We start from the raw sequence: 112,653 nt of genomic DNA on the forward strand, positions 1-112,653 counted from the left end.
GACAGGGCTGTTACGAAAAACATCGCCGAAATCGCCTCGGACGCGTTGCGCCACAGCATCGCCTTTGATCGCATGTCGCGATGCACCAGCGGGGACAGCGTACCGCGTTGGACAAAGGTGATGATGGCGAAGGCCACCGCCCCGCCAGCCCCAAGAAGGAACAAGGTTTGCGAGGCCGGCATCCCTTGCGTCATCGACTTGACGAAGACGTCCTCCAGCGCGAACGCCGCCATCGCGAAGATGATCAGGATAATTCCACGGATGTTCTGCATGGGGCGGCATTTCACGGGTTCAGGAAAACAACCCGGCGACAAGACCCGGTTTTCGAAGACAAGGCAAGTCGACATCGGTGATGACGAGGATCATCGAACGCGATGGGTCGCGCCTATTTATTGGCTGTCTTGTCTTTCTTACGAACGCCGTAAAGCTCCAGCCGATGTCCCTTCAGCTCGTAACCCAACTTGGCGGCGATTTTTTCTTGCAGGGCTTCGATCTCGGGGTCGAGGAATTCAATCACCTGCCCGGAGGACAGGTCGATCAAATGGTCATGGTGATCGCGGTCCGCACTTTCATAGCGTGCGCGCCCGTCGCCAAATTCGTTTTTGACAAGGATCCCGGCTTCTTCGAACAGTTTCACAGTGCGATATACCGTCGCCAGTGAGATACGGCTGTCCAGACCTGCCGCGCGGGCGTGCAGCTCTTCAACATCGGGGTGGTCGCGATGCGCCTCTTCCAGAATCCTGGCGATCACCCGGCGCTGCCCGGTCATGCGCAAGCCCAGTTCCTCGCACCGTTTCAGAATGGATGGTTCGGACATTCGCCCTCCGATACTCGATCTGCCTGCCCCCTTATGCCGCGAAATCCGCGCGGGGGGAATGCTCAGTTGGCTGTCTTCTTGTCAGGGCAGAGAAGGCCTTGTGTGCCGTACGGTCGGCCTTGCCAAACGGACATAGATCGTTCGATAGTCTGATTAACTGCGCAGCTGAAGCGCGTGACTGGTGAAACTGGCGGACATCGTTGACGATACATTCGAGCAAAAGAGCCCGATCTGAGGATCAGAAGATGAAGCGGCAGGCCGAGATTCTGTCCGCCGCTCGTGATCTGATCGAAGAGCTTGGCTTTGACGGTGTGACGATGAACGCGCTGGCGAAACGCGCCAACCTTGCCAAGGGAACGCTGTATCTCTACGTCCGATCAAAGGAAGAGCTGTTTCTGCTTTTGTTTGTTGATGCGCTGGAAGAACTGGTCAGCTGCCTTGAAAACGAACCGAGGATAGGTGTCCAACCTGCGGATTTGGCCGATTACCTGACCGAGCTGTCGCAAAACACGCCGCTGTTCCTGCCGCTGTTTGCCCGGTTGGTCGCAGTGATCGAGGCGAATGTTGCGGATGAGCCGTTGTTCAACGCCAAGCGCAGTATGCTGGCGAAATTCGAACGCGTCGCAATTCAGTTTGCCAAGCTTTTGCAACTGGAACCCGATCAGGCCGGGTTGGTGGCCCGCACGTTGATGAATGTCATGCAAGGCGCTGCCCAATTTGACCTGACCGCAGGGCGCGACCCCGAAGGTCTGCCGGATGACATGCGCGAGGCGTTCGCCATCAACGAATTTTCCCGGAATTTTCGGCCTGCAGCAGAATTGATCCTGGGGGCGGTCGCAAACGGTCGATAAAGCTGCGTTAACTGCGGCAGCTTCCTTACATCAATTCCGGCTCGCGCCCCAATCGCTGGGCAAGCGGTGCCACCGTCAAGCCCTGCACGATGATCGAGAACACAACAATGATATAGGTCGCCGCCAGGATCAGCGGTTTCCATTCGCTATCGGGCAGGCTGAGCGCCAACGCGACCGATATGCCGCCTTTCAGGCCGCCCCAGGTCATGATCGGCACAACGCCCTTGGAAAAACTGCGGAACGGCTTTAGCAGGATCACGGGCACGGCAACCGCTGTCAGGCGGGCCAGCAGCGCAAGGACGATGGACAGAACGCCTGCTGTCACGGCGTCCATGGTGAAGGCAACGGCAAACACCTCGAACCCGATCATCAGGAACAGGACCGCGTTCAGAATTTCGTCGATCAGCTTCCAGAATGCATCGACATAACTGCGGGTCTCTTCGCTCATCCCGTGTTTGGTGCCAACATCGCCGATCAAAAGGCCCGCACAGACCGCCATAATCGGACCCGAGACATGTAGCGCGACGGCCAGCTCGTACCCACCGAAGGCCAGTCCAAGGGTCAACAGAACCTCAAGCGAATAGTCGTCAATCCGTCGCATGACGCGGAAGGTCAGCCAACCCAGAACAACACCCAGCAACGCCCCGCCAACGGCCTCTTGAAAGAACAGCCACAGGGCGGCTTCGGCGCTGGGATCCGTGGCGTGGTCGCCGTGCCCGGACGGAAAGGCCAGACCCACAAGCACCAGAAACACAACATAGCCAACCCCGTCATTGAACAGGCTTTCGCCGGCGATTTTGGTTTCCAGTGTTTTTTGCAGATTGGCCTCGCGCAACACGCCCAGAACGGCGACCGGATCGGTGGGCGAGATCAATGCCCCAAAGACCAGTGCGATCAACAGAGGTGCGCCGGTCAACCAACTGAACCCAACACCGACAACAATCGTGGACAGGGCGACGCCCATCGTGGCCATCAGAAAAACAACGGCCCACTGCGCCCGCAAGTCACGGATCTTGACATGCAATGCGCCGGCAAACAGCAACAGGCCCAACATGCCTTCAAGCAATGTGTCAGAAAAATCCAGGCTTGCGACGGTGCTTCGCACTTGATCGGCAACGCCCATTGCTGGGATCAGGAAGTCCAACCCCATCAGTGCAAGCGAAGCCATCAGCGACACCAACAAGATACCGATCGGCGAGGGCAGCTTTAGGAAGAGGTAGTTAATCGACCCAAACGCCCCGGCCAGAACGATCAGAAGCGAGGTGATCTGCAGGAAATTCATACGGACGTCCCAGCGGTTTTCGGTTGTCATAGCACGCTGTTTGCCTTTGACAAATGCTGAAACAAACCGTGTCGAAGCGATGCCCCGTTCGGGTCACTTTTTCACGCGCACATGCGCCCAGACCGGCAGGTGATCGGACGCGACCCTGGCCAGTGGCGAATGATCGACCCCTGCATCGCGCAGCTCGACCCCCGGGCTAAGCGCCACCCGATCCAGCGCGGCCACGGGGCGTGCAGCATGAAAGGACCGGCCGGGCGAAATCACATCAAACCGGTGTTCCAACGGTTCAAACCCGCGTTTCGGGGACCATTCGTTGAAATCCCCCATGATCACGGTCGGCAAGGGCGAATGCGCCAGCTTCTTTGCCAGTTGCCGCATTTGCTGATGACGATAAGGACGCAGAAGGCCAAGATGGGTGCCGACAAGTTTCAGCTGACCCTCGATTTCGACGGAAACTGCGCCGCGCGGCTCAAGCCCCGGCAGCTCAAGTTGTTCGGCGGCATGAAAGGTCAGCCCCTTGCGAACAAGGATCGCGTTGCCGTGACTGCCCAGAGAAACGCCTTTGCGATCATACGGGACAGCGACGAAATCTGTCTCGTCCGACAACAACCGATGAGGCAGGGCGCTGGGGCGCGGGCCAAGGCGGCGGTCGGCCTCTTGCAGGACCACGATGTCCGCGTCCAAATGATTGATCACGTCCAGAATACGGTGCGGGTCGCGCCGTCGGTCCAGCCCGATGGCCTTGCGCATGTTGTACGTGACCAGCTTTAGGTCCAGAGCATCGGATTCCATGACCTCAACCTATTAAAGTCGTCCCCGCATTTCCAGCAGTCACACCGCCTTAGGTGCCGCAAAACGTGCGCAGGACGCGTTCATCCGGTTTCGGCGGGGTGGCAAGGTCACGATCTTCCGGCCGTGGATCAAAGGGGCGGGTCAGGGCATCCACCAACCGATGGAACGGGGCGTGGTCCCCGTCAATACCAGCCTGAATGGCCTCTTCCACCCGGTGATTTCGGGGGATCAGAACGGGGTTGGCGGCGCGCATCGTCTTTCTATGGTCGCCCGGCTCCCGCTCCAGCCGGGCTGTCCAGTCCGGTGCCCAACTGTTCCACGCCCCGTCATCGGTGATGTGTGTGCTGGCATCGCCGTCGGACAGGGCCGTAAATGTGGCAGTGAAATCAGCTTGCGAGCTGGCCATGCGCGACAGAAGCCCGGTGATCAGCGCCTCGTCACCGTCTTCTTCGCTGACCAGTCCGATCTTGGCACGAAACAGGCGCATCCATTCGGGACTGAAATGATCAGCAAAACTTTCGAGCACCCGCGTCGCTTCCTCGGCTGCGCGGTCGGGGTCGCCATCCATCAACGGCAAAAGCGCGGTGGCAAGCTGGGCCAGATTCCACACCGCCATATTGGGCTGTGCCTGAAACGCATAGCGTCCTTGCTGGTCGATGGATGAAAACACCGTGCGCGGATGATAGGCATCCATGAAGGCGCAGGGGCCGTAGTCGATGGTTTCGCCCGATACGGCCATGTTGTCGGTGTTCATAACGCCATGGATGAAGCCCAGACTCATCCATTTCGCAACCAGACGTGCCTGGGCAGCGACGACCCCCGCAAGAAAAGAGAGCGGTCCATCCGCTTCGGGATAATGGCGCGCGATGCAGTGGTCCGAAAGCAGGCGAAGGCCCGCGGTATCACCGCGCGCTGCGAAATATTGAAAGGTGCCAACGCGGATATGGCTGGCGGCAACGCGCGTCAGGATGGCGCCGGGGTAACGGCGTTCGCGTTGAACGCCTTCGCCGGTCAGGGCCGCGCCAAGCGCACGGGTGGTCGGAACGCCGAAGGCGTGCATCGCCTCGGACACGATATATTCGCGCATGACCGGCCCGACCCAGGCCCGCCCGTCGCCATTGCGGCTGTAGGGGGTGACGCCGGACCCCTTAAGCTGAATATCCCGCCGTCCGAAATCACCCGTCACTTCGCCCAGCAGGATCGCGCGCCCGTCGCCCAGCCGTGGCACCCATCCGCCAAACTGGTGTCCCGCATAGACCTGTGCAAGCGGTTCAGAGCCCGGCAAAAGGGCATTGCCGGTCAATACCTCGGCGGTCAGGTCTGCCGGGTCCAGCCCAAGCTCGCGCGCAAGTGCGTCGTTGATGCGCAGAATTTGCGGCTGCGCCACAGGCACCGGCGGCAACTTGGTAAAAAACCTGTCGGGCAGGCGGGCATAGGAGTTGTCAAAAATGTCGCGCATTGCGCCTACCATAGCAGAGTTCTAGGGCCGCTACATCGCCCGTGTCATCAAGTGATAGCGATCGAGGGATCGAAACCCGATCCGCTCGTAAAGCTGTTGGGCGCGCTCATTATCGGCCTCGACTTCCAGATGCATGGCACCCACGCCTTGCTCGGACAAGGCGCGGACCAGCGCTGCCAATGCCTCGCCGCCCATGCCACGCCCACGCACCTTTTCGCGGACATAGAATTCGTCAAGAAAGGCATCCAGCCCGCCGAACTCGATCGACCAACCGAAGCTCACGGCGATATAGCCGACGGGCGCGACGCGTGGTCCGATCATCCAGATGGCCCCATGGGGCGAGCCTTCGAGTAGGGGCTGCACGGCGCCGCGTCGGGTATCCTCATCATGTTCGATGCCCTGCTGGGCGTGAAACCCCGCAACGAGCGGCATCAGCCGGTCAAGATCATCCGGGGTGGCAAGGCGCAGACTGCTCATAGCCGGGCGATCCTTTCGGTCAGGAGTTTGAAAAACGCGTCGCTGTCCAGATCCCCAATAAACAAAGCGTTGGGCGCATGGTCGGTCACCCCCCACCAATCGGCCACCGTCATGCCCAGGGTCAACTCCGATTGGGTTTCAACCTGCACATTCACATGGCGGCCTTGAAACAGGTCGGGCTGGATCAGATAGGCGATGACCGTCGGGTCGTGCAGAGGCGCCCCGTCAGAGCCGTATTTTTCCTTGTCGAACCGTTCGAAGAAATCGGTCATTTCGGCAACCGCGTGACCCACGTCACCGGGCAGGGCGCGGAACGCGTCGTTGCGTGCCTTCGTCACCAGTGCCTTATGCGTGACATCCAGCGGCATCACAACCAGTGGGATGCCAGACTTGAACACAATATCAGCGGCTTGCGGGTCGACGTAAATGTTGAACTCGGCGGCCGGGGTGACATTGCCAACCTCGAAATACGCTCCACCCATCAGGACGATCTCCTGCACCCGGTCGACGATATCGGGCGCACGCTCAAACGCGGTGGCGATGTTGGTCAGGGGGCCAAGCGGGCAGAGCGTCACAGTGCCCGGATCATGGGCGCGCAGCGTGTCGATGATGAAATCGACCGCGTGCTGGTCCTGTAAGGGCATCGTGGGGTCAGGTAGAACCGGACCGTTCAGCCCCGTCTTGCCATGCACATATTCCGCCGTGACCAGATCGCGGCGCAGGGGACGGTCGCATCCGGCAAAAACCTTGGTTTCGGGCTTGCCGGCCAGTTCGCAAACGATCCGGGCATTCTTGGCGGTCAGGGCCAGGGGTACGTTTCCGGCAACGGCTGTGATGCCCAATACCTCGATATCCTCGGGGCTGGCCAACGCCAGCAGGATGGCAACGGCGTCGTCTTGTCCGGGGTCGGTGTCGATGATGATCTTGCGAGTCATTTCAGCCTCTTACGCCGCCAACTCAATCCAGATCGGCACGTGATCAGACGGCTTCTCGCGCCCGCGCACGTCCTTGTCGATCTGGCAATCTGTCAGCAAATCGGCGCATTCTGGCGACAAAAGGAAATGGTCGATCCGTATCCCGTCATTGCGCTGCCATGCGCCGCGCTGGAAATCCCAGAACGTATAGTGCTCAGGCGCTTGATTGCGGGCGCGGAAGGCCTCGGTCATGCCAAGATTTGTGATCTTGCGCCATGCTTCCCGGCTTTCCGGACGAAAAAGCGCGTCGTCGATCCACGCATCTGGACGGACGGCATCTTCGGGTTGCGGGATGATGTTATAGTCACCGGCCATCAGAAACGGCATCTCATCAGCCAGCAATTCCTCGGCGCGGGCGCGCAACCGATCCATCCAGGCGAGCTTGTAGTCGTATTTCGGCCCGGGAACCGGGTTGCCGTTGGGCAGGTAGAGACCGCAGATGCGCACGGCGTGATCGCCCACAACAGTCGCCTCGATATACCGGGCCTGTTCGTCGTCATCATCGCCGGGCAGACCGCGGGTCACATCCTCAAGCGGCAGCTTCGACAGAAGGGCCACACCGTTGAAACTTTTCTGCCCGTGCGTTTCGACGTTATACCCTTTGTCTTCAAAGGCTTCTTTCGGGAAGTTCTCGTCAATCGACTTGATTTCCTGCAAGATCGCAACATCCGGTTGGGCCTCATCCAACCAATCCATCAGCGCGGGCAAGCGCGCCTTGATTCCATTGATGTTGAAACTGGCGATTTTCATGCGACCCCTCCTGCGTTTTGCGGCCAATGTGGGCGCAAACGGGCGGGGGTGCAAGCAAAGGTCGTTACGCTTCGGCGATATGCCGCCCGGCGGCATGGGCGCTTGACCACGCCCATTGGAAATTGAACCCGCCAAGCCAACCGGTCACGTCCACGCATTCCCCGATGAAGTAAAGCCCCGGCACGGTTTTCGACATCATCGACTTGCTGTCGATTCCGTCGGTTGCGATGCCACCCAGTGTCACCTCGGCGGTGCGATAGCCTTCGGACCCGGACGGCGTCAGGGACCAGTCGGACAGTTGATCGGTCAAGGCGCGCAGGGCGGTGTCGGATTGGTCGGCCAACCGTTGGGTCAGGTCGAAGCGATCCGCCCATTCGGTCGCCAGAAACTCCACCAACCGTGCGGGCAGGTGGTTGGCAAGCTCGGTCGACAATTGCCGCCGCCCTTCGGCCTGCCGTTGGTCGCGCAGTGCGCTGAACAGGTCGCGCCCGCCTGTCAGATCCACATGGATCGACGTACCCTCGTGCCAGAAGGACGAGATTTGCAGGATCGCGGGGCCGGACAATCCGCGATGGGTAAACAACATCGCTTCGTCGAAACTCGCAGATTGCGTCCAGACGCGCACGGGCAGCGACACACCCGACAGGGCGGCAAACCGGCCTTCCGGGAAGGTCAGGGGCACAAGGGCGGGGCGCGGGTTGATGATGTTGTGTCCAAACTGGCGCGCGATGTCATAAGCAAAGCCAGTTGCACCCATCCTGGGGATCGACTTGCCGCCTGTTGCCAGAACAAGATTGCGGCAGGTCAGCGCGCCCGCCGAGGTTGTCAGGGCGAAGCCATCGTCGGTCTGTTCCAGGTTTTCAACGGATGTAGACAGTCGCAGCTCGGCCCCGGCGTCCTTTAGGTTTTGAACCAACAGGTCAACAATCTGCGTGGATTTTCCGTCGCAAAAAAGCTGCCCCAGCGTTTTCTCGTGCCATGCAATCCCGGCGCGGTCGACCATCTCGATGAAATCCCACTGCGTAAAGCGTGCCAGCGCTGATTTATGGAAATGCGGGTTCTGGCCGGTGAAATTCGCGGGTTCTGCGTGCATGTTGGTGAAGTTGCAGCGCCCACCACCGGAAATGCGGATCTTCTCGCCGGGTTTGGTGGCGTGGTCGATCACCAAGGTGCGCTTGCCGCCTTCTGCTGCATACGGCGCACAGAATAAACCAGCCGCGCCCGCGCCAATGATGATGGTGTCCCAATCGGTTATCATGGGCTGCACCTAGCCAATTCAGCGGACAAGCGGAAGGGGATTACATCGAGAACGAGGTACCACAGCCACAGGAGGCCGTGGCGTTGGGGTTGTTCACGACAAACCGCGCGCCAATCAGCTCCTCGCTGAAATCAATCGTCGCGTTGGCCAAAAAGGGCAGGGACACCTCGTCCACCACCACCTGTTCGCCTGCGCCCGTCAAGACAAGGTCGCCTTCGGCAGGGTCGTCCAGCGAAATGTCATATTGAAATCCCGAGCAACCGCCGCCTTCCACGGCAACCCGCAGCGCCTTGCCTTGGGCGCCCGCGCCGATTTCAGCCAGACGCGCGAAGGCGCGGTCGGTCACGGTTGGGGGCAGGGTCAGGTCCATTGGAATTCCATTTCATGTTCACGCCAAAGGGAATATAGGGGGGGCATGCGGGCGCGACAAGACGCCCGACAGGTGTGTTTTGGTCGGGACAACCGGACGCACCCGCAGTGACAGGCAGAAGGGGGCGGTATGCTCGCCATTTATGCAACCCATCCCGGTGGCAGCCGGGGGCGGCTTTATGACGAAGGCGAAAGCGCCTTTCGCGAACCGTTTCAACGCGATCGTGACCGGATCATTCATTCGTCAGCCTTTCGCAGGCTGAAGCACAAGACGCAGGTTTTTGTCGAACATGAGGGCGATTATTTCCGCACGCGCCTGACCCACTCGATCGAGGTGGCGCAGGTGGCGCGTACCATCGCGGGTGCGCTGGGGCTAAACAGCCACCTGACCGAGGCCGTGGCGCTGGCCCATGATCTTGGGCACACGCCGTTTGGACATACCGGTGAGGACGCGCTGGACGCGATGATGGCGCCCTATGGCGGGTTTGATCACAACGCGCAGGCACTGAAGATCGTCACGTCACTGGAACGGCATTATGCGGAATGGGACGGGTTGAACCTGACCTGGGAAACCCTTGAAGGGATTGCGAAACATAACGGGCCGGTGGTCGGCGATCTGCCCTATGCGCTGGCCGAGTATAACGCCCGCCATGATCTTGAACTGAACACCCATGCAGGGGCCGAAGCGCAGGCCGCTGCCCTGGCCGATGACATCGCTTACAACAATCACGACCTGCATGATGGGCTGCGCGCAGGTCTGTTTGACATGGACGAGATCGCTGGCCTGCCGATCGTCGGGCAAGCGATTGCTCAGGTCGATGCAACCTATCCCGGGCTGGACGCCGGTCGTCGTCGTCACGAGGCCTTGCGCCGGGTGTTCGGCGTGATGGTCGAAGACGTTCTGACCACGTCGCAAGCATTGCTGGCGGATGCCGCGCCTCGATCGGTCGAGGATATCCGCGCTCTGGATCATGCGGTCATCCGGTTTTCGCCCGTATTATGGGCGGATCTGAAGGTAATCCGTGATTTCCTGTTCACCCGGATGTACCGCGCCCCATCGGTGGTTGCGATGCGCGAAAGGGTGACCTGTGTGGTGGAAGATCTGTTCGCTCATTACCGTGATACGCCGTCCGATTTGCCCACCGAATGGCGGGCCGAGATAGAAGCGGCCACCAGCGACCGCCGACTGGCCCGTCTTGTGGCGGATTACATCGCGGGGATGACCGACCGTTTTGCCTTGCAGGAACACAAGCGTTTGGGGTTGGGCGGCTAGGGGGCGCTGCCCCCTCGGGACGTTGTCCCTCACCCCCGGGATATTTTGGGCCAGAAGAAGGCGGATGACCCGTGTTCCCTGACTTGCGTCGCTTGACCTTTGGGGCGGGGCTGTTAGGAGTGCGGCGGAGAGAAAAGGACCATACCCATGAACCTGTTTGCCGATATTCGCAGCCTTGTCATCGACGCGCTGAATGCGATGGTTGTCGAGGGCGCGCTGCCCGATGGCCTGAGCTTTGACAACGTGGCGGTCGAGCCGCCGCGCGATGCGGCCCATGGTGATATGGCGACCAATGCAGCCATGGTTCTGGCCAAACCGGCCGGGATGAAACCGCGCGACATTGCCGAGGCGCTGGCAGGCAAGCTGATGGCCGATGACCGTATCGACGTGGCCGAGGTGGCCGGACCGGGGTTTTTGAACCTGCGGCTGGATGCGTCGATCTGGGCGCGATTGGTCGAGGGTATTCTTGGTGGTGACGGTTATGGCCGCTCGACCATGGGGGCAGGGCAGAAGGTCAATGTGGAATATGTGTCGGCAAACCCGACCGGGCCTTTGCATGTGGGTCACACGCGTGGCGCGGTGTTCGGCGATGCGCTGGCCAGTTTGCTGGATTATGCCGGTCACGAGGTGACGCGGGAGTATTACATCAATGATGGCGGAGCACAGGTCGACGTATTGGCCCGCTCGGTTTACCTGCGCTATCTTGAGGCGCATGGGCAGGAGGTGGCGTTCGAAGACGGCACCTATCCCGGCGATTATCTTGTTCCCGTCGGGCAGGCGCTGAAGGACAAGGTGGGTGACGCCTTCGTCGGAAAGGGCGAGCAGTTCTGGCTGGCTGAAATCCGCGAATTTGCGACCGACAAGATGCTTGATCTGATCCGTGAGGATCTGGCCATGCTGGGGGTGAAGATGGATGTCTTCTTCTCGGAGAAATCGCTTTATGGGACCGGTCGGATCGAAGACGCGCTGAAGGCGTTGGAAAATAAGGGCCTGATCTATGAGGGGGTGCTTGAACCGCCCAAGGGCAAGAAGCCCGAAGACTGGGAGCCGCGCGAGCAAACACTGTTCAAATCCACCGCGCATGGGGACGATGTAGATCGGCCAGTGAAGAAATCGGACGGCAGCTGGACCTATTTCGCGCCCGATATCGCCTATCACTTTGACAAGGTCGAACGCGGGTTCGATGCGCTGATCGACGTGTTCGGGGCCGATCACGGCGGGTATGTCAAGCGGATGAAGGCGGCGGTATCGGCGCTGTCCGATGGGCGTGTGCCATTGGATATCAAGCTCACCCAGCTTGTGAAACTTTACAAGAATGGCGAGCCGTTCAAGATGTCAAAACGGGCGGGCACATTTGTGACCTTGCGCGATGTTGTCGAGCAGGTGGGGTCGGACGTAACCCGTTTCGTCATGCTGACCCGCAAAAACGACGCGCCGCTGGATTTTGATTTCGACAAGGTGTTGGAGCAAAGCCGCGACAACCCCGTGTTCTATGTTCAATATGCGCATGCGCGGGTGTGTTCGGTTCTGCGGAAGGCGGCGGATCAGGGGATTGCCCTGACCGACACGCCCAAGATCGAGGATGAGGCCGAGATCGCCGTGGCCAAGAAGCTGGCTGAATGGCCCCGTTTGGTCGAGATCGCGGCGCGCACGCACGAACCGCACCGGATTGCGTTCTATCTTTATGAGTTGGCGTCGGATTTCCACGCCCTGTGGAACCGGGGCAATGACAAACCGGAACTTCGCTTCCTTCAGGATGGCAAGAATGACTCATCGGCGGCGAAAATCGCCCTGCCGCGCGCAGTAGCCGTTGTCATTTCGTCAGGCTTGGGTATTTTGGGCGTCACTCCTGCAGAAGAAATGCGCTGATCACAAGGGCAGCTTCGGCAGGTGAGAGGTTGACGCAGTAACCGGAACGGGACGCAGAAAGAGCCATCAAAGGCCGCCGCGTTCGCAACCGGAGGTGAGGCATTATGGCAGAAGCGAACTGGGGTCCCGGGACCCGGCAGGCGACGTTTAACAATCAGTATGATCAGGGCTATGCGTCCCCGCATCGGGCCGAGCCGCCATTGGTCGCGCCCACACGTCAGGCACCACCGCAATTCGTTCATCAGGCGACGTCACCATACCTTCATCCCGCCCATGGCGGGCCGCAAATGCACCCATCGCATGGTCCTCATGATGGCTATGATACGCCGATGGCAAACATGGCCGAAGACGAACCGCAAACCGATGCACCTTCCGCACCCGGTGGCTTCAGCACAATGTTCAGCTATGCCGGTGCGGCGCTGTCGCTGGCGCTGATCGTCGGACTTGGCGTTTGGGGTTACAAGCTTGCGGTGCGTGATGTGACCGGCATACCCGTTGTGCGCGCTCTGGAAGGGCCGATGCGCGTGCAGCCGGACAACCCCGGCGGCCAATCCGCAGCCCATCAGGGCTTCGCCGTGAATGATGTTCAATCCGAAGGTCAGGCGACAGCGCCTGCCGACCGTCTGGTTTTGGCCCCGGCGCCCGAAGATCTGGCGGACGAAGATATGACGACCGAGGTCGCAACGCGCGCTGACACGGCACCGGGGGCGGAGCTGCCCCTGCACGAAGCCACCGCAATCCTGCCGGATGCTGATCCTGCTTCCGTTGACCCGGTGGCGGCGGCTCTTGCCATCGCCGAGCAGATCGCAGCAGATGCTGAGCCGCTTTCAGGGACTGCGTCGGATGAAACGACCTTGGCGTCGCTCTCGGGCGCTGCTGCGGACCTGTCAGAAACCATTGCTGTCAAAATCATTCCCGCCTCGGTTCCTGGGGTAAGCCAGTCGCCGCGCCCGACAAGCCGTCCGGCTGATCTGACCACGCGTGTCGCCGCCGCGCCAGTTGCGCCCGCCGAGATTGCGACAGAAGTGGCGCCGGATCAGGTTGCTGCGGGCACCCGGCTGGTTCAGCTTGGCGCGTATGACAGTGCTGACGTAGCCCGTTCTGAATGGAACCGGTTGTCCACACAGTTTGAAGATTATTTCACCGGCAAGTCGCGCGTGGTCCAGAAAGCCCAGTCCGGCGGCAAGACTTTCTATCGCTTGCGTGCAGTAGGGTTCGAAGACCTTGCCGATGCGCGTCGGTTCTGTTCGGTTCTGATGGCCTCGAAAGCGGCCTGTATCCCGGTTGTGAACCGCTGATATGCCGAGCCCGGGCGCGTATATCTTCGGATGCGAGGGAACGCGGATATCACCATCGGAACGTGATTTTTTCGAGCGTGCCCAGCCGTGGGGCTTCATCCTGTTTGCCCGCAACATCGACAATCCCGATCAAGTCCGAGCGTTGACAGCAGAATTGCGTGGCGCCGTCGGGCGTGACGTGCCGATCTTCATTGATCAGGAAGGCGGTCGTGTGGCCCGGATGACAGGTCCGCACTGGCGCGAGTGGCTTCCGGCGCTGGATCAGGTGAACTTCAACAAAAGCAACGCTCTGCGCTCGCTTTACATCCGGTATCGTCTGATTGCGGACGAGTTGTTGGCCGTCGGTATCGACGGGAACTGTGCCCCGGTGGCCGATATTGCGAATACTGACACCCACCCGATCTTGCGCAATCGCTGTTACGGCGAGGACGTGGTGCGCGTTGCCGAACGGGCGGGCACCGTGGCGCAGGCCTTGCTGGAAGGTGGTATCCTGCCCGTTGTCAAGCATATCCCCGGTCAGGGACGCGCCAATCTGGACAGCCATCAGGAACTGCCGCGTGTGAAAACCAAGGCCAAGGAACTGGGGCGCACCGACTTCATGGCGTTCGAACCATTGGCAGGTCTTCCCGCGGGGATGACGGCGCATGTGGTTTATGAAGACATTGACGCGGATAATCCCGCGACACAAAGCCCGAAGGTGATCAAACTGATCCGGGAACAGATCGGCTTTGACGGTCTTCTGATGACTGATGATCTGTCGATGGAGGCTTTGAGCGGCCCTCTCTCATTGCGGGCACGCAGGTCGCTTCAGGCGGGTTGTGACATGGTTCTTCATTGCAACGGTGTTTTGGAGCAGATGGACGAGGTCGCCGATGCCGCCGGAGTACTGACGGGGCAGGCGCTGGATCGCGCAAATGCTTCGATGGAATGGCGGCGGCCGCCCGATCCTGTTGACATTTCCGCGCTTGACGCAGAGTTTCAGAGCCTGATGACAGGTCAGAGGTCTGAACAGGCGACGGATGAGCGAGACTGAGGAATTTGAAAGCGACGCGATGTCGGTTTCGGCGCGTTTGGCCGCCGAGGCGCTGATCGTCGATGTCGAGGGGTTCGAGGGACCGCTTGACCTGCTTTTGACACTCAGCCGCACGCAAAAGGTCGATCTGCGCAAGATTTCGGTCCTGGAACTGGCCGAACAGTATTTGGGGTTTGTCGAGAAAGCGCGGCATCTGCGCATTGAACTGGCGGCGGATTACCTTGTCATGGCCGCATGGCTGGCCTTTCTGAAATCCCGCTTGCTTTTACCGCCAGACCCGACCGAGGATGGGCCGTCCGGCGAAGAGCTTGCCGCCCATCTTGCGTTCCAGCTGGAGCGTTTGCAGGGCATGCGCGACGCCGCCGCCAAGCTGATGGCGCGCGACCAGTTGGGCCGTGACTTCTTTGCCCGTGGTATCCCCGAAGATGTGACCCGCGTGCGCCGCGTGACCTATACCGCGAACCTTCTGGACTTGATGCAGGGCTATGCCCGCATTCGCACCAAGGACGAATTTCGCCCCTTCATCATGGATCGCGATGCGGTGATGACGATGGAACAGGCACTGGACCGGATGCGCGGGCTGATTGGCTATGCGGGCGACTGGACCGATCTGACCTCGTATCTGCCGGAAGGGTGGGAAACCGATCCCGTTCGCCGCCGGTCTGCCACGGCCGCAAACTTCGCTGCCACGTTGGAGCTTGCCAAGCGGGGTGCCATCGAACTGAGACAGGGCGAGATCTTCGCCCCCATTCAAATCCGCAGGAAATCGAATGACGGATGATGTAACGCGTGACGATGTTGCGGCCGAGGACCACGCCGGCAAGGGCAATGACAGCCTGTTCGAAGCCCCGCCGATGGGCGAACAGGAACGCATGGTCGAGGCCATCCTGTTTGCGTCGGCGGAGCCGGTGACGGTGAAAGAGCTTGAGGCGCGCATGCCACACGGGTCCGACGCCGCCGAGGCACTGGTTTACCTGCGCAAACGATACGAGGGGCGCGGCGTGTCTGTTGTCAAGGTGGGGGATGCCTGGGCGATCCGCACCGCGCCGGACCTTGGCTATCTGATGCAGAAAGAAACGGTCGAAACGCGCAAGCTGTCGCGCGCGGCGATCGAGACACTGGCCATCATTGCCTATCACCAACCCGTCACCCGTGCCGAGATTGAAGAAATTCGCGGCGTATCCGTCAGCCGGGGCACCATCGACCAGTTGATCGAAATGGAATGGATCCGCTTTGGGCGTCGTCGGATGACGCCGGGCCGCCCGGTGACCTTTGTTGTCACCTCGGAATTTCTGGACCATTTCGGGCTGGAAAGCGCTCGTGACTTGCCGGGGCTGAAAGAACTGCGCTCGGCCGGGCTTCTGGAAAGCCGTCCGCCCCCCGGTGCAATGCCCGGCCCGGAAACGGAAGACGAGGATGAAAGCCCCGAAGGGCAGTCCGAACTGTTCGAAGATTGATGCTGACAGGCACCGATTTGCAAACCGCCGTGAAAATGCCCAAGTTAGCAGTTAAATTCCGCTCACAGGGCAGGAGACTGATATGAACGCCAACCAAATCATCAACATGATAATCCGGCAGTTGACCCGTCGTTTGGTCAACAAGGGTGTCGATGTGGGGATTGATATGGCCTCGCGTGTTGGTAAGTCACGCGACCAGATGACGGATGACGAACGCGCCCGCGCCGACAGCCAGGCCAAACAGGGCAAGGAACTGGCAAAACGCGCGCGCCAATCGCGCAAACTGACCAGACGACTGTTTTAAGAAAGGTGCGGCGCGACCGGTAATCGCGCCTGTGCAGACAGTCGCCGGTGGGGCGTTGCACCCCACCAGCCAACCAGATCAAGTTGTCAAACCGTGACAGTGTCCTTGGCCAGCGCGTTGTAGATAACGCCCCCAAGGATCGCGCCGATCACCCAGTTGAAACCGGACAGAACGGCAAACCAGGGCACCCAGACAGTGGCGACCGAGAAAATCGCCGCTGCACCGAACGCTTTGACAGCCGCACTGTTCCAGCCGTTGTCATAGTGATAGATACCGCCGTCCATGTTATACAGGTCGTCTTCCTTCAGCTGCTCTTTGCGGTGCAGATAATAGTCGACGATCATGATCCCGAAGATCGGCGCCAGAACGGCCCCCAATGTGTTGACGAAGCCACTTATCCCGAACTGGCTGATGAAGCTGCTCCAGAACCCGCCGATCACCAGTGCAAAGAGCGAGGTAATCAGCCCTGCCTTGCGAAAACTGATCTTCTCGGGCGACAGGTTCGCAATGCCGTTCACAGCAGGAATGAAGTTGGCCACCAGATTGATACCAACCGTCGCCGCGAAGAATGTGATTGCCGCGATAACACCTAACAGAACACTGTCTGTCCGTTCCACGATTTCGGTCGGGTTGATGATTTCCTCACCGAACACAACGGCGGCACCACCGGTGGTCAGCAGCGCAAGCGCCGAGAACAGGATCATGTTGAACGGTAAACCCGCAAGGTTGCCCAGAACCATGGTTCGCTTGTCCTTGGCATAGCGCGAGAAGTCGCTGAAGTTGATCATGACCGCCGCGAAATAAGCCACCATCGTCCCAACGATGGCAATGAAGCCTTTGAACTCGGTCCAGAAGGTGCCTTCGGGGTTGGCAAAGATCGTTGCTGTCGCGGACAAAAGCTGACCGTCTGAGCGTTGCCAAAGGACAATCACCAGGCCGATCATCACAAGATACACAAACGGGCCAGCGATGTTCAGGAAGGTTTCGACCCAGTTCATACCGCGCCAGAAGATAAAGATGTGAAACGCCCAGACGATCAGGAAGGACAGCCAGTCGATGCCTGTCAGTCCAAGGAATTCCGCCCCGCCGCTTGCACCGGTGATCGAACGGATCAAAAGCGCCACGGCGGTCGAGGCAAAATAGACCTGCACCCCGTACCAGAACACCGCAACGGTGGCGCGCAGAATGGCGGGCAGTTTCGCGCCCTGTGTGCCCAGGCTGGCGCGGGCGAAGACCGGATAGGGGATACCATATTTCTCGCCAGCAGCACCGGACAGGTTGACCATCCACATGACGAACAGCCCGGCCGTGATCAGCGCTGCAAAGGCGGTCCAGCCGCCGACACCGAATGAAATGAACAGCGACGCAACAAGCGAATACCCAAACAGTGATTGAACATCATTGGCCCAGATGTTGAAGATGGCAAACCATCCCCAGGTTTTTTCGTCGGCACCGACCGGGTTAAGGGTGTTGCCCTCGGGGTCCATCGTGCCGCCATGGACGACCTGTGTTTCTTCGATAGAAGTCATCTTTTCCTCCCTCCGACTGCCGTTTGCGCAGCAGTTTGATGCTCTGCCGAGCATCTTGAAAATTGAACTTGCAACTAACATTTTAGTAGATATTCTAGGTGCCAGCTATCAAGAAATTCAGGTAGCACCTTGAGGTTTTAATTGAGAATGCACCAAGCGGGGTGAAGCCGTGACGCAATCACGCAACGTTCAACTTCTGGCCGAAAAAGCGCAGGAAGAGCTGTGGTCCGCCCTGCGCACTGGCAGGCTGCGCGGTGGTCAGTTCATATCAATCTCGCAATTGGTTGCCTTGCTGGATTGCCCGATCGCAGCGGTGCGTGAAGCGGTGAAGCAGGCCAGTTCACAAGGTCTGCTCACCACCTATCCAAAACGCGGCTTACAGGTCATGGAAGCGCATCCTGATACAATCCGTGAGTGCCTCGATTTTCGAAGGGTGCTGGACCAGGAAGGTGCGCGGCGCCGGATTTCCCATAACGCTTTGTCAGGGTTGGACGAATTGCGGGGGCAGCATGAAGCAATGCGGCAGACGGCATCGGCTGATTTGCGGCCGGAACTTCCGCCAAAAGCGATTGCCGTCGACCTGTCATTGCACAATTATCTGGCAGAGGGGTTGGAGAACTCGCAATTGGCGGCGGCCTATGATGCCAACAAAATGCGGATCGCGATCATTCAGAACGTGCGCCCTTTTCTTCAGGATCGGATCGTTTCGGCGATGGAGGAGCATCTGGAGATCATCGACGCCATGGAAAACCGACAAACCGAACGTGCCTTGCAAGCCATCGACCATCATTGCGCCCAAACGCTGCGGTGGTGGGGCGTTGCCTGACGTTATCCGCCTGTCATGCAGTTGGGCTGTCCTGTCCCGATATGGGAACTACTCAAACAGCTCTTCTCCCGTCGGCTCGATGTGCTCAGCGCGGTTCATATGCTGCCGGAAAACCGCCAGCTCCTGATACATTCGCCGCCGTGCACGGCTTTGATTGCCAAGCGGGCGATGGTCGGGCAGGGCGTGCCACGGGTTGATCCGCATGTTGCGCGCAAAGGCCATCTGCGCGGGCGTGTCGAAATCCTGGATCGGAATGCGGATGCGGGCCACCGGGATCCAGGGTGACAGATCTTCCGGCCACAGAACCGACGCATCTTCGATTGGCATCAGATGTGGGTCGGTTTGGATTTGTACCACCATGTCAAACTCAACCTCCTGCGCCCGCAGGGTCCGGGCCATGTTGTCGCGCAGGTAATTGGGCGGCACCCGGCCGAACGGCACGCCGGGAATGTCCATCGGGACATCCGTGCGCGGGACGTAGGAATAGAGCATCGCCTGACCTTCGCCCAACAGATAGGGCACGCAGCTGTAATAGCGATGCCCCAGCGGGTTATGCTGCGTTTCGTTCCACAAGCCCTGCATCAGAAAATCGAGCACATGGCTGTCTTTCGGGTTCAGGAAATACCAGAGCGGCTCGTCTATCGTGCTCCAGTATTGCAGCTTGGCGTTTTCGCGGGCGTCCGGGGTAACGAAAGTGGGGGTCACGACGGCGGGCCAATCTTGTGTGAACTTCTCTTCCTCCATCAGTTTCGGGCCGGGGACGTCCATCAGTTTAATCGACATCGACCCAAATCCAACGTCGCGGATATCTTCGGGCACATCCGGGCCGGGGCCGGCGAAACGGATATAGGCCGGATAGTCCCGTTCGGTCGCGAACACGCCGTGGCGCAGGTGATCGGGCAGGTCGGGCAACACGGTGAAGGTCGCGCGCACCAGCCCATGCGTCTTGGTGTTTCCGCCGCGCTCATACGCGCCCGGTTGAAAATGCAGGTTCATCTGCTCGCGCATCTCGTCGATGATGGTTTGCAGCGCCTCTTCTTCCCAATCGAAGATCTTTTCCTCGGCCAACGCCAAGCCAAGGTCTTCGCGTTTGCGGTTCTTCATCCGCTGTATCCATTTCGCCAGAGGCGCGCGCACCAGATCGTTCAGGCGGCGGCGAAAGAACGGCTCGAACCGCCGTTCGATATGCAGGCCAGCCTGCGTTGCACGGTGGATCAGACGGCGAAGGGGGATCAGGATGTTGCGCATTCAAACCTCCTGTCTGCCGTGGCGGGCGATGGTGCGCAGGGCGGTGAGACCCGGCAGGAAGAAATAACCGCCGCCTTTCACGGTCACGAACTGCGGCAGGGGGGCAAGACGTTGCCCGATGCCCGACGGCGTTTGAATGGTGAACCCGTCGCTGGCCACGCCACAAAAGGGTTGGCGGTTGCCCAACAGGGGGTCTGCCTCGCCTGTCAGGCCGTTGAAGGTGGGTGACGCGATCCAGGCGTTCTGCACAAATTCGAATTGGCGGACCAGATCGGCGCACAGGCAGATGAAGAACAGCCCACGCGCATCCTTCGGCGCATCAGGTCGCAATGCCGCCTCGGGCGTCAGTGCACTGCCATAGGCGCGCCCGCGCCGCACCAACCTGTGAAAACGGGTCGACGCGACAAGGTCATGCCGCCCGGGTAGTTTATCACGCCGCCGGCGAAAGCCCAATGTACTCAGAAGCCAACCAAGCCGCCCCTGACCGCGATGCGGCTGGTCGCCGGTGCGCGGGTTGGCACGACGGATATGTGCGCCAAGCGGGCACGAGGTGCCATTCACATCGTCGTCATAGGTAAAGTCGTTCTTGCGCGGTGACCCCGCGATGTCGTGTCGGTCGTGGATCAAGGGTGTCCCATCCCGCCTGCGCCCAACCATCAGCGCCGCCAACTGCTCGCGCCGTTCGTTGTCGCCATCGGCCATCGTGTCCAGATAGGTCCAGAACCCCGGCACGTCCTGCGCCAGTTGACGCATCACCAGATAGCTGCCGTTGCGCCCCAGATGCGCGCCCGGCGGGGCATCGTTGACATCGGGCGCAGCCGCGTGTTCATCATATTCGTTGCGATACCCCAGCACGACCTCGCCGGGTGAAATCAGGTTGCTGAAATCCTCGCGCCCGTGTTTGGCCGGGGGGCGGGCGTCTTTCCAGTCGATCTTGGGTTCCGAAATGCCGTCGCGAAAGCCAAACGGCTCGGTCCCGTCATTGGGGCGGGTGGGGAAGCTGTGTATTTGCTTGAAGGCGGCGAGGAACGAAGAATCCAGGGTCTTGTCTTTCCATTCGGAAAGCCCGCCCTTGCGCGCATAGAGCATGATCAATATGTGCGCGTCCGCCCCTTTCCAATCCCACTCGGACGGCGCATTTACACCGGTGTCGCCCAACCGGCGCGATCGGCTGTCCTCGCCCGACATGCCGGACTGGAAGGGCTGGGAAAACTCGGCAATATGTCCTTCGTCCACCCCCATCGCACGCAGGCCCGCCACGGTGAAGGCCACCTGCAACGCCACCTTGGGCGGGGCGTCAAGAGCTTCGGCCGAGGTCACAGGCGCGTGGTCCAGCCATAGGCCAGCCGCGTTTGGATCGCTGATCGTGCACAGGACGAATTCTGCTTCGACCAAAGCGCCGTGGCCAAAGCGGATCAGGCCCTGCATGTCGTCAAACGCGACCGGTTCGCTGGATATGTCGGGTGCGTGGGTCATATCTTGGCCAACCAGTTTCGCAAGGCGCGCGCGCCGTCCGGGCGCACTTCCAGACCCTTGCGAATTTCACCATGCCGTGCCAGATCGCGGGCGGTCAGGCCGGGATAGGCCTTGTACCAAACTTGCGTGGGCAGTTGGCGGTTGCGCAGATAGCGTTTGAACTTCGACTCTAGTGCCGCGCCGCCTTTGATCAGGAACCGCGTAGAGGGATAGCCGACACCGTTCGAGAACACGAGGTTCAGCCCCCACGCCACCTTGTTCACGAAGTCATCCATGTAGCTTTCCAGCGCGCCGTCGTAATTGCTGCAAAACAACACACGGCGCTTGTCATCGACAAAGACCCAGCGCGCGAAGTGGATGGTTTGCACGCGGGTCAGATAGCCCCGGCCATAGATGTGCCGCGCCGCGTAATTCAGCAGATACAACGCGACGGTTGTCACAGAGCGTCGGAACAATCCGGGTTTTACATCCCCGAAGGCTGAGAACGGGTTGGTGACATCGTGATCCTCATAGCGACCAAGATCGCTGATCCGGTCGTCGTCTGGTCGTGGAAGGATCTCGGGGTCGGACCTTTCGGCCAAACGCAGGCGCAACAGGAAAAGCGGAAGTAGCAGCACAAGCAACGGTGACAGAAACAAGATAAGCAGGGGCACGCTGACCAGATCGATCTTGTCGACGACCCATTCGCGCCATGTTACGCGCGCGGGTTGGGTCAGGTGCAGACGACCGCTGGCCTTCTGACGCCCAACAAATTCGACCAGATGGCGGTGCAACCCAAAGGGGTCCGCAGTTCCCTGCGCATTGACGATCCCGTCCAACTCATCACGCAGGGCGGTTGCCAGCGCGGCCTCTTCCCGGATCTGTGATACCGTACGCCCCCGCATGTTCACATAATTGGCGGCCTCTTCCACGTTATGCTCGTCCATCCAGCGCAAAAGGTCCGTGCCGTCATGCACGCCTTCACAATGGTTGAAAATCTCGAACAGCCCGTCGGCGCAGCGGGTGACAAGCTCGCGCAGGAAAACATCGCGCCTGCCGTCCACATCGCCCAGAAATGCCAGTTGCAAACGGAAAGGGCGCGGCGTTTGGCCATGGGCTTCGATGTCACGCCAAGTGTTTGCTTGCACCAGAAAGAAGCGTGCCATGTGCAGTTGATCGAACTGCCCGAACGGCACAAGGGGGTTGTCAGGATTGGCAAAACCCGGCCTGAAGGTCATGCTTTCCAGCACGGACACCAGTCCTTCGGCCCGGCCCTCAGCGACCGGGGCAAGAATGAAGAATGTGTCCTGTTGCGTCATCAGCCCGCGTCTTCCGCATTGAAATCAAGGGCAAAATCGATCAACCGCGTGTCATCCCAATAGACTTTTCCCAGATACATGCCCGGCCCGATCTGGCGGATTTCGTCGCGAATCCACTGGGCCACGATCGAGGTATCGGAATAGTCCAAGACGATACATTCCTTGCCATCCAGCCAGCTTTTGTCCTTGTAGACCTTGGCCAGAATGGCGTTCAGCCCGAAGGGCAGGATGCGGTTCTTCAGCACGCTTTTCTCGCTGTCGAAAACCTTGCCCTGCCACGCAAACCCGTTGATGAAGCGCGAGATCAGCGGGGTGAACCGGGTGCCCGGTGCGATGATTGCCGTGCCTTCGGCCTCGCCATCAGGGATTGGACCGGCGGCAACGCTTGAGAACAGCTCATCCAGCGCGTCTTGCTCCATGTCCATCAATGTGTCGATATCATGTGCCATATTGCATCTCCTCACGTTCGGGGTGGGATTGGGCATCCGCCAGCAGCATGTCGGCCGCCTTCTCGCCGACCATGTAGGTGGCGGATGCGATGAAGAATCCGGGGATGCGCGGAAAAACGGATGCGTCGGCCACGCGCAGGCCCCTGGTGCCATGAACCCGCAGGCGGCTGTCCAGGACACCACCCTGATCGGCTGGCCCGATGGGGCAGGAACAGGACGCATGATGGCCCCAGCAGTTGTCACGCACGAATTGCGCAATTTCGGCGTCGGTCTGCACGTCGGGGCCAGGGATTTCCTCGGCTTCGATGCGACCGGCGTCATGCAGGGGCTGGCACAGCTTACGCACGAACTTGACACCTTCGACGACAGCCGACAGGTCTTCTTCACCCCCTTCGGCGAAATAGTTGAAGTCGATCACTGGTGGATCGAGCGGATCGGCCGAGGCCAGCGTCACGCGTCCGGCGCGGTTCTGCGTATGCGCCTTCAGGACGGCCCAGCTCAGGTGATTGCGGCTTTGGGCCAGATCGGCGGCATAACCGGGGTAATAGCCGCTGAACCGGCCCAGAAGTGCCATGCAAAACAGATCGGGCAGGGATTGTGCCGGTGACGACTTGCGAACCACCCCCATTGCAGCCCCGTTCGTGGCATAAAGCCCATCGCCACGGGTCTGCCATTGCCGCCACAACGCATCCCCTTTTTCGTAACGGCAGTCAGCCATGCACTCCCATGTGTCAAACGCCATACGATTGACCACGGCCACTTCGTAGCGATCCTGCAATGATCGCCCGACACCGGGCAGTGCGACTTTCGGTGCGATCCCATGGGGTGACATCTCGTCCGGATCGCCGATGCCGGACAGCATCAGAAGTTGCGGTGTGTTGAAGGCGCCACCTGCCAATATGACCTCGCGCGCAGCCAGCGCTTGATTTGGTTCGCCGGGGGTCTCGCTTGGGGCGGCATGGGCGCGGTAAAGCCGTTCGCCCTTCAGGTATTCGACCCCGATGGCGCGGTTTTTCCCATCCAGCAGCACACGTGTGGCCAGCGCATCCAGTTCGACTGTCAGGCGGTCAGGATACCGCTTTGCCACGTCCAGCACCCGTTCACGCGTGCCGACGCGTACGCCGTTTCGCGTGGTTAGCGGCGTATAGACCATGCCGACCGCATCATCCCCGATCCGGTCGCGGTCATTGGGGTCAGCCGCGCTGTTGGCCAGCCATCGCAGGCGTTTCAGAAAATCCTGTGTCGATCCCCAGCTTTCACGCAAAGACTTGCGGACCATGTCCAAGATGTCATCGTCCCGCACCGCAGCGCGCGGGATCGCTTTCTCGGTCGACAGCCAACCATCAAAACCGTGTCCTGTGCGGTCGATGCCAAGGGTCTGCAGCACCCTCTGTACCGGGCGGTGGCGACAGTTTTCCAACCGTCGAAAGATCCTGTGCATTGCAGCAGGCGACCAGCCATCGTCTCCGGTAAGATCCGCGATCCCCTGCCAATCGGCATTGTGCGGATACATGAGGATCATCGCATTGTGCGCCGTGCAGCCGCCCAAGGTGCCTGCTCGCGGATATAGCACACCGTCGGACCCCGCCTTGGGATCACGGGCCTGCGCGTCCTTGTCGGCATGGTGATTGACCATGAAATCCCACCGGATCGCCGCATTTTCGGTTGCGAAGGGGTGAAAGGCGGGCACGTCGTAGTCGTCAGGCAACCGGTTGGCCGTCTCGTCCATGCCGCGAACGCCACCCTTCTGCGACCGGGGATCGCCGCCGGCTTCCAAAAGCAACACGCGCATCCCGCTTTCGGCCAGACGTGCGGCCAAGGTGCCCCCGCCAGCCCCGGAACCGACGACGATGTAGTCATGTTCTGGCTCCAATTGTCCGCTCCTCAGAAGCGTTTGAGAAAGGCGATCAGCGCGTGTTTGTCCGCGTCGTCCAGTTTGGTCCCGAAGTAATGCCCACGGTTGACCACGAAATCGGGGCATTTGCTCAGTTCCAGCAGTGGCTCGATCAGGTCGGCAAAGATCGCGCGGGCCTGTTCGTCGCTGGCGTCGTCGGGCAGTTCCTTCAGGTTGCGCTTGATCTTGATGATCAGCTTGGCCAGTTCGAAGTCATGGCCCAGACGCTCAAGCAAGTCAGCCTGATCCAGCCGAATGTTCAGGTTCGCCAAAAGCCCGATGGGCGTGCCCGCGGGGATCGGGCCAAGCTCGATATTCCCGTCCAGATCGAAGAGCCACGGCAGATCATCGCGTAACGGCGTCAGTAGTTTCACAAGGAAGTCAGGCTGAAAGCCACGCGGCACAATCAGATAGCTTTGCTCGGTCGTGCGGTCGATCAGACCCGGCACCTTATCGCCCAGCACGGTGTCGCGCAGGCGCTTTTCGGGCCACAGCATCTTGGTGATCCCGTCTTCGAACGCCGCCATCCGCCCTTCGACCGATGGGTCGTGATTGTAATAACCGACCGTGTTGTTCAGAAGATAGGGCGCCGAGGACCATAGGCTGACCAGCGACGGCACACGGGTGTAACCGCGCCCGCCTGCTGGCATCTCATAGTCATATTCTTCGCCGGTTTTTGGGTGGTGCACCTTGATCGTGCCCACCGACGGCAGCGCCTTATAGGTCGAGGACGAGAAGTTGTCCCAGATGTTGCCCGCGATCGCATTGGTTGCCAGCGGGCTACAGGCATTGGTTTCAAGAAGCGTCACCGGAATGCGCAGCTCGCTGGACAGGTAATTGCCATCCAGAAAATCCTCGGCCTCGACGATGGCGCGCATCTGGGCCTTGAAATCATCTGTTTGGGTCAGGGCGCCATAGCGATTGAAACACTCCAGATACCCTTCTCCGGAACAGCCGCCGGGCAGTGCCTCATAGGCGCTTTCCGGCAGTTTCGAGGAATGGCACCCGGCGCAGTTTTCGGCAAAGACCGTCTTGCCGCGTTCCACTTGTGCAGCGTCCTCGGTCAGGAAATCCGCGCCGCCGGGTGCATCCGCCAGCCGGTCGGGACGGCCTGCTTTCAGGAAGTATAGCGCGGTTAGGGGGGTCTGATCCTCGGTCGCGCGCCAATAGGCCGAGTTTTTCTGCGCGGTCTCGATCCTGATTGGGGTGATGTCACGCCCGCCCACGATGGGGTTGAAATGACGGGTCCATTCTTCGCTGAACAGCCCGATATTCATGTAAACGCGATTAAGTGCACCAAGCGCACCAACAGAATCCGCCCCGTCTTTCAACACGCGGGGGCTGAAGCTCGTATCAGGCTCATCGAAAAACTCGGTCAGGGGGCCGTCGGGTACGTAGTCTTGGAACTGCTTGTTATCCAGCTCGCCGCCCTCAAGCCGTTCTTCGCCAAAACGGCGGGCGACGGCCAGACGTTCCTCAAGCAGGTAAATCGCGTTCATCGTGCGTGGATTGTTGATGTAATCCGGCGAGACGAGCGAGGTATCCAGCGTACCGGGTCGCGCCGTATGGATCAACTGCACCATGTAATAGCGCATGTCCGGGTTCCACGCGAAGATCCGGTCGAACCAGAAATACTGCGCGCCCACGGTGGCATTCAGATTGCGCATTTCCGGGTTTTCGGGGTCGGCGGGCGGGTCAATCGGGCTGGGCCCCACATGGCAGAAGGCACAGGACATGCCCACGCGATAGGGGCGCACAAGATCGTCGTCATTATAGTAATCGGGATCGTTGTAGAAGCGTTCGGCGTCCCAGCGTTCCTCGGCGCGCTCGTCGAATTCCGGGTTTGGAAACAAGCGCAGACCCAGCACACCCGTAGGTTCGCCATAATAGGACCAGATGGGCATATTGCGCCCGCGCGCACCGATTTCGACGCCCGGATACTTTTCGGCATTGGCGAAAGGGTCGGGGGCGCAGTCGGGTTGCCGGACGTCCAGCCAAAGGCCGTGGCGGTCAGCAACGGGGCCAGTCGCTTCGTCAAAACACGGTTCGTTGATAAGGCCCAAATAGTCAAAACGGTTCGACCGTTGCGCGGGCAGGCTGGGATGCGAGGACAGGGTCTTCAGCAGATCGAACTGCCCAAACGTGTCGACCGTCAGCGTATCCCACAGCAGGTCATTGCCGCCGGTCCAGACCATCCACATATTGCGCCCCTTGACCTCGTCCGGCGTCAACGCAATCCCATTGTCCATATCGGCAAAGTAATTTTCGTCTGCCGGGGGGAATGTGGTTTCGTCCCGCCCGACCAGCAGTGCTTCGTCCAAAGGGCCGGAAAAAAGCTGAGCCGGAGCTGTCTGTGGCACCAACAGACCGGCAATAGCACACGAAATAACACGGAGCATCATGGCTAAACTCCTCAGTAAGATATTCGAAATAGAATCAATTTTAGGTTTTAAATAATGGGCCTATTCTCGCCTCAGGTCGCTTTTTTTGCAACAGTGGGGCAATTTGCGGGTGATTGATCAGCCAGATTGGACAATCAAATCCGCCCCTTTTCGACGGCGTTGAAGGAAGGTTTTTCGTGCTTCCAGTCACCGTTGTTCCGTGATCTCAGAGCACATCATCGAACGCGACCAGTTGTCCGATAATGGTTTCCGTCGCGCGGGCTGAGGGCGGCAAATTGGAATTCTCTGTTAAGTTGTGGTAGCATCGGCATTGTTTCTGGGCGCTTTCCGCAGATCATTTATCGAATGGATAGCAAGATGCGCTGGTTTCGCCGCGGTATTTCTGCCGCGCTTGTCATATGGGTTTTGCTGGCCCATGCGTTCGCGCAAAATCTTCCCGACGGGCTGACCACAGGAGACGACGGGATAAGATCGCTGCTTGGCAGCATGTTGGGTGGGCAGGCCGATGTTAACTTGCAGAGGTTTTTGCAGGGCCAAGTTGTTTGTACCGATGATCAAGCCTTCGCCGCGTTTCTGAACGAACGCGGGATCCGAACCTTGGTGACAACGGTCCGTTCCGGGGCTTTGGCGCTGCGTGCGGGCCGATGCAATCTTTTGATCGAAGGTCCGGCCGTCAGGTGGGTCAGAGCAGTGCTGGAATCCGCCCGCCCTGAGCCGACACCGACGCCCGCCGACAGGGACGGCCCGGTGATCGAGCCAATTGCTGATGAATTCACCTCGTCCTCGGGTTCAGTTGCCATCGTTGCCGACATCACTGACCCAAGCGGTGTGGCCAATACCGAAGCAAGCGGGGCGCGTTTGGTTGAACGCAACGGGGACCGGTATGCGTTCAGCATCCGTTTGCCAGACAATTACGCGCGCGCATTGGTCGGGATCTCGGCGGAAGATCGGGCGGGCAACTCCAGCACACGCCGGGTCGCCATCCGCCGCATTCCGGCTTGTGGGCCGCCCAACGGGCTGGATGTCGCCATGGCGCGGGTGATCCAGTCTGATCTGAATGCCCTTGGGCTCAATGCAGGTGTCGTGGACGGGCTTGTCGGTGCGGGAACCTGCGGGGCGATCCGGCGGTTCGAACCGGCACCTGTCAACAGTTGGCCCGCCTTGCAAGCCGCGCTGGCGCGCGCGCGCATCGGGATCACGGCGCAGCGGCGAAGTGATCCGTCAGAGGCTGAGCAGATGGTCATCGTCTCGGTCAGTGACCCGCGCGATACAGGGTTGGTCGCGTGGATTCGCGCAACGGTCGATGGTCGATCAGCTGAACCTGACCGCCGGGCGCAGAGCGGCGAAATACTCTATCGCTTCACGCTCAACCCCGGCGCTGCTTTGAATCTTCGCTTTGACGCATTGGACGGTCGCGCGCGCATTCTTGCCCAGACACGTCTGACCCTTCGGCGTCTGCCCGACATGACGCTTGATCTGGCGTCAGCACAGCTTCAGGACGGGCGGATCACCGCCGCTGCTGACCGGGTGCAGGTCGAAGTGACTTTGCGCAATCCGTGGCCCGATGCCAGCGTTGATTGGCAGACAAGCGATCCTGACGCAGGTGATCGGCGCCGCTATGCCGGGGTGCCGATTGTGGTCGACCTGCCGATGCCCGATCCGGCTGAGCGTGGCACTGCCACATTTCTTGCTGTCGACAGGGATGGTTCGATCCGGGCCCGCGAAACACTCACGCTACTTCGTTTGGCGGATATGCGGTTGCAGGTTGAAGCCGATGAACTTGCAGGGGATGTCATCGAAACAACCAATCCTGATGCCACTATCGTGGTTGACCTTATGAACGCCTGGCCGGGTGCGAAACTGAGCGTTGATATGCCGGGCAGTGCGCCAGAAATCTGGGCCTATGGCGGACAACCACGCGCGGTTACCGTCGCGGCGCCACCGCCGGGACAGAGCCGCGCGCTTGCGATCCGGGTCCGGGACACAGATGGCGTGGAACGTGACACGCGTACCATCGACTTTCGTCGCGTTGCCTCTGGCCCGCCCGGTTGGTTGATCCCTGGTGCAATTGGTCTTTTGCTTTTGGCCAGTGTCATATGGCCAATCAGAGGTTTCAGGTTGTTTCGGAATGCGAAGGAACCCCAGTCCCCCGCGCCGACGATCCCGCCCCGGCTGTACGCCGTGCCCGACACCACACCCGTGATTTCGGTCATACCGGATCAGATGGCTGCGATCACCCTTACCGTTGATCCCGGCGGCGTAACCGACATCACGATCATCCAAGAACAACACAGGAGCGATGGGCCATGACCGAAGGGATCGAAACGCTTGAAACCGCCATACCGCCCGCTGAATTCAGCAACGTTGTCGAGGCTGTCAAATCCGCGTTGAACGAGGGGGAACCGGGCGTGCGCCTTGCGGGAATGGATCTGGACGCAGGGACGCTGCACAAATCTGTGGCAACAGCGGTGGAAGAGGCGCTTTCGATTTCGCTTGTCGATACGCTTCTGAAGGCGTGGGAAGGCATGAAGTCTGTGCAATCGCTGCTGGGCGAGAAGGGGCCGATGGACGGCAAGACGCGGGTTGCGGCGTTGTTGAAACACAAGCTGAAAACGACCCACACTCCCGAGATCCGTTTGACCATAGGCGAAGCGGTCGACCTGCGAAAAATCCGCATACCCGTCGCGCTGACGGTTGAAGTTGCCGGCGTTTCCCTGACGATCAAGGATCGGCAGATCATTGGAATTACCGCGGGGTATCTTCACCCCTCGGTCAAGATCAAAGTGGAAAAGGTGACAGTCGTTGAAACGAAACTGCGCCGCATTGACCTGTCGAACACCATGGCAATCAGGAGTGTCGACCCAAAGACCGCGCCATTGCCCGATGAAGAGGCGCAACAGCAAACCTGAAAGCCTGCATAAGGGGTTAGGTGAAGAACACCGTCGCAAACATGGCGTGTGGCCGGATCGCGCTTCGGCCCAGTCTGCGACGACTGCATCCACTTCGATTTCAACCAGCCATTCGGGATTTACGAAACGATCAACAGCCATGATCGTATCAACGGGCCGGGCATCGAGGCAGTTATCGGAGTTCCGTTCGAGATCAGTTGCCGTTGTTTGGCCAATTCGTGTGGTCCCGGAGTAAAGTCTCGGTAAACCCTAGCACAAAACGGCCCGACTGTCCTTTGGTGTTAGGAAGGGTTGGACGGGGCGTTAGCGAAAATGCTTCGACAGTTTCAGCCCTTGCCCCTGATAATTCGACTTGATGTCGGCACCATAAAGCACCTCGGGCACTTCGCTCATCCGTTCATAGACCAGCCGGCCCACGACTTGGCCGTGTTCCAGCACAAAGGGGGCTTCGTGGCATCGCACCTCAAGCACGCCGCGCGATCCCGATCCGCCCGCAGCGTCATACCCAAAACCGGGGTCGAAAAATCCGGCATAATGCACCCGAAACTCGCCCACCATAGCCAGATAGGGGGCCATTTCGGCGGCGCAATCAGGGGGGATCGCAATCGCTTCACGACTGACAAGGATATAAAACGCGCCGGGGTCAAGGATGATGCGCCCGTCTGTGGTGTGCACCTCTTCCCAATAATCCGCCGGGTCGTAATGGGCGAGCTTTGACAGATCAACAACACCGGTATGACGTTTGGCGCGGTATCCCACCAGATCGCCTTTGGCCGGTTTCAGATCGACCGAGAACCCAAGCCCGTCCGAGATCACCGGATCGCCTGACACGATAGGGGTGCGGGCGTGGACTGCGCGCAGTTCGTCATCGGTCAGGATCGTCTTGCCCTGTCGAAATATGATTTGGTTCAGAAGCTGTCCGGGTTGGGCCACAACCGAAAAGCTCTGCGGGCAAAGTTCGGCATAAAGCGGGCCGTCGTAACCTTCGGGGACGCGGTCAAATTCGATCCCTTGATCAGTGATCACGCGCGTCATCAGATCGACCCGCCCGATCGAGGATTTGGCGCTGGCCGCGGCGGTCATGCCATCGGGCAGGCGCAGACGTTCCATCAGCGGCACCACATAGACGCAGCCTTTCTCCAGCACCGCGCCGCCGGTCAGCGACACCTCGTGCATGGTCAGCTCGTCCAACCGTTCGGCCACGGTCGAGGTCTTGCCGGGCAGGAACGAGGCGCGCACGCGATAGGCTGTATCCCCCAGCCGCAGATCAAGCGAGGCCGGTTGGATCTGCTCGTTCAGAATGGGCGAGGACGCCGCGATCCCGCCATTGGTGATCATCTGCCGGATTTGCCGGTCTGCCAAAACACCGGTTTTCATCTGCATCCCCCCTTCGATCCGTCACGCGGATACAAAAACACCCGCCCGATGAACGGGCGGGCGGTTTTGAGATTGGTCGGGCTAGCAGGACTCGAACCTGCGACCTTCCGTCCCCCAGACGGACGCGCTACCAGGCTGCGCCATAGCCCGACTGGAGACCTTACATAGTGATTTTCGCAGGCAGGGCAAGCGGGAAACGGCAGGAATTTCATCATTCCGCATTCGGGCAGAGGTCGAACAAACATGCGCGTGCTTATGGCGTTTGTCCGGGGTCGCGACCCATTTGTGCTGCCAGCGATTCCAGTCGGTCAGCCAAGGCTTGCAGGGCAGCAATACGGGCGTCGGTGCCGGTCTGACGCGCGCGCCGCAGGGTGCTGGTTAACGCCGGTGTGGGGGTTGCGTCCTGATCGCCGGGATCGGCAGGGATGTGGGAAATGTCGATTTTCGGGGCTGGTTCAGGCGTCGCAGCTGCATCGGTCGAATCGGAAGTGTCGTGAAGCCCCGGAAGCTCTGGCGCAGCTGGCGTTTGTTCATCAGGCGCAGCCTCTGTATCCCCGGACGGGGTATCGGCAATCCTGCGAGACGAGTCAAAAACCTGCTCGGAAGTTGGATTTTCCGGCAGGTCATCGGTGGGCTTTGAGCTTTCGGTCGGCTCAGACCCGTCGTCTGGTGTCTCAACATCACTGCGGGTGAAGTGGGGGGCAGCCTCACCGTGTTCGGTTGTCGTCGTTTCTTCTTCTGGTGTCTCTGGCGGGGGGGCGATGTCGTCCGGCTGATCAGGTTCGGACTCGGACTGCCGAGCGTTGCTCGCGATCTCATCAGCGGGCGGTGCGGCCGCGGCATCACCCTTGTCGCGATCTTCGTCTGGCCGTTCTTCGGGTGCGGATTTGCTTGTCAGAGGGACAACGTTTGACGGCGTGATATCGCGCATCTCGTCGCTGTCCAGCGGTGGCGACATCGCCGCCACATGTTTCACACCCTCTTCGCGCAGCAGTTTCTGAACGCCACGGATCGTCATACCGTCTTCGTGCAGAAGTTTTCGTATGCCGCCCAGAAGCTCCATGTCATTGGGGCGATAGTAACGTCGTCCACCGGCCCGCTTTACCGGTTTGACCTGGCTGAACCGGCTTTCCCAGAACCGCAGAACATGGGTCGGCACACCAAGCCATTCGGCCACCTCGCTGATGGTGCGGAAGGCGTCGGGTGACTTCTTATCCATGTCCAGACCTGTCTGTTCTGCTTCTTTTGTTCATTATGGCGCAGGCACCCGCTGATCGGGTGTCGCGTGGGGGTTAGCGCTTGTTTCCTTCGTCGACCCGATCTTTCATAAGATGCGACGGGCGAAATGTCAGAACCCGGCGTGGCGGGATCGGCGCTTCTTCGCCTGTTTTTGGGTTCCGGCCCACGCGCGCAGCCTTGTCGCGCACCGAGAATGTCCCGAATGATGATATCTTCACGCTTTCGCCGGCCACCAAGGCGTCGGAAACATGACCCAATACAGTCTCGACCAATTGCGCGCTTTCGTTGCGCGACAGGCCGACTTCGCGAAACACAGCTTCGCTGAGGTCCATGCGGGTCAAAGTCTTTTCACTCATGTCGTCCCCCTGATTGTTTTCGGGAAGCATGGGTGGTTTGAATTTCCGAGTCAATATCAACGGCTTGGGAAAAGCCGTTCAGGCAAGGGTTTGATGGTTTTACCAGCGGATCACCACAGCGCCCCAGGCCAGACCGCCACCGATGGCTTCGGTGACAATAAGATCACCTTGCTTGATCTTACCCTCAGCGCAACCGACAGACAGGGCCAGTGGAATTGAAGCCGCCGAGGTATTGCCATGGTCCTGCACGGTCAGGATCACCCGATCCATCGGCACGCCCATCTTCTTGGCGGTGCCCTGAATGATGCGGATATTGGCTTGATGCGGCACGATCCAATCCAGATCGTCATCCGTCAGCCCGACCTTGTTCAACGCGGTTTCGGCGGTTTCGGTCAGTTTGCCGACGGCTTGCCGAAACAGTGGATTGCCCTGCATCCGCAAGTGGCCCGAGGTCTGCGTCGTCGACACGCCGCCATCCACATAAAGCATCTCGCGCATACGTCCGTCGGAATTCAGATCGGCCGACAGGATGCCGCGATCCGTATTCTCGCCGCTGCCGTCCTGCGCTTCCAGCACCAAGGCACCCGCACCGTCACCGAACAGGACACATGTTGATCTGTCCGTCATGTCCAGAATGCGCGAAAAGGTTTCTGCGCCGATCACCAGCACCCGGTTGACTTGTCCAGACATGATCAGCGCGTTGGCATTGGTCAGGGCAAAAACAAAGCCCGCGCAGACGGCTTGCACATCGAAGCCAAAGCCGCGGGACATGCCAAGCTCGTTCTGGACCATGGTGGCAACGGAAGGGAAGGTCAGGTCAGGTGTCGACGTGGCCACAACGATGGCGTCCACGTCGTCCACGTCCAGACCGGCGTTTTCCAATGCAGCGCGGGCGGCGTGGGTCGCCATCTGCGAGGTGGTTTCCCCTTCGGCGGCAAAATGGCGCCGTTCAATGCCGGACCGCGTGCGAATCCATTCGTCCGAGGTGTCGACAATCTTCTCAAAATACGAATTCGGGACGACGCGTTCGGGCAGATAATGCCCGACGCCCGTGACCACGGCGCGTTTTATCATTCTTGCTGCTCACCTTGCCGGCTTTCCGTTGCGACATCTTGGCGTGATGCGTCGCCGGATGCAACCCGGGCCGCAAGCTTCTGATTGAAGCCACCCTTGGCCAGTTGAAACGCCAGTCGGACAGCGGCGGATATCCCCGTCGCATCTGCCGATCCATGGCTTTTGACAACTGTTCCGTTCAGGCCAAGGAACACGCCGCCATTGTTGCGGCTGGGGTCTACGCGTTGGCTCATGCGCTTCAGCGGTCCCATGGCCAGAAGGGCGGCGATCTTGGACAGGATCGTCGCGCCGAACGCCTCGCGCAGCAGGCCCGAGATCAGCTTGGCTGTGCCTTCACCCGTCTTCAACGCGATATTGCCCGTAAAGCCATCCGTCACGATAACGTCGACCTGGTCAGAAGGCAGGTCGACGCCCTCGATAAACCCGACAAAGTCAATCTGTGCCCCTTCGGCGGCGTTCGCGATCAACTCATGTGCGGCTTTCAATTCGTTGCGACCCTTGTGCTCTTCGGTGCCGACATTCAGCAGGCCCACGCGCGGGCGGGTTATACCCAAACCGTTGCGGGCATAAGACGCCCCCATCATCGCGTATTGCAGCAGGTCATCTTCATCGGCGCGCACATCAGCGCCCACATCCAGCATCACGTTGAACCCGGACGGATTGCGAGACGGCCACAGGCAGGCAATGGCGGGGCGGTTCACGCCGGGCAACTTACGCAGGCGTACCATCGACAACAGCATCAAGGCGCCGGTGTTGCCGCAGCTGACGACGACTTCGGCGTCACCATCGCGCACCGCATCAATTGCGGACCACATCGAGGTTTTCTGGCCGTTGCGCATCACCTGGCTGGGCTTGTCGTCCATCGTGACCACTTCGTCGGCATGACGAATCTCGCAAACGTCAGCCAAATCCTTGTGGCGGGCGACCAGTTGTTCAAGCTCGGTCTTGTTGCCGTGCAGAATGAACCCGATTTCCGGGTTCTTATCCGCAGACAGCGCAAGACCGGCAACAACTGCTGCCGGTCCGAGATCTCCGCCCATGGCGTCGACCGATACGATTGTGCGTTTGGGGGCGTTCATTGTCATTCGTTATCCCATGCTCGGGGATTTTCTGACATGCCCGCCCGCATCGGGCAAGAGGCTTACGCCGCGTCCTCGTCGTCGAAGTCAACTTCGTCGGCAATTGCAACGACTTCGCGGTCGTCATAATGGCCGCACGAGGGGCACACGTGGTGGGGGCGCTTCAGCTCGCCGCAGTTCGAACATTCGTTCGGGTTCGCGGCAACCAGGGCGTCATGCGCACGGCGGTTGTTGCGGCGCGACTTCGATACTTTGTTCTGTTGGACAGCCATGGTCTCAACCTTCGGTTTCGGGGGCGTCATCGCCCGGTGTCATTCTGGGGCACAATGGCCCGGTGTTCTCAAGTCATTCCTGAGTCTCGGCGCCTCATACGCGGTTTGCGGTGCGCTGTCCAACCCATCTTTTGGAAGAAGGCGGGAAAATACTGCCTTTCTTGATTCTTGCAAGGGCGAATTGTGCCATGTGCGAGGGAATATCGCGGATTTCCAGCAAATATTCGGTTCAAACCGCGCAATCGCCCGTGCCGAGCCTATTTGTCCTTCCCCGACAACTTGTCGCGCAGATCAGAAAGGCCCGCAAAAGGTTTGGCGTCGTCATCAGTCATGGGCTTGGTGCCCGGCGCTGCAAAAACACTTTCCTGAACCTCGGCGCCCTCAACACGGGGATATAAGGGAAGTGCAAGAGCCAGCGCTTCTATCATCACCTGGCCCAAGTCGATCACAGCCCCCAATGCGTCGACATTGTCATCCTCGGGCATTTCGACCTCTTCACCGCTATCCGGCTCGGTCAGGTCTTTCAGCCACCGACGCTCAACCGTGTCATCTATCCGGGTTGTGACAGGATCCAGCGTAACCACGCAATCCTGTATTACCGTCGCACCAAGCTCCGCCACCATTTGCCAGTCGCGCTTGCCCAGTGGTTTCAGTTCGCCCGAAAATCTCAGCTTACGCACGCCAGTGATGCCAAGATCGGCTGCGATCGCAGCGCATACGTTCTGATCTGGCACAAGTTCAAACCGGGTCGGGCGGCTGGTCGGAAGGTCGGCCACGCGAACGGGATGAGTGAACGGCAGAGCATCGCCGGTTGGGGTTGTGTTGGTCATATTGCGTCTCCGCTGATTGTTCGGTGTCGCGTTTGGTCAAGCATATCCATATACCAAGCGAAGAATGCCCGTGATCGTTTCTTGAACCACGCGCGATCCTAGGCTAAGCCGATACCCAAGACAGAGTGGCGAACGCAAGGGGGGCGGTATGTCTTATCTGCGCCAAATGGGCAGGAATATGGGCAAGATGGTCGGGGCGATGCTGCTTCTGGCGCTTGTAGCTGGCTGTTCGGCAACATACCGCAATCACGGATATATGCCGCCGAAGGAAGATGTCGATCTGATTGAGGTCGGCAAAGACACGCGCGAAACCGTCGCGGCGTCGATCGGTAAGCCGGGGACGTCTGGCCTGCTGGCGGACAGCGGTTATTACTATGTGCGCTCGCGCTTCAAACACTACCTTTACAACGCCCCGCAAGAAATAGACCGCGAAGTATTGGCGATCTCCTTCACTCAAGGGGGCGTTGTTGAGAATATCGAACGCTTCGGGCTTGAGGACGGTCGTGTGATCGTGCTGGAACGCCGCGTGACCGATAGCAACATCAAGGGGATCGGGTTCCTGCGACAGCTGTTTGGGTCCATTGGCCGGATCGACGTGGCCGAACAAATCCGCGGAAATTAACCGTCGGTGATCATGAATGAACCAGCGCGGCGCCGAAAGGTCGCCGCGCTTTTTCGTTTTCTGGCATTGCCTCATAATTCTGTCACATCTTGTCGGCATCCCGTCAGAGACGCATATGTTGCAACAGGAAACCCCGCGTCAGGGGTGGAGGTATGATATGCCAACATTGACCACTGGCCGCTATACGGCCCGTTTCGCAGAAACCGAGGCGGATATCCGGTCTGCGCAAGCCCTGCGTCATCGCTGTTTTCGGGGTGGGGATGGGCTGGATGCAGATTCTTTTGATGAACGGTGTCGACACATGTTGATCGAAGATGCTGCGACCCAAACGCTGGTTGGGTGTTGCCGCCTGATGCCGCTTGAAAACGGCGCACGGATCGGGGACAGCTATGCCGCCCAGTATTACGAGCTGTCGGCCCTGCAATCCTATGATGCACCGATGATCGAGATGGGGCGGTTTTGCATTGCACCTGACGTGTTGGACGGGGCTGACATTCTGCGCCTCGCCTGGGCGATGATGACCAGATATGTGGAAGACGAAGGCATCGGGATGCTGTTTGGATGCTCATCGTTTCAAGGCACCGATGCGGCCCGCTATCTGGACGCCTTCGCGATGTTGCGTGACAGGCATCTTGCCCCGAAGCGATGGCTGCCGCGGGTGAAAGCGCCCAAGGTGTTTCGCTTCGCCCAACGGATGCGGCGCAAACCAAATGCCAAGCTGGCCCTCAGTGCCATGCCGCCGCTTCTGCGCAGCTATCTTGTGATGGGTGGATGGGTCTCGGATCACGCGGTGGTGGACCACGATCTGAACACGATGCATGTGTTCACCGGGCTTGAAGTGCGCGCCGTGCCGCCGGCCCGATTGCGTCTGTTGCGCGCTGTGTCGGGCCAAGCCTTCGGTTGACGTCGCAATGCGGATTGCCTAACCCGGCGGCATGGCTCGTATACCCCTTCTTCAGATGTCCGATATCTCGCTGACCTTTGGCGGCGATCCCGTGTTCGACGGGCTTGACCTTGTGGTGCAACCGGGTGACCGGGTGGCGTTGGTGGGGCGCAATGGATCGGGCAAATCCACCTTGATGAAAGTCATGGCGGGTTTGGTCGAACCTGACCACGGATCGCGCGTTCTGTCGCCCGGCGTATCAGTCGGATACATGGAACAGCATCCAGATTTAACGAAGTTTGCCACGCTGGGCGAATTTGCAACCTCTGGGCTTGAGCCGGGGCAGGACTATTTGGTCGAACGGGTGGCCGAGGGGCTGAAGCTGCGTCTGGATGCCCCGGTTGGTACGGCGTCTGGTGGGGAACGGCGGCGCGCTGCGCTGGCGAAGCTGCTGGCGGAAGCCCCGGACCTGATGCTGCTTGATGAACCAACCAACCATCTGGACATTCAGGCAATCGAATGGCTTGAGGCCGAACTGTCCCAGACCCGCGCGGGTTTCGTTCTGATCAGCCACGACCGCGCTTTTCTGCGGGCGCTGACCCGTGCCACGCTGTGGGTGGATCGCGGACAGGTGCGGCGGCAGGAGAAGGGGTTTGAGCATTTCGAAGCGTGGCGCGACAAGGTTTGGGAAGAAGAAGACCAAAGCCGCCACAAACTGAACCGCAAGATAAAGGCAGAAGCCCGCTGGGCCGTTGAAGGCATCAGCGCGCGGCGCAAACGCAATCAGGGGCGTCTGCGGGCGCTGGGCGATCTGAAAGCGGAACGCGCGGCCCAAATCAAACGGCAGGGCGCTGCGGAAATGGCGCTTGAGGCTGGGCCGAAGTCGGGCCGTAAGGTGATCGAGGCGCGGGGTATTTCCAAATCCTACGGAGATCGTGTGATTCTGCGGGATTTTGATCTGCGCGTGATGCGTGGCGAAACCATCGCTTTTGTCGGTCCGAACGGGGCGGGCAAGACCACGCTTCTGAAAATGCTGATCGGGCAGGAAACACCTGATACAGGCAGCGTGCAGCACGGCACAGGGCTGGAAGTCGCGGTGTTTGATCAGAACCGCACCGGGCTGGTCGAAGATGACAGCCTGTGGGAAAACCTGACGGGCGACCCGGAAATGCGCGTGTCTGGCAAGGCCGACCAGGTGATGGTGCGCGGCAATCCCAAACACGTTGTCGGCTATCTGAAAGAATTTCTGTTTTCCGATGCGCAGGCGCGTGCGCCCGTGCGATCCTTGTCGGGGGGTGAGAAGGCGCGGCTGATTCTGGCCAAGATCATGGCGCGGCAGTCGAACCTTCTGGTGATGGACGAACCAACCAACGATCTGGACGTTGAAACGCTTGATCTGTTGCAAGAGCTGATCACTGCTTATGATGGCACGGTTCTGGTGGTCAGCCACGACCGTGATTTCCTTGACCGCGTGGCTGAACGCACCATCGCGATGGAAGGTGACGGGCGCGCGACGATCTATCCGGGGGGGTGGTCCGACTATCAGGCACAGCGCGCCGGACGCGATACGATACCTGAGAAAAAGAAAGAAAAAACAAAGCCTAAATCGAACAACATAAAGCAAGACATGAAGCCCGAAACGGACGGTTTGTCGTTCACGGAACGCCACCGCCTTGATGCGCTTCCTGCCGAGATGGATCGCCTGTCTGCCGAGATTGCGAAACTGGAAGAGTTCCTTATGGACCCGGACCTGTTCACCAAGGAGCCTGTGAAATTCAAGAAGGCATCCGACGGGTTGGCCGAGCGGCAGAAAGCGCTTGTCGCCGCAGAAGAGGAATGGTTGACGTTGGAGGAAAAGGCGGACGCTGCGCGCGGGTGACACGCGCAGCAAAGGCTATCGCGGCAGGTGGATGTTGAACCGTGCCCGAATGGCAGCATCTATCTGCGCATCGAAACGGGCGGCAGCGCGCTGCGCCAGTATCGCCTCTTTTCGTGCGGTGGCCGCGGCGATCAGATCAGGTTTCCCGACCTCAGCCCATTCCTTGGGGGACGTTCGGTCCCCAAGGGTCGGATAGACGAAATCCGTCTGCATCCGGCTGAGTGTCTGATCCTCGCCCAGATAATGACCGGGGCCGTCAAGGCAAACCGACTTCATCATCTCGATACTGACCGCATCCTCGTCAACCTCGATCCCACGCACACAGCGCAAAGCCTGACCAACGATATCGTCACCAAGGATCAGGCTTTCGTGGCAAAAGCCAAGAAGCGACGCGTGCATGCCTGCGGCCTCATACACCATGTTTAGCCCTGACAGGCCGGCCAACACGTTGGAACACATCTGTTCCCAGCCAGCCTGCATATCGGGCAGCTTCGAATCCGAGAACCCCGCAGCGGCCCCGCCGGGCAGGCCATAGAACTGGTGCATCTGGGCGCAACCCGCAGACATCAGCGCCTGTTCGCCCGATCCGCCCGACATCGCGCCAGACCTGAGGTCGACCAAAAAGGGCCATGTGCCGAAGATGGCCGGATGCCCCGGCGCAATGGCGTTGACATAGACGACGCCCGCCAGGCATTCCGCCACCGCCTGAACGATGGCACCGGCCAGTGTGGGGGGCGCTGTGGCCGTGGCCATGCCCGCAGACAACAGCAAGACAGGCATGCCTGCCGCGATCACCTTCTCCATCACTTGACAGCTTTCCGTGGCGAATTTCATCGGTGGCACGACAAAACAGTTGGTGTTCGACACGAAGGGGCGCGCGCGCCATGCGTCTTCGCCACCCGCGATCATGTGCAAAAGCTCTATCCCGTCTTCTACGAAACCGGGTTCTGAAAACGAGACGCCCACATGTTTTTTCGTCCCCGACGTGCAGGCATAGATCGAGTTCAGATCCATCTCGCGGTTGTCGGGAATATCCCGGCAGACCATGGGGCGTTGCAGGAAATGGATGTTGTCCAGTTGATCGACGATGCGCGCGGCATCATGCAGATCTTGAACGGTGCTTTCACGATATTCCCGGCCATGCGGGTCGACCATGTGAACGGCCGCGCCTGCGGTGCCGTAATGGACACGTTTGCCGCTGAGGGTCAGGTCATGCTTTGGGTCGCGCCCGCACAGGGTGATATTCTTGGCTGCTTTGGCCAGCATGTCTTCGACCAATGCGCGTGGGAACCGAAGGCGTCCATCGTCGCCAAGGATTGCGCCCGCACGTGTCAGGATGTCGACCCCGGAAGGCGGCGCGTCCGCGAGACCGATTTGCTCCAAGGCATCCAGCGCGGCAAGGTGAATGCGATTGATGCCGTCCTGGGTGAGGGGCTTGAATGTGCCGCCTTCCATTCCCGCACGGACGGGGCGGACTTCTTGGGCAAGGGGGGCTGCGCGAAGGGCTGTGCGCGCAGCGCGACCGCCAGAGCGGCGGGATATAGATTTTGTCATAGGATGAACCTGATCTGATTGCAGTGCCGGGGTGTTACAGTGAACCCCTCAGGGCCGCCCGCGCGCCGCCCGCCCGCGCTCGGCCCCGATGGTGCGCACAACAATTGAAATGAGCCAGTCCAACCGATCCATTTCCGTCCTCCTCACCCCAAGCGTAGCGGGTCAGGAAACGACAGGTCTGTTCTGTTCGCGTCATGCAAAGCGACTAATTTCGGCCTTACGCGCCCACCACCATCACAACAGCGGCGTAATGCGCCGCTGCGCCCAGCAGCACGTGGACATGCCAGATGGCGCGGTTGAAGGGCAGATGTTCGCCAAGATGGAAGAATATCCCCAAGGTAAACAACAGCCCGCCACCAACCAGCAGGACCAGCACAACCGGGCTGAACGCGGCGATCAGCGGTCCGATCATCAGAACCGCCATCCATCCTTGCATCAAGGTCAGCATCAGGCCAAACCGTTCGAACCGACCGAAGAAAAACAGCTTCATGGCGACGCCGACGATGGCCAGTGTCCAAGCTGCGGCCACCAAAGCGTATCCGTTGGTGCCGCCAATTCCGATCAAGGCAATTGGCGTATAAGTGCCTGCAATCATGACATAAATCGCTGCATGGTCGAATTTGCGCAGCACTTGGCGCGCAGATCGGTGCAGCGTCATGTTATACGCGGCAGAAAGCGTGAAACTTGCGATCAATCCTGCCCCATAGGCCAACATCGGTGGCAGTCGGCCCAGTGGCGCATCACCCATGGCCCAGTAAATAAGGGCAACCGATCCGATAATTGCAGCGATCACCCCAAGACCATGCACAACGCCATCGGCGACGTACTCGTGGTATGTAAAGTCCTTCCCGAACTCCATTGGATTCCCCTTTCGCCTATCAAATAGATAAGAACCAAAGTGGGTGCCGGCATGCCGTTATGCGGTAAATTTAATGTCCGCCGCATAGGGCACGACCCACATCCAGTTTATACACTGGCGCGGAAATGTAAAGATTTCTTGCTATTACAGGTCTTGTGCAAGTTCCTGCAGCACGTGTGGGATCATCATCACATCTTCGCGGGTCGTGGAATATTGACCAATTGAGACACGGATCACGAACTGCCCGTCGTGGTTGGTCTGGGTCAGATAGATGCGCCCGTCACGGTTCACTCGGTCCAGCAACTCGGCTGTCTTTGTGTCGTCTTGATAGCGGAACGTGAACAGTGACAAGATGGGCTGTGTGGTGATGTCGAAGCCGGGAAGTGTTTCGATCGCCTTCGCCACCTCTGACGTCCAAGCGACATGGTTTCGGATGCGCGCGCGAAGCCCTTCCAGCCCTTCAGAGCGCAGCAGGAACCACAGCTTCAGCGCCCGAAAGCGTCGGCCAAGGGGCAGGGTCCATTCGTTGTAATTGACCACCTCATCCGCACCTTGGGTCTTCAGGTAGTCCGGTCGCAACCCCATCGCACCGATCTGCGGGGCAGGGTCGCGCAGGAATTGCACGGCGCAATCGAACTGTGCCCCCAACCATTTGTGCGGGTTGAAGATAATGCTGTCCGCAGCTTCGATGCCTTCCCAAAGGGCGCGGAATTCCGTGCAAATCATGGCCGAGCCTGCCCAGGCGGCGTCCACATGGGCGGTCAGGCCGTGAGCGTGTGCCACCTTGATGCAGGCGGCGATGTCGTCACAGGCCCCGATCGAGGTGCCCCCGACACATAACACAACGCCCGCTGGTTTGTGGCCGTTCGCAAGGTCATCACGGATCAGTTGATCCAATGCCGCCGGGTCCATCGACCATGTGGGATGTCCGGGGATGGTTGGAACCTTGACCAGATTGTCCTGCCCAATGCCAGACAAGCGCACCGCTTTATCGACACTGGAATGGGTCTGGGCGCTGGCATAAATGCGCAGCACAGGTGCGCCGGACAACCCCTTGGTGATGCCTTCGTGCCCCAAGGCCAACTCGCGCATCGTGGTAACGGCTGCGAAGGTCGCGGTTGTCGCGCTGTCGTGGATTGTGCCGGTGAAGTCGCCCGGCAGGCCCATAGCATCCCGCAGCCAGCGAATGACCAGCTCCTCCATCTCGTTCGCTGCCGGGGCGGTCTGCCACAACATTGCCTGCGCGGACATAGCGTTGGCTAACTGTTCGGCCAACATCGAGGCAGGGGCGGCGTTGGCTGGAAAATAGGCAAAGAAACGCGGGTGCTGCCAATGGGTCATCGCATCAGGTACAAGCCGCGTGAAGTCATCGAAGATCGCCTCGACCGGGTCGGGCTGTTCTGGAACAGGGGTGTCAATCTTTGCCAGAAAGGCCCCCGGTGCGATGTTGGGGCGCACGGGGCGGTCGCGCAATCCAGCGTGATAGTCGCGTGCCCAGTCTGCCGCCCGTTTCTGCCAATCGGCAAGGTCAGAATAATCCATCATCTGCTCCGCATAATTTCGTTAACATGTTAATAAATTGTGGAGCGCCGTCAAGCCAAGGGCCGTTGATGTGCGATCAGGCGTTTTCTAACGCCGTGATGATGGGTGAGAAATCCCTCGCCGACAGGCTGGCCCCGCCCACCAATGCGCCATCCACATTCGAAACCGCAAAGATGTCGGCTGCGTTTGATGGTTTTACCGAGCCGCCATAAAGGATGCGCGTCGACCGCCCGACGCCCGCCCCAAACCGGCGCTCCAGTCGTGCCCGGATGAAGTCGTGCACCTCGCCGATCTGATCAAGTGTCGGCACTTTGCCTGTGCCGATGGCCCAGATCGGTTCATACGCAACCACAAGGCTGTCGCCGGTCACCACGTCCGGTATCGACCCGGCCATTTGCCCGCCAATAATGTCCAGCGTGTTGTTGGCCTCGCGCTCGGACAGGCTTTCGCCAACACAAACAACGACCTTCAACCCTGCGGAAAGGGCGGCCACGACCTTGTCGCGGACATTCGCGTCGCTTTCTTCATGGTCTTCGCGCCGCTCGGAATGGCCCAGAATAACATGGCTGGCACCCGCATCGACCAGCATTTGCGCCGAGATGTCGCCCGTATGGGCACCGGTTTCGTTTTGGTGACAGTCCTGTCCACCGATGGCGATTTGGTCCGGTGTCACGTCAGCGGCGCGTGAAATCAGCGTTGCCGGCGGGCAGATCAGGATGTCACAGCCCGGTGTTGGATGCGCCTTGGCCAAAGCATCAAGTTCGGCCAGATTCGCACCGGTCCCGTTCATCTTCCAATTGCCTGCTGCCAGTTTGCGCCGGGTCATCACATGTCTCCTCGTTGGTTGACGTGTTGTCCGACGCAATGCCCAAGCCGTCAAGCCCCGCGAAAGACTTGCACCGAAAACATGGCTTGCTACAAGGTTTTGTAAGCGACTGTTGTGGAGGGACTGGCACGATGATCCCAAGGCTGGACGCCGCCCTGATTGCGGCCCGTGACCCCGAGACGATGGCGGCACTAAAGCATGGTGTCGAGGATGTCGGTTTTCTGACCATCTTCAACACGCCGATCCCACGCGCAAAGATGAAACGGGTGCTGGACAGCTACCGGACGTTCTTTCGGCTGCCGGATGCCGAGAAACAAGCAATAAACATGGCGCGGACCGGCTCGAACCGGGGGTGGGGGGCGGCAGGGTCTGAACAGGTCGACCCGACGGCCAACCCCGATTTCAAACAGGTCTTTGATTGCGGGTTTGAGCTGGACAAGGACGATCCACTGCGGGCGCAGGGTCTGATGGTTTACGGAGACAATCAATGGCCCGACTTGCCGGGGTTTCGAGAAACGATCCAAGGCTATTACGCGCAGGCGCTGGCGCTATCTTTGGATCTGTTGCGGGCCATATCCGTTGCGATCGGCGAGGATGCGGGCTTTTTCGACGGTGCCTTTTCCCATCCTATGGCCTTGCTTCGCGGCAACTATTATCCACCGCGCCCCGAATGGGCGGGGGCCAAGGATTTCGGTATCGCTCCGCACACCGATTACGGCTGCCTCACGCTGCTTGCCTCGGACGGTGTGGCAGGGCTTGAGGTTCTGGGGGGCGACGGGCAGTGGGTGTCTGTTGATGCACCGGTTGGCGAGTTCGTGATCAATTTCGGTGAGATGCTGGAAATGTGGACCGGGGGATGGGTCAAGGCCACAATGCACCGGGTGATCGGATCGGGGGCTGAACGCATCTCGGTTCCGTTGTTCGTCAACCCCAATCATGACACCAATGTCGCGCCGGTCGGGGCGGATCAGGTGATCGTGGCCGGTGATCACATGAAGAAGCGTTTTGATGAAACCTATCTGCACCTGAAAGACGCAGAGCAGGGTTAAGACAAGGCAGCGAGCGCCCGTCGCGCCCAGTCGCAGGCAAGCTCCGGGTCGTCAAGGGCGGCGTCGGGCAGGGTCCAATATCCCATGGTTTTGCCGTCCATACCAAAAATACGGCTGCCTTCAGCCTCCATTGCCTCGGCAAACGGGCCATTGGCTTTCAGGTAAACCTCGCCACCACTCGACAGGATCGCAAAGACCTGCCCGTCGCAATAAAAGGTCGCGCCACCCATCATCTTGCGGTGGGTCAGCGGGCCAAGCCCATCAAACAGCTCTTTGACAAAAGCGATATCGGCGTCAGAGACGGCCATCAGCCTTGCGACGAGCCTTTGGTCAGCGCATCGTCGAATTTGATCGATTCACCGCATCCACAAGCCTCGCTGACATTAGGATTGCGGAATTTGAAGCCAGCTTCCAGCAGCGAGATTTCATAGTCGATCTCGGTTCCGAACAGGAACATCTGAGCCATGGGGGCAATGATCACACGGGCGTCGCCTTGTTCGACCACTTCTTCATGCGGGTCAACGTCATCGACGTAATCCATGGTATATTCCATGCCCGCACAGCCGCCTTTCTTGACCCCAATGCGCAAACCCTTATGCCCGCCAGACGCCATCAGCTTGGCGATCTGGTCTTCGGCGGCCTGCGTCATGGTGATCGGCGATTTGCCGGGAATACCAAACATCTGCTTCTCCTTCCTTCTCAAGCTAGGCGCTCACAAAGCGTCGCTCAAGAGCAGGGTGCATCTGGGGTTACATGAACCCCAGTTCAAGGCGGGCTTCATCCGACATCATTTCCATGCCCCAGGGCGGATCCCAGGTCATGTCGACGTTCACCTGTTTGACACCGGCAACAGGTTCGATCGCTTCGATCAACCAGCCGGGCATTTCGCCCGCGACGGGGCAGCCCGGCGCTGTCAGGGTCATGATCAGGTCAACCTCGTTCTGGTCGTTGATCTCGATCGTGTAAACCAGACCAAGATCAAAAATATTGACCGGAATCTCAGGGTCATAGACCGTCCGGCAGGCTTCGACCACACTGTCATACAGCGGATGATCGACCGTCGACGGCTTGATCAGCGGTTCACCTTCTATCTTATCGGGTGTGTTCATAGTCATTACGCCAGCATTGTAATCCTGACCGATCATATAAGGATTGATGCGGGTAACGTCCAGAGCTTGCCCGAAACAAGGTCGCCGCTGTGGCATAGTATAAGAAGTATCGGCAGAACCGTGGAAGGCCGGTACGGGGGTAGATACCTTAAAATACTGATTATGTTGCATGTTTCGAATATTGGCCCAAATCTGGAAAATTATTGGGAATTGTGTCGGAAATCACAACCGTATGATGCGCAAAGGTCTATAATTCGCCATAAAATGGACGTGTTCGACTTGAATTTATGACGGAAAGCGCGCTTTTGCGTGAGCAGGTACGACACGAGGAGCCCAGGCGGTGATATCGACGAAGAATGGTGAGACAAAATCGGTGACATGTTCTGAGCAGCTGGATCAAGCGGCCCGGATGGTGCAGGATGTCGCCTATGCTCTGGCCAATCGGGTGGATAACACGACGCTGACGGAATTGATGCTGACCAGCCGCAAGCTGGAGCGACTTTCGGAACGCGTGAATGCTGCCAATCTGGGGACTGTGAAGATCAGCCATGATGACAATGGCTAGGCGGCACATGCGCTGAAACCGGGCGTTTTGACAGAAAACCCTTGGCATTCAGGGCGTCTTGCGCCACATGGGCCGTATGCAAGATCAGACCCCAAACCGCATTACCTTTTCCCTTGACGCCACGGACGGCAAGGCCCGCACCGGCGTGATTTCTACTCCGCGCGGCGATATCCGGACGCCCGCTTTCATGCCTGTCGGCACGGCAGCCACCGTCAAGGCGATGATGCCCGAAAGCGTCGCGGCGACTGGCGCGGATATTTTGTTGGGCAACACCTATCATCTGATGCTGCGCCCCACGGCCGAGCGGATCGACCGACTGGGTGGGCTGCATAAGTTCATGAACTGGGACAAGCCGATTCTGACGGACAGCGGCGGGTTTCAGGTGATGAGCCTTGCTGGCCTGCGCAAGCTGACCGAGAAGGGCGTGACCTTCAAATCGCACATCGACGGATCCAAGCACGAATTGACGCCGGAACGGTCGATGGAAATTCAACGGCTTTTAGGGTCGGACATCGTGATGTGTTTCGACGAATGCCCGGCACTTCCCGCTGATCGTGATCGGATCGCGGACAGCATGCGTCTGTCGATGCGCTGGGCGGCACGATCGAAAGAGGCGTTTGGCGATCGTCCCGATCATGCCTTGTTCGGGATCATGCAGGGCGGGCTGGAGCGTGACTTCCGCGAGGAAAGCGCCGAGGCGTTGAAAGAGATCGGCTTTGATGGATATGCCGTCGGCGGTCTGGCGGTCGGCGAGGGGCAGGCGGCCATGTTCGACTGTCTTGATTTCGCGCCCGGTTTCCTGCCCAAGGACAAGCCGCGTTACCTGATGGGCGTGGGCAAGCCCGATGACATCGTGGGGGCCGTCAAACGTGGCATCGACATGATGGATTGCGTACTGCCCTCGCGTTCAGGCCGGACCGGGCAGGTGTTCACCCGTCACGGAGTTTTGAACATCAAGAACGCCCGCCATCAGGATGATCCCCGTCCGCTTGATGAAAACTGCACATGTCCCGCGTGCCGCAACTACTCGCGCGCCTATCTGCACCATGTATTCCGCGCGCAAGAGATGATTTCGGGGATGCTTCTGACGTGGCACAACCTGCACTATTTCCAGGAAATCATGCAGGGAATGCGTGATGCGATTGCGACGCAATCCTTCGCTGAATGGGAAGCAGCGTTCCATGCAGGTCGCGCCCGGGGCGATATCGACCCGCTTTAAAGGATCGGAAACCTGATCGTGCAAAATATGCCCCGGTTTGCCCTTGTTGTCCGCGCGTAGCAGGGGCAGAGTGTAACGGCAAAGCGGGTTGACGTTGGGCGGAACGACCCCCATCTGAATATCCGAACAGGAGGCGCCCCAGCTGCCGATATACAGGGGCAGGGCGCTTTGCCAAGAACAAGGAAATCTTATGAGTGAGCTACTGAGCCAATCCTTCCCGGTCCTGCCGCTGCGCGACATCGTGGTTTTCCCCCACATGATCGTGCCGCTGTTTGTCGGGCGCGAGAAATCCGTGCGGGCGCTGGAAGAGGTGATGGCAGATGACAAGCAGATCCTTCTGTCCAGCCAGATCGACCCCTCGGTCGACGAACCGGATATCGAAGGGATTTATTCCGTCGGCGTGCTGGCCAATGTGCTGCAACTGCTGAAACTGCCGGACGGCACCGTGAAAGTGCTGGTCGAAGGGCAATCGCGCGTGCGCATCACCGACTATGTCGACAACGAGGACTATTTTGAAGCCTTTGCCGAAGTGATCGAAGAACGCCCCGGCGACCCGAGCGAGATCGAGGCGCTGCTGCGCTCGGTTGGCGAGGAATTCGAACGCTACGCCAAGATCAAGAAAAACATCCCCGAAGAAGCCTTGGCCGCCGTGTCGGAAACCCGCGCGCCGGACAAGCTGGCCGATCTTGTGGCCGGTCATCTGGGCGTCGAAGTCGACCAGAAACAAGAGCTTCTGGAAACCTTCACCGTGTCTGAACGGCTTGAGAAGGTGTTCGGCCTGATGCAGGGCGAAATGTCCGTGCTGCGGGTCGAGAAAAAGATCAAGACACGCGTTAAAAGCCAGATGGAGCGCACCCAGCGCGAGTACTATTTGAATGAGCAAATGAAGGCCATTCAGAAAGAGCTGGGCGACGGCGAGGAAGGCCAGAACGAACTGACCGAGCTGGAAGAGAAGATCGAAGCGACCAAGCTGTCGAAGGAAGCGCGCGAAAAGGCCGATGCCGAGCTGAAGAAGCTCAAGAACATGTCGCCCATGTCGGCGGAAGCCACTGTTGTGCGCAACTATCTGGACTGGATGCTGGGCCTGCCTTGGGGCACCAAGAGCCGCGTGAAGAAAGACCTGAACAACGCCCAGAAAGTGCTCGACGCCGATCACTATGGGCTTGAGAAGGTAAAGGAACGAATCGTCGAATATCTGGCGGTTCAACAACGCTCGAAGAAGCTGAAAGGCCCGATCATGTGCCTTGTTGGCCCTCCGGGCGTGGGTAAAACCAGCTTGGGTAAATCGGTGGCGAAGGCCACGGGGCGCGAGTTCATTCGCATCTCGCTGGGTGGCGTGCGCGACGAAAGCGAGATTCGCGGTCACCGCCGGACCTATATCGGCTCGATGCCCGGTAAGATCATCCAGGCGCTGAAAAAGGCGAAAACCACGAACCCGCTGATCTTGCTCGATGAAATTGACAAGATGGGGCAGGATTTCCGCGGTGATCCCGCATCGGCTATGCTTGAGGTGTTGGACCCGGAACAGAACTCGACCTTCGTGGACCACTATCTTGAGGTCGAATACGACCTGTCGAACGTGATGTTTTTGACCACGGCGAACTCCTATAACATGCCCGGCCCCCTTCTGGACCGGATGGAGATCATTCCGCTGGCGGGTTACACCGAGGACGAAAAGCGCGAGATCGCGACGCGTCACCTTCTGCCGGAAGTGATCAAGGATCATGGCCTGAAAAAGGACGAATTCTCGGTCACCGAAAGCGCCTTGACCGATATGATCCGCTATTACACCCGCGAAGCTGGTGTGCGGAACCTGAAACGCGAGCTGTCAAAGCTTGCCCGCAAGGCTGTGACCAAGCTGGTGAAGAAGGAAGTCGACAAGATCGACGTGACTCCAGACGCATTGGATGACTATCTGGGCGTGCGCAAGCACCGCTATGGGTTGGCCGAACAGGAAGATCAGATCGGCGTTGTGACCGGTCTGGCCTGGACCAGCGTGGGTGGCGATCTTCTGTCGATTGAAGCGCTGCGCCTGCCGGGCAAAGGCCGGATGAAAACCACCGGCAAGCTGGGCGATGTGATGAAAGAGTCGATTGACGCGGCGAATTCATATGTCCGTTCGATTGCGCCCGACATCGGCGTGAAGCCGCCTCAGTTCGAAAAATGGGATATCCACGTGCACGTGCCGGAAGGTGCGACGCCGAAGGATGGCCCCTCGGCAGGGCTGGCGATGGTGACGTCCATCGTATCGGTGCTGACAGGTATTCCGGTGAAGAAGGACATCGCCATGACGGGCGAGGTCACGCTGCGCGGCAACGCGCTGGCAATCGGCGGTTTGAAAGAGAAACTGCTGGCGGCTTTGCGTGGCGGCATCAAGACGGTGTTGATCCCGCAGGAAAACGAAAAAGACCTGCGCGAAATCCCGGACAACGTGAAGGAAGGGTTGAAAATCATCCCTGTCAGCCATGTGTCCGAGGTTTTGGAGCACGCTTTGGTGCGCAAGCCGGTCGCGGTTGAATGGGATGAAGCGGCAGAAGAAGCGGCAGCCGCCGCGCTGGCGAAGAAAGCCGCAAGTGCGCCTCCAATCGCGCACTGATTGGCAGAAAACAAAGAACGTGCGGGTCAAGGGCCCGCACGTTTTACATTGAGGCAGTGTCCAACGCGCCATCGTCCGTGGCGAAAAGAAATATGCGTTGCCATTCAACACAAGGGGCTTTTCATGGCCGTAGGTTCGAAACCAAAACCAAAGACAAAGCGCGGCCCGACTGCGGAAACCAAACCTAAGGATGCACCCGCCGCATCGCCAGCCAAAGTCACCAAACCGGCCGAGGTCACACCCGCCACGTCGCCAGAACCTGTGGTGAAAACCAAAGAGATGTTGGCGCGCGTTGCCACGCGGACCGAGCTTCGCCCCAACCAAGTGCGTGATGTGTACGATGCCGTATTGGAAGAGCTGGGCGCTGCTTTGGTGCGTGGTGAGAAGCTGCGCCTTCCACCGCTTGGCACGGTGAAGGTGAACCGTCAGAAAACCATGCCCGATGCGGATGTCGTGATCTGCAAGATCCGACGCAACAAGGTGTCTGCCAAGGCCAATGACCCTCTTGCACCGGCTGATGACTGACGCTAAAAGCTGCCCCGTTGGGTGATTAGCTCAGTGGTAGAGCGCTTCGTTCACATCGAAGATGTCAGGAGTTCAAATCTCTTATCACCCACCATTCCTTTTTTGGTCTGGAAGTAACACAACCTGTGCGCATCTCAGTTGTGTAAAGCCGTCAGACGTGGCCGGTTGAAAACTTGTGTGGCGACATGCCGAACGCCTCGCGGAAGCGTTTCGAGAAATAAGCTGCCGATTCAAATCCGCACGCCACTGCCACATCGACCACGGCCAAATTGGTTTCTGCCAGCAATATCCGCGCGCGTTGCAAGCGCAGGTTTTGCAGGTATTTCTTGGGTGTGGTGTCCAGATAATGGCGGAACAGACGCTCCATCTGGCGACGTGATATGCCCAGTTCCTCGGTGACGATATCCAGATTGATGTGGTCGTCCAGATGCGCTTCGAAATGGTTGATGATGCGCACCAGCTTGTCGTTGCGCACCCCGATCGACGCCGAGGTAGAGCTTTGCTGGCGGTCGGTCTCGGACCGCTGCACCGTGTGCAGGCACATGTTCAGGACCGCTTGTGCCAGAACCGGCCCGTGCGTGTCATAAATCAGTTTGAAAAACAGGTCCGTGGCCGCCGACCCGCCGCCGCATGTCAGAACGCGATTGTCCATCGTGTAAAGCTGCTCGATGGGGTTCAGATCGGGGAAATGTTCGCGGAAGGGTGCGATGTTTTCCCAGTGCAGCGTGAATTTGTGCCCGGCCAGAATGCCCGCCTTGGCCAGTGTGTATGTGCCGGTACACAACGCCCCAACTGTGCGCCCCATGCGCCATTGCTTGCGGGTCCAATCCGCGACTTTGCCACTGGTGGAAAGCTCGGGTTGCACGCCTGAACAAATGAATATTCGGCTGTCACTTGGTGTGTCGCCCAAGGCGCGGTCGATGCCGATCTCGATCCCGTTGGAGCAGCGCACATTCTGTCCGTCTTCGGACATGGTGGTCCAGGTATAAAGGTTCTGACCGGTCAGCTGGTTTGCAATGCGCAACGGTTCGATGGCGGATGTAAAGGCCAGCATCGACAGGTTGGGCAGCAAAACAAAAACGATCGGCTCGGGACTGTCGGGTGCGTCAATGGCGACATGGGCAACGCCTTTGGGAACGACAGGGGCCGACATGTTCATGGTCCTCGCTGGTGGAATGCAGGCACCATACGTGACGTAAGGCAAAGTGCAACCATTTGCAGACGGTCAACCGGCGCGCATTTCGTACATTATCGGCCTGTGATCGGGGCGGGATCAAAGATTTTTTGACCCATTGTGAAAACCACACTTGCAATCCCCGGTTTGCCAAGGCTATTAGCAGCCCATCGGGTCGTTAGCTCAGTTGGTAGAGCGCTTCGTTTACACCGAAGATGTCGGGAGTTCGAGCCTCTCACGACCCACCATTTCCCCTCTGATCGCTTTCTGGACCTTGCCAGATCACGTTGGCCCGATAGGTTGAGTATACTGAAGGGAAACAGGCGCGTTATGCATAGTCGACACCCCGAACTGTTTGTCATCCGCCACGGTCAGACGGAATGGAATCTGGCACGGCGCCATCAGGGGCGACTGGATTCGCCGCTGACCGAACTGGGATGTCAGCAAGCCCGTGAAATGGGTGTGATCCTGCGGCGGATCGTGGGCGAGCGTCAGGACGTACAGGCCTTTAGTTCACCGCAGGGACGGGCGCTTCAAACCGCAGAATTGTCGTTGAAGCCATTAGGCTGGCCCCTCACTCAGGATGCGCGCTTGTGCGAGGTGGCGTTTGGCGCCTGGGAAGGGCTGACGCAGACCGAGATCAACGCCGCTTGGCCCGCGCTTTCGGCGATGGCCGAGGACGATCCGATCAATTGGCATTTCATGTCGCCGGGTGGCGAAACCTATCTGGATCTTGAACGCCGTGCCGATGCGTTTCTGGCTGACTTGTCCGGACCGGCGGTCATATTCACTCACGGCATCTTGTCACGCGTGCTTCGCGCACGTTGGTTGGGGCTGAACGAGCACGAGATGCTGGACCTGCCGGGCGGTCAGGGCATCATATTTCATCTGTCCGATCAACATGGACACCGGACCATCGAAAAATAATCCGGAAAAAACTGCATTGGCCGCTTGACGCCCTTGGGCCTGCAGCCTAGAACGCCCGAACAAGCCGCAAGGCTTGGCAGTGAGCGGTTGTAGCTCAGTTGGTTAGAGTACCGGCCTGTCACGCCGGGGGTCGCGGGTTCGAGCCCCGTCAACCGCGCCACCACTGCCCGAAAGATGCCCCGCCATTGGCGGGGTTTCTTCTTTTTCGGCCTGTCGCGCACGCCCATTGTCTTACTCACAAACCGCCTGTCGTAGGGTGCGATTTGCCCATTGACGGTCCCTCGCGCCCGCTGTATTCACGCCGCCACGCGCGGTTGTAGCTCAGTTGGTTAGAGTACCGGCCTGTCACGCCGGGGGTCGCGGGTTCGAGCCCCGTCAACCGCGCCACTTCACCACATATTCTGCCCAGGGTTATAACAGTAGCCTGACTGTGTTCGTCGCTTGAAAACAGGATAGCGGCCGGTTTGGCAAAGGGGCTGTGGGATGTCGATCTTTGACAACATTCCGTTTTCGATTGTCGTGTTTTTCTGCCTGACCATCGGCCTTGCCCCGTTCACACCACCACATATCTGGGAGAAGCTGGTGATGCTGTTTTCCGGGACGTTGGTGAGGCCGCTCGACATGTTGGACCTTGTGATGCATGCCGGGCCGTGGGTGATCTTGTTGATCAAGATCGTGCGGTACTATCGGTCCGGTCCGACCTCCCGCGAAGGATAAGGAATGGCCCGGCACGCGGGGTGCCGGGCCAATTCATTCAGGACAGTTTTGCCAGAATACGTGCCCAGCTTCGAATGCCCTTGTGAAAGCTCTCAAGGTCGTATTTCTCGTTCGGGCTGTGGATGTTGTCGTCATCTTTGCCAAATCCGATCAGCATCGCATCAACACCCAGAATGTCTTTGAAATAGCCGGCAATCGGGATCGACCCGCCGCACCCTGCAAAGGCGGCTGGAATGCCCCATTCATCGCTTAATGCTTCGCGGGCTTGTTCAAACATCGGATTGTCGGTCGACACCTGCGCGGCGGGCGAGCCTTTTTCTGTGCGGTATTCGATTGTGAACCCGTCAGGAAGGCGGTCTTCCAGATAGGCGCGGAAGGTTTTGCGGATAGCTTCGGGGTCTTGCTTGCCCACCAGCCGGAAGCTGACCTTGGCCGAGGCCTTGCTGGGCAGAACCGTTTTGAACCCGTCGCCGGTATAGCCGCCCCAGATACCATTTACATCGCAGGTGGGCCGCGACCACAGCATCTCGATCGGCATGCGGTCCTGTTCGCCTGCCGGGTGTTTCAGGCCGACATCGCCCAGAAAGGTCGCGTGATCAAAACCCAAACCCTGCCATTGGGCGCGCATCTCGTCCGACAGTTCCTCGACCCCGTCATAGAAGCCGGGCAGGGTGATACGACCCGTGTCGTCATGGAGGTCGGCCAAAGCACGGGTCAGGATGCGGATCGGGTTCATCGCCACGCCGCCATACATGCCCGAATGCAGGTCGCGGTCAGGGCCGGTGATGGTGAAATCCTCGCAGGTCATGCCGCGCAACTGCGTGATGATCGCGGGGGTCTTTGATTCGAATAGCCCCGTGTCGCAGATCAGCGCAATATCGGTGGTCAGCTCTGCTTTGTTTTCTTCCATGAACGGGATCAGTGAGGGCGACCCCGATTCCTCTTCACCTTCGAAAAACAGCGAAATGCGGGCTGGCAAACTGCCGTGGACCGCAATCCATGCCCGGCAGGCTTCGACAAAGGTCATCAACTGACCCTTATCATCAGACGATCCACGTCCGCGGATCACCTTGCCGGTAGGGGTGTTTTCCAGCGCGGGTTCAAAGGGCGGGCTGTCCCACAGGTCCAGCGGGTCCACGGGTTGCACGTCATAATGGCCATAGAACATCAGATGCGGTGCATCCGCCGGTCCGTCCGCATGGGCCACCACCATCGGATGTCCGGGTGTCTGTCGCTTAGACGCCTGAAAACCAATGGATTTCAAGTCATCGACCAACCAGTCTGCGGCCTTCTGGCATTCGACGGCATAGGCCGGATCGGTCGAAATGGACGGGATGCGCAACAGGTCCAGCAGGCGGTCAGTGGCATCGGGAAGGTCCGCATCAATACGGTCCAGAACAGAGTCGAGCGTCATTAAAAGCTCCAAGTTTGAGTGTTTTCGGCGCTGACCCTACCAGCCCGGCGGGCACTGTCCACCCCGCCTGAAAAGGGGCGTAGTGTCGCGGATATCCTAAAAAGGGTTCCGTTTGAGATGGATCAATGTAAAACCCAACGTCAAACCGTTAACACGGCAAGAAGCGACGTTCAGGGAAAAACATATCCAATTTTTGAATATGTTTGTGAGGTGATACCCTGTATGTTGAGCGAACGAACGGGATCAGACCGGCCAGGAGGGAACCTTGGACTATAATCACGAGCTTGATGTGGCGCTGCAACGCCTGCATGACGAAGGCCGCTATCGCACGTTCATCGAAATTGAACGTCACCAAGGCCAGTTCCCTCACGCCACATGGAAGAAACCGGATGGGACCGAAGCACCCGTTACCGTCTGGTGCGGCAACGACTATCTGGGCATGGGACAGCACCCCGTGGTGCGTGACGCCATGCACGAAGCCATCGACGCCACCGGGGCCGGATCCGGCGGAACCCGCAACATTTCGGGGACCACGGTCTATCACAAACGCCTTGAGGCCGAGATCGCCGATCTTCACCAGAAAGAAGACGCGCTGATCTTTACCTCGGCTTACATCGCCAATGACGCGACATTGTCGACATTGCCCAAACTGTTTCCGGGTTTGATCATTTATTCGGACGAGTTGAATCATGCCTCGATGATCGAAGGGGTGCGCCGTAATGGGGGTGCGAAACGCATCTTCCGTCATAATGATGTCGCCCACCTGCGCGAGCTTCTTGAGGCTGACGACCCTGCCGCCCCGAAGCTGATCGCGTTTGAAAGCGTTTATTCCATGGACGGTGATTTCGGACCGATTGAGGCGCTGTGCGATCTGGCCGATGAATTTGGCGCGCTGACCTATATCGACGAAGTGCATGCGGTCGGCATGTATGGCCCGCGCGGGGCAGGGGTGTCAGAGCGTGACAACCTTGCGCACCGGATCGACATCATCAACGGCACACTGGCAAAGGCCTATGGTGTGATGGGTGGCTATATCGCGGCCTCTGCGAAAATGTGTGATGCCGTGCGCTCTTATGCACCGGGCTTCATTTTCACAACATCGCTTCCTCCCGCCGTGGCCGCAGGGGCGGCTGCGTCTGTCAAGCATCTGAAAGACGATCAGGCGTTGCGCGACGCGCACCAGACCCAGGCCAGGATTCTGAAAACCCGCTTGAAGGCCTTGGGCCTTCCGATCATCGACCACGATTCGCATATCGTCCCCCTGATCGTCGGAGACCCGGTGCACACCAAGCGACTGTCCGATATGTTGTTGGAAAACTTCGGAATTTACGTGCAGCCAATCAACTTCCCAACGGTCCCACGGGGCACCGAACGGCTACGGTTTACGCCGTCACCGGTTCACGGCCCAAAGGAAATGGATGCCCTGATCAATGCCCTTGATCAGCTCTGGTCTCATTGTGAGCTAAATCGCGCCGAGCTTTCAGCTTAACTCCAATCACACACTGCACATTTTGTGAGAATGTGTTACCTTTCCTTTAGCGAAGGCAGCGATCACGAATCGATGGCTTCATTTGGGACACATGAGGCACGAGGAGCAGCTGGATGATCGGGCGTTGGAACACGTCTCGGGTCGAGGAAGAAGAAAAGCCGACGGGCTTTGATTCCTTTGATCTGCGACTCGGCGATGTCATGCGAGGCGAACGTGCCACGCTTGGTAAATCGCTGTTGGATGTCCAGCGTGAACTCAAGATCAAAGCCACCTATATTGCTGCCATCGAAAACGCCGATGTGTCCGCGTTTGAAACGCAGGGTTTCATCGCAGGATATGTCCGGTCCTATGCCCGGTATCTGGGGATGGACCCGGAATGGGCTTACAAGACTTTCTGCAAGGAAAGCGGTTTCACAACGGCCCATGGGTTGTCTGCAAGTGCATCCAGCCAGTCGGATAAGCCGAAAAAAGTTGCGAAACGGACTGATCACAGTGGCGATCCTCTGGCCAATCCCAATGCCAGTTGGGTGCCCCAGACGGAAAGCATCTTTGCAGGGATCGAACCCGGCGCGGTCGGATCCGTCGCCGTGCTTGCGGCGCTGATCGGATTGCTTGGCTTTGGCGGATGGTCCGTTTTGCAGGAAATCCAGCGCGTCGATTTTGCACCGATTGAACAAACGCCCGGCGTGCTGGCGGAATTACCGGATGTGGGGGATGGCCCCGCAAGCTTCCAAAGTGAAAATGACTCCGAGCTTATGGCTCAGGCGGGGGCAGGTTTGTCCCAACCTCCGTCCGCTGAAGCACTGGATCGACTGTATCGCCCTCAAGCTCTTGAGGTTCCGGTGTTGACCCACCGGGATGCGCCGATCTCGACACTCGACCCGGCCAGCGTCGGCGTATTGGCAGGTGTGACGGCACCTGATCTGGGCTTGGCACCCGCGTCCCTTGGATCGCCCCGAACACAGGATTCGATCGCGTTTCGCGATACTCAGAGGCTCGCTGCGAACGTCATGGTTCCATCTGCGGACAGCGATATCGAAACGACCACCCGCGCCGTGCAGGTGTTGGGTGCAGAAGCAGCCGAAGTCGCCGTATTTGCGGTGCGCCCGTCATGGGTGCGCATTCAATCCGCAGATGGCACGGTCATCTTCGAGAAAATCCTGGATGCGGGCGAGCATTATGTGCTGCCCAAAACCGAACAGGCGCCGGTGATGCGCACGGGCAATGCGGGATCCGTCTATTTCGCGGTGAATGGCACCGCTTATGGCCCATCGGGTGATGGTCCGTCTGTCGTGAAAAACATCGCGTTGTCGCAGGACGCGTTGACCGAGGTGTTCACCCTTGCCGATCTGACAACCGATGCCGATCTGGCCACTTATGTGGCCGAACTGAATCTGTCTCAGTAGCACTCGTTTCCAATTGCCACCGCATATAGGCGTTGCCTGCTTGTCGCCGCGTCGCGCGCACGCTATCCCTAGCCGCAAACCTATCGGCGAAAGAGTGATCCCATGTCTCACAATCCAATCCGTCCGTGGCGTGACATAGAACGTCGTCAGTCGCGACAGGTTATGGTCGGAAACGTGCCGGTGGGCGGCGGGGCACCCATTGCCGTGCAAACCATGACAAACACGGACAGTTCTGACGTGAAGGCGACCCTGGCACAGGTGCTTGCCGCGGCCGAGGCCGGGGCTGACATCGTGCGTATTTCCTGTCCGGATGTGGCATCGACAAGCGCCCTGAAGGAAATCACCGCCGAAAGCCCGGTGCCGATCGTGGCGGACATCCATTTTCATTATAAACGCGCCATCGAAGCGGCTGAAGCGGGTGCGGCCTGCCTGCGGATCAACCCCGGTAATATCGGCGATGAAACCCGTGTGCGCGAGGTGATCCGGGCCGCCAAAGACCACGGATGTTCGATCCGCATCGGGGTGAACGCCGGTTCGCTTGAACGCCACCTGCTCGAAAAATACGGTGAGCCTTGCCCGGAAGCGATGGTGGAAAGCGGCCTGGACCATATTCGCATCCTCGAAGACAATGATTTCCGCGACTACAAGATCAGTGTGAAGGCCTCTGACGTGTTCCTGTCGGCGGCGGCCTATCACGGGATCGCCGACGCGACGGACGCCCCGATCCATCTTGGTATCACCGAAGCCGGCGGCTTTGTTTCCGGCACGATCAAAAGCGCCATCGGATTGGGCAGTCTGCTTTGGGCCGGGATCGGTGACACGATCCGTGTCAGCCTGTCCGCTGACCCGGTCGAGGAGGTCAAGGTAGGGTTTGAGATCCTGAAAAGCCTTGGTCTGCGCCACAGGGGGGTCAACATCATCTCTTGCCCCTCCTGCGCGCGGCAGGGGTTTGATGTCATCCAAACCGTTGCGACACTGGAAGAACGGCTCGCGCATATCCATACGCCGATGAGCCTGTCGATCATCGGGTGCGTTGTGAATGGTCCCGGTGAGGCGCTGATGACCGATGTCGGATTTACGGGCGGTGGTGCTGGGTCTGGCATGGTGTATCTGGCGGGCAAACAGGACCACAAGCTCGACAATGAAAAGATGGTCGACCATATCGTCGAACTGGTTGAGAAACGAGCGGAAGAACTGGAAGCGCAATCCGAGGCTGCGGCGGAGTGAAAAAGGGGGCGTTGCCCCCTCGAGCCTGCGGCTCTCACCCCCAGGATATTTTTAGCCAGAAGAAACACGAAGCTGGCGCGCTACCACGACCGTTGGCCAGAAACGATACGCACCCCACATCTTGGATGCTTTAGCACTCGCGAAGAGTTTCTTGGCCGCCATGCGCTTCTTCTGGCTAAAAATATCCTGGGGTGAGCACCCATGGTGCGAGGGGCAACGCCCCTTCTTCGAAAGCCGATGCTGGTGACGGATGTTAGTGTTGCGTGATCGACTGAACCGGAAAACGCAATCCGTCTTTCGTGATCAGAACAAGCTGGTCGTTGTTGACGATGTACAGGTCGCAGCGTGAGACCCCCGTGACGAACAGGATGCAGGCAGTGCTATCGGTGCCAATCTTGTAGTCGCCCAACCAGGTTCCGCCGCCGCCATAGGTGTATGAATATGTCCCATCCAGATTAAAGACCGATGTCGCACCGTCATAAAAGGTCAGCGTTTGGCCTGACACTGTATTGCTCAGTTCGGTTTGATCCAGCCGGGTATCTCCCGGTCTGGTCTTCCACTCATCTGCGATAGAAGGTGATGCAACAAGCAGTGCGATTATGCCAGCAGCATCGCGGAGAAATCGGTTCATCAGGTGTCCTTTTGCCCTGATCCTATCCGTTGTTTCCATCGCGGCATGTCACGTTGTTGAGAGCGATCTCAGGTTTCCGTGATCCGCGATTTGCGTCCGCCGCGCCGTTTTGTCAGTTGCGTTTTGCGGTTTGGTAGTTCTTTCAGAACAGCGCGACGTGCCTCAGGCGTCAGGCGAGACCAAGCCGTGATCTCGTCGATCGTGCGGTAACACCCGGTGCAGATACGAGCGGTTGGGTGGACGACGCAGATGTTCACACAGGGGCTTTCGACCTCGTCCCGTTTCCAGATGTCGTCGCTCATCCCAAATGCCTCATGCGGTCCAGAACACCTTGAAGGATATATCCGGCGGCCACGTGGTCGATCACCTCGGCGCGACGTTTTCGGGACGTATCCGCCTCAAGCAGCGCGCGTTCGGCGGCAACGGTGGACAGGCGTTCGTCCCAGAATGTGATGGGAACATCGGTTAGTTTTTCAAGATTGCGGGCGAAGGCGCGGGTGGATTGGCAGCGCGGTCCCTCTGAACCGTCCATATTGCGCGGCAAACCCAGCACGATGCCCCCCAGCTGACGGTCAGTGATGATCTCAAGGAGGCGCGCCGCGTCGGCTGAAAACTTCTTGCGCCGGATTGTTTCAAGCGGGGTTGAGACCTGTCGAAAGCTGTCTGAAACCGCCACACCAATGGTCTTGCTGCCAAGATCCAGCCCGCCAAGGGCGGTCATAGGGGACAGGGTGGGGGCGAAATCCTCGATCGTTTCGAAGATCACTGAACCAGCCCCGTTTGGGTCGCGGCGGCTTGTACCGTGGCAAGCGCGTCAGGATGGTCGGCAAAGATTGTCTTTGCTTCGTCCCAGATTGCTGCTGCACGGTCGGTCTCGCCCACAACCCCCAAGACGGTGATCAGGCGCGCCCATTCTTCAGGTGTACCACCTTCGGTTGCCAGCCGGTTGGACAATTGTTCAACCATGCCCTGTATCATCGCGGCGCGGTCTTCTTCCGTCATTTCTTGTGCGGCTTCGATGTCATCCGCGCTGGGACCGGTCAGGCCCGGCATGGCGGGGCGTGTGGGTGCATCTGGCGGGGTGTAATCCACGCCCGCATGGGCGGCGAGGTTCCCAATCTGTGATCGCACCGACGTCCACCATATGGCCGTGGCCGGGCCTTCTTCCAGCAAACCGCGCCACAGGCGGAAGCCCATGTCGGGGCGTCCGTTCTGGGCGAACATCAGCCCGGTGTAGTAGCGTGCCAATTGGTGATCTGGATCACGCGCCAATGCGTTTCTGAGCATTTCTTCCGCCTCGGGCGAGATAAATCCGCCCGCCGCATTGACCAGCAGGTCGGCTTGCCGGACGAAATCATCAGCGGTCGCAGAGGCGCCTTTGACCTTTAGCAGATGCCCCATCGCTTTGTGGGCGGCGACCATATTGCCGATGGCGGCTTCATGCTGGGCAAGAAGGTCCAGACCGCGGGGGTCATCTGGCCGATCCGCCACCGCGTCACGCAGCCCTTGTATCAGTTCAAGATAATCTTCAGGCGCTTCGGCTGGGGGGCCGGGCCATGGCGGCATGTCTGCCTCGACCTCGGCTTGGCTCGGACGGCTTTCCCGCATTTCCTGGCTCATCGCGATCCGTTTTTCACGACCCAGATCCTGGAACCCCGGTGAGCCGAGCGTCCAGTAAAGACCGAATGCGCCGACCGCCAGAAAGATCGCGCACAGGCCAATCACCATCCGGCTGACGGTTTGCGGGGCGTCGGTCGGTTGGGTTTTGGCTTGTGCCGCCTTGTCAGCCTCAAGCAAGCGGCGCGAGATTTCGATACGTGCGCGTTCGGCGTCCTGCGCCGTCACGGTGCCGCGCGCGACGTCGCGATCCAGCTCGTTAAGCTGGTCGCGATAGACCTTCATGTCAGAGCTCATCCGGGTCGTATCGCCTTCAGCCACAGGGGCGGTGTCGCGGGGGCGTAGCATTTGCCGCGCCAGCACCAGAATGGTGGCAAGGGTCAGCGCCCCGATGATCAGCCAGAAAACCATGTTTCCTCCGCGAGCTTTTGTTTCCCCTCATTTAATGTGCAACGGGGGCAGGCAAAACCCTTAATGATCAAGTGCGACAATCACGAGGCCGCGGGATGGCGCAATTTATCACCCATGTCGCCTTTTTCATTTCATATGACGCTGGATTGCCGTTTGGAAATGTCGCTAAGGTCTAGAACCGACATGAACCGTGGACCCAACAGGGGAATCGTATGCGACGTTATTCTGCATTTGCCATCGCGCGAGAGGCCGCGCGCTATCACACCGGGTGGGAGCGGGCTTGGAGATCGCCCAAACCCAAGAAGAAATACGATGTGGTGATCGTAGGGGCCGGGGGGCACGGGCTGGCCACGGCGTTTTACTTGGGCAAGAATTTCGGGATCACCAATGTGGCGATCATCGAAAAAGGCTGGCTGGGCGGCGGCAACACGGGCCGGAACACCACCATCATCCGCTCGAACTATCTTCAGGATCCCTCGGCGGCGATCTATGAGAAAGCACGTTCTCTATACGAGACCATGTCGCAGGATCTGAACTACAACGTCATGTTCTCGCCCCGCGGCGTCATGATGCTGGCCCAGACCGAGCACGAGGTGCGCGGGTACGAGCGCACGGCCCATGCCAACGCCCTGCAAGGTGTGAAGACCGAGTTCATCTCGCCCCAGCGCGTCAAGGAACTGGTGCCGATCATGAACATCAACGGCCCGCGCTATCCCGTTCTGGGGGCGTTGTGGCAGGAACGTGCGGGCACCGCGCGTCACGATGCGGTCGCATGGGGCTATGCCCGTGCGTGTTCCGACATGGGCATGGACATCATCCAGAAATGCGAAGTGACCGGCGTGCGGTCTGAAAACAGCGTTGTCACCGGCGTCGACACCACGCTGGGTCAGATCGACTGCGACAAGCTGGCGATGGTCGTCGCGGGCAACGCGGGCCATCTGGCCGAGATGGCGGGCTTCCGTCTGCCGATGGAAAGCGTCGCGCTGCAAGCGCTGGTGTCCGAGCCGATCAAGCCCTGCATCGACGTGGTCGTCATGGCCAACACCGTGCACGGCTATATGTCTCAGTCCGACAAGGGCGAACTTGTGATTGGCGGCGGCACCGACGGGTTCAACAACTACACCCAGCGCGGATCGTTCCACCACGTGGAAGAGACCGTGCGTGCATTGGTCGAGACCTTCCCGATCATCTCGCGCCTGAAAATGCTGCGCCAGTGGGGCGGCATCGTAGACGTGACTGGCGACCGCTCGCCCATTATCGGCAAAACACCCTTGGGCAACTGCTTCATCAACTGCGGCTGGGGCACCGGCGGCTTCAAATCGATCCCCGGATCGGGCTGGGCCATGGCCGAGACCGTCGCGAAGGGTGAACCTGGCCCACTGGCGGGTGAGTTTGGCCTGAACCGCTTCACCGAGGGACGCTTTATCGATGAGAGCGTGGCTGCCGGGGTGGCGCACTGATGGGCAAGCTGTTCACGCCAATATTGCTGCTACTCGCTGGCTCGCTACTTGCTGCTTGCATGAAGCAACAGCATGATCATTCGCCGTTTCCCGAGTTTCTGATTTGCACCGGCGATCAGGAAGTCGGAGCCTACGATATCCTTAGGGGTTTCTACCTTCGTTTTGATGATCCCGATGTGTTGTACCCAGCTGAGTACGCCCCCATGTCATTCAAACGAGACCTAGGTTGGGGCGTTGATCTTGACCTTTCCAATTCTAAATCTGGTGTCGCGCGTTTCGACATCAAGGTGAATGGGGATAGTGCCTTTGATGGGGAGGAACCTCCATCGCGTCTGACGATAACCCGGCAGAGTGACGGTGCATTCAGTCTGCTTGTAGATTACCCTAGCAACAGTGGTACCGGGCGCGGGTCATCCACTCCAATTCCTTGCAGCACAAAGCCGGAGGCAGCCTATGCTAATCCTTGAATGCCCCTATTGCGGCGTGATGGCCGATGAAACGGACCTGCATGGCGGTGGCGAAGCGCATCTGAAGCGTTTTGGCCCCGGCTCGTCCGATGACGAATTCGAGACCTATCTGTTCCACCGCAAGAACCCGAAAGGTGTTCACTTTGAGCGCTGGCGGCATGTCTCGGGCTGCGGCAAGTGGTTCCACGCTGCGCGCAACACCATGACGCTTGAGGTTTATGGGACTTATCCGGCCCAGACCACCGAGCCGCCGAAAGAGCTGGTCGCCAAGATCAAGAAGAAACATCCTGAGTGGGGGGGCTACGAATGAGCACCCGTCTGGCACAAGGCGGTCGTCTGATCGACCGTTCGAAACCGAAAAACTTCACCTTCAACGGCAAACGCATGAAGGGGTATGAGGGCGATACGCTGGCCGCCGCGCTTCTGGGCGAAGACCAGATGCTGATGGGCCGGTCGTTCAAATACCACCGTCCGCGTGGCGTTGTGGCGTCGGGTGCGGAAGAGCCGAATGCTCTGGTCAATCTGGGGCAGGGCGAGCGCTTTGAACCCAACCAGCGCGTCACCACGACCGAGCTGTTTGACGGATTGACCTGCACCTCGCAGAACCACTGGCCGAGCCTCGAGTTCGACGTGGGCGTGGTCAACAACTACGCCGCGCGCTTTCTGCCGGCGGGGTTCTACTACAAGACCTTCATGGCACCCGCGGCGGCGTGGAAACACCTGTTTGAACCGGTGATCCGTAAATCGGCCGGTCTGGGCCAAGTTCCCACCGAAGCCGATGCGGACCGTTATGAGCATTATTATCACCATACCGATGTCGTGATCATTGGCGGCGGCGTGGCTGGTCTGGCCTCGGCCTTGGCGGCTGGTCGGTCGGGCGCAAAAGTGCTGGTGATGGAGCAGACCCATCACTGGGGTGGCCGAGCTGCTGTCGATGGTGGCGAGATTGACGGTCAGTCGGTCGACGCATGGATCGACGCTACCTTGGCCGAGCTTTCCGCGATGGAGAACGTCACTCTGCGCACCCGGATGATGGGGTCGGGCGTCTATGACCACGGCTATGTTCTGGGCTATGAGCGTGTGGCCGATCACACCCCGGGCGATGGACGTCCGCGCCACCGCCTGTGGCGCATTCGTACCAAGCAGATCGTGACCGCAACCGGCGCGATTGAACGTCCGCTGTCCTTCGCGGGCAACGACATTCCCGGCGTCATGCTGGCCTCGGCCGTGCGCGACTATGTGGTGAACTGGGGTGTGTCGATTGGCGACCGCACCGTGGTTGTGACCAACAACGATGACGGCTATCGCACTGCGCTGGTGCTGAAAGAGGCTGGGCTGGAAGTGCCCGTGGTTCTGGACGCCCGCGCGGAAGCCACTGGCCCGCTGGCCGAAGCGGCCCGTGCGGCTGGCATCCGGGTTGAACCGGGCCGCGCCATCGCGAAAGTGCATGGCGGCAAGCGCGTCACCGGCGTGTCGGTCTGCTTGCAGGCAGGCGAAGGCTCGGCTCTGGAAGAGATCCCCTGCGACGCGGTTGCCATGTCCGGCGGCTGGTCCCCGGTCGTGCACATGTGGTCGCATTGCGGTGGCAAGCTGATCTGGGACGAGGCGCAAGCGCATTTCCGCCCCGATCCCAACCGTGCGCCGACCAGTCATGACGGCGAAGCCTTTGTTGTGACCGCAGGCACGGCCTCGGGCGCGATGTCGCAGGCCGACACGCTGGAAGACGCCTATGCGGCGGGCAAAGCTGCGGCCAAGGCGGCAGGCGGCAAGGCCGTGCGCAAGGCGGGGCCGAAGGCCGAGGCCGAAGAGGCCCAGCCCATGGCCCCGGTCTGGATCATGCCGCAGGGCGCAGGTCCGCAGAAGCGCATGAAGATGTGGCTGGATTATCAGAACGATGTGAAGGTTTCCGACGTTCAGCTGGCCGCACGTGAAGGCTATGAAAGCGTTGAACACACCAAGCGTTACACCACGTTGGGTATGGCGACCGATCAGGGGAAGCTGTCGAATATCAACGGCTTGGCAGTGCTTTCTGATGCGTTGGATCAAGAGATCCCGACCACCGGCACCACCACCTTCCGTCCGCCTTACACGCCGATCAGCTTCGGTGCGATTGCGGGGGAAGCGCGTCACGAAATCTTCCAGCCGATCCGGCGCACACCGATGCACCAGTGGCATGAAGAGGCCGGCGCCTACATGGAGCCGGTCGGCCATTGGCGTCGTCCCTATTGCTATGCCAAGCCGGGCGAGACCAACGAACAGGCGGTGCATCGCGAAGTTCTGAACACGCGCGAACGTCTGGGGCTGCTCGATGCCTCGACTCTGGGCAAGCTGATCGTGAAAGGGCCGGATGCGGGCAAGTTCATGGACATGATGTATACCAACATGATGTCGAACCTTGCTGTCGGAAAATGCCGCTATGGCCTGATGTGCACCGAGAACGGCTTCCTGTCCGACGATGGTGTTGTCGCGCGCATCGACGAAGATACGTGGCTCTGCCACACCACCTCGGGTGGCGCCGACCGCATCCACGCGTGGATGGAGGAATGGCTTCAGACCGAATGGTGGGACTGGAAAGTCTATGTGGCCAACGTGACCGAGCAGCTGGCGCAGGTGGCCGTTGTTGGTCCGAACGCCCGCAAGGTGCTGGAAAAGCTGGGCGGCATGGATGTGTCCAAAGAAACGCTGCCCTTCATGCAGTGGGCCGATGGTAAAATCGGTGACTTTGACGCGCGCGTCTATCGCATCTCGTTCTCGGGCGAGTTGTCCTACGAGATCGCCGTTCCGGCGTCGCAGGGCCGTGCCTTCTGGGACGCTCTTCTGGAAGCGGGTGAAGAGTTCGGCGTGATGCCTTATGGCACCGAGTGTCTGCACATTATGCGCGCCGAGAAGGGCTTCATCATGATCGGGGACGAGACCGACGGCACCGTGATCCCGCAGGATCTGGGGCTGAACTGGGCGATCTCCAAGAAGAAGGAAGACTTCCTTGGTAAACGCGCGCAAGAGCGCTCGCACATGACTGATCCCGAGCGCTGGAAGCTGGTGGGTCTGGAAACGCTGGACGGGTCCGTCCTGCCAGATGGGGCTTACGCGGTGGGCGAGGGCAACAATGTCCACGGCCAGCGCAACATGATCGGGCGCGTGACCTCGACCTATTATTCGCCGACGCTGAAGAAAGGCATCGCGATGGGTCTGATCAAGCACGGCCCGGACCGGATGGGCGAGGTTGTGGACTTCCCCACGGTGGATGGCTCGAACACGGTGATCAAGGCGCGGATTTGTGATCCGGTCTTCTATGATAAGGACGGGGAGAAGCAGAATGTCTAACGCTGTTTCCGCACTTCAAGGCGCGTCGTTTGACGGCTATTGCAAAGTCGAAGAGGCTGGCCTGACCGGCATGATTGCCCTGCGCGGGGATCTGTCATCAGCGGGCGTCGCCAATGCGGTGAAAGCCGTAACCGGCGCTGCCATGCCGGGACAGGGCGAGGTCACGGAAGGCGCGAAAGGCCGCGTTGGCTGGATGTCTCCGGACGAGCTTTTGCTGATTGTCGATCACGCCGAAGCACCGGGCATTGTCGAGGCCGCAACCAAGTCGCTGGGCGACGCGCATTCGCTGGTCGTGAACGTCTCAGACGCGCGCGCTGTGTACCGCGTGAAGGGCGCTGCCTGCCGCGAAGTGATCGCCAAGCTGACGCCTGCCGACACCTCGGTCATGCAACCCGGCATGCTGCGTCGCACCCGCATCGCGCAGATCCCGGCGGCTTTCTATCTGGAGGACGACGAGACCGCGGTTCTGGTGTGCTTCCGGTCTGTGGCTCAGTATGCGTTTGATCTTTTGAAAGACGCAGCCCAGCCGGGTGGAGAAATTTTCAAGTGACGTGAGGGCAGGACGCCCTAATCCGCTTGCACATGTATCCCAATCAGTCCACTACACCGTCAGGTTGATTGGGGTTTGTTTTCTTGCGCTTATTCGCACTTACATTTTGTGTCTCCGCGATGTTCGCCTCGTATTCCGCCGCGGATACTTACTATTGCCATTTCAAGGTCCGGCCAAAGGATCAAAGATGGATACCGGTGTCATTGACGGTCGAAACAGATCTCAAAAAGAATCGAGTTTTGGTCAAGGGTGACGTGGTCCAGACAGTAGATGGATATCCGGTCGCAGGTCACGAAGCACCGGCCACCAAGCGACGCAGAGTTTTTGTTTTTGAGACAGAAAATAAGAGCATTCCCAACTATCCAAAAGTAGGATCGAACATCAATGATTGGAAGGTCCGCTATACCTTGTCCGTATCGACGGAAGGCTCGACGGCACGCCTCACAGCCTTCACCAACAAGTGGTATGTCGATAACACCCGCCGTGTGCGCGGTTCTTGCCGTTTGAAACAAAGCTGATCCATCGAAGGCCTTGCCGATCTCCACAGTATTCACCAACAAAGTAGGAATAAGAACGTGAACCTTAAAACAGCATCTGCGGCGGCACTTTCCGTGTGCACATTAATGTCATTTCCAGTTCAGGCTGAAACCTATGTTTGTGAGCTTCGCAGCAGTGGCGCATCTTCTGCCGATTGGATTCCGCCGAAAGCCGTGGTCAGGCACGATCCTAAGACCTCTGAAGTGACAGTCATCGACGGGTTGATCGACGAGATCTATGGCGGCCCGATCGAGGCAAAAATCGCGGTGAACAACGCAAAACGCATTACCTATTCGTGGAATGTGCGCAATGTCCCCGTAAAAACCACGGATAGCACGTCGACCATCGTCAAGAACATGGTTTACCGCCTGACAATCGTCAAAGCCACGCTTGAAGCGCGCGAGACGATGAAGCCAGTTCGTTTTCAGAACAGCTACCGCGCAAAGGGTAAATGCACTGTGAAATAAACCGTCCGGGGCGGGGCGGATTTCCGCCTTGCCCCTTGACCTTCCCCCGTCCGCTACCCCATCTAGGTTGCAACGGAAACACGCATGAACAGGGGGCTAAACATGGCTTTTGAACTTCCCGATCTTCCTTACGCACACGACGCGCTGGCCGATTTCGGCATGTCGGCTGAAACCATGGAGTTTCATCACGACCTGCACCACAAGGCCTATGTCGACAACGGCAACAAGCTGATCGCTGGCACCGAGTGGGAGGGCAAGACCCTCGAAGAGATCATTGTTGGCACCTATGACGACAAAGCTGTCGCGCAGAACGGTATCTTCAACAACATCTCGCAGCTGTGGAACCACAACCAGTTCTGGGAAATGATGGGCCCGGGCAAGGTTGCGATGCCGGGTGAGCTGGAAAAAGCGATCACCGAAAGCTTCGGTTCGGTTGACGAGTTCAAGTCGCAGTTCGCTGCTGCTGGCGCGGGTCAGTTCGGTTCGGGCTGGGCGTGGCTGGTCAAGAACGCTGACGGTTCGCTGGCTGTGACCAAAACCGAAAACGGCGTGAACCCGCTGTGCTTCGGCCAGACCGCGCTGTTGGGTTGTGACGTGTGGGAGCACTCGTATTATATCGACTTCCGCAACAAGCGTCCTGCCTATCTGGACAACTTCCTGAACAACCTGGTGAACTGGGAAAACGTGGCCTCGCGCCTGTAATCCAACCCTGTTGGCGGCAGCGTTTCTGTTGCCGACGACATCACGAAACATCATGGCGGTCGCCTCTTGGGCGACCGCTTTTTTTATGTCAAGACAGATCGTGACCAAGGGGAAGCACGCGATGAGTGATGGCATAAAAGGGGTCGCGGCGATCATAGCCGCTTGTGTTGTTTGGGGCCTGTCACCGCTGTTCTACAAACTGTTGGAACACGTGCCACCATTGGAGCTTCTGAGCCACCGCACGCTATGGTCACTTGTGATTTTCGGGCTGATCTTGATCGCGCAAGGACGATTGGGGCAGGTGCCCGTTCTGCTTGGTGGACGTTCGGCCTTTCTGGTGGCGCTTGCGGCCCTTGTCATTTCTATCAACTGGGGTGGCTTTATCCTGTCCGTGCAGATCGGCATGGTGGTGGAAAGCAGCCTTGGCTACTTCATCTTTCCACTGGTGATGGTGGTGCTGGGGCGCGTCCTGTTTGGTGAGGTGATCACACGGGGCAAAGCGATGGCTTTGACCCTTGCGACGATAGCGGTTCTGACGTTGACCCTTGGTCTGGGGGTGGCGCCGTGGCTTTCGCTGCTTCTGGGCGGGACATTTGCGATATATGGCGCGATCAAGAAGACGCTTTCCTGTGGTCCGGTAGTGTCCGTGACAGCCGAGGTCTTGCTGCTTGCGCCCCTTGCGATCATATGGCTTCTGGGCGCGCATTTTGCCGGGTGGCAGGGGATCGTGGGACGAACCGGTGGTGTGTTCGGCACACATCTCTGGGACAGCGCGTTGTTGATCGCGTCGGGTCTGATCACGGCGGTGCCGCTCATGCTGTTCAGCTATGCGTCACATCGTTTGGCACTGTCGACCGTCGGGTTGGTGCAATACCTGAACCCGAGCCTTCAGTTCACCTGTGCCGTCGCGGTTTTGGGAGAGACAGTTACCGTTTGGCACATGATCGCGTTCCCATTGATCTGGTTGGCGCTGGCGATCTATTCGGCTGAAGCCTACCGTCAGGACAAGGCAGCGCGCAAGGCTTCAACCGCCTGATCCACGTCATCCACGACGGTGACAAAGTCCTTCAGACTGTCTTCAGCAAAGCCGTTCTCGATCACATGGTCCAGAAGCGTGACCAGCGGATCCCAGAACCCGTTCACGTTCAGAAGCAGGATCGGTTTGGCGTGCAGCCCAAGCTGGCGCCATGTCAGAACCTCGAAGAACTCGTCCAGTGATCCCGCGCCGCCGGGCAGAACCACAACAGCGTCCGAGTTCATGAACATGACCTTTTTGCGTTCATGCATATTCTCGGTCACGATGAAAGTGGTCAGGTCGCGTTTGCCCACCTCCCATTTCATCAGGTGCTCTGGAATGACACCGAAGGTTTGCGCACCGTCAAGCTGGGCCGCGACGGCAACCGTGCCCATCAGCCCGACATCCCCGGCGCCATAGACCAGCCGCCAGCCGTTGCTTGCCAAGGCCGTGCCAAGCGCCGTTGCGACCTCGCGAAATGCGGGGTCGTTGCCAAACCGCGAGCCGCAGTAAACGCAAACCGATGCCGTATGCTGTGTCATGGATGTCTCCAATTCGTTGGTATCTGAATGATCTTTTGACCGGTGTTAGCGGTATTGATACTGTTCAACAAGCAGGCGCGGCTTAAGGGCAGCCGACAGGGGAAATAAATGACGACAGAAACGGGCAACGATGGCAATGCGACCGGGTTAAAAGTGGCGGCAGGGGCCGTTCTTGTGGTTGCGATTGGTGCTGTTTGGTATCTTTGGTCTCAGACCCAGTCGCCCAGCGAGTCCAACGCGTCAAGCACGTCTGAACCCGTGGCGACCATACCTGTGCCACCTGAGGATGCCACTAAGGCGGACGTTCCGCAGGCCGATAGCGCGACCGCGCCGCCCGAGGATGTGGCGGACAGCGCGGCCGATGAACTGCCCCCCTCCGACACATCGCCCGGTTTTGATGTTGTTCGCGTGGACCCGGACGGAAGTGCCGTCGTTGCAGGCCATGCTGAACCCGGAAGCACCATTCAGCTAACCCTTGACGGCGCGCCGCTTGAAGATGTCGAAGTCGGCAGTGATGGCAACTTTGTTGCGCTGCTGGACCTTCCCGTTGAAACCCCCGGCGCACTTGGGTTTTTGGCGCTCGATGATGGTGGAGAAGTCATTGAGAACAGTGAAAGCTCGCAAACGGTTTTGATCGCGCCGACTGTATCTGTCCCGACCACATCTGCCCCGGCATCCGAGCCAGCCGCAGACGCACCGCAAACCGATACGCTTGCCGTGGCAGACACCGACCCCCCGACACCCCCCAGCACGGAAACCTCAGAGACCACGGCCAACGCCCCTCAGATCCTGCTGGCTGATGACGAGGGGATTTCTGTTCTGCAGGATGGCACAGGTCGCCCAGCGGTCGACAACGTCGTCATAGATGCAATCACTTACGACGAAACTGGCGAGGTTGCGTTGTCAGGGCGCGGGCAAGGTGGCGCGAACCTGCGCGTTTATTTGGATAACAAACCAATCGAGATCGGAGAGGTAACCGAAAGCGGTCAATGGCGCGTGCCGCTGCCCGAAGTGGATAGCGGTGTGTATACGCTTAGGGTTGACGAACTTGCCGAAGATGGTTCGGTCACATCGCGCACCGAAACCCCGTTCAAGCGCGAAGAACCCACCCAGTTGGCCGCCGTGGCGAACACAGACACCGCAACCCCGAACGTGCGTGTCGAAGCGGTGACGGTGCAGCCGGGATCAACCCTATGGGCCATTGCGCGTGAACATCTTGGGGAAGGGCCGCTCTATGTCCGCGTTTTTGCAGCCAATCGCGAGCAGATCAGGGATCCCGATTTGATTTATCCGGGTCAGGTTTTTGCAATTCCGGACGCTGAGTAACGTCTAGGGCTGAGAAGCGTGTGCTTGTCTGTCCTGATGCCCCATGTCTACGTCCTGACCGGTGCAGGCGCAGATATCGGGGTCGCGCGCGCAGCAATCGTTCAGCAAATAGGCGATGACCCCGCCAAGCGCCTTGCAGTCAGCCGCATAGATGACATGCCTTGAGGCCTTGCGTGACGTCAGAAGACCCGCTGCTTCCAGTTGCGACAAATGGAATGACAAACCGGATGCCGACACGCCGATCGCTTCGGCGATGGCACCTGCTGCCAGGCCGTCTTTGCCGTGCGGCACCAGAAGGCGCACGATTTCCAACCGGGTGTCATGTGCCATGGCTGACAGGGATTTGAGGACTCGACTCTGCTCCATATTTCAAATATCGGTGAAATATTGAAATGACGCAAGCCCCCGATTGATCCCACCCCCGTGGGGTCTGCGCGGGTCAGCTAAAGCAAGGTTCCGTATGCCTCCCTCTCGTATTACCTCGACCGAAGCGCCAAAAAATGGCTGGCGCACGATCAAACGCGTTGCCCCATACCTGTGGCCCGAGGGTAAGCCCTGGGTGAAGCGGCGCGTGGTGATTGCGCTGCTTATGCTTTTGGCGTCCAAGGTCGTTTCGGTCCTGACACCGTTCCTATACAAAGGTGCGGTTGACGTGCTGAGCGGTGAGGCGACCGGCGAGGCTTGGGCGCTGGCGACAGGCGCGGTCGGGCTGACGCTGGCCTATGGTATGGCGCGGATCATGACCAATGGGTTTCAACAGTTGCGCGATGCTGTCTTTGCCCGCGTCGGCCAGCGCGCCCTGCGTCAATTGGCGCTCGAGACCTTCACACATATTCACCGCTTGTCGATGCGCTATCACATCACGCGAAAAACCGGCGGGCTGTCACGGATCATCGAACGCGGCGTGAAAGGGGTCGAGTTCCTGCTGCGCTTCATGCTGTTTTCCATGGGACCGCTGGTGCTGGAACTCGCGCTGATCTCGGCCATTCTCTTCTTCGTATTTGACGTCTGGTATCTGGCCGTCGTCGTGGGAACGATCGGGGCCTATATCTGGTTCACCTTCAAGGTGACCGAATGGCGCGTGCGTATCCGCAAGGAAATGAACGATCAGGATACGGATGCCAACCAAAAGGCCATCGACAGTCTGCTGAACTTCGAAACCGTCAAATATTTCGGCGCGGAACGGCGCGAGGCGGAACGGTATGACGTGGCCATGGCGGGGTACGAGAAAGCCGCGCTCAAGACCTCGTATTCGCTGGCGTTCCTGAACTTCGGTCAGGCCCTGCTGATCACGTCGGGGCTGGTGGGCGTTATGGTTCTGGCGGCGGTAGGGGTGCAGCGCGGTGATCTGACTGTTGGCGATTTTGTGATGGTCAACGCCTATATGATTCAGATCACCATGCCCCTGAACTTCCTGGGCACGGTCTATCGCGAAATCCGCCAATCCCTTGTTGATATGGGCGAGATGTTTGACCTGCTGGAACAGCCCGCCGAAGTGACGGACAAACCGGGTGCGCCAGATATCAAGGTCAACGGTGGCGCTTTGATCTTTGACGATTTGCGGTTTGGATATGACCCTGCGCGCCCGATCCTGAAAGGCGTGTCGATTGATGTCCCGGCGGGCAAGACGGTTGCCATTGTCGGCCCCTCTGGTTCAGGCAAGTCGACAATTGGGCGCCTGTTGTTCCGGTTTTATGACGTCAGCAGTGGCAGTTTGAAGATCGACGGGCAGGATGTGCGCGACGTGACACAAGACAGTTTGCATGGCGTGATCGGCGTGGTGCCGCAGGACACGGTGCTGTTTAATGACAGTGTGTATTACAACATCGCCTATGGCCGCCCCGAGGCCAGCCGGGAAGAGGTCGAAGGCGCTGCGAAAGCTGCCAAGATACATGATTTCATCATGAGCTTGCCTGACGGTTACGACACACAAGTCGGTGAACGCGGGTTGAAGCTGTCGGGCGGGGAAAAGCAACGGGTGGGAATTGCCCGGACCCTGTTGAAAAACCCTCCGATCTTGCTGCTGGACGAAGCCACCTCGGCGCTGGACACCCAGACCGAGCGTGACATTCAGGAAAGTCTGCGCGAAATGGGCGAGGGGCGCACGGTGATTACCATTGCCCACCGCCTGTCCACCATCGTGGATGCGGACGAGATTATCGTGCTGGAAGCGGGCGAGGTGGTCGAGCGTGGCAGTCACGACGCCTTGCTGGAAAAAGACGGGCGCTATTCGGCGATGTGGGCGCGCCAGGCCAGCGAAGCCGCGCAGGAGGAGATGTCCGATACCGACCAGACGGGCGTCGGCAGTCACCTGAAATTGGCCGAGTGATATCACGCCTATTCGGCAGCATCCTTTCCACCCGACGCGTTGTCGTCGGTAGGGGTCGGCTCTGACGTAGGGGCAGGTTCAGTTGCGACGCCTTCTGGTCTGGCATTCGGCGCAAGCACACGCTTGATATCCTCGACATTGGGCGACATGTCACCGCTGTCCGGCAGATCGCCGTCCTGATCCCCCGCTTGATCCCATAGAAGATCCCGCAGGGTCGTCTTTCGGGCGGCTTTATCAAGGGCCACGTCGCGTGCCGTTTGCCCCGACCGGCGGGCCAGCGCACGCAAGCCGTTCGCAGACCGATACGCGCCCGCTGAAATCCAGATGCGCAGGGCCAGCATCGATGGTGTAAAGACCAGCGTCAGCACGGTCGCGATGCCCAGTCCAAAGACCACCGCTGTGGCCAGTTGCTTCCACCAAAGTGCCGTGGGGGCGTCCAGCGAATACCCACCGTTGAAGAAATCCAGCGACAGGCCCAGCATCATTGGGGCCAGACCGGCCATCGTGGTGATTGTGGTCAGAAGGACGGGTCGGATGCGTGCCTCGGCGGTGCGGGTGATTGCCTCGATCTTCGGCATGTAGCGGGCGTAATCCTGATAAGTGTCGATCAGCACGATGTTGTTGTTCACCACGATGCCCGCCAACGCCACGATCCCCGTGCCCGTCATGATGATCGAGAACGGCTGTTGCATGACCATCATCCCGATCAGGACGCCTGTGGTTGACAGAACCACGGCCAATAGCACCAGCACCGAGTTGTATAGGCTGTTGAACTGCGCCAGCAGGATAATGAACATCAGGCCAAGCGCACCGATGAAGGCCTGTCCAAGAAAGGCCTGGCTTTCGGCCTGATCCTCTTGATCGCCGGTCCATTCGTAACTTACGCCAGCGGGCATGTCGGCCCCATCAATCCATGTGGTCAGCGCCGCAATCCGATCTCCGGGTGTGACCGGGGTGCGGGTCAGATCGGCACCGTCTTCGCTGGACGTAAGCCGGTCAGCTTCCGCAGAGGTTACGAATTGCTCAGCCCCATCGGGATCGGTCAGGCGGACCAGATCGTCCTGCACACCCGCCTTCACGTCATAATACCGGCTTTGATCCACCCGGTCGATCTGGGCAAGGCTGGGCACCGGTTTGCGCGTGACGAAATTCGACATTGGCACCAACCCGGTGGCAGTGCGGATTTTCAACCCGTCCAGCGTGGACAGAACCCGGTCTTTCTGGGGCAGGCGCACGCGGATCTCAATCTCTTCATCCGAGCTGTCGACCCGCATAGTGTCAAGCAGGATGCCGTTCGTGACAAGCTGCACCATGCCGCCCACGGTGGCCACATCCGTGCCGTATCTGCCAGCCTCTTCCACGTCGACTTCGATCTGCCAGTCAATGCCGGGCAGGGGCAGGGTGTCTTCTATGGCGGTCAGTCCGGGGGTGGCATTGAACTGTGCAATCGCCATGGTGGCCGCCCGCTCCAGATCATCCCAATCATCGCCTTTCAGACGCAGATGCACGGGTTTCGCCGAGGCCGGGCCGCGGTTCAGGTTCAGCACTTCGGTGCGAATGCCGGGCAGGGTGGCCAGACGTTCTTCCAACCGTGCCATAACCGCATCGCCATCAAATTCTGGGTCGATCTCGGTCGTGGTGAAGGGGATCAATCCGAAAATCGGCGCATCCTGTTCGATCGACGGGCGATCCGCCCAGGCCACCAATTCGATTTGCAACTGACCGATACTGTCGCGCGGCCCCATGGCGCCACCAGTGTTCTGGTTCAACCCGCCAGAGCCTGCAAAGGCGAAGACGGTTTCGATGCCCTTGGTCGACAAGGCGATCTCTTCCGCCTGCTTCACCATCGCATCCTGTTCCTCAAGGCTCAGGTTGCCACGGGCGCGGACATAGACAATGGCTTGTTCCGGTTCGCTGTCGGCGAAGAATTCGACGCCCAGATTGTTGCGTCCATATAACATGAAGGTCGACACCACGAAACCGATGACCAAAGCGATGGCCACCAGCGGCATAATCGGGTTGCCAGAGATGAAGTGGATCAGATGCCCGAACCACGTGCGACGATAGCCGCCTTGCACGGTCTGCGCCTCGCGATGCCAACTGAGCGAACCCAGGGTGATCGACGTTGCGGTTGCCCCGATAAGGAACATCAACGCACCGGGCAGGATCGCCATGGCACCTTCGAACGGGGGCACGCCGCCGAACAGATAGCCGGGGTTCAAGAGCTGGAACCCGGACAGGAACAGAATGTAGGCCGAAGGCAACACCAGAAGCGCCCGCAACCACACCGGCAGCCCGCGCAGCGCATCGGACAGAAAACCGATGGTTCGGCTGATCCGGCCAGACACACCACCAACCACCGGCAGATATATCAGCGCCACCAGCAGCGAGGCCATCAGGACGAAAATCAGCGTTTTGGGCAACCAGCCCATGAACTCGCCGGGGATGCCGGGCCAGAACAGCATGGGCAGAAAGGCGCAAAGCGTGGTCGCGGTCGAGCTGACAATGGGCCAGAACATCCGTTTCGCCGCCGCCGTATAGGCCGACATCGGTCCCACACCTTCCGAGATTTTCTTGTCGGCATATTCGACAACAACGATGGCCCCATCCACAAGCATCCCCACCGCAAGGATCAGGCCAAACATCACGATGTTCGAGATGGTGACACCGAGGGCGCCAAACAGCGCAAAGGTCAAAAGGAATGAGGTCGGAATGGCAAAGCCCACCAAGAGCGCGGGCCTTATTCCCAGCGCGCCCAGGACGACGATCATCACAAGCGCAATTGCTGTGATGACCGAGCCTTCAAGCTGGCGCACCATACTGTCAACAACATAGCTTTGGTCGTTCGATGTGCCGATCTGAACGGCCTGTTGCAGTTCCTTGGACCAGCCCGCGCGCGTTTCATCCACAAGCGCGCGCACCTCGGCGGCGGTGTCGATCAGGTTGTAACCTTTCCGCTTCACGACTTGCAGAGCCACGGTGGTGTCACCATTGAACCGCGCGGTGCCCTCGCGGTCTTCGAAGGTCAGGCGGATCGTCGCCAGATCACCCAACGTGACCACGCTGTCCTCGTTGACCTTGACCGGCAGGTCATAGACATCCTGCACCTCGTCGAAGGACGAGGGGATCTTGACCGCCGTGGACCCGGTCGGCGTCTTGATATCACCTGCCGCGATCAACTGGTTGTTGTTCTGCACGACCTGGATCAACTCGCCCGCCGTGACGTTATAGGCTTCCAGCTTCAGCGGGTCGATTTCGACCTCAAGCATCTCGTCGCGATAACCCGTCAACGAGGCTTCCAGAACCGCATCCAGCCCTTCCAGTTCATCCTGCAGGTCACGTGCCAGCCGCACCAGCGTGCGTTCTGGAACATTGCCGGTCAGGTTCACGATGATAATCGGAAACTCTGAAAAGTTGATTTCAGTGACCGAATAACTGTCAAACCCCTGTGGAAACTTGCCTTCGGCCGAGTTCATCGCGTCGCGCACATCCGCCATGACGTTGGTCTTGTTCCAGCCGAACTCGAATTCCAACGCCACACCCGCATAGCCTTCGGCCGCGGTGCCGGACATGGTTTTCAGCCCGTCTATGTCGGCCAGTTCCGTTTCCATCGGGCGCAGAAGCAACTGTTCGGCATCGGCGGCTGAAATTCCGGGGAAGGGGACCGAGACAAAAAGAGCCGGGATTTCGATATCCGGCTCTCCTTCCTTGGGCAGGCTGACATAGGCGATCGCGCCGGACAGGACCGACAGGACCACAAAGGCAATGACCATTCGGGCGCGGTTTGCGGCCCAGTCAATGATCCCGATCATATGCCCGGCTCCTGATACGTTACATCAACCGATACGCCATCGGTGACATAGTGATGGCCCACGACAATCACATCTGCGTTGGCGGGCAGGCCGGTGATCCACACACCATCGACGCTGTCGCGTATCATGGTCACCGGTGAAAACCCCGCCACTCTGTCCGAGGTCACGATCCGAACACCCAATTGACCATCGTCATCCAGCGTCAGAGCACTTTGGGGCACAAGATGCGCAAGCAGCCCGTTCCCGGTGATCACGACCTCGGCGGTTTGGCCTGCGCGAATAACCTGCGCGTTGTCCGGGCGCGTTATCTCGACCTCAACCCGGAAGGTACGCGTAACCAGGTCCGCGGTGTCCGACACGAAGGTCACGGTGCCCAACAGCTCTGAACCGGCGGCCAGACGCACAGCGGCAGGCAGCCCGGTGGTCAGCTTGTCAACCTGAAGCTCGGATACATAACCCACCACGCGAACCGGATCATACTGCACGACCGTTGCACAGGCCGCGCCGGGTTGTAACAATGTCCCGATGTCGGCTGTGTCGGTTTCCAACGTGCCGGGGAAAGGTGCGCGGATGTCCAACCGTTCGATCTCGCGTTGGGCGGCGGCCACGGCGGCCTCGGCAGATTGGATGGCTGCGGCAGAGCTGGCCGCACCGGATTGGGCGGCGATAAAGCCTGCGCGGGCAGCTTCGACGGCGGCCTTGGTGTTGGCGACGCGTGTGTCCGATGCAAATCCGCCTTCCGAAAGCTTGGTGGCTGCAGTCAGGTTGAACGTGGCCTCGTCCAGCCTTGCCTGCGCTTCAATCACGCGGGCATCGGCTTCTGGCGCACGGGCTTTGGCTTCGGCCAGACGCGCGGTCGCCTCGGCCAAGCTGGCTTCGCGGGTGCCGGCATCGAGCTGGCACAGCACGTCATCCTCTTTCACAAGGCTGCCTTTGGCGATCTTGTCCGACACGACTTGTCCTGTTGTCTCGGCCCGCAGGTCAACCCGGCGGTTGGCCTCGGTCCGTCCACGCAGCAGAACGGGCAGTTCGATCTCGCGCGCGGTGCTGTGCAGGGCGACGACCGATACGCCGCTGGCAGGCGATGCATCGGCATTCTCTGGGGTTTCAGGTGCCTCCTCAACAGTTTGAGCCGACGATGTTCCTGCAACCGTTTCAAGAGTGTCGCGTTGAAACACCAGAAAGTACAAGCCCGCCACCACGAGGATCGCCGTGACAATTGGAAATAGGCGCATAGGATTACCTGCTGATGTTAAACAATCTGGCGAAAGACTATTCTTTGTTTTGCGCGGGAACAAGTGTGGCATCCCTGACCCATGCAACCAGAAGGACCAGATGAGGCTGGTCGATAGGTCAGTGTTTCAGGAACAGCCAACCGCACAACGCGCCCCCTTGGCAATCGGGCACCGTTCGGGCAAAAGGAGTTCAAATTCTGACCCGGAGGCACGACCGTGAGCGAGACCGATACTTTCATCGATGAAGTCAGCGAAGAGGTACGTCGCGACAAGCTGTACGCATTGATGCGTAAATACGGCTGGATCGCCGTCCTGCTTGTCGTATTGCTGGTGGGTGGTGCGGCCTATAATGAATGGCGTAAAGCCAGCGATCGTGCTGCGGCGCAGGCACTTGGGGATGCCATTCTGGCGGCGGAAGAGCAGGCCGAGGCGGATGACCGCAAAGCGGCCCTGGCGGCGCTGGATGTCAGCGGCGATGCCTCTGCGGTTGTGGCTATGCTGGCAGCAGCGGAAGGCGAAGATGGTGTGGATGCTCTACAGACGTTGGTGGATGATCCCAACATCGACGGCCTGTATCGTGATTTGGCGCAACTGAAGCTGGTATCCAAGGCTGGCGCAGGTCTGGACGCCGCCGCGCGCCGGGCACGGCTTGAGCCGCTGGCCATCGCCGGGGCGCCCTTCCGTACACTTGCCGAAGAACAACTGGCACTTGTTGATATTGACGATGGTCAGACCGATGCTGCCATCGCCCGCCTGAAAGCGCTTTTGGTGGATGACGAGGCGTCTGGGGCCTTGCGTCGGCGCGCGTCTCAGTTGATTGTGGCGCTGGGCGGGTCCCTGGACGCATCCTGATGGGCCACAGCGGGCAACTGCCCGGTTCGATAAGATTGATTGCTATTCTGGGGGACGTATTTTGAAGTTCACACACAGTGCCGCTCTTTTGGTCTCGTTGAGCCTTCTGTCTGCCTGTTCCCAACAGGAATATATTCTGCCCGGCGAACGGGAAGATCTGCGCAGCCTGAACCCGCAAACAATGGATGCCGCTGAGCTGTCAGAGGCTGCTGCCGCTGTCGAGGGATCGGAACGTGCAAATCGCGCGCAGCCGATTTCGCTGCCTGCCACCGTCAACCACGCAAGCTGGACCCATCTTGGCGGCAGCCTGACCCACCGCGTGCAACATCCAGCCCTGTCGCCCGCGCCAAGCCTGCGGTTCGCAGCGTCGATCGGGCAGGGCAACGACCGTAAGCATCGGATCACCGCCGAACCGGTTGTTGCAAACGGGCGTGTGTTCACGCTGGACAGCCGTGCACAGGTGGTGGCGACCTCGACCGCTGGTGCAACACTGTGGTCGCGCGACCTGACCCCGCCGTCGGATCGGTCAGATGACGCATCGGGGGGTGGCTTGGCCTATGCCGATGGCACGGTCTATGTGACCTCGGGCTTTGGGCTGGTCAGCGCGCTTGATGCCGCGACGGGCAAAATCAAATGGCAGCAAAAAATGGATGCCTCGGGATCGGGTGCGCCCGCCGTATCGGGGGGGCTGGTATACGTAGTCAGCCGCGACAACAGCGCCTGGGCCATCGAAACCGGGACGGGCCGGGTGAAATGGCGCTTGTCCGGCACGCCAAGCCAGGACGGTGTGGTGGGTGTCTCTTCGCCCGCCGTCACCGATCGTCTTGTGCTGCTGCCCTTCGCCTCGGGCGAGGTGGTTGCCGCCTTGAAAAAAGGTGGTGCACGCACATGGTCCAGCCTGATCGCAGGGGAGCGGGCCGGTCGCGGCTATTCCATTGTCACTGACATCACTGGCGAGCCGGTGGTGAAGGACGGGGTGATTTATACCGGCAACCCGGTTGGGCGCACCGTGGCCATCGACATGTCAGGCAATCGTTTGTGGACGGCGAAAGAAGGCGCGGTTAGCCCGGTTTGGGTCACTGGCGGATCCGTCTTCCTTGTCTCGGACGAAGCGCAGCTGGTGCGGCTGGATGCCAAAACTGGCGAGCGTATCTGGGGCGTACCTCTGCCTTATTACACCAAGGCCAAAACGCGTAAGCGCAAAGCAGTTCATGCCAATCTTGGTCCCGTTTTGGCGGGGGGCAAGCTTTGGGTTGCTTCATCCGACGGGGTGATGCGCGGCTTCAATCCCGTGAACGGCGATCTGGTCGGACAGACGGCCATTCCCGGTGGGGCCGCGACACGTCCCGTCGTGGTGAATGGCACGGCCTATCTGGTATCACGCGACGGCAAACTTCTGGCTTTGCGCTGACCCGTAAACCGTGTATGCGGGGCGCCTGATGTGACCCGGAGACCGATATGAGCTTCACCCTTGCCATTGTGGGGCGCCCGAATGTGGGCAAATCCACCCTGTTTAACCGTTTGGTTGGCAAGCGCCTTGCGCTGGTCGATGATCAGCCCGGCGTGACCCGTGACCTGCGCGAAGGCGAGGCGCGGCTGGGTGATCTGCGCTTTATCGTGATCGACAGCGCGGGGCTGGAAGAAGCCACAGACGAAAGCCTTCAAGGCCGGATGCGCCGCCTGACAGAACGGGCGGTTGAAATGGCCGATGCCTGCCTGTTTCTGGTTGACGCGCGTGCCGGTATCCTGCCGTCGGACGAGGTGTTTGCCGATATCCTGCGCCGCAAGAACGCGCATGTGATCCTTGCCGCCAACAAATCCGAAGGCAAGGCCGGAGAGGCCGGGTATCTGGAAGCCTTCTCTCTTGGGTTGGGAGAACCGATCCGCCTGTCAGGCGAGCATGGCGAGGGAATGGGCGAGCTGATGGATGTGCTGCGCCCGATTGCCGAGAAATCCGAAGCCCGTGCCGCCGCCATGGCCCCGGAAACGGATGTGGATGTCGACGATGACGCGGATGATGGTCCGCGTGTGCCGACTCAGGACAAACCCTTGCAGGTGGCGGTGATCGGACGCCCGAATGCCGGGAAATCGACGTTGATCAACAAATTGATCGGCGAAGAACGTCTGCTGACTGGACCCGAGGCCGGGATCACCCGCGATGCCATTTCGCTGCGGTTCGACTGGGGCGGCGTGCCGACGCGGATTTTCGATACGGCCGGGATGCGCAAACGCGCCAAGGTGCAGGAAAAGATCGAAAAACTTTCAGTCTCTGACGGGCTGCGCGCGGTGAAGTTTGCCGAGGTTGTCGTGGTGCTTCTGGATGCGGCCATCCCGTTTGAGCAACAGGATTTGCGCATCGCGGACCTTGCCGAACGTGAAGGCCGTGCGGTGGTGGTCGCGGTGAACAAGTGGGATGCCGAACCCGAAAAGCAGGCCAAGCTGAAAGAGTTGAAAGAGGCGTTTGACCGCCTTCTGCCACAGCTGCGTGGCGCGCCGCTGATCACCATATCGGCGAAAACGGGCAAGGGGTTGGACCGCTTGCAAGCCGCGGTGATGCGCGTGCATGAGATTTGGAACCGCCGCGTGAAAACCGCACAGTTGAACGGCTGGCTGGCCGAAATGATCTCGGCCCACCCGCCGCCTGCACCGGGTGGCCGCCGCATCAAGCTGCGCTATATGACCCAGGTGAAAACCCGCCCGCCGGGCTTTGTGGTTATGTGCTCGTTGCCCGAGAAACTGCCGGAGAGTTACAGCCGCTATCTGATCAACGGGCTGCGCGAGGATTTCGACATGCCGGGCACGCCAATCCGATTGACCATGCGCGGGCAGGGTGAACAGAACCCCTATAAGAACCGCAAGAAGTCAACGCCGTCGCGGTTGCGCAAGCATCTGGGAAAAGGTCGGGCTGACGAATAACCGCTCGCAAAGCACTGGAAACATGAACTGAAAGCGCCTTGCCGTCTTGATCGACCGGCAGGGCGCTGCCGGTTCTGCGCACGCGAATTTGCCAAACGGGTCATTTCGCTGTCATGATGACATCCTAGCCTGTTTCCAATTCTGTCACATAGCGGAGGTTCCCATGTCTCTTACCCTATCGCGTCGCGGCTTTCTGGCCGGCACCGCCGGGTTCATTGCCCTGCATCCCTATTCCGTCCAGGCGTCGCAAAATCAGGCACATCTGCGGATCATGGAGACGACGGACCTGCATGTGCACGTCTTTCCCTATGACTATTATGCCGACCGCGAGGTTGACACGGTCGGGCTGGCGCGCACCGCGTCCCTGATCGGGGATATCCGGGCTGAAGCGACGAACTCGCTGCTTTTGGACAACGGAGATTTCCTGCAGGGCAACCCGATGGGCGATTACATTGCCTATGAGCGCGGAATGAAAGAAGGCGATACGCATCCGGTCATCAATGCGATGAACGCTTTGGGGTTTGATGCATCAACGCTGGGGAATCACGAGTTCAACTATGGCCTTGATTTTCTGATGAAATCCGTCGCCGGGGCAGGCTTTCCCATCGTGTGTGCCAACGTTGCGAAAAAGCTGGGTGCCACACCACGCGAAGATGAAACGCTGCTGCCGCCCTATGTGATCGTGGATCGCGAGATTACGAATGGGGGTGGCACCGTGCAGCCCATCCGTATCGGGTTCATCGGCTTCGTGCCGCCACAGATCATGAACTGGGATCGTCGCCATCTGGAAGGCAATGTGATGGCGCGCGATATCGTTGAAGCCGCGCGCGCTTACATTCCGCAGATGCGCGAAGAAGGGGCCGATCTGATTATTGCCCTGTCGCATTCGGGCATTGGGACCGCGGATCACAGCGACGGCATGGAAAATGCATCGATCCCCCTGGCGGCGGTCGAAGGGATCGACGCGGTGTTGACCGGCCATTCGCACCTTGTGTTCCCCTCCGACACCTATGCCGATTTCGCGGGGGCGGATGTCGGGGCGGGCACGTTGATGGGCATTCCGGCGGTCATGGGCGGGTTCTGGGGCTCGCATATGGGGTTGATCGACCTGATGCTGGAACATGATGGCGGGGCGTGGCGCGTGGTGTCGCATACCTGCGAAGCGCGCCCGATCTACAAGCGAGGCGAGGACCGCTCGATCACCGCATTGGTGGAAAGCGATGCAGCCGTGTTGGCGTCCGTACAGAAAGAGCATGACGAGACCTTGGAATATGTGCGTCGCGCGGTCGGCAAGACCGATGCGCCGCTGCATTCCTATTTCGCGCTGGTGGCTGACGATCCATCGGTTCAGATCGTGTCGAACGCCCAGACCTGGTATATTGATCAGATGATGAAAGGCACCGAGCATGAAGGTCTGCCCATCCTGTCTGCTGCGGCGCCCTTCAAGGCAGGCGGGCGCGGGGGGCCGGATTACTATACGGATGTCGAGGTTGGCGCCGTGGCGATCAAGAACGTAGCCGACCTTTACCTGTATCCCAACACGGTGCGGGCTGTGCGGATCAACGGCGCGACGGTGCGCGAATGGCTGGAGCGGTCAGCCACGATCTTTAACCAGATCGAGCCGGGGGCCGAGGATGCTGTGCTGCTGAACCCTGAAATGCCGTCCTATAACTTCGACGTCATTGACGGGGTGACCTATCAGATCGACCTGAGCCAACCCGCCCGGTACAACAAGGATGGTGAAGTGATCGCGCCTGACGCCCACCGCATCATCAACTTGCAGTTCGACGGAAAACCCATTGACGAAGAACAGGAATTCATCATCGCGACCAACAATTATCGTGCGGGCGGCGGAGGGCATTTCCCCGGTGCAGGCGGTGACACGACAATCTTTGAAGGACCGGACACCAACCGCGACGTGATCGTGCGTTATATCGTTGAAAAGGGCACGATCAATCCGAAGGCGGACGCAAACTGGACCTTCGCACCTATGGAAAACACAACCGTTCTGTTTGAAACCGGCCCCGCCGCTGCAAAACACGCTGCAAATGTGTCTGGCGTCGCGATTGAAGAGGCGGGGATGTCTGACAGTGGATTTGCCCAGTTCCGCATCACGCTGTAGTCCACAATGTGACAGGGGCGACCATTTGGCCGCCCCTGATGAATGATCATATCTGCCTTACTGCAGATAGGGCATCGGATCGACCGGTTCGGTCCCTTTGAAGATAAGAAACTGGATCGCGTTGTACTGGTTCTTCGAGGCGGACGCGATTTGTTGGCCACGTTTCACCGCTTGGCCCTTCTTCACCTTGATCCCCTGAATGAAGCTATAGGCGCTTTGGGTGCCGTTGCCGTGGTCGATCACAACAATTTCTTCGCCCTCGACGTCCTTGGATACCAGCCGCACCGTGCCGTTTGCCGCAGCTTTGACGGAATCTCCGGGCTTGGCGGAAACCAGAATGTAACCGGCTTTCTCGGCATCAAACAGGCTGGTGACCTTACCCGAAACCGGCAACGACATGCGGGCCGTGCTGGCCGGTGTGCGGGTTTCTTCGAGTTTGGGCGACGCCGGGGCGGATACTTTTTCGGGTACCGCTTCGTCCTTGGGCAAGGGCTTCGCCGACGAAGGCGGAATGGGCGCTGCCGAGCCTTGCCCCGGTTTGGTGACGCTGGCGGTTTGAACTGGCGCTGCCACTTTTACCGGGATCATCAGGTATTGGCCTTCACGCACGGTCAGGCCTGAGCCAAGGCCGTTCCAATCTGCCAGCGACCGAACGGACACGCCATAATTGCGGGCGATCGAATAAGCGGTTTCACCTCGTTTTACCTGATGGCGGGTCGGTTGCTCGCCCGATGTGACGGTGGCGGCAGGTTTGCTGGATGTGCCATCAGCACGATCAATGGCGTCGCCCGCCAGTGTCGTGATGTCGATACTATCGCCCGGTTGGATGACCCCGGTTGCGGGCTCGGCCACGCGGCGGGGCAGGGCCAGAACTTCGCCTTCGCGCAGGCGTGCGTCGACCGCAATGCCATTGTAACGGCCCAGTTCGGACGGCGCCATACCAATGCGGCTTGCGACCTGCGCGACGGTGTCACCGCGCTTGGCGACCGCCACCTGATAGCTGGGGTAAGAGATGACGCCGCGCGCATCTGCCTTGGGTCGGGCGGCTGTCGTAGCCCCTTGTGCCGCTGCCGTTGTTGACAGGCCGCCGGGAGCAAACCGACGCATATCCATATCAAAGGAGCTGTCACAGGCGGTCAGCCCCACTAAAAGCCCGATCAGGGCGGCAGAGCGCATGGGGCGACGCCGCAGGGTGCGGCGCGCACGCGTTTCGGTCGTGCATGAAAGTGGCATTGCTCGTTCCTCAATCCATTGGCCTGTTGTCAGGCTCTGCTTGCGACCCTGTTGTCGGGTCTTTCACTGCTGTGCGGGGTCTGGCCCCAAGTCTCCGGCGTCCCGGTCTATATTGTGCGCGTCAATCCTGCCCCAGCCCTTCCAAAAGGGGCACGAAACGCACCGGCAGAAGCTCGTCATAGTCGAACCCATCCTCGTTGCGCGTCACCTTGATCAGGCTTTGCACGGCGTCGGACTGGCCCACCGGCACGATCATGATACCGCCAATGGCAAGCTGCGCCAAGAGGGGTCCGGGCGGATCCTCGGCGGCGGCAGTCACAATGATGCGGTCGAACGGGGCCTGATCGGGCAATCCCCGCGATCCATCACCAGTGATGGTCGTGATGTTGTGCAGGTCCATGGCCTCGAACAGCTCGCGGGCGGCGCTCACCAGCTTATGGTGACGGTCAACCGTATAGACACGGCGCGCGAGCCGCGACAGGATCGCCGCCTGATAACCTGATCCGGTGCCCACCTCGAGCACCTTGTCGCGCGGGTTGATCTGTGCGGCCTGCGTCATCAATCCGACCACCGAAGGCTGAGAGATCGTCTGCCCGCAGGATATCGGCAGGGGCATATCCTCGTATGCGCGTTCGGCAAACAGGCCGCGCACGAAGGGGCCGCGGTCAATCTCTTCCATCGCGGACAGGACACGCGGGTTCGTCACGCCCTTCGAGCGCAGGGCGAACAGGAACTGCATCTTGCGTTCCGCGTCGGTTTCGTCTGTTCGGCTCATTCAAACAGCGCCCCCAAACTGTCCAGATGGTCATGAGCCGTCAAATCCGCGCGCATGGGCGTCACAGAGACATAGCCGTCCAGATTGTGGGTCACGTCCATATTGGGGGCGGCACGATTGGCTTGCGGTCCGCCTTTGATCCACAGAAACTTGCGGCCCGAGGGGCTGTTTTGCGCCTCGATCTTAAAGAACGCATCGTTACGCCAGCCTTGCGGGGCCGCCTTGATACCCTTGACCATATCTGACCCGACAGGGGGGAAGTTCACGTTATAAAACAGACGGTAATCTGCACCGTGATCCCATGGGGCATCGGCCAACAGACGACGCACCACATCGCCACCATATGCCGCCGCCGCGTCGAACATGTTGACCAACCCTTTGGTTCCCTGGCCCATATATTGCGACAGGGCAATGGCGGGCAGGCCTTGCAGAGCAGCCTCCATCGCGGCGCCAAGCGTGCCGGAGTACAAGGCGTTTTCCGCCGAGTTGTTGCCCCGGTTCACGCCGGAAATCACCAAATCTGGGCGTTCTGGCATCACGTCATAAAGCGCCGCAATCACGCAATCGGCCGGGCTGCCTTCGGCGGCAAACCGGCGGGGTCCGTGTTCGGCAATCATGAAGGGATGGGTGTACGAGATACAGTGCCCGACGCCGGATTGCTCAAACGCTGGGGCGACGGTCCAGATTTCAGCTTGCTCACCCGCGAGCTCTTGTGCGACGTCCTGCGCGATGGCTTCGGCAATTTTCAGACCCGGCGCGTTGATCCCGTCGTCATTGGTGATGAGAATGCGCATGGTCTGGCCCTTCTGCCCGTCGGTCCGGCCTTGAAATGGCGCGGTGTCGTATTCTCAATAAGGCAGCTTGGCGGGCGCGGCAAGCGCGGCGCCGGGATCGGGCAGCCTGTGTTGGGAACGATGGTTCAGGACAGACCAGCTTCGGACAGAATGCGCTTGGCTTCGTCTTCGACAAGCGCAAGCTTGCTGCGGTCTTCGCCCGGAAAAAACCGCGTGCGCATGGTTGTGGCCAATGGTTTTGGTTCGGCGATCACGATCCGCGGGCCCAGCTTTGTGTTCTCGGCCGCCCAACTGCGCACCATAGCCATCTGGGCAGCCTTCGTCGCGCCGTAGCCCGCAAAGAACTTCTCGCCCGCATGATCATCGGCAAAGAAGATCGCGGTGCTGTCGTCGGTCATCAGGGCGTTCACCATGAAGATCAGGGTTCGCGTTGCCTCGACATTCGTATTCCACGCCTGCGTCCAGCCCTTGTCGTCCAGATCAGGGGTCGGCATCAGGGCAGGGCCGTAAATCGCCGTATGCGCCCAGACATCAATCGGTCCCCAGCGATCATGGATCGAGCGGCACAGATGCGCCATCGCGTCGCGGTTGGTGATGTCCATCGGGGCTAGCGTGGCCGTGCCACCCTGTGCTTTGATCTTGTCATCCAATTCCTCCAGCGCACCGGTGGTGCGACCCACGGCAACCACGTGGTGCGTTTTGGACAGCTCAAGCGCAAGGGCCGCGCCAAGGCCGCGCGAGGCACCGGTGACAAGGGCGATCTTTTGTGTATCGGTCATGGCAGGGTCTTTTCGTTCGTGAAGAGGTCAAGCTGAAAGCAGGAGCCGTCCGAGGCCGCGTCACTCCGCCGCCTTCAACTCGAACCCTTTTTCAATCTGATCGGCTGGCGTTACGGGATATTCTCCCGAGAAGCAGGCGTCACAATACTGCGGGCAGTCTTTCTTGCGTCCCGTCGCCTCGCCAACCGCGCGATACAACCCGTCAAGCGAGATGAACTTCAGGCTGTCGACTTTCAGATGCTGGCGCATCTCGTCCTCGCTCATCGTGGCGGCGAGCAGTTTTTCCCGCTCAGGCGTATCAACGCCATAGAAGCATGGCCACGCGGTCGGGGGTGAGGCGATGCGGAAATGCACCTCGGCGGCACCCGCATCAAGAAACATATCCTTGATCTTGCGTGTCGTCGTGCCGCGCACGACGCTATCATCCACCAGAATGACCCGTTTCCCTTTGATCAGGGCGCGGTTCACGTTCAGTTTCAGGCGCACACCCATATCGCGGATCTGCTCGGTCGGTTCGATGAAAGTCCGGCCCATATACTGGTTGCGAATGATGCCCATGGCATAAGGAATGCCGCTTTCCTGGCTGTAGCCGATGGCCGCGGGGGTGCCGCTGTCAGGCACCGGGCAGACCAAATCGGCGTCCACCGGGTTTTCGCGGGCCAGTTCCACGCCAATTTGACGTCGGGTTTCATAGACCGATTTACCGCCAATGATGCTGTCAGGGCGCGAGAAATAGACATGTTCAAAGATGCAGAATTTCGACGGCTGCGGACGGAAGGGGAAACTGCTTTCGACCTTGCCATCCGAGATGACGACCATCTCGCCGGGTTCGATTTCGCGCACCAGTTCGGCGCCGATGATGTCCAGTGCGCAGCTTTCCGAACTCAGCACCCAGCCTTCGCCCAGACGACCCAGCACCAGCGGACGCACCCCGTGCGGATCGCGCACACCCATCAGTTTGGTGCGGGTCATCGCGACGACCGAGAACGCACCTTCGACACGGCGCAGCGCGTCTTCCATCCGTTCAGGGATGTTGCGTTGAAGCGAGCGTGCCATCAGGTGGATAATGCATTCGCTGTCAGATGAGCTTTGGAAGATCGACCCGCGTTCGATCAGTTCCTTGCGCAGTGCATTTGCATTGGTGATGTTGCCGTTATGGGCAATCGCCGCACCACCCATTGAAAACTCGCCAAAGAAGGGCTGCACGTCGCGGATCACGGCACCCTTGGATCCGGCGGTGGAGTAACGCACATGCCCGATGGCCAAGGGGCCGGGCAGGGTTTCCATCACGCTGGCTTTGGTGAAATTGTCGCGCACATAGCCGAACCGGCGGGCCGAGTTGAACCCCTGTTCCGGGTCATGGCACACGATGCCGCCGGCTTCCTGCCCACGGTGTTGCAGCGCGTGAAGGCCCAGTGCCACGAAATTCGCCGCTTCGGCCAGGCCGATAACCCCAAAGACACCACATTCTTCCTTAAGCTTATCGTCATCGAAAGGATGTGCGGGGGGCATGGATTTGTCAGCGGCAGACGAGGTGTCGGACATGGGCAGCGGGCTCCGATTCCGTGGCGTTGGCCCCCTCATACTGGACCCGATGGGAGTTGTCATCAAACGATCACAATCAGGGGGCGGAAATGCGATCACTTTGTAGCCAACGAAAAACGCACCCCGAAGGGTGCGTTTGAAGCGGGGCGAAGCCTCGTCAGGTATCTGTGCCAGCTTGGGTGCAGGCGCCCACAAGTTCTTCGTACTTGCCGACAATCCAGCCCGGCGCGTCCTCGGGGATCTGTTCGTTGATCTTGTCCTGGGTGCGGGCAAAAATCTTGGCCGTGCGGCTGTCGTCGACCATTGCGATCGTGTCTGTGGTCACGATGCGGTCATAGACAACAAGCGCGATGGCAACCAACAGCAGTCCGCGCGCCACACCGAAGATGAACCCAAGGGCCTGATCCAGACCGCCAAGCGCGGAACGCTGCACAGCAGACGAGAACAGCGGCGTGAAAATCGACACGATCACCAATGCCAGCGCAAAGACGCCCGCGAAGGCCGCGATCATCGACAATTCGCAACTGTCGGCGATAAAGTCCTTCAGAACCGGGATTTCCTTGACCAGCGGCAGGGCGCGGGGCGCAAAGATATAGGCCAGAATGGCTGCCGCGATCCACCCGAGGATGGACATGCCTTCGCGCACGAACCCGCGCGAATAGGCCAGAATGGCCGAAATCAGGATGACCGCCGCAACGATCCCGTCAATCAAGGTAAAGCCTTCCATGTCGTCTCACTTCGGTCCGGAAAGTGCCCGTGACCGCCCTTGTTCATGGGGCTAACCGGCCCCGAAAATCTCACCAACGAACCCGGTCAGGTCCGCCATTTTCTGTATCTTCAACCCGGATCCCGAGCCTGTTTTGCTGCGCGCGGGCGCAATTGCGGCTGTGAAACCAAGTTTTTGCGCTTCTTTCAACCGGTTTTCGGTCTGGCCCACAGGGCGCAAAGCCCCTGATAGACTGATTTCGCCAAAAACCACAGTCTCTTTCGGGATCGCGGCGTCCTCGCGCGCGGAAAGTAGCGCCGCCGCCACAGCCAGATCGGCGGCGGGTTCCGAGATTTTCATGCCGCCAGCGACGTTCAGATAGACATCCAGCCCCGCAAACGGGATGCCACAACGTGCTTCCAGAACCGCCAGAATCATCGCCAAACGTCCACTGTCCCAGCCCAGAACCGACCGGCGTGGCTGGCTGAGAGAGGAGGGCGCGACAAGGGCCTGAAATTCAACCAGCACGGGTCGCGTGCCTTCGATCCCGGCGAAAACCACGGATCCGGGGGCCGGATCCTCGCGGTCGGATAAAAACAGGGCCGAGGGGTTCAGAACCTCGGCCAGCCCCTTGCCAGTCATCTCGAACACGCCAATTTCATCCGCGGGGCCGAAACGGTTCTTCACCGCGCGCAGAATACGGAACTGGTGGCCGCGCTCGCCTTCGAAATAAAGCACCGTGTCGACCATGTGCTCGACCACGCGGGGGCCGGCGATCTGGCCGTCCTTGGTAACGTGCCCCACAAGAATGACTGAAATCCCGCGCTTCTTGGCGAAGGTTGTCAATTCGTGTGCGGCGGTGCGGACCTGGCTGACCGATCCCGGCGCGCTGTCCACATGGTCGGCCCACATGGTTTGGATGGAATCGATGATCGCAAGCGCCGGTCGTTCCGCGTCGAGCGTCGTCATGATGTCACGCAGATTGGTTTCGGCAGCCAGCCGGACGGGCGCATCTTTCAGCCCCAGCCGTTGGGCGCGCATGCGCACTTGGGCCGAGGCTTCTTCGCCCGAGACATAGATCGTTGGCAGGCCAGATTGGGCAAAACGCGCGGCGGCTTGCAGAAGCAGGGTGGATTTCCCGATGCCCGGATCGCCCCCCACAAGAATGGCCGATCCGGGGACAAGCCCACCACCCAGCACGCGGTCCAGCTCGCCCATCCCGCATTCGGTTCGGGGCGGCGGCGCTTCCTCCGTGGACAGGTCGGTCAGCGCGATTGCCGTACCGCGTTTGCCGCCCAGCGATTTCGACGCTGGCCCCGCGCTGAGCGGTGCATCCTCAACAATCGTGTTCCACGCGCCGCATCCTTCGCACCGCCCCGACCATTTGGACGAGGATGCACCACAGGCGTTGCAGGTGAAGGTTTTCTGAGCTTTTGCCATGCGGCGTTTTTGCCCGAGCCTGCAAGGGCTTGCAAGGCCCGATGGTGACAGGTGTCAAGCGCGCTGGCGCTTGGCGGTGGCAAAGCTGAGCGCGATGGAGGTCAGCACACAGGCGGTGAACAGGTAAAGGCCCCAGCCGGTTTCGATCTTTGCCATCCCAACGCCCTTCACGATCACGATATAAAGCGCGATCAGGAAGATGTCAGCCATGGCGAGCTTGCCGAGGATGTTGAACACGGGCAGCATCTTGCGGCGCATCATGCCGAACTGGATCAGCGCCAGACCCAGCACCTTCATGATCGGCGCGAAGATGGCGAAGAAGGTGACCAGCAGGGCAAGGATCACATCCGTGTCCCACAGGGCTTGTAATCCCGAGACCACGCTGACCTCTTTCAAACCAAAAAGCGGCAGGTTCAGCCCCGCGCGCATGAGGGGAGCGAACCATGCAATGGGGAAGGCGATCAGGAGGGCGAGGTTGAGGTATTTGAGCATGGATTTACTTCACCGATCTGTGCCTATCTTGCGAAATTCAGATAAAGGAACAACACGACGACGAGCGCATCCAATACCATGGCTAAGAAACACAGGTATTTCAGATTGGTGTTCAACAATATCTTGAACAAACTGAATGTAGTCAGAGCGAACGTGGCTAAAACCGCAAAAACAAAGAAAGGTAGTCCAATTTGGGCGGGGACTGCTACTGCAGTTATCAGTGGTATTCGGCGCGCCAGATAGGGCAGAAACACCGCGATATAGGAGTAACGGGAATTGTATCCGTAGGAAATTGCAAGGACGCCACAGAGCGCCGTCAGAATTGCAATTAAGTCGAATGTAAAAAGCGTGAATAGGTGCATCTAAATTCCTGAAAAACGTGTTTCAATCTCTACCGAACCGCCTCAATCGGCCCCTCAGCACTGCCTGAAATAAACTGCGTCACGTAAGGGTCGCCAGAGTTGTCCATGTCACCGACCGCTCCGGTCCATTGCACCTTGCCCGCGTGCAGCATGGCCACCTTGTCGGCGATCACGCGGACGGATGACATGTCGTGGGTGATGGTCATGGCGGTGGCGCCCATTTCGACGACGATCTCGCGGATCAGGTCGTTGATGACGCCGGACATGATCGGGTCAAGGCCGGTGGTCGGCTCGTCGAAGAAGATGATTTCGGGCTCGGCGGCGATGGCGCGGGCAAGACCGACGCGTTTCTGCATGCCACCGGACAGTTCGGCGGGATAAAGATCCGCCACATCCGGGGTCAGGCCGACCCGGCGCAGTTTCTCGATGGCGATCTCGCGCGCCTCGGTCTTGGGGCGGGCCAGTGATCCGCGCAGCAGGCGAAACGCCACATTTTGCCAGACCGACAGGCTGTCAAACAGCGCGCCGCCCTGAAACAGCATCCCGAAACGGGCAAGGAAGGCGTCGCGTTCGACTTGCGACGTATCCTCGCCATCCAGTGTGATCGTGCCGCTGTCCTGCATCATCAGGCCAAGGATGCATTTCAGAAGCACGGATTTCCCGGTGCCGGAGCCACCGATCACCACCATGCTTTCGCCGCGCGGGATGGTCAGGTTTACACCTGCCAGCACCTGCTTGGGGCCAAACCCCTTATGGACATTCGTAAGTTCAATCATGTGGCAAAGAAGAAGCTGGTGAGAAGGAAGTTGGCGGCAAGGATCAGGACGGCGGCGGCCTCGACCGAGGTTTTGGTGGCGCGGCCCACGCCCTGCGCACCGCGGCCCGAATTCATCCCGTGATAGCATCCCATCACGGCGGCGATGAAGCCGAAAACGGCCCCTTTGACCAGCGAGGATACGATGTCGGCGGTTTCAAGGAAATTCCACGTATTGGTCAGATAAGCCCCGGGCGCAAAGCCCAGTTGCTTGGTGCCGACGATATAGCCACCCATGATGCCGATGATGTCGCCGATGCCGACCAGTGCGGGCACGACAAGGATCGCGGCCAGAACGCGCGGGGCGGTCAGGTATTTCATCGGGTGGGTGGACAGGGTGACAAGGGCGTCGATCTGCTCGGTCACTTTCATGGTCGCGACCTCGGCGGCGATGGACGAGGTGACGCGGGCGGCAATCATCAGGCCCACCAGAACCGGTCCAAGCTCGCGCACCATACCGATGGCGACGATTTGCGGCACCACGGCCTCGGCCGAGAAACGTTGCCCGCCGGAATAGATTTGCAGGGCCAGCGCGGCGCCGGTGAAGAAGGCGGTCAGGCCGACGACCGGCAGGCTGAAATAGCCGATATGCAGAAGTGCGTTCAGAAACTCGCGCGGGTAAAAGGGCGGGCGGATGATGTGGCTCAGCGACTGCCCGGCGAAGATGGACACACGCCCCACCATGGCCAGAAAGCCCAGCGTGGCACGGCCAAGCGCCGCCAGTGGGTAGGTAATCGGCTTCATCCGCGACCTCGTGCATAGTATCGCTCATAACGCGCGCCAAGCTGTGTCAGCACTTCATAGCCGATCGTTCCACCGACGTCAGCCAAATCATCCGGGGTTTGGTGCGCGCCCAGAAGGGTCAGGGCCTTGGGCTCTTCTTTCAGGTGGCCGACATCCACAGTGATCAGGTCCATCGATACGCGGCCCAGGATCGGGCAGGGCGTGTCCTGATGAAACAGCACCGCCTTGTTCGAGATATGGCGCGTGATCCCATCGGCATAGCCACCGCTGACCGTGGCCACGCGGGTCGGGTGTTCGGCAACCCAAGTGTTGGAATAGCCGACGCTTTCGCCTGCTGCCAGATCGCGGATCTGTATGACGGGCAGGTCCAGCGTCACAACCGGCTCCGCATTGTCAAAAGGCAGACCGCCATAGAGACCAATGCCGGGCCGGGTTAGGTCGAAGTGATAGTCCGGACCCATCAGGATACCGCCAGTTGCGGACAGGCTGCGCGGCACATCCACGCCCTCGGTCATTTCGTGGAACGTGTCGAGCTGTTGGCGGTTCATCAGGTGGGTGGGTTCGTCTGCGCAGGCCAGATGGCTCATGATCAGGCGCGGGTTCTGAGACAGCACAAGATCGCGCAGGGCGGTCCATTCCGTCGGCTCCATCCCCAGACGGTTCATGCCTGTGTCAAGCTGGATGCCGAAAGGGTGGCCGGGCAGGGCCTCGAAATGCCGGGTCAGTTGTTCGACCGAGTTCAGCATGGGCACGAGGCCAAGATCATGGATCATGTCGGTGTCACCGGCCATATGTCCGGCGAAGACGCTGATTTCCGGCCCCGGGCCAAGGGCTTCGCGCAGGGCGGCGCCTTCTTCGGCCACGGCAACAAAGAACCGTCGTGCCCCGGCGGCGGCCAGCGCGCGGGCCACTTTTCCCACGCCAAGCCCATAGGCGTCTGCCTTGACCACGGCGGCGGTTTGCACCTCGGGGTCGGATTTCGCGTCCAGCGCCCGCCAGTTGGCGGCCACGGCGTCCAGATCAATGGTAAGTCTGCCTGTGCTCATGTGGGGGTTTTTGACGTGTGCGTGCCGCAGGTCAAGACCAAAAGCCGATCCGGTCGGGTTGCGTGCATCTTTCCCTGGCAAGTGTTGTGAGGAGCCGTCCTCTGGCCGGCTAGTCAACCAGTTTGGTCAGCACCTTGCTGGAGCCTTCCAACGTGCGATGCACCGGACAGCGGTCGGCGATTTCCAGCAAGCGGGCGCGTTGGTCATGGTCAAGCGCGCCGTCAAGACTGATTTCGCGTTGAAACTGGTCGACCCGGTCACGGGTGCCGGTCTCGGCGTCCTGAGCATGCACCTTGTCGTGGCTAACATCCACGCGGACATGGTCCAGCGGCCAGCCCTTGCGTCTGGCATACATACGGATGGTCATCGAAGTGCAGGCTGCAAGACCCGTCGACAGAAATCCGTAAGGAGACATGCCCTTGTTGGTGCCGCCATAAGCCAGTGGCTCATCGGCATAGGTGTGGTGGTTTGGCCCGGACTGGATATCCTGAAGAAACCCACGCGGGTCGGCTTCGCTGGCGCGTACGATCCCTTCGGGGGCACCCGGCGGCGGCGCGGGTGGGGTAAGTTCAACATATTTTGAGACCCAGGCCGTGATGACCTGTGCCACGTATTCGGCGTCGTCGGGGCGGGTGATCAGGTGATCGGCGTCGTCAAGCGTCACAAAGCTTTTCGGGTGTTTGGCCGCCATGAAGATGCGCGCTGCGTTGTCGATTGAAACCAACTCGTCCCGCGGGGCGTGCAGCACCAGAAGCGCGGGTTTCAGCTTGCCCAAAATCGCTTCCAGGTCGCTGGCGTTGACGTCTTCGACAAAGTCTTTGCTGACGCGGAAGGGGCGGCCACCCAAATAGACCTCGGCACTGCCTTCGGCACGGATACGGGGCAGCGCATCGCGAAAGTTCTCGACCACATGGGCAGGATCGGCGGGGGCACCTATGGTCACGACCGCCTTGGTGTCCGGCAGAAGGCTGGCGGCTTTGATGATCGCCGCACCACCCAGCGAGTGTCCGATCAGCAGCGTAGGCGTCATATCGCGATCGGACAGGGCCTTCGCAGCCTGTACAATATCTTCGACATTGGACGAGAAATGCGTGTTCTCGAACTCACCTTCCGAATGGCCCAACCCGGTGAAATCGAACCGCAGCACGGCGATACCAAGCCCCGCCAATCGAGCCGCAATACGACGGGCGGCGGCGATGTCTTTGCTGCATGTGAAGCAATGGGCAAACAGCGCCGTTGCCAAATGCGGCCCGTCGGGCATATCAAGCCGCGCGGCCAAAGCGTGGCCCGCGTGGCCGGTGAAGGTGATTTTCCCGGATGGCATTCGTGACTCCCCTTGATGTGTGCTTGCAGATTGGGCATCCAACGCGTAGCTCACAAGCTCGGCGGAGCGTTGCTCACGCAGTGGTGATTGAATGTTCCTTTCGACAAACATCCGGGTAACAAGAAAGCATGTTTAAGCGCGGTTTGAGAAACCTTTTATTGCTGGCACTTGTCGTGCTGGGGGCCGGTTATCTTGGGCGTTATCATCCGGCCGGGGACAGCCTTGCCGTGTTTCGCCCGCAAATCGCGTTGGTTGTCTTGGTGCTGGCGCTTCTTCTGTGGATCGCACGGGCGCGAAAATGGGCTTTGTTGGGAATTGCCGCGGTGGGCGTTGCCGTCGGCCCGATTTTCTGGATGAGCGGCGCGCTGAGCGCGTCGGGCGGAAGCGGGTTGAGCCTGTATCAAAAGAACATGCGATTCCTGGTTGATGATCCGGGATTGCTGTCTGCGGATATTCTGGCGCGTCGCCCCGATTTCGTGACTCTGCAAGAGGTGAGCGGCGCGAATATGGCGGTGTTTGAACCGCTGGACGCGACCTATCAGGCGCGTCAGTTCTGCCCGTTCGCAACCGTCGGCGGCGTTGCCGTCGCGTCGCGGTGGCCGATGGTGCCCGGAACAGGGTTTTGTGCCGAGGCCGATGGGCTGGCGGCAATGCAGGTGACGACCCCCAAAGGCGCGGTCTGGGTCGTGTCTATCCACCTGCACTGGCCCTGGCCGAAAAGCCAACCGGCCCATATCGCGCGGTTGTCCCCGATCTTGGAGAAGCTCGCGGGCAACGAAACCGGTGCCCCCTTGGTGATCGGTGGCGATTTCAACATGGTGCCGTGGAGCCATGCCATGACCCGGCTGACCGGGGTGAGCAACACGGAACGGATCGGGCCGCCGCATGTGACCCTGACCAAGATGCAAGGCTGGATGCGGGTGCCGATTGATCATGTTCTGGTCAGCGGTGGGGATGGCAGCGTGCAGCGGATCGAAAGGCTGGGCTCGGATCATTTTGGCTTGTTTGCCCGCTTCGCTTTGCCATTCGGTCGGTAGCGCCGCCCGGTCTTGTCATTTTTGGATTGTCGGCAGAGAGTTGGCCCCGCCGCCAGAGGGAGCATTCGATGGTCGAAATCTGCCAATCACACCTGCCGATTCGCCCGTGGGAGAATGATCGCCTGTCGCGCCTTCCGGGATTGCAGCCCGTCGCGCCCGGGGAATGGCTGATGCAGGACGATGCTTACGCAGACCAAATGGCGCATCGGATTGCCTTGATCCAGGATAAACCCGACATCGTTCACAAGCTGTGTGATACCGCGCGGCCCGCAGCGGATGAATTGCTGGCGACAGTTCTTGAAGAGCTTGCCACGATACAAGGCTTCGAGGTTTCCGAGGGGGCGGTGACTTGCCCGGATGGGCGCGTGGAGCAGATCGACCTTGATGCGCCGCTTCTGACCTGCGGGAAATTGGTTCAGGAAGATCTTGTCGTGATGCAGAAGCAGGGCGACGAGCATGTGTTGACCGCTGCCATTTTATGCTTTCCGGCCAGTTGGTCGCTGGATGAGAAATTCATGAAGCCGCTGATCCGCATTCACGAACCGGTCGCGAGCTACACACCAGACATCGCGAAGCGCGTGCAGCGTCTTTTTGATGGTATTCAGGTTGGACGACCAATGTGGCGCGCAAACTGCCTTACCTATGATGATCCGGAACTGCACCAACCCCGGCGCGAGGGGGAACGGCGTGAAACATCGGAGCATGGCCCGAAATGGATCAGGGTTGAGCGTCAGGGCATGCGGCGTCTGCCGGTCACCAATGCAGTGGTTTTCTCGATCCATACCTATGTGGTGCGCCAGTCGGTTGGTGATTCTTGAGCCGTTTTCTGTTAAGATAATTGGCAAGACTTTGTTGCTGGTTGGGCGGTGCGATGGCGCTTGGCCGCTATTTGGTTATGCGGGCGTGGCCGATGCTATCATTCGGTGTAAAGATTGGTCTTGTAGGCCGAATATTGCGCAAATTGGCTTGAAAAACAGGCGCTTTGGGTTATCGGTAGTGCGGGCTTTAATTGATGATCAATATGATCAGTGTAAGCTATAGCCCATCGTGGCTTCTTTGATCGGTAACTTGGTATGAAAGGTAAAGAATATGATCCGGACAGGTTTGGTGGTTTTGGGTGCGGCGGTCGTGCTGTCGGGCTGTGTGCGTTCCAGCTATGAAAGCACACCCGTTGAGGTGAACACAGCAAAGGGGAAGGTGACATGTCAGCTTTACACCCCTGAACGCGTGCAGTGGGACGAGGCTATTGCAAAGCCCGAAAGCATGAGCAAGCGGGAAGCCGACCGTATTTGCATCAACAAAGGCGCTGAACAGCTGAAAGCCTATCGCGCCCGATAAACGCGACGTCGGGGCGTGCTGGCGCAAAGTGCGCTGCCATGGCTATCAGGTCGCACGAAGACCAAAAGACAAAAGAAAAGGGCGCCGGTTTCGGCGCCCTTTCTTGTGTTCGCAGCTTGTATCAGCAGCTGTAGTAGAGCTGATACTCGATGGGGTGCGGTGTGTGCTCGTAGGCATAAACCTCTTCCCATTTCAAAGCCAGATACCCTTCGATCTGATCCTTGGTGAATACGTCACCTGCCAGCAGGAAGTCGTGGTCCGCTTTCAGGCAGTCGAGTGCTTCACGCAGGGACGCACAAACCGTGTCGATGCCTTCCAGTTCCTCTGCGGGCAAATCATACAGGTTTTTGTCCTGGGCGGGGCCGGGGTCGATCTTGTTCTTGATGCCGTCAAGCCCGGCCATTAGAAGGGCGGCGAAACACAGATAGGGGTTCGCGGACGGATCGGGGAAACGGGCCTCGACGCGCTTGGCTTTCGGGCTTTCGGTCCACGGAATACGCACGCAGCCCGACCGGTTGCGGGCCGAATAGGCGCGCAGAACGGGCGCTTCAAAGCCGGGGATCAGGCGTTTGTAGCTGTTGGTCGACGGGTTGGTGAAAGCATTCAGCGTTTTTGCGTGTTTCAGGATGCCGCCAATGAACCAGATCGCTTCCTGGCTGAGATCGGCATATTTGTCGCCCGCAAACAGCGGCTTGCCGTCTTTCCAGATCGACATGTTCACGTGCATCCCGGTGCCGTTGTCGCCTGCGATGGGCTTCGGCATGAAGGTTGCCGTCTTGCCGTAAGCATGTGCCACGTTGTGGATGACATACTTGTATTTCTGAAGCTCGTCCGCCTGCTTGGTCAGGCTGTCGAAGATCAGGCCCAGCTCGTGCTGGCACGACGCCACTTCGTGGTGATGCTTGTCTGTTTTCATGCCAAGCTGCTTCATCGTGGTCAGCATTTCCGACCGCAGATCTTGCGCATCGTCAATCGGGTTCACGGGGAAGTAGCCGCCTTTGACGCCCGGACGATGGCCGGTGTTGCCCATCTCGTACTCGGTGTCCGTATTCCATGCGGCATCGATCGCATCCACCTCGAACGAAACCTTGTTCATGGTGTTCGAGAAGCGCACGTCGTCAAACAGGAAGAATTCGGCCTCGGGGCCCATATAAGCGACGTCACCGATACCCGAAGACTTCAGGTATGCCTCGGCCTTTTCTGCGGTGCCGCGCGGATCACGGCCGTATTTCTCGCCCGTGTCGGGTTCGACAATCGTGCAGTGCAGGCACAGGGTTTTTTCCGCATAGAACGGATCAATATAAGCGCTGTCGGTATCGGGCAGCAGTTTCATGTCCGAGTTTTCGATCGATTTCCAACCCGCGATGGACGAGCCGTCGAACATGAAGCCTTCTTCCAGGAAATCTTCGTCGACAAGGTCGCGATCTACGGTGACGTGCTGCAGCTTGCCACGGACATCGGTGAAACGGATGTCGACATAGGCAATATCTTCATCCTTGATCGTTGAGAGTACGTCTTTAACACTCATGGTTTTTCCTTTGGTTCGTATCTTATCGAGATTGGATCAGATCGCGTCCAAACCGGTTTCGCCGGTGCGGATACGAATGGCTTGTTCTACGGGGGTGACGAATATCTTGCCGTCACCGATTTTGTCTGTTTTTGCGGCTTCAACGATCGCCTCGATGGCTTCGTCCACCTGATCGGCAGGCAACACGACTTCGATCTTAACCTTGGGCAGGAAGTCGACGACATATTCTGCACCGCGGTAAAGCTCGGTATGACCCTTTTGGCGACCAAACCCCTTCACTTCGATGACCGAAAGGCCTTGCACCCCGATGTCTTGAAGGGCTTCTTTGACTTCATCCAGCTTGAACGGCTTGATGATGGCTTCGATTTTTTTCATCTGCATCCCCCGTGTGGTTGCTCGCGTTGCGACCCAAAGACCACTTTCCCATGGGAGGGACAATTGGATAGGCTGGTGGCGAGGGGCCGTTCGCGGCCAATTTCTGGGCGGCTGCACAAAATTTAGGCAGTTGGTTTAAGAATTGAGCAGATGGCAAAAGGTGACCCATGACGGAACTACTGACAGCGGCCCAAATGCGAGCGATCGAGCAAGCGGCTATCGACTCAGGCGAGGTCACCGGGCTGGAGCTGATGGAGCGCGCAGGGAGGGGCGTGGTCGAGGCCATTTTCGAGGAATGGCCGGAGTTGGCGGGCGTGGGCCGAGGGGCCAGCCCCTCGGGCTCCCCGGGATATTTGGGGCCAGAAGAAACGACGAAGGCGTTCAAGGCTGTGGTGCTGTGCGGCCCGGGGAACAATGGTGGCGACGGGTTCGTCGTCGCGCGGCTGTTGAAAGAGCGGGGCTGGAAGGTGGAGGTGTTCCTGTATGGGGATGCTGAAAAGCTGCCCTCGGACGCGCGGGTGAATTATGAGCGGTGGGGGGAGTTGGGGGCGGTCAGTGCTTGGGATGACGATCGAGTCGGTGAAGTTGTGTCGAACGCACCCGTCTCCCTTGTTGTTGACGCACTTTTTGGTACCGGCCTAACACGCGCACTTTCGTCAGACCTTCGTTCCGTGTGGAAGGCTTTCATGATTTCCGTTTGGGCGGATGACGACGTGCATTTTGTTGCCGTCGACATTCCAAGTGGTGTGTGTTCGGACAGTGGCGCCGAACTTGGCCAAATCGCTTGGGCAGCCAATCTCACGGTGACATTTCACACAATGAAGCAGGGGCATATGCTTGGGAGCGGGCCAGAGCTGTGTGGTAAAGTCGTTGTCAAAAGTATCGGATTGGAACGGTGACGAGTCGGCCCCCGAACTCTAAGGGCAGTCCCCGGCCCCGGGTGGGGATAAAATCCCCGCCCGGGGGGGCGGCCGGGGACCGCCCGGCGGTGCCGCCGGGCGAGATCGTCAAATTGGTCGAACGTCCCAGTTGGATAGGCAAACAGGGCAACAACCACAAATTCTCCCACGGTCACGCCCTTATCCTCTCTGGCCCGTCCGGCAAAGGCGGCGCCGCGCGGTTGTCGGCCCGTGGGGCGCTGCGGATCGGGGCAGGGCTTGTCACTGTCGCCCCGACACCCGGTGCGCTGCAAGAAAACGCAGCGCGGTTGGAGGCTATTATGTTGTCTCCGGTGGGGGATGCGCGGACGTTGCAGGCGGTGCTTTCGGATGAACGGTTGAATGCGCTCTGTCTTGGCCCCGGATTGGGCGTCGAGCGCGCGCGGGACTTGGTGCCGATCGCATTGGCTGCCAAGCGGGCGACGGTTCTGGATGCGGATGCGTTGACGGCGTTCAAGGACGATCCGTTCGTGCTGTTTGATATGCTGCATGACACCTGCGTGCTGACCCCGCATGCAGGCGAATTCGCGCGGCTGTTCCCTGACATTGCCGAGAAGCTGAACGCCCCCGCCACCAAAGGTCCGGCCTATTCCAAGGTGGACGCAACCCGAGAAGCCGCTGCGCGGGCGGGTTGTGTCGTGCTGTTCAAAGGCCCGGATACGGTGATCGCTGCGCCGAGTGGGCGATGCTCGGTCAATTCGGCGGCTTATGATCGGTCCGCACCCTGGTTGGCCACCGCCGGATCGGGCGACGTGCTGGCGGGCTTCATTACCGGACTGATGGCACGTGGGTTCGACCCGATGCAGGCGGCGGAATCGGCGGCGTGGCTGCATGTGGAATGCGCGTTGGAATTTGGTCCCGGCCTGATTGCCGAAGACCTGCCCGAGATGTTGCCGCAGGTGTTTCGTAAACTGGGTGTCTAGAAGCTGTGCTGCTTTTGCGCTGCCCCGAGCATTTGTAATCCGCCTGCGCGAAACAGGGCAGGCGTCTCGAAATGCAACTGGAACAGCGGAAGGTCGGCGTCCAGCTTCATGTGCCGGATCAGTTCTCCGTCAACCATCGCACAGACTGGCACCAGCGCCTGATTGCGCCTGAACATGGCGCGGGCCAGCCAACCCGAAACCTGTATGATCTGTTGCGATGCGAGGATCAGAGGGCTTTTTCGTCCGCCCCTTCGTCCTTCGATGAGCGCGTCGGGAGATATTCGACACAAATCTCGTGCCGGGGCGACAGCCACCGTGATCGCCGATATGCGCATGCTTCCGCCGTCAGCGGTGACGATGCGATCGCCAGCGGCAAGTGTTTCAATCAATCGGTTGCCGTGATGGGTCTGAATCACTGCGCCGGGGCCAAGGCCTGCGGTTGGGGGCGTGCTGCGCACATCTCCAGCCACCACGCCGCCCGGATAGGGGTTGGGTGCCATTAACGTCCTGCCTTCGTCTGTGGCCCGGTTTCCGGGCTCTGCTTGTTGTCCGCACGCTAGCAGGGCCACTGACAAAATCACGTGATTTCTGACCTTTGCTGATGGGTCCGGGTCGATCCTTGGTGCCCTGTGACCATTTCAACGCGTTTTGCTGCCGATCAGGAGGCTTTGGGCGCGTTTTTCCTCTCGCATCCCGCCTATACTGGTGTTAGAAGGGCGCGAATTTGGGCGGCCCCTGCGAAACCAGTGCGGGCTGCCCACGGTTTTTGCGGGTGTGGCGAAATTGGTAGACGCACCAGATTTAGGTTCTGGCGCCGCGAGGCGTGGGGGTTCAAGTCCCTCCACCCGCACCAAAGACGGAAAAGGACGAGACGATGCAGGTCACCGAGACCCTGAATGAAGGTCTGAAACGCGGGTACAAGATTGTGGTTCCGGCCGCTGATCTGGACGCAAAAGTCAACGAAAAGCTGGTCGAAGCGCAGCCCGAAGTCGAAATGAAAGGCTTCCGCAAGGGGAAAGTGCCGATGGCCCTGCTGAAAAAGCAGTTCGGTCAGCGCCTGATGGGCGAAGCCATGCAGGAAGCTGTCGATGGCGCCATGAACAAGCATTTCGAAGACAGCGGCGATCGCCCTGCGATGCAGCCCGATGTGAAGATGACCAATGAAGATTGGAAAGAAGGCGACGACGTCGAGATCGAGATGAGCTATGAAGCTCTGCCCGAGATCCCGGAAGTCGACCTGAAAGGCATCAAGCTGCAGAAACTGGTTGTGAAAGCCGCTGATGCGGATATCGGTGAAGCGCTGGGCAGCCTGGCTGAGACCGCGCAAGACTTCAAAGACCGCAAGAAAGGCTCGAAAGCCAAAGATGGCGATCAGGTTGTGATCGACTTCCTGGGCAAGGTCGACGGCGAAGCTTTTGACGGTGGTGCGGCGGAAGATTACCCGCTCGTGCTGGGATCGGGGTCATTCATTCCGGGCTTTGAAGAGCAATTGGTTGGTGCGAAGGCTGGCGATGACGTCGAAGTCAAAGTCTCTTTCCCCGCTGAGTATGGTGCAGAGAACCTTGCTGGCAAGGACGCTGTGTTTGAGTGCAAAGTTAAAGAAGTCAAAGAGCCTGTTGCCGCTGAGATCAACGACGAGCTGGCCAAGAAATTTGGTGCAGAAGATCTGGACGGTCTGAAAGCACAAGTGAGCGAACGTCTTGAGGCCGAATTCTCGGGTGCCGCACGCGCCGTGATGAAGCGCGGTCTGCTGGACGAGTTGGACAAACTGGTCGATTTCGACGTGCCGCCGTCGCTCTTGGATGCCGAGGCCAAGCAAATCGCTCACCAGCTGTGGCACGAAGAAAACCCAGAGGTGGAAGGCCACGACCACCCTGAAGTTGAGCCGACGGACGAGCACATCAAGCTGGCAGGTCGCCGGGTGCGCCTTGGGCTGCTGTTGGCCGAGCTGGGTCAGAAAGCCGAGATCGAGGTTTCAGATGCCGAGATGACCCAGGCGGTGATGAACCAAGCGCGTCAATATCCGGGCCAGGAACGTCAGTTCTTTGAATTTGTTCAGCAAAATCCGCAAATGCGGCAGCAGATCCAAGCGCCCTTGTTTGAAGACAAAGTCATCGACTATGTATTCGAGCTGGCCAAAGTGTCCGAGAAAGAAGTGTCCAAAGACGACCTGCAAAAGGCCGTTGAGGCGCTGGAAGACGAATAACATCGGTCATACCGACCAATGTCAAAGGCCGCCTGATTGGGCGGCCTTTTTTATTGGCGCCTGGTCATCAACCGGGTCGCAGACCGGTTTCAACCAAAAGGCCCTGCCGTTTGGCCTCGTAATAATACCCACGGGCATACCACTTCATCGCGCCTTCAATGCTGCCGCCTGACACGATATAGGCGCCGCGCAGATATTTGCCCGCGTATTTCAGGTTCACATCGGGGTCCAGAAGTTCCTTGGCGGGGCCACGGTGCCCCATGGTGCGCGCCGTTTGCGGTAAGATCTGCAACAGCCCCCAATATGGTCCGTTGCGCGCCCATGGCCGGTGTGTGCTTTCGCGAACCGCCTGACGATGCACCAGTTCGCGCGGGATCTGATAATGGTCCGCCCATTTGTTGATCAGCGCACGCAGCTCGGGTGTTTCGTTCGGATAGAGCGGCGGGTTGAAATCCCCACCTGCATGGCGTCGCGGTTTTTGCGACCGATCACGACCAAAGCAGCCCGACAGGGCAAGGGCGGACAATGAAGCAACAAAAAAACGACGAGTGAGATGGGTCATACCGCAGACTATATTGCGGGTAAGGTTGGGTGAATAGTCGTATATGTCAGCGTCGGCGATGCCACGCTTAACAATTGGTCGCGCAAGTTGTCGCGCTTGGCTTTCGCGAATGAAAGCTCACTGCCACAGCTTTGTTGATGTGAGAGAAAGTGGAACGTCCCTGAACGATCTGCTGGCAGATTTACGTCAATCGCTTGAGCGAAGAGTAGGGATCGCACCGCCGGGAATGCCCCATCGTGGATGCAAAAAAGCCGCCCCGAAAGGGAGCGGCTTTTGTTCGTGGTGTGGAAGAAAGACCTTAGTCCTCGTCCGAAGCCTCGTCAGCGGTGGCTTCTTCTTCGACGGCTTCTGCCAGCTCGTCGTCTTCCGATGCGGCTGCACCGATGTCGTCAAACAGCTCGGCGATCTCGAAATCGGCTTCAGCTTCTGCTTCAGCGGCCAGTTCCTGGATCGATTTGCCCGACGCTTGCAGCTCGGCTTCTTCTTGCGAGCGTGCGACGTTCAGTTCGATCTCGATATCGACTTCGGGGTGCAGGATGACGTGAACAGCATGCAGGCCCAGATCTTTGATCGGAGCTTTCAGGGCAACCTGTTTTTTGTCGATGGTGAAACCGGCTTCGGTTGCAACCTCTGCTGCGTCACGCGGGGTGACCGAGCCATACAGGGCGCCAGCGTCCGATGCCGAACGAATCACGACGAATTGCTGTCCGTTGAGTTTCTCGGCCAGTGCTTCGGCTTCTTTCTTGGTCTCAAGGTTGCGCGCTTCAAGCTGCGCTTTCTGAGCTTCGAAAGATGCGATGTTGGCATCCGATGCGGACAGGGCTTTGCCTTGGGGGAGAAGGAAGTTGCGGGCGAAACCCGGCTTCACGTCAACGACGTCGCCCATTTGACCCAGCTTGGCCACACGTTCCAGAAGGATAACTTGCATAATCAGATCTCCTTACTTCACGGCATAGGGAAGCAGGGCGAGGAAGCGGGCGCGTTTGATGGCGCGCGACAGTTCGCGTTGCTTCTTGGCCGACACAGCGGTGATCCGCGAGGGAACGATCTTGCCACGCTCAGAGATGTAGCGCTGCAGAAGGCGTGTGTCTTTGTAGTCGATCTTCGGCGCATTGTCGCCCGAGAAGGGGCATACTTTGCGACGGCGGAAAAATGGTTTAGCTGCCATGGTTTAGATCCTTTCGAACTTAGCGGTCACGGGGGCGGCGGTCGCCACGCTCGTCACGCTTTTGCATTTGGATCGACGGACCTTCGGCGTGATCGTCAACCTTGATTGTCAGAATGCGCATGACATCGTCATGCAGGCGCATCAGGCGCTCCATCTCCTGAACGGCCGGTGCGGGTGCATCGGTTTTCAGGAACGCATAGTGACCCTTGCGGTTCTTGTTGATCTTGTAGGCCATCGTTTTGACGCCCCAGTACTCGCTGTCAACGACTTTACCGCCGTTGTCACCCAGCACAGTGCCAAAATGTTCGATGAGGTTTTCAGCTTGCGTATTGGACAAGTCCTGACGCGAGATGAAGACATGCTCGTAAAGCGGCATGTGAGCTCCAGTTCTTTTTCAAGCGCGCTTCAAAGGATGGGGCTTCACCTTTCCGCCCCCATCCACGAGAGGCCACGCGGTTCATAAACACACGGAAAGGACGGTGCCTTATACACGTCTGGACCAATGGCGCAAGGCCGTTTCCGGTCTTGTGCTGGTGTTCGGCACGGTGTGCCGTCCGAAGAGGTCAATCGGAGCTTTGCCCGCGAATGACCAGACATGTGCCCTAATCCCGTCACAGTTGCATGGGACCCGTATAGACAAGGGATAGGTCGCGTATTTGCTGATGGTCCCGGTGGTATTGAACTGAAAGGGCGGCACGATGATGCAGGGCAATATTCAAAACACCGAACATTCTAAGGTTGTCCGTCAGGATCGTCGGGGACCGGCAATTGTTCAGACCTCTTGGGGATATCGGCTGAGTGCCGTTGGCGCTGAAGCGGGTTTGTTGCGTGTCACACACGCGGCCGGACGGTTTGTCGGTTTGGTGCTTCTTTTGATCATCGCAGGCGTCTGGTCATTCTCGGCGAATGCCTTTGCTGACCCGCTGATCATGGCGATGAAGCTGGGTCTGACCGGCTTGTTGTTTGTCGTGGGTTGGATGTTGTTTTGGTATGGGCGCGATGCGCGTCAGGTCGAAGCGCAGGTTGACCTGAATGGCTGCGAGTTGCGGATTGGACATCGCGATGGCTTGAACAGGTTTCGACAGGAGACACGCATTCCGTTCAGCGATATCGGGTCATTTCTGATCCTGCGCACGAGTGATTACCCCAACAATGCAGCGCTTTACGCACGGATCGGCAGCGGCATGGACGCCTATGAGGTGATTGAGGGAAGCGAGGCATCTTTGGAACCGATCAAGGCGCGGCTCGTGACGGATCTGACAGGTGAACGGCGCAGACGCGATCCAAAGAACCGCCGCATTTCGCGGGTGACGAGCAATGCCATATCGCTGGCGCGGGTCTCGGCCCCATAAATCTGCTTAACTGGACCATGTATCGGCGCTTGTCTTAACCGACTTGCGCCGATTTGCATTTCGGGCAAAGCGGATTGCGCCAAACGCGCCTGCACGTTATGCCCATTGGAAAGGCATAGGAACAGGAGAGCCCATGAGCCGCGCATTCGTATTTCCCGGACAGGGTGCCCAGAGCATCGGAATGGGCAAAGCCCTTGCAGATGCATACCCTTCGGCCAAGGCCGTGTTTGACGAGGTTGACGAAGCGCTTGGCGAAAAGCTGTCAGCCCTGGTCTGGGAGGGTGAGCAAGACGCTCTGACATTGACGCAAAATGCCCAACCCGCGCTGATGGCGACATCACTGGCAGCCATGCGGGCGCTGGAAGCTGAGGGCGTTTCGGTCGAAGCCGCGTCCTTTGTCGCTGGGCATTCTTTGGGCGAATACTCGGCTTTGGCGGCCGCCGGCGCGCTGTCCATCGCGGATGCGGCCCGCCTGTTGCGCGCGCGCGGCAAGGCGATGCAAGACGCTGTTCCCGTGGGGGTTGGGGCGATGGCTGCGCTTCTTGGTCTGGATTTCGAAACTGCCGAAGCGGTGGCGCTGGAAGCGGCGCATGATCAGGTGTGCCAGGCGGCAAATGACAACGATCCTGCACAGGTGGTCGTGTCCGGTCACAAAGAAGCGGTCGAGCGCGCGGTCGAGATTGCGAAGGGCAAAGGGGCGCGGCGCGCGGTTCTGCTGCCCGTGAGTGCGCCATTCCATTGTGCCTTGATGCAGCCAGCCGCCGAAGCGATGGCCGAGGCATTGTCACATGTCGAGATGAAAGCACCAGTGGTGCCGCTTGTTTCCAACGTGCGTGCACGGGCGATCTCCGATCCAACCACGATCAGATCTTTGCTGGTGGAGCAGGTGACCGGATCGGTCCGCTGGCGTGAGAGCGTGGCGTGGATGGCTGATCAGGATGTGTCCGAGATGTGGGAGGTCGGCGCTGGAAAGGCACTGTCTGGTATGATTCGACGCATCGCAAAAGAGGTCGAGACACGCGCTGTTGGAACCCCCGAAGACGTGGCCGCCGCCGCCGAGGCACTGAAGGGCTGAACAAAGTCAGGAATTTTCGAAAAGTCTTGGTGTTCCCGACTAGGGGATTGGGCTTTGGCGAATTATGAAGAAGGAACGACAAATGTTTGATCTGACTGGAAAGAACGCATTGATCACCGGGGCTTCAGGCGGGATCGGGGGTGCCATCGCAAAGGCTCTTCATTCGGCTGGTGCGACCGTCGCGTTGTCGGGCACGCGCGTTGAACCGTTGGAGGCGCTGGCCGCCGAATTGGGCGAGCGGGCACATGTGTTGCCTTGTAACCTTTCGGACGGCGAAGCTGTGGATGCGCTTCCCAAACAAGCGGTTGAGGCGATGGGGTCGGTCGATGTTCTGGTGAACAATGCCGGAATCACCCGCGACCAGATTTTCATGCGCATGTCGGATGAGGAATGGGACAGCGTGATCAACGTCAACCTGACCTCGACCATGCGGCTGTGCCGGGGTGTTATGCGCCCGATGATGAAGGCCCGTTGGGGCCGGATCATCAATATCAGTTCGATCGTTGGGGCCACCGGGAACCCCGGACAGGTGAACTATGCCGCCTCGAAGGCGGGGATGGTCGGGCTGACCAAGTCCATTGCCTATGAGGTTGCCAGCCGTGGTATCACCGCAAATTGCGTCGCGCCCGGTTTTATCGCAACGGCGATGACCGACAAGCTGACCGATGATCAGAAAGACAAGATTAACGTGCAAATCCCTGCTGCCCGGATGGGCACGCCGGAAGAGATTGCGGCTGCCGTGCTTTACCTTGCGTCGTCCGAGGCGGGTTATACCACCGGGGCTACGATCCACGTGAATGGTGGGATGGCAATGGTGTAAAGGATCTGGTCAGGCGGGAAGCGCTTGACCGCCTGGCCTATTGAAGGTCTAAAGCGTTTGCCTATCTAATGTGATGTGCTATAGGCGGCGCATGTTTTTCTCCAACAAGCCTTTCGGGGTGGGGGATATCAGCGTAACGCGCTGAAAACTAAATGGCCCATCCCGGGTCTGTCGAAAAAGGCCATGGGCCTGAAAATACGTGAGGATTTATCATGAGCGACGTCGCAGATCGCGTGAAGAAAATCGTTGTTGAGCACCTGGGTGTGGAAGAGGACAAGGTAACGGAATCGGCCTCGTTCATCGACGACCTTGGCGCAGACAGCCTGGACACCGTTGAGCTGGTCATGGCCTTTGAAGAAGAGTTCGGTATCGAGATTCCGGATGACGCTGCCGAGACCATTCAAACCTTCGGCGACGCCGTGAAATTCATCTCGGAAGCCGTTTAAGGTTTCGGAACTTTCAGATTTCTGAAACGGCCTGCCATCTGGCGGGCCGTTTCTTTTTTGCGCATTGATGTGCACGGCGCGACGCTTTCAGAGCGCAACCAGCCGATTTTGGCTACGCTTCCAGGGGTGTGTTACTATTTCACTAAACCATTGATGGTTTGGCGAAGGAGGCGATCCATGATCATCTATCCGACACTAGAATTGCAGAACGGGCGTTGCGTTTCACTGCGCCGCGGGCGCCTTGAGGAGCCGTCGATCTGGCACGTGGACCCGATGGAGACGGCACAGGGCTTCGTCGAAGTGGGAGCCGAATGGATACATATCACCGATTTCGACGCGGTTGACGGCAAAAGTGAGAATGCCGCGTTGATCGAGGACATAATCAAACATACTGGTTGCTCTGTTCAGGTTGC

Annotated in this window: 108 protein-coding genes, 6 tRNA genes and 1 pseudogene (2 of these 115 cut by a window edge); 54 read left to right on the forward strand and 61 right to left on the reverse strand. The window is 59.3% G+C overall.

Annotated features, from left to right (window positions below; genetic code table 11):
• Both J3R80_RS08960 and J3R80_RS08965 read right to left on the reverse strand, forming a co-directional pair.
• Positions 1-272 carry the start of a DMT family transporter gene (locus J3R80_RS08960; RefSeq protein ID WP_275393436.1) on the reverse strand. The gene continues 604 nt to the left of window position 1, outside the view, so the window shows 272 of its 876 coding nt (coding positions 1-272); it begins with the start codon at positions 270-272; the stop codon falls past the left edge of the window.
• A gap of 113 nt (positions 273-385) precedes the next feature.
• Positions 386-817, reverse strand: coding sequence for a Fur family transcriptional regulator (locus J3R80_RS08965; protein WP_275393437.1), 432 nt, complete (start codon positions 815-817; stop codon positions 386-388).
• Positions 818-1,062: 245 nt separating this feature from the next.
• On the opposite strand from J3R80_RS08965, the gene J3R80_RS08970 reads away from it, so the two are divergent.
• Positions 1,063-1,668 (forward strand): TetR/AcrR family transcriptional regulator, encoded by a 606-nt coding sequence (locus J3R80_RS08970; protein ID WP_275393438.1) that lies wholly within the window; start codon positions 1,063-1,065, stop codon positions 1,666-1,668.
• A gap of 25 nt (positions 1,669-1,693) precedes the next feature.
• On the opposite strand, the gene J3R80_RS08975 is transcribed toward J3R80_RS08970, so the two are convergent.
• From J3R80_RS08975 to J3R80_RS09010, 8 genes are all read right to left on the reverse strand, one after another.
• Positions 1,694-2,950 carry a sodium:proton antiporter gene (locus J3R80_RS08975; RefSeq protein ID WP_275393648.1) on the reverse strand — a complete coding sequence of 419 codons (1,257 nt, stop codon included), beginning with the start codon at positions 2,948-2,950 and terminating at the stop codon, positions 1,694-1,696.
• Between the two features lie 93 nt (positions 2,951-3,043).
• Positions 3,044-3,742 carry an endonuclease/exonuclease/phosphatase family protein gene (locus J3R80_RS08980; RefSeq protein ID WP_275393439.1) on the reverse strand — a complete coding sequence of 233 codons (699 nt, stop codon included), beginning with the start codon at positions 3,740-3,742 and terminating at the stop codon, positions 3,044-3,046.
• Positions 3,743-3,791: 49 nt separating this feature from the next.
• Positions 3,792-5,201 carry a YdiU family protein gene (locus tag J3R80_RS08985; protein WP_275393440.1) on the reverse strand — a complete coding sequence of 470 codons (1,410 nt, stop codon included), beginning with the start codon at positions 5,199-5,201 and terminating at the stop codon, positions 3,792-3,794.
• Positions 5,202-5,231: 30 nt separating this feature from the next.
• On the reverse strand, positions 5,232-5,678 hold the full coding sequence (locus J3R80_RS08990; RefSeq protein WP_275393441.1) for a GNAT family N-acetyltransferase: 447 nt from the start codon (positions 5,676-5,678) through the stop codon (positions 5,232-5,234).
• Positions 5,675-6,613 (reverse strand): nucleoside hydrolase, encoded by a 939-nt coding sequence (locus tag J3R80_RS08995; protein WP_275393442.1) that lies wholly within the window; start codon positions 6,611-6,613, stop codon positions 5,675-5,677. The genes J3R80_RS08990 and J3R80_RS08995 overlap by 4 nt, the downstream gene beginning before the upstream one ends.
• A 9-nt stretch (positions 6,614-6,622) precedes the next feature.
• Positions 6,623-7,402 carry an exodeoxyribonuclease III gene (xth, locus tag J3R80_RS09000; protein WP_275393443.1) on the reverse strand — a complete coding sequence of 260 codons (780 nt, stop codon included), beginning with the start codon at positions 7,400-7,402 and terminating at the stop codon, positions 6,623-6,625.
• Between the two features lie 64 nt (positions 7,403-7,466).
• Positions 7,467-8,660, reverse strand: coding sequence for an NAD(P)/FAD-dependent oxidoreductase (locus tag J3R80_RS09005; protein ID WP_275393444.1), 1,194 nt, complete (start codon positions 8,658-8,660; stop codon positions 7,467-7,469).
• 40 nt (positions 8,661-8,700) lie between these two features.
• On the reverse strand, positions 8,701-9,024 hold the full coding sequence (locus tag J3R80_RS09010) for an iron-sulfur cluster assembly accessory protein (RefSeq protein WP_275393649.1): 324 nt from the start codon (positions 9,022-9,024) through the stop codon (positions 8,701-8,703).
• A 135-nt stretch (positions 9,025-9,159) separates the two neighbouring features.
• Here J3R80_RS09010 and J3R80_RS09015 point away from each other — a divergent pair, with 135 nt between their 5' ends.
• From J3R80_RS09015 to J3R80_RS09045, 7 genes are all read left to right on the forward strand, one after another.
• On the forward strand, positions 9,160-10,302 hold the full coding sequence (locus J3R80_RS09015) for a deoxyguanosinetriphosphate triphosphohydrolase (protein ID WP_275393445.1): 1,143 nt from the start codon (positions 9,160-9,162) through the stop codon (positions 10,300-10,302).
• 147 nt (positions 10,303-10,449) lie between these two features.
• Positions 10,450-12,171, forward strand: coding sequence for an arginine--tRNA ligase (argS, locus tag J3R80_RS09020; protein ID WP_275393446.1), 1,722 nt, complete (start codon positions 10,450-10,452; stop codon positions 12,169-12,171).
• A gap of 104 nt (positions 12,172-12,275) precedes the next feature.
• Positions 12,276-13,469, forward strand: coding sequence for an SPOR domain-containing protein (locus J3R80_RS09025; protein WP_275393447.1), 1,194 nt, complete (start codon positions 12,276-12,278; stop codon positions 13,467-13,469).
• A gap of 1 nt (position 13,470) precedes the next feature.
• Complete coding sequence (locus J3R80_RS09030) at positions 13,471-14,502, forward strand: glycoside hydrolase family 3 N-terminal domain-containing protein (RefSeq protein WP_275393448.1); 1,032 nt, start codon at positions 13,471-13,473, stop codon at positions 14,500-14,502.
• Entirely contained in the window at positions 14,489-15,283 is a 795-nt protein-coding gene (locus J3R80_RS09035; RefSeq protein WP_275393449.1) for a ScpA family protein, read from the forward strand. Before J3R80_RS09030 ends, J3R80_RS09035 begins: the two co-directional genes overlap by 14 nt.
• Positions 15,273-15,959: an SMC-Scp complex subunit ScpB gene (gene scpB / locus J3R80_RS09040; protein ID WP_275393450.1), complete on the forward strand. Its 687-nt coding sequence runs from the start codon at positions 15,273-15,275 to the stop codon at positions 15,957-15,959. The genes J3R80_RS09035 and scpB overlap by 11 nt, the downstream gene beginning before the upstream one ends.
• An 82-nt stretch (positions 15,960-16,041) precedes the next feature.
• Positions 16,042-16,263 carry a hypothetical protein gene (locus J3R80_RS09045; RefSeq protein ID WP_275393451.1) on the forward strand — a complete coding sequence of 74 codons (222 nt, stop codon included), beginning with the start codon at positions 16,042-16,044 and terminating at the stop codon, positions 16,261-16,263.
• An 86-nt stretch (positions 16,264-16,349) separates the two neighbouring features.
• Here J3R80_RS09045 and J3R80_RS09050 read toward each other — a convergent pair whose 3' ends face one another.
• Positions 16,350-17,792, reverse strand: coding sequence for an NCS1 family nucleobase:cation symporter-1 (locus J3R80_RS09050; RefSeq protein WP_275393452.1), 1,443 nt, complete (start codon positions 17,790-17,792; stop codon positions 16,350-16,352).
• A gap of 169 nt (positions 17,793-17,961) precedes the next feature.
• Between J3R80_RS09050 and J3R80_RS09055 the strand changes: the two genes are divergently transcribed.
• Entirely contained in the window at positions 17,962-18,618 is a 657-nt protein-coding gene (locus J3R80_RS09055) for a GntR family transcriptional regulator (protein WP_275393453.1), read from the forward strand.
• Between the two features lie 48 nt (positions 18,619-18,666).
• Here the strand turns inward: J3R80_RS09055 and J3R80_RS09060 are convergent, their stop codons facing one another.
• Genes J3R80_RS09060 through J3R80_RS09085 form a run of 6 tightly spaced genes read right to left on the reverse strand, consistent with a single transcriptional unit; the run spans position 18,667 to position 27,385 of the window.
• Entirely contained in the window at positions 18,667-19,866 is a 1,200-nt protein-coding gene (locus J3R80_RS09060; protein ID WP_275393454.1) for a catalase family protein, read from the reverse strand.
• Positions 19,867-21,342, reverse strand: coding sequence for a hypothetical protein (locus J3R80_RS09065; RefSeq protein ID WP_275393455.1), 1,476 nt, complete (start codon positions 21,340-21,342; stop codon positions 19,867-19,869).
• Complete coding sequence (locus J3R80_RS09070) at positions 21,339-22,640, reverse strand: hypothetical protein (RefSeq protein ID WP_275393456.1); 1,302 nt, start codon at positions 22,638-22,640, stop codon at positions 21,339-21,341. The genes J3R80_RS09065 and J3R80_RS09070 overlap by 4 nt, the downstream gene beginning before the upstream one ends.
• A complete protein-coding gene (locus tag J3R80_RS09075) occupies positions 22,640-23,089 on the reverse strand; it encodes a hypothetical protein (RefSeq protein WP_275393457.1) in 450 nt (149 codons plus the stop codon). Before J3R80_RS09075 ends, J3R80_RS09070 begins: the two co-directional genes overlap by 1 nt.
• Positions 23,079-24,962, reverse strand: coding sequence for a GMC oxidoreductase (locus J3R80_RS09080; protein WP_275393458.1), 1,884 nt, complete (start codon positions 24,960-24,962; stop codon positions 23,079-23,081). Before J3R80_RS09080 ends, J3R80_RS09075 begins: the two co-directional genes overlap by 11 nt.
• Before the next feature lie 11 nt (positions 24,963-24,973).
• Entirely contained in the window at positions 24,974-27,385 is a 2,412-nt protein-coding gene (locus J3R80_RS09085) for a hypothetical protein (RefSeq protein ID WP_275393459.1), read from the reverse strand.
• 345 nt (positions 27,386-27,730) lie between these two features.
• Here J3R80_RS09085 and J3R80_RS09090 point away from each other — a divergent pair, with 345 nt between their 5' ends.
• Both J3R80_RS09090 and J3R80_RS09095 read left to right on the forward strand, forming a co-directional pair.
• Positions 27,731-29,695 (forward strand): hypothetical protein, encoded by a 1,965-nt coding sequence (locus tag J3R80_RS09090; protein WP_275393460.1) that lies wholly within the window; start codon positions 27,731-27,733, stop codon positions 29,693-29,695.
• Positions 29,692-30,294 carry a hypothetical protein gene (locus J3R80_RS09095; RefSeq protein WP_275393461.1) on the forward strand — a complete coding sequence of 201 codons (603 nt, stop codon included), beginning with the start codon at positions 29,692-29,694 and terminating at the stop codon, positions 30,292-30,294. Before J3R80_RS09090 ends, J3R80_RS09095 begins: the two co-directional genes overlap by 4 nt.
• A 303-nt stretch (positions 30,295-30,597) precedes the next feature.
• Here the strand turns inward: J3R80_RS09095 and J3R80_RS09100 are convergent, their stop codons facing one another.
• The 8 genes from J3R80_RS09100 to J3R80_RS09135 all read right to left on the reverse strand — a co-directional run bounded on the left by J3R80_RS09100 (position 30,598) and on the right by J3R80_RS09135 (position 36,521).
• Positions 30,598-31,671 carry a 2'-deoxycytidine 5'-triphosphate deaminase gene (locus J3R80_RS09100; protein WP_275393462.1) on the reverse strand — a complete coding sequence of 358 codons (1,074 nt, stop codon included), beginning with the start codon at positions 31,669-31,671 and terminating at the stop codon, positions 30,598-30,600.
• Between the two features lie 73 nt (positions 31,672-31,744).
• A tRNA-Pro gene (locus tag J3R80_RS09105) sits at positions 31,745-31,821 on the reverse strand.
• A 103-nt stretch (positions 31,822-31,924) separates the two neighbouring features.
• Positions 31,925-32,890: a MerR family transcriptional regulator gene (locus J3R80_RS09110; protein ID WP_275393463.1), complete on the reverse strand. Its 966-nt coding sequence runs from the start codon at positions 32,888-32,890 to the stop codon at positions 31,925-31,927.
• 73 nt (positions 32,891-32,963) lie between these two features.
• Positions 32,964-33,266: an integration host factor subunit alpha gene (ihfA, locus tag J3R80_RS09115; protein ID WP_091432399.1), complete on the reverse strand. Its 303-nt coding sequence runs from the start codon at positions 33,264-33,266 to the stop codon at positions 32,964-32,966.
• A gap of 99 nt (positions 33,267-33,365) precedes the next feature.
• Positions 33,366-34,340, reverse strand: coding sequence for a beta-ketoacyl-ACP synthase III (locus J3R80_RS09120; protein WP_275393464.1), 975 nt, complete (start codon positions 34,338-34,340; stop codon positions 33,366-33,368).
• Complete coding sequence (gene plsX, locus J3R80_RS09125) at positions 34,337-35,425, reverse strand: phosphate acyltransferase PlsX (RefSeq protein ID WP_275393465.1); 1,089 nt, start codon at positions 35,423-35,425, stop codon at positions 34,337-34,339. Before plsX ends, J3R80_RS09120 begins: the two co-directional genes overlap by 4 nt.
• Before the next feature lie 56 nt (positions 35,426-35,481).
• Positions 35,482-35,691, reverse strand: a complete 210-nt coding sequence (gene rpmF, locus J3R80_RS09130; protein ID WP_191284736.1) for a 50S ribosomal protein L32 — start codon at positions 35,689-35,691, stop codon at positions 35,482-35,484.
• 257 nt (positions 35,692-35,948) lie between these two features.
• Positions 35,949-36,521 carry a DUF177 domain-containing protein gene (locus J3R80_RS09135; RefSeq protein ID WP_275393466.1) on the reverse strand — a complete coding sequence of 191 codons (573 nt, stop codon included), beginning with the start codon at positions 36,519-36,521 and terminating at the stop codon, positions 35,949-35,951.
• Between the two features lie 148 nt (positions 36,522-36,669).
• Here J3R80_RS09135 and bamE point away from each other — a divergent pair, with 148 nt between their 5' ends.
• From bamE to J3R80_RS09150, 3 genes are all read left to right on the forward strand, one after another.
• Entirely contained in the window at positions 36,670-37,143 is a 474-nt protein-coding gene (gene bamE / locus J3R80_RS09140) for an outer membrane protein assembly factor BamE (RefSeq protein ID WP_275393467.1), read from the forward strand.
• 157 nt (positions 37,144-37,300) lie between these two features.
• Positions 37,301-38,047, forward strand: coding sequence for a GNAT family N-acetyltransferase (locus tag J3R80_RS09145; protein ID WP_275393468.1), 747 nt, complete (start codon positions 37,301-37,303; stop codon positions 38,045-38,047).
• A gap of 31 nt (positions 38,048-38,078) precedes the next feature.
• Positions 38,079-39,905 carry an ABC-F family ATP-binding cassette domain-containing protein gene (locus tag J3R80_RS09150; RefSeq protein WP_275393469.1) on the forward strand — a complete coding sequence of 609 codons (1,827 nt, stop codon included), beginning with the start codon at positions 38,079-38,081 and terminating at the stop codon, positions 39,903-39,905.
• Positions 39,906-39,920: 15 nt separating this feature from the next.
• Here J3R80_RS09150 and J3R80_RS09155 read toward each other — a convergent pair whose 3' ends face one another.
• From J3R80_RS09155 to tpiA, 4 genes are all read right to left on the reverse strand, one after another.
• The gene (locus tag J3R80_RS09155) at positions 39,921-41,459 is read right to left on the reverse strand and encodes a trimethylamine methyltransferase family protein (RefSeq protein WP_275393470.1); all 1,539 of its coding nucleotides are present in this window, start codon (positions 41,457-41,459) and stop codon (positions 39,921-39,923) included.
• Between the two features lie 217 nt (positions 41,460-41,676).
• Positions 41,677-42,318: a hemolysin III family protein gene (locus J3R80_RS09160; protein ID WP_275393471.1), complete on the reverse strand. Its 642-nt coding sequence runs from the start codon at positions 42,316-42,318 to the stop codon at positions 41,677-41,679.
• Positions 42,319-42,462: 144 nt separating this feature from the next.
• Positions 42,463-43,860: a pyridoxal-dependent decarboxylase gene (locus tag J3R80_RS09165; protein ID WP_275393472.1), complete on the reverse strand. Its 1,398-nt coding sequence runs from the start codon at positions 43,858-43,860 to the stop codon at positions 42,463-42,465.
• Positions 43,861-43,936: 76 nt separating this feature from the next.
• Complete coding sequence (gene tpiA / locus J3R80_RS09170) at positions 43,937-44,686, reverse strand: triose-phosphate isomerase (protein WP_275393473.1); 750 nt, start codon at positions 44,684-44,686, stop codon at positions 43,937-43,939.
• 131 nt (positions 44,687-44,817) lie between these two features.
• On the opposite strand from tpiA, the gene J3R80_RS09175 reads away from it, so the two are divergent.
• The gene (locus tag J3R80_RS09175; RefSeq protein WP_275393474.1) at positions 44,818-45,735 is read left to right on the forward strand and encodes a 2-oxoglutarate and iron-dependent oxygenase domain-containing protein; all 918 of its coding nucleotides are present in this window, start codon (positions 44,818-44,820) and stop codon (positions 45,733-45,735) included.
• Here the strand turns inward: J3R80_RS09175 and J3R80_RS09180 are convergent.
• The 3 genes from J3R80_RS09180 to J3R80_RS09190 all read right to left on the reverse strand — a co-directional run bounded on the left by J3R80_RS09180 (position 45,732) and on the right by J3R80_RS09190 (position 46,850).
• The gene (locus tag J3R80_RS09180) at positions 45,732-46,043 is read right to left on the reverse strand and encodes a TfoX/Sxy family protein (RefSeq protein WP_275393475.1); all 312 of its coding nucleotides are present in this window, start codon (positions 46,041-46,043) and stop codon (positions 45,732-45,734) included. The genes J3R80_RS09175 and J3R80_RS09180 overlap by 4 nt on opposite strands.
• On the reverse strand, positions 46,043-46,417 hold the full coding sequence (locus J3R80_RS09185; RefSeq protein ID WP_275393476.1) for an iron-sulfur cluster assembly accessory protein: 375 nt from the start codon (positions 46,415-46,417) through the stop codon (positions 46,043-46,045). The genes J3R80_RS09180 and J3R80_RS09185 overlap by 1 nt, the downstream gene beginning before the upstream one ends.
• Positions 46,418-46,484: 67 nt before the next feature.
• Positions 46,485-46,850: an SUF system Fe-S cluster assembly protein gene (locus tag J3R80_RS09190; protein ID WP_275393477.1), complete on the reverse strand. Its 366-nt coding sequence runs from the start codon at positions 46,848-46,850 to the stop codon at positions 46,485-46,487.
• Positions 46,851-47,184: 334 nt separating this feature from the next.
• On the opposite strand from J3R80_RS09190, the gene J3R80_RS09195 reads away from it, so the two are divergent.
• The 5 genes from J3R80_RS09195 (at position 47,185) to J3R80_RS09215 (ending at position 51,843) form a co-directional block, all read left to right on the forward strand.
• Positions 47,185-47,409 (forward strand): hypothetical protein, encoded by a 225-nt coding sequence (locus J3R80_RS09195; protein WP_275393478.1) that lies wholly within the window; start codon positions 47,185-47,187, stop codon positions 47,407-47,409.
• 76 nt (positions 47,410-47,485) lie between these two features.
• Complete coding sequence (gene tgt, locus J3R80_RS09200; RefSeq protein ID WP_275393479.1) at positions 47,486-48,628, forward strand: tRNA guanosine(34) transglycosylase Tgt; 1,143 nt, start codon at positions 47,486-47,488, stop codon at positions 48,626-48,628.
• 190 nt (positions 48,629-48,818) lie between these two features.
• Complete coding sequence (gene lon, locus J3R80_RS09205; protein WP_275393480.1) at positions 48,819-51,224, forward strand: endopeptidase La; 2,406 nt, start codon at positions 48,819-48,821, stop codon at positions 51,222-51,224.
• Between the two features lie 123 nt (positions 51,225-51,347).
• A complete protein-coding gene (locus tag J3R80_RS09210) occupies positions 51,348-51,749 on the forward strand; it encodes an HU family DNA-binding protein (protein ID WP_275393481.1) in 402 nt (133 codons plus the stop codon).
• A 19-nt stretch (positions 51,750-51,768) separates the two neighbouring features.
• A tRNA-Val gene (locus tag J3R80_RS09215) sits at positions 51,769-51,843 on the forward strand.
• 57 nt (positions 51,844-51,900) lie between these two features.
• Here J3R80_RS09215 and J3R80_RS09220 read toward each other — a convergent pair.
• On the reverse strand, positions 51,901-52,902 hold the full coding sequence (locus tag J3R80_RS09220; RefSeq protein ID WP_275393482.1) for a GlxA family transcriptional regulator: 1,002 nt from the start codon (positions 52,900-52,902) through the stop codon (positions 51,901-51,903).
• A gap of 193 nt (positions 52,903-53,095) precedes the next feature.
• Here J3R80_RS09220 and J3R80_RS09225 point away from each other — a divergent pair.
• From J3R80_RS09225 to J3R80_RS09245, 5 genes are all read left to right on the forward strand, one after another.
• Positions 53,096-53,171, forward strand: a tRNA-Val gene (locus tag J3R80_RS09225).
• Between the two features lie 82 nt (positions 53,172-53,253).
• Positions 53,254-53,850 (forward strand): histidine phosphatase family protein, encoded by a 597-nt coding sequence (locus J3R80_RS09230; protein ID WP_275393483.1) that lies wholly within the window; start codon positions 53,254-53,256, stop codon positions 53,848-53,850.
• 83 nt (positions 53,851-53,933) lie between these two features.
• A tRNA-Asp gene (locus tag J3R80_RS09235) sits at positions 53,934-54,010 on the forward strand.
• 150 nt (positions 54,011-54,160) lie between these two features.
• Positions 54,161-54,237, forward strand: a tRNA-Asp gene (locus J3R80_RS09240).
• A 96-nt stretch (positions 54,238-54,333) separates the two neighbouring features.
• Complete coding sequence (locus J3R80_RS09245; RefSeq protein WP_275393484.1) at positions 54,334-54,567, forward strand: RND transporter; 234 nt, start codon at positions 54,334-54,336, stop codon at positions 54,565-54,567.
• 37 nt (positions 54,568-54,604) lie between these two features.
• Here J3R80_RS09245 and J3R80_RS09250 read toward each other — a convergent pair whose 3' ends face one another.
• Complete coding sequence (locus J3R80_RS09250) at positions 54,605-55,981, reverse strand: M20/M25/M40 family metallo-hydrolase (RefSeq protein WP_275393485.1); 1,377 nt, start codon at positions 55,979-55,981, stop codon at positions 54,605-54,607.
• A gap of 265 nt (positions 55,982-56,246) precedes the next feature.
• Between J3R80_RS09250 and hemA the strand changes: the two genes are divergently transcribed.
• The 3 genes from hemA to ispG all read left to right on the forward strand — a co-directional run bounded on the left by hemA (position 56,247) and on the right by ispG (position 60,103).
• Entirely contained in the window at positions 56,247-57,470 is a 1,224-nt protein-coding gene (gene hemA / locus J3R80_RS09255; protein ID WP_275393486.1) for a 5-aminolevulinate synthase, read from the forward strand.
• 113 nt (positions 57,471-57,583) lie between these two features.
• Positions 57,584-58,876 (forward strand): helix-turn-helix domain-containing protein, encoded by a 1,293-nt coding sequence (locus tag J3R80_RS09260; protein ID WP_275393487.1) that lies wholly within the window; start codon positions 57,584-57,586, stop codon positions 58,874-58,876.
• 102 nt (positions 58,877-58,978) lie between these two features.
• The gene (ispG, locus tag J3R80_RS09265) at positions 58,979-60,103 is read left to right on the forward strand and encodes a flavodoxin-dependent (E)-4-hydroxy-3-methylbut-2-enyl-diphosphate synthase (protein WP_275393488.1); all 1,125 of its coding nucleotides are present in this window, start codon (positions 58,979-58,981) and stop codon (positions 60,101-60,103) included.
• A 253-nt stretch (positions 60,104-60,356) separates the two neighbouring features.
• On the opposite strand, the gene J3R80_RS09270 is transcribed toward ispG, so the two are convergent.
• The 4 genes from J3R80_RS09270 to ccmI form a co-directional block, all read right to left on the reverse strand.
• Entirely contained in the window at positions 60,357-60,734 is a 378-nt protein-coding gene (locus J3R80_RS09270) for a hypothetical protein (RefSeq protein ID WP_275393489.1), read from the reverse strand.
• Positions 60,735-60,802: 68 nt separating this feature from the next.
• Complete coding sequence (locus J3R80_RS09275) at positions 60,803-61,036, reverse strand: DUF1289 domain-containing protein (RefSeq protein ID WP_275393490.1); 234 nt, start codon at positions 61,034-61,036, stop codon at positions 60,803-60,805.
• A complete protein-coding gene (ruvX, locus tag J3R80_RS09280) occupies positions 61,033-61,500 on the reverse strand; it encodes a Holliday junction resolvase RuvX (protein WP_275393491.1) in 468 nt (155 codons plus the stop codon). Before ruvX ends, J3R80_RS09275 begins: the two co-directional genes overlap by 4 nt.
• A complete protein-coding gene (ccmI, locus tag J3R80_RS09285) occupies positions 61,497-62,762 on the reverse strand; it encodes a c-type cytochrome biogenesis protein CcmI (RefSeq protein WP_275393492.1) in 1,266 nt (421 codons plus the stop codon). Before ccmI ends, ruvX begins: the two co-directional genes overlap by 4 nt.
• 212 nt (positions 62,763-62,974) lie before the next feature.
• Between ccmI and J3R80_RS09290 the strand changes: the two genes are divergently transcribed.
• The 9 genes from J3R80_RS09290 to rarD all read left to right on the forward strand — a co-directional run bounded on the left by J3R80_RS09290 (position 62,975) and on the right by rarD (position 71,305).
• Positions 62,975-64,222 (forward strand): sarcosine oxidase subunit beta family protein, encoded by a 1,248-nt coding sequence (locus J3R80_RS09290; RefSeq protein ID WP_275393493.1) that lies wholly within the window; start codon positions 62,975-62,977, stop codon positions 64,220-64,222.
• Positions 64,222-64,689: a hypothetical protein gene (locus J3R80_RS09295; protein WP_275393494.1), complete on the forward strand. Its 468-nt coding sequence runs from the start codon at positions 64,222-64,224 to the stop codon at positions 64,687-64,689. The genes J3R80_RS09290 and J3R80_RS09295 overlap by 1 nt, the downstream gene beginning before the upstream one ends.
• A complete protein-coding gene (locus J3R80_RS09300; protein WP_275393495.1) occupies positions 64,676-64,999 on the forward strand; it encodes a sarcosine oxidase subunit delta in 324 nt (107 codons plus the stop codon). Before J3R80_RS09295 ends, J3R80_RS09300 begins: the two co-directional genes overlap by 14 nt.
• On the forward strand, positions 64,996-68,013 hold the full coding sequence (locus J3R80_RS09305; protein ID WP_275393496.1) for a sarcosine oxidase subunit alpha family protein: 3,018 nt from the start codon (positions 64,996-64,998) through the stop codon (positions 68,011-68,013). Before J3R80_RS09300 ends, J3R80_RS09305 begins: the two co-directional genes overlap by 4 nt.
• Positions 68,006-68,563: a sarcosine oxidase subunit gamma family protein gene (locus tag J3R80_RS09310; protein ID WP_275393497.1), complete on the forward strand. Its 558-nt coding sequence runs from the start codon at positions 68,006-68,008 to the stop codon at positions 68,561-68,563. The genes J3R80_RS09305 and J3R80_RS09310 overlap by 8 nt, the downstream gene beginning before the upstream one ends.
• 119 nt (positions 68,564-68,682) lie before the next feature.
• Positions 68,683-69,081 (forward strand): hypothetical protein, encoded by a 399-nt coding sequence (locus J3R80_RS09315; RefSeq protein WP_275393498.1) that lies wholly within the window; start codon positions 68,683-68,685, stop codon positions 69,079-69,081.
• A gap of 57 nt (positions 69,082-69,138) precedes the next feature.
• Entirely contained in the window at positions 69,139-69,567 is a 429-nt protein-coding gene (locus J3R80_RS09320; RefSeq protein WP_275393499.1) for a hypothetical protein, read from the forward strand.
• 102 nt (positions 69,568-69,669) lie between these two features.
• Positions 69,670-70,269, forward strand: a complete 600-nt coding sequence (locus tag J3R80_RS09325; protein WP_275393500.1) for a superoxide dismutase — start codon at positions 69,670-69,672, stop codon at positions 70,267-70,269.
• A gap of 121 nt (positions 70,270-70,390) precedes the next feature.
• Positions 70,391-71,305: an EamA family transporter RarD gene (gene rarD / locus J3R80_RS09330; protein WP_275393501.1), complete on the forward strand. Its 915-nt coding sequence runs from the start codon at positions 70,391-70,393 to the stop codon at positions 71,303-71,305.
• On the opposite strand, the gene J3R80_RS09335 is transcribed toward rarD, so the two are convergent.
• A complete protein-coding gene (locus J3R80_RS09335) occupies positions 71,269-71,826 on the reverse strand; it encodes a TIGR00730 family Rossman fold protein (RefSeq protein WP_275393502.1) in 558 nt (185 codons plus the stop codon). The genes rarD and J3R80_RS09335 overlap by 37 nt on opposite strands.
• Before the next feature lie 108 nt (positions 71,827-71,934).
• On the opposite strand from J3R80_RS09335, the gene J3R80_RS09340 reads away from it, so the two are divergent.
• Entirely contained in the window at positions 71,935-73,152 is a 1,218-nt protein-coding gene (locus J3R80_RS09340; RefSeq protein WP_275393503.1) for a LysM peptidoglycan-binding domain-containing protein, read from the forward strand.
• 3 nt (positions 73,153-73,155) lie between these two features.
• Here the strand turns inward: J3R80_RS09340 and J3R80_RS09345 are convergent, their stop codons facing one another.
• Positions 73,156-73,518, reverse strand: a complete 363-nt coding sequence (locus J3R80_RS09345) for a helix-turn-helix transcriptional regulator (protein ID WP_275393504.1) — start codon at positions 73,516-73,518, stop codon at positions 73,156-73,158.
• 94 nt (positions 73,519-73,612) lie between these two features.
• On the opposite strand from J3R80_RS09345, the gene J3R80_RS09350 reads away from it, so the two are divergent.
• Complete coding sequence (locus J3R80_RS09350) at positions 73,613-75,481, forward strand: ABC transporter ATP-binding protein/permease (protein WP_275393505.1); 1,869 nt, start codon at positions 73,613-73,615, stop codon at positions 75,479-75,481.
• Positions 75,482-75,489: 8 nt separating this feature from the next.
• Here the strand turns inward: J3R80_RS09350 and J3R80_RS09355 are convergent, their stop codons facing one another.
• Both J3R80_RS09355 and J3R80_RS09360 read right to left on the reverse strand, forming a co-directional pair.
• Positions 75,490-79,293, reverse strand: a complete 3,804-nt coding sequence (locus J3R80_RS09355; protein ID WP_275393506.1) for an efflux RND transporter permease subunit — start codon at positions 79,291-79,293, stop codon at positions 75,490-75,492.
• Positions 79,290-80,528 (reverse strand): efflux RND transporter periplasmic adaptor subunit, encoded by a 1,239-nt coding sequence (locus J3R80_RS09360; protein WP_275393507.1) that lies wholly within the window; start codon positions 80,526-80,528, stop codon positions 79,290-79,292. Before J3R80_RS09360 ends, J3R80_RS09355 begins: the two co-directional genes overlap by 4 nt.
• A 216-nt stretch (positions 80,529-80,744) precedes the next feature.
• Here J3R80_RS09360 and J3R80_RS09365 point away from each other — a divergent pair, with 216 nt between their 5' ends.
• The 4 genes from J3R80_RS09365 (at position 80,745) to J3R80_RS09380 (ending at position 86,418) form a co-directional block, all read left to right on the forward strand.
• Positions 80,745-81,380, forward strand: a complete 636-nt coding sequence (locus J3R80_RS09365) for a hypothetical protein (protein WP_275393508.1) — start codon at positions 80,745-80,747, stop codon at positions 81,378-81,380.
• Between the two features lie 97 nt (positions 81,381-81,477).
• Complete coding sequence (locus J3R80_RS09370) at positions 81,478-82,791, forward strand: PQQ-like beta-propeller repeat protein (protein ID WP_275393509.1); 1,314 nt, start codon at positions 81,478-81,480, stop codon at positions 82,789-82,791.
• Positions 82,792-82,838: 47 nt separating this feature from the next.
• On the forward strand, positions 82,839-84,296 hold the full coding sequence (der, locus tag J3R80_RS09375) for a ribosome biogenesis GTPase Der (RefSeq protein WP_275393510.1): 1,458 nt from the start codon (positions 82,839-82,841) through the stop codon (positions 84,294-84,296).
• A gap of 163 nt (positions 84,297-84,459) precedes the next feature.
• Positions 84,460-86,418, forward strand: coding sequence for a bifunctional 2',3'-cyclic-nucleotide 2'-phosphodiesterase/3'-nucleotidase (locus J3R80_RS09380; protein WP_275393511.1), 1,959 nt, complete (start codon positions 84,460-84,462; stop codon positions 86,416-86,418).
• 57 nt (positions 86,419-86,475) lie between these two features.
• Here J3R80_RS09380 and J3R80_RS09385 read toward each other — a convergent pair whose 3' ends face one another.
• The 12 genes from J3R80_RS09385 to J3R80_RS09440 form a co-directional block, all read right to left on the reverse strand.
• Positions 86,476-87,651 (reverse strand): LysM peptidoglycan-binding domain-containing protein, encoded by a 1,176-nt coding sequence (locus J3R80_RS09385; protein ID WP_275393512.1) that lies wholly within the window; start codon positions 87,649-87,651, stop codon positions 86,476-86,478.
• A gap of 121 nt (positions 87,652-87,772) precedes the next feature.
• Complete coding sequence (locus J3R80_RS09390; RefSeq protein WP_275393513.1) at positions 87,773-88,426, reverse strand: protein-L-isoaspartate(D-aspartate) O-methyltransferase; 654 nt, start codon at positions 88,424-88,426, stop codon at positions 87,773-87,775.
• Positions 88,423-89,220: a 5'/3'-nucleotidase SurE gene (gene surE / locus J3R80_RS09395; RefSeq protein ID WP_275393514.1), complete on the reverse strand. Its 798-nt coding sequence runs from the start codon at positions 89,218-89,220 to the stop codon at positions 88,423-88,425. The genes J3R80_RS09390 and surE overlap by 4 nt, the downstream gene beginning before the upstream one ends.
• A 125-nt stretch (positions 89,221-89,345) precedes the next feature.
• Positions 89,346-89,999, reverse strand: a complete 654-nt coding sequence (locus tag J3R80_RS09400; protein WP_275393515.1) for an SDR family oxidoreductase — start codon at positions 89,997-89,999, stop codon at positions 89,346-89,348.
• A gap of 60 nt (positions 90,000-90,059) precedes the next feature.
• Complete coding sequence (gene purF, locus J3R80_RS09405; RefSeq protein ID WP_275393650.1) at positions 90,060-91,511, reverse strand: amidophosphoribosyltransferase; 1,452 nt, start codon at positions 91,509-91,511, stop codon at positions 90,060-90,062.
• A gap of 190 nt (positions 91,512-91,701) precedes the next feature.
• Positions 91,702-92,271, reverse strand: coding sequence for a CvpA family protein (locus J3R80_RS09410; RefSeq protein WP_275393516.1), 570 nt, complete (start codon positions 92,269-92,271; stop codon positions 91,702-91,704).
• Between the two features lie 51 nt (positions 92,272-92,322).
• The gene (gene radA / locus J3R80_RS09415) at positions 92,323-93,690 is read right to left on the reverse strand and encodes a DNA repair protein RadA (RefSeq protein ID WP_275393517.1); all 1,368 of its coding nucleotides are present in this window, start codon (positions 93,688-93,690) and stop codon (positions 92,323-92,325) included.
• A gap of 54 nt (positions 93,691-93,744) precedes the next feature.
• Positions 93,745-94,182: a paraquat-inducible protein A gene (locus J3R80_RS09420; protein WP_275393518.1), complete on the reverse strand. Its 438-nt coding sequence runs from the start codon at positions 94,180-94,182 to the stop codon at positions 93,745-93,747.
• Between the two features lie 391 nt (positions 94,183-94,573).
• Entirely contained in the window at positions 94,574-95,320 is a 747-nt protein-coding gene (locus J3R80_RS09425; RefSeq protein ID WP_275393519.1) for an ABC transporter ATP-binding protein, read from the reverse strand.
• The gene (locus J3R80_RS09430) at positions 95,317-96,102 is read right to left on the reverse strand and encodes an ABC transporter permease (RefSeq protein ID WP_275393520.1); all 786 of its coding nucleotides are present in this window, start codon (positions 96,100-96,102) and stop codon (positions 95,317-95,319) included. Before J3R80_RS09430 ends, J3R80_RS09425 begins: the two co-directional genes overlap by 4 nt.
• Positions 96,099-97,148 (reverse strand): alanine racemase, encoded by a 1,050-nt coding sequence (gene alr, locus J3R80_RS09435; protein WP_275393521.1) that lies wholly within the window; start codon positions 97,146-97,148, stop codon positions 96,099-96,101. Before alr ends, J3R80_RS09430 begins: the two co-directional genes overlap by 4 nt.
• Positions 97,149-97,257: 109 nt before the next feature.
• Positions 97,258-98,472 (reverse strand): bifunctional alpha/beta hydrolase/OsmC family protein, encoded by a 1,215-nt coding sequence (locus J3R80_RS09440; RefSeq protein WP_275393522.1) that lies wholly within the window; start codon positions 98,470-98,472, stop codon positions 97,258-97,260.
• Positions 98,473-98,600: 128 nt separating this feature from the next.
• On the opposite strand from J3R80_RS09440, the gene J3R80_RS09445 reads away from it, so the two are divergent.
• The 3 genes from J3R80_RS09445 to J3R80_RS09455 all read left to right on the forward strand — a co-directional run bounded on the left by J3R80_RS09445 (position 98,601) and on the right by J3R80_RS09455 (position 100,847).
• The gene (locus J3R80_RS09445) at positions 98,601-99,509 is read left to right on the forward strand and encodes an endonuclease/exonuclease/phosphatase family protein (RefSeq protein ID WP_275393523.1); all 909 of its coding nucleotides are present in this window, start codon (positions 98,601-98,603) and stop codon (positions 99,507-99,509) included.
• A 68-nt stretch (positions 99,510-99,577) separates the two neighbouring features.
• Entirely contained in the window at positions 99,578-100,327 is a 750-nt protein-coding gene (locus J3R80_RS09450; protein WP_275393524.1) for a DUF3445 domain-containing protein, read from the forward strand.
• Between the two features lie 271 nt (positions 100,328-100,598).
• Positions 100,599-100,847, forward strand: a complete 249-nt coding sequence (locus tag J3R80_RS09455) for a hypothetical protein (protein WP_275393525.1) — start codon at positions 100,599-100,601, stop codon at positions 100,845-100,847.
• A gap of 121 nt (positions 100,848-100,968) precedes the next feature.
• On the opposite strand, the gene glnA is transcribed toward J3R80_RS09455, so the two are convergent.
• Together glnA and J3R80_RS09465 are read right to left on the reverse strand one after the other, a co-directional pair.
• Complete coding sequence (gene glnA, locus J3R80_RS09460; RefSeq protein ID WP_275393526.1) at positions 100,969-102,375, reverse strand: type I glutamate--ammonia ligase; 1,407 nt, start codon at positions 102,373-102,375, stop codon at positions 100,969-100,971.
• Positions 102,376-102,411: 36 nt separating this feature from the next.
• Positions 102,412-102,750, reverse strand: a complete 339-nt coding sequence (locus tag J3R80_RS09465) for a P-II family nitrogen regulator (RefSeq protein WP_247036218.1) — start codon at positions 102,748-102,750, stop codon at positions 102,412-102,414.
• Between the two features lie 167 nt (positions 102,751-102,917).
• Here J3R80_RS09465 and J3R80_RS09470 point away from each other — a divergent pair.
• A pseudogene (locus tag J3R80_RS09470) lies at positions 102,918-104,611 on the forward strand (NAD(P)H-hydrate dehydratase).
• On the opposite strand, the gene J3R80_RS09475 reads toward J3R80_RS09470, so the two are convergent.
• Complete coding sequence (locus J3R80_RS09475) at positions 104,608-105,111, reverse strand: Hint domain-containing protein (protein WP_275393527.1); 504 nt, start codon at positions 105,109-105,111, stop codon at positions 104,608-104,610. The pseudogene J3R80_RS09470 and the gene J3R80_RS09475 sit on opposite strands and share 4 nt — an antisense overlap.
• A 268-nt stretch (positions 105,112-105,379) precedes the next feature.
• On the opposite strand from J3R80_RS09475, the gene J3R80_RS09480 reads away from it, so the two are divergent.
• Both J3R80_RS09480 and tig read left to right on the forward strand, forming a co-directional pair.
• Positions 105,380-105,464, forward strand: a tRNA-Leu gene (locus J3R80_RS09480).
• A gap of 21 nt (positions 105,465-105,485) precedes the next feature.
• On the forward strand, positions 105,486-106,817 hold the full coding sequence (tig, locus tag J3R80_RS09485; protein ID WP_275393528.1) for a trigger factor: 1,332 nt from the start codon (positions 105,486-105,488) through the stop codon (positions 106,815-106,817).
• Between the two features lie 67 nt (positions 106,818-106,884).
• On the opposite strand, the gene J3R80_RS09490 is transcribed toward tig, so the two are convergent.
• The 4 genes from J3R80_RS09490 to rpsF all read right to left on the reverse strand — a co-directional run bounded on the left by J3R80_RS09490 (position 106,885) and on the right by rpsF (position 108,923).
• The gene (locus J3R80_RS09490) at positions 106,885-107,379 is read right to left on the reverse strand and encodes a lytic transglycosylase domain-containing protein (RefSeq protein WP_275393529.1); all 495 of its coding nucleotides are present in this window, start codon (positions 107,377-107,379) and stop codon (positions 106,885-106,887) included.
• A gap of 298 nt (positions 107,380-107,677) precedes the next feature.
• Entirely contained in the window at positions 107,678-108,307 is a 630-nt protein-coding gene (gene rplI, locus J3R80_RS09495) for a 50S ribosomal protein L9 (RefSeq protein WP_275393530.1), read from the reverse strand.
• A gap of 12 nt (positions 108,308-108,319) precedes the next feature.
• Entirely contained in the window at positions 108,320-108,547 is a 228-nt protein-coding gene (gene rpsR, locus J3R80_RS09500) for a 30S ribosomal protein S18 (protein ID WP_068246410.1), read from the reverse strand.
• A 19-nt stretch (positions 108,548-108,566) separates the two neighbouring features.
• Entirely contained in the window at positions 108,567-108,923 is a 357-nt protein-coding gene (rpsF, locus tag J3R80_RS09505) for a 30S ribosomal protein S6 (protein ID WP_247036208.1), read from the reverse strand.
• Positions 108,924-109,245: 322 nt separating this feature from the next.
• On the opposite strand from rpsF, the gene J3R80_RS09510 reads away from it, so the two are divergent.
• The 5 genes from J3R80_RS09510 to J3R80_RS09530 all read left to right on the forward strand — a co-directional run.
• Positions 109,246-109,899 (forward strand): hypothetical protein, encoded by a 654-nt coding sequence (locus J3R80_RS09510; RefSeq protein WP_275393531.1) that lies wholly within the window; start codon positions 109,246-109,248, stop codon positions 109,897-109,899.
• A 133-nt stretch (positions 109,900-110,032) separates the two neighbouring features.
• Positions 110,033-110,974 (forward strand): ACP S-malonyltransferase, encoded by a 942-nt coding sequence (gene fabD, locus J3R80_RS09515; RefSeq protein WP_275393532.1) that lies wholly within the window; start codon positions 110,033-110,035, stop codon positions 110,972-110,974.
• Positions 110,975-111,056: 82 nt separating this feature from the next.
• Entirely contained in the window at positions 111,057-111,794 is a 738-nt protein-coding gene (fabG, locus tag J3R80_RS09520; RefSeq protein ID WP_275393533.1) for a 3-oxoacyl-[acyl-carrier-protein] reductase, read from the forward strand.
• A gap of 212 nt (positions 111,795-112,006) precedes the next feature.
• Positions 112,007-112,240: an acyl carrier protein gene (locus J3R80_RS09525; protein WP_091430496.1), complete on the forward strand. Its 234-nt coding sequence runs from the start codon at positions 112,007-112,009 to the stop codon at positions 112,238-112,240.
• Positions 112,241-112,417: 177 nt separating this feature from the next.
• Positions 112,418-112,653, forward strand: partial view of a 1-(5-phosphoribosyl)-5-[(5-phosphoribosylamino)methylideneamino] imidazole-4-carboxamide isomerase gene (locus J3R80_RS09530; protein WP_275393534.1) — the 5' portion only. 508 nt of this gene lie beyond the right edge of the window; 236 of the gene's 744 nt are visible here — the first part of the coding sequence; its start codon is at positions 112,418-112,420; its stop codon lies off the right edge, out of view.

The sequence above is a fragment of the Aliiroseovarius sp. Z3 genome (assembly GCF_029105185.1).
Lineage (GTDB): Bacteria > Pseudomonadota > Alphaproteobacteria > Rhodobacterales > Rhodobacteraceae > Aliiroseovarius.

Excerpts from the sequence above, each read along its gene's own strand:
- J3R80_RS09035 (WP_275393449.1), top strand. The coding sequence starts at position 14,489 with ATGAGCGAGACTGAGGAATTTGAAAGCGACGCGATGTCGGTTTCGGCG.
- fabG (WP_275393533.1), top strand. The coding sequence starts at position 111,057 with ATGTTTGATCTGACTGGAAAGAACGCATTGATCACCGGGGCTTCAGGC.
- J3R80_RS09230 (WP_275393483.1), top strand. The coding sequence starts at position 53,254 with ATGCATAGTCGACACCCCGAACTGTTTGTCATCCGCCACGGTCAGACG.
- J3R80_RS08980 (WP_275393439.1), bottom strand. The coding sequence starts at position 3,742 with ATGGAATCCGATGCTCTGGACCTAAAGCTGGTCACGTACAACATGCGC.
- der (WP_275393510.1), top strand. The coding sequence starts at position 82,839 with ATGAGCTTCACCCTTGCCATTGTGGGGCGCCCGAATGTGGGCAAATCC.
- J3R80_RS09065 (WP_275393455.1), bottom strand. The coding sequence starts at position 21,342 with ATGACCCACGCACCCGACATATCCAGCGAACCGGTCGCGTTTGACGAC.
- J3R80_RS09050 (WP_275393452.1), bottom strand. The coding sequence starts at position 17,792 with ATGACTTCTATCGAAGAAACACAGGTCGTCCATGGCGGCACGATGGAC.
- J3R80_RS09385 (WP_275393512.1), bottom strand. The coding sequence starts at position 87,651 with ATGCCACTTTCATGCACGACCGAAACGCGTGCGCGCCGCACCCTGCGG.
- J3R80_RS09450 (WP_275393524.1), top strand. The coding sequence starts at position 99,578 with ATGGTCGAAATCTGCCAATCACACCTGCCGATTCGCCCGTGGGAGAAT.
- J3R80_RS08995 (WP_275393442.1), bottom strand. The coding sequence starts at position 6,613 with ATGACTCGCAAGATCATCATCGACACCGACCCCGGACAAGACGACGCC.
- J3R80_RS09345 (WP_275393504.1), bottom strand. The coding sequence starts at position 73,518 with ATGGAGCAGAGTCGAGTCCTCAAATCCCTGTCAGCCATGGCACATGAC.
- J3R80_RS09455 (WP_275393525.1), top strand. The coding sequence starts at position 100,599 with ATGATCCGGACAGGTTTGGTGGTTTTGGGTGCGGCGGTCGTGCTGTCG.
- J3R80_RS09290 (WP_275393493.1), top strand. The coding sequence starts at position 62,975 with ATGCGACGTTATTCTGCATTTGCCATCGCGCGAGAGGCCGCGCGCTAT.
- rplI (WP_275393530.1), bottom strand. The coding sequence starts at position 108,307 with ATGCAAGTTATCCTTCTGGAACGTGTGGCCAAGCTGGGTCAAATGGGC.
- J3R80_RS09400 (WP_275393515.1), bottom strand. The coding sequence starts at position 89,999 with ATGACCGATACACAAAAGATCGCCCTTGTCACCGGTGCCTCGCGCGGC.
- J3R80_RS09160 (WP_275393471.1), bottom strand. The coding sequence starts at position 42,318 with ATGGAGTTCGGGAAGGACTTTACATACCACGAGTACGTCGCCGATGGC.
- surE (WP_275393514.1), bottom strand. The coding sequence starts at position 89,220 with ATGCGCATTCTCATCACCAATGACGACGGGATCAACGCGCCGGGTCTG.
- J3R80_RS09445 (WP_275393523.1), top strand. The coding sequence starts at position 98,601 with ATGTTTAAGCGCGGTTTGAGAAACCTTTTATTGCTGGCACTTGTCGTG.
- J3R80_RS08990 (WP_275393441.1), bottom strand. The coding sequence starts at position 5,678 with ATGAGCAGTCTGCGCCTTGCCACCCCGGATGATCTTGACCGGCTGATG.
- J3R80_RS09260 (WP_275393487.1), top strand. The coding sequence starts at position 57,584 with ATGATCGGGCGTTGGAACACGTCTCGGGTCGAGGAAGAAGAAAAGCCG.
- J3R80_RS09145 (WP_275393468.1), top strand. The coding sequence starts at position 37,301 with ATGCCAACATTGACCACTGGCCGCTATACGGCCCGTTTCGCAGAAACC.
- J3R80_RS09340 (WP_275393503.1), top strand. The coding sequence starts at position 71,935 with ATGACGACAGAAACGGGCAACGATGGCAATGCGACCGGGTTAAAAGTG.
- J3R80_RS09310 (WP_275393497.1), top strand. The coding sequence starts at position 68,006 with ATGTCTAACGCTGTTTCCGCACTTCAAGGCGCGTCGTTTGACGGCTAT.
- J3R80_RS09045 (WP_275393451.1), top strand. The coding sequence starts at position 16,042 with ATGAACGCCAACCAAATCATCAACATGATAATCCGGCAGTTGACCCGT.
- J3R80_RS09030 (WP_275393448.1), top strand. The coding sequence starts at position 13,471 with ATGCCGAGCCCGGGCGCGTATATCTTCGGATGCGAGGGAACGCGGATA.
- J3R80_RS09075 (WP_275393457.1), bottom strand. The coding sequence starts at position 23,089 with ATGGCACATGATATCGACACATTGATGGACATGGAGCAAGACGCGCTG.
- J3R80_RS09250 (WP_275393485.1), bottom strand. The coding sequence starts at position 55,981 with ATGACGCTCGACTCTGTTCTGGACCGTATTGATGCGGACCTTCCCGAT.
- J3R80_RS09025 (WP_275393447.1), top strand. The coding sequence starts at position 12,276 with ATGGCAGAAGCGAACTGGGGTCCCGGGACCCGGCAGGCGACGTTTAAC.
- J3R80_RS09180 (WP_275393475.1), bottom strand. The coding sequence starts at position 46,043 with ATGGCCGTCTCTGACGCCGATATCGCTTTTGTCAAAGAGCTGTTTGAT.
- J3R80_RS09165 (WP_275393472.1), bottom strand. The coding sequence starts at position 43,860 with ATGGATTATTCTGACCTTGCCGATTGGCAGAAACGGGCGGCAGACTGG.
- J3R80_RS09390 (WP_275393513.1), bottom strand. The coding sequence starts at position 88,426 with ATGAGCCGAACAGACGAAACCGACGCGGAACGCAAGATGCAGTTCCTG.
- tig (WP_275393528.1), top strand. The coding sequence starts at position 105,486 with ATGCAGGTCACCGAGACCCTGAATGAAGGTCTGAAACGCGGGTACAAG.
- scpB (WP_275393450.1), top strand. The coding sequence starts at position 15,273 with ATGACGGATGATGTAACGCGTGACGATGTTGCGGCCGAGGACCACGCC.
- glnA (WP_275393526.1), bottom strand. The coding sequence starts at position 102,375 with ATGAGTGTTAAAGACGTACTCTCAACGATCAAGGATGAAGATATTGCC.
- J3R80_RS09305 (WP_275393496.1), top strand. The coding sequence starts at position 64,996 with ATGAGCACCCGTCTGGCACAAGGCGGTCGTCTGATCGACCGTTCGAAA.
- J3R80_RS09150 (WP_275393469.1), top strand. The coding sequence starts at position 38,079 with ATGGCTCGTATACCCCTTCTTCAGATGTCCGATATCTCGCTGACCTTT.
- J3R80_RS09355 (WP_275393506.1), bottom strand. The coding sequence starts at position 79,293 with ATGATCGGGATCATTGACTGGGCCGCAAACCGCGCCCGAATGGTCATT.
- argS (WP_275393446.1), top strand. The coding sequence starts at position 10,450 with ATGAACCTGTTTGCCGATATTCGCAGCCTTGTCATCGACGCGCTGAAT.
- J3R80_RS09510 (WP_275393531.1), top strand. The coding sequence starts at position 109,246 with ATGATGCAGGGCAATATTCAAAACACCGAACATTCTAAGGTTGTCCGT.
- J3R80_RS09300 (WP_275393495.1), top strand. The coding sequence starts at position 64,676 with ATGCTAATCCTTGAATGCCCCTATTGCGGCGTGATGGCCGATGAAACG.
- J3R80_RS09220 (WP_275393482.1), bottom strand. The coding sequence starts at position 52,902 with ATGTCGGCCCCTGTCGTTCCCAAAGGCGTTGCCCATGTCGCCATTGAC.
- J3R80_RS09380 (WP_275393511.1), top strand. The coding sequence starts at position 84,460 with ATGTCTCTTACCCTATCGCGTCGCGGCTTTCTGGCCGGCACCGCCGGG.
- J3R80_RS09315 (WP_275393498.1), top strand. The coding sequence starts at position 68,683 with ATGTTCGCCTCGTATTCCGCCGCGGATACTTACTATTGCCATTTCAAG.
- J3R80_RS09360 (WP_275393507.1), bottom strand. The coding sequence starts at position 80,528 with ATGCGCCTATTTCCAATTGTCACGGCGATCCTCGTGGTGGCGGGCTTG.
- J3R80_RS09120 (WP_275393464.1), bottom strand. The coding sequence starts at position 34,340 with ATGATAAAACGCGCCGTGGTCACGGGCGTCGGGCATTATCTGCCCGAA.
- tpiA (WP_275393473.1), bottom strand. The coding sequence starts at position 44,686 with ATGACCCGGCGCAAACTGGCAGCAGGCAATTGGAAGATGAACGGGACC.
- J3R80_RS09295 (WP_275393494.1), top strand. The coding sequence starts at position 64,222 with ATGGGCAAGCTGTTCACGCCAATATTGCTGCTACTCGCTGGCTCGCTA.
- J3R80_RS09525 (WP_091430496.1), top strand. The coding sequence starts at position 112,007 with ATGAGCGACGTCGCAGATCGCGTGAAGAAAATCGTTGTTGAGCACCTG.
- J3R80_RS09490 (WP_275393529.1), bottom strand. The coding sequence starts at position 107,379 with ATGACCCATCTCACTCGTCGTTTTTTTGTTGCTTCATTGTCCGCCCTT.
- J3R80_RS08985 (WP_275393440.1), bottom strand. The coding sequence starts at position 5,201 with ATGCGCGACATTTTTGACAACTCCTATGCCCGCCTGCCCGACAGGTTT.
- J3R80_RS09015 (WP_275393445.1), top strand. The coding sequence starts at position 9,160 with ATGCTCGCCATTTATGCAACCCATCCCGGTGGCAGCCGGGGGCGGCTT.
- rpmF (WP_191284736.1), bottom strand. The coding sequence starts at position 35,691 with ATGGCTGTCCAACAGAACAAAGTATCGAAGTCGCGCCGCAACAACCGC.
- xth (WP_275393443.1), bottom strand. The coding sequence starts at position 7,402 with ATGAAAATCGCCAGTTTCAACATCAATGGAATCAAGGCGCGCTTGCCC.
- J3R80_RS09350 (WP_275393505.1), top strand. The coding sequence starts at position 73,613 with ATGCCTCCCTCTCGTATTACCTCGACCGAAGCGCCAAAAAATGGCTGG.
- alr (WP_275393521.1), bottom strand. The coding sequence starts at position 97,148 with ATGAGCACAGGCAGACTTACCATTGATCTGGACGCCGTGGCCGCCAAC.
- J3R80_RS09085 (WP_275393459.1), bottom strand. The coding sequence starts at position 27,385 with ATGATGCTCCGTGTTATTTCGTGTGCTATTGCCGGTCTGTTGGTGCCA.
- J3R80_RS09475 (WP_275393527.1), bottom strand. The coding sequence starts at position 105,111 with ATGGCACCCAACCCCTATCCGGGCGGCGTGGTGGCTGGAGATGTGCGC.
- J3R80_RS09425 (WP_275393519.1), bottom strand. The coding sequence starts at position 95,320 with ATGATTGAACTTACGAATGTCCATAAGGGGTTTGGCCCCAAGCAGGTG.
- ispG (WP_275393488.1), top strand. The coding sequence starts at position 58,979 with ATGTCTCACAATCCAATCCGTCCGTGGCGTGACATAGAACGTCGTCAG.
- J3R80_RS09100 (WP_275393462.1), bottom strand. The coding sequence starts at position 31,671 with ATGAAAACCGGTGTTTTGGCAGACCGGCAAATCCGGCAGATGATCACC.
- J3R80_RS09190 (WP_275393477.1), bottom strand. The coding sequence starts at position 46,850 with ATGACTATGAACACACCCGATAAGATAGAAGGTGAACCGCTGATCAAG.
- J3R80_RS08965 (WP_275393437.1), bottom strand. The coding sequence starts at position 817 with ATGTCCGAACCATCCATTCTGAAACGGTGCGAGGAACTGGGCTTGCGC.
- J3R80_RS09005 (WP_275393444.1), bottom strand. The coding sequence starts at position 8,660 with ATGATAACCGATTGGGACACCATCATCATTGGCGCGGGCGCGGCTGGT.
- J3R80_RS09135 (WP_275393466.1), bottom strand. The coding sequence starts at position 36,521 with ATGACCAACACAACCCCAACCGGCGATGCTCTGCCGTTCACTCATCCC.
- J3R80_RS09110 (WP_275393463.1), bottom strand. The coding sequence starts at position 32,890 with ATGGATAAGAAGTCACCCGACGCCTTCCGCACCATCAGCGAGGTGGCC.
- ccmI (WP_275393492.1), bottom strand. The coding sequence starts at position 62,762 with ATGGTTTTCTGGCTGATCATCGGGGCGCTGACCCTTGCCACCATTCTG.
- lon (WP_275393480.1), top strand. The coding sequence starts at position 48,819 with ATGAGTGAGCTACTGAGCCAATCCTTCCCGGTCCTGCCGCTGCGCGAC.
- J3R80_RS09270 (WP_275393489.1), bottom strand. The coding sequence starts at position 60,734 with ATGAACCGATTTCTCCGCGATGCTGCTGGCATAATCGCACTGCTTGTT.
- fabD (WP_275393532.1), top strand. The coding sequence starts at position 110,033 with ATGAGCCGCGCATTCGTATTTCCCGGACAGGGTGCCCAGAGCATCGGA.
- J3R80_RS09325 (WP_275393500.1), top strand. The coding sequence starts at position 69,670 with ATGGCTTTTGAACTTCCCGATCTTCCTTACGCACACGACGCGCTGGCC.
- J3R80_RS09090 (WP_275393460.1), top strand. The coding sequence starts at position 27,731 with ATGGATAGCAAGATGCGCTGGTTTCGCCGCGGTATTTCTGCCGCGCTT.
- J3R80_RS09410 (WP_275393516.1), bottom strand. The coding sequence starts at position 92,271 with ATGGAAGGCTTTACCTTGATTGACGGGATCGTTGCGGCGGTCATCCTG.
- tgt (WP_275393479.1), top strand. The coding sequence starts at position 47,486 with ATGCAAGATCAGACCCCAAACCGCATTACCTTTTCCCTTGACGCCACG.
- bamE (WP_275393467.1), top strand. The coding sequence starts at position 36,670 with ATGTCTTATCTGCGCCAAATGGGCAGGAATATGGGCAAGATGGTCGGG.
- J3R80_RS09420 (WP_275393518.1), bottom strand. The coding sequence starts at position 94,182 with ATGCTCAAATACCTCAACCTCGCCCTCCTGATCGCCTTCCCCATTGCA.
- J3R80_RS08970 (WP_275393438.1), top strand. The coding sequence starts at position 1,063 with ATGAAGCGGCAGGCCGAGATTCTGTCCGCCGCTCGTGATCTGATCGAA.
- J3R80_RS09155 (WP_275393470.1), bottom strand. The coding sequence starts at position 41,459 with ATGACAAAATCTATATCCCGCCGCTCTGGCGGTCGCGCTGCGCGCACA.
- plsX (WP_275393465.1), bottom strand. The coding sequence starts at position 35,425 with ATGACAATGAACGCCCCCAAACGCACAATCGTATCGGTCGACGCCATG.
- J3R80_RS09430 (WP_275393520.1), bottom strand. The coding sequence starts at position 96,102 with ATGAAGCCGATTACCTACCCACTGGCGGCGCTTGGCCGTGCCACGCTG.
- J3R80_RS09440 (WP_275393522.1), bottom strand. The coding sequence starts at position 98,472 with ATGCCATCCGGGAAAATCACCTTCACCGGCCACGCGGGCCACGCTTTG.
- J3R80_RS08975 (WP_275393648.1), bottom strand. The coding sequence starts at position 2,950 with ATGAATTTCCTGCAGATCACCTCGCTTCTGATCGTTCTGGCCGGGGCG.
- J3R80_RS09245 (WP_275393484.1), top strand. The coding sequence starts at position 54,334 with ATGTCGATCTTTGACAACATTCCGTTTTCGATTGTCGTGTTTTTCTGC.
- rpsR (WP_068246410.1), bottom strand. The coding sequence starts at position 108,547 with ATGGCAGCTAAACCATTTTTCCGCCGTCGCAAAGTATGCCCCTTCTCG.
- J3R80_RS09465 (WP_247036218.1), bottom strand. The coding sequence starts at position 102,750 with ATGAAAAAAATCGAAGCCATCATCAAGCCGTTCAAGCTGGATGAAGTC.
- J3R80_RS09185 (WP_275393476.1), bottom strand. The coding sequence starts at position 46,417 with ATGTTTGGTATTCCCGGCAAATCGCCGATCACCATGACGCAGGCCGCC.
- rpsF (WP_247036208.1), bottom strand. The coding sequence starts at position 108,923 with ATGCCGCTTTACGAGCATGTCTTCATCTCGCGTCAGGACTTGTCCAAT.
- ihfA (WP_091432399.1), bottom strand. The coding sequence starts at position 33,266 with ATGAGTGAAAAGACTTTGACCCGCATGGACCTCAGCGAAGCTGTGTTT.
- J3R80_RS09095 (WP_275393461.1), top strand. The coding sequence starts at position 29,692 with ATGACCGAAGGGATCGAAACGCTTGAAACCGCCATACCGCCCGCTGAA.
- rarD (WP_275393501.1), top strand. The coding sequence starts at position 70,391 with ATGAGTGATGGCATAAAAGGGGTCGCGGCGATCATAGCCGCTTGTGTT.
- J3R80_RS09210 (WP_275393481.1), top strand. The coding sequence starts at position 51,348 with ATGGCCGTAGGTTCGAAACCAAAACCAAAGACAAAGCGCGGCCCGACT.
- J3R80_RS09275 (WP_275393490.1), bottom strand. The coding sequence starts at position 61,036 with ATGAGCGACGACATCTGGAAACGGGACGAGGTCGAAAGCCCCTGTGTG.
- J3R80_RS09070 (WP_275393456.1), bottom strand. The coding sequence starts at position 22,640 with ATGACGCAACAGGACACATTCTTCATTCTTGCCCCGGTCGCTGAGGGC.
- radA (WP_275393517.1), bottom strand. The coding sequence starts at position 93,690 with ATGGCAAAAGCTCAGAAAACCTTCACCTGCAACGCCTGTGGTGCATCC.
- J3R80_RS09175 (WP_275393474.1), top strand. The coding sequence starts at position 44,818 with ATGATCCCAAGGCTGGACGCCGCCCTGATTGCGGCCCGTGACCCCGAG.
- J3R80_RS09335 (WP_275393502.1), bottom strand. The coding sequence starts at position 71,826 with ATGACACAGCATACGGCATCGGTTTGCGTTTACTGCGGCTCGCGGTTT.
- purF (WP_275393650.1), bottom strand. The coding sequence starts at position 91,511 with ATGCCCCCCGCACATCCTTTCGATGACGATAAGCTTAAGGAAGAATGT.
- J3R80_RS09060 (WP_275393454.1), bottom strand. The coding sequence starts at position 19,866 with ATGCGCAACATCCTGATCCCCCTTCGCCGTCTGATCCACCGTGCAACG.